This window comes from Kaistia algarum (assembly GCF_026343945.1).
In the GTDB taxonomy this organism is placed as follows: domain Bacteria; phylum Pseudomonadota; class Alphaproteobacteria; order Rhizobiales; family Kaistiaceae; genus Kaistia; species Kaistia algarum.
Map to the genome: position 1 here is coordinate 225973 of NZ_JAPKNJ010000003.1, position 113965 is coordinate 339937.

General features: G+C 63.5%; 99 protein-coding genes, 1 tRNA gene and 11 pseudogenes (2 of these 111 running past the window's edge). 67 read left to right on the top strand and 44 right to left on the bottom strand.

Annotated elements, in window-relative coordinates; translation table 11 throughout:
* Together dnaG and OSH05_RS19415 are read right to left on the bottom strand one after the other, a co-directional pair.
* Positions 1-1325, bottom strand: partial view of a DNA primase gene (dnaG, locus tag OSH05_RS19410; protein ID WP_104218003.1) — the 5' portion only. The gene continues 613 nt to the left of window position 1, outside the view; the window shows 1325 of its 1938 coding nt (coding positions 1-1325); the start codon lies at positions 1323-1325; its stop codon lies beyond the left edge, outside the window.
* Positions 1326-1441: 116 nt separating this feature from the next.
* Positions 1442-1894 (bottom strand): GatB/YqeY domain-containing protein, encoded by a 453-nt coding sequence (locus OSH05_RS19415; RefSeq protein ID WP_104218002.1) that lies wholly within the window; start codon positions 1892-1894, stop codon positions 1442-1444.
* A 239-nt stretch (positions 1895-2133) separates the two neighbouring features.
* On the opposite strand from OSH05_RS19415, the gene carA reads away from it, so the two are divergent.
* Positions 2134-3351: a glutamine-hydrolyzing carbamoyl-phosphate synthase small subunit gene (carA, locus tag OSH05_RS19420; RefSeq protein ID WP_104218001.1), complete on the top strand. Its 1218-nt coding sequence runs from the start codon at positions 2134-2136 to the stop codon at positions 3349-3351.
* A 194-nt stretch (positions 3352-3545) separates the two neighbouring features.
* Positions 3546-4451, top strand: coding sequence for a diacylglycerol/lipid kinase family protein (locus OSH05_RS19425; RefSeq protein WP_104218000.1), 906 nt, complete (start codon positions 3546-3548; stop codon positions 4449-4451).
* Positions 4452-4494: 43 nt separating this feature from the next.
* On the opposite strand, the gene OSH05_RS19430 is transcribed toward OSH05_RS19425, so the two are convergent.
* Complete coding sequence (locus OSH05_RS19430; protein ID WP_165801507.1) at positions 4495-5247, bottom strand: SIMPL domain-containing protein; 753 nt, start codon at positions 5245-5247, stop codon at positions 4495-4497.
* A 123-nt stretch (positions 5248-5370) separates the two neighbouring features.
* Here OSH05_RS19430 and OSH05_RS19435 point away from each other — a divergent pair, with 123 nt between their 5' ends.
* From OSH05_RS19435 to OSH05_RS19445, 4 genes and pseudogenes are all read left to right on the top strand, one after another.
* Entirely contained in the window at positions 5371-6633 is a 1263-nt protein-coding gene (locus OSH05_RS19435) for an NAD(P)/FAD-dependent oxidoreductase (protein ID WP_104217999.1), read from the top strand.
* Between the two features lie 55 nt (positions 6634-6688).
* Positions 6689-6764: transfer RNA gene (locus OSH05_RS19440), tRNA-Ile, on the top strand.
* Positions 6765-6825: 61 nt separating this feature from the next.
* A pseudogene (locus OSH05_RS25215) lies at positions 6826-7203 on the top strand (DUF2924 domain-containing protein); the annotation flags it as partial.
* Between the two features lie 96 nt (positions 7204-7299).
* Positions 7300-7884: pseudogene (locus tag OSH05_RS19445) on the top strand (recombinase family protein); the annotation flags it as partial.
* A 338-nt stretch (positions 7885-8222) separates the two neighbouring features.
* On the opposite strand, the gene OSH05_RS19450 reads toward OSH05_RS19445, so the two are convergent.
* From OSH05_RS19450 to OSH05_RS19460, 3 genes are all read right to left on the bottom strand, one after another.
* Positions 8223-9542 carry a lipase family protein gene (locus OSH05_RS19450; RefSeq protein ID WP_266352828.1) on the bottom strand — a complete coding sequence of 440 codons (1320 nt, stop codon included), beginning with the start codon at positions 9540-9542 and terminating at the stop codon, positions 8223-8225.
* Positions 9543-10054: 512 nt separating this feature from the next.
* Entirely contained in the window at positions 10055-10225 is a 171-nt protein-coding gene (locus OSH05_RS19455; protein ID WP_165801506.1) for a hypothetical protein, read from the bottom strand.
* Positions 10226-10912: 687 nt separating this feature from the next.
* The gene (locus tag OSH05_RS19460) at positions 10913-11836 is read right to left on the bottom strand and encodes an AraC family transcriptional regulator (RefSeq protein WP_104217996.1); all 924 of its coding nucleotides are present in this window, start codon (positions 11834-11836) and stop codon (positions 10913-10915) included.
* 139 nt (positions 11837-11975) lie between these two features.
* On the opposite strand from OSH05_RS19460, the gene OSH05_RS19465 reads away from it, so the two are divergent.
* A complete protein-coding gene (locus OSH05_RS19465) occupies positions 11976-12731 on the top strand; it encodes an SDR family NAD(P)-dependent oxidoreductase (RefSeq protein WP_104217995.1) in 756 nt (251 codons plus the stop codon).
* Between the two features lie 221 nt (positions 12732-12952).
* On the opposite strand, the gene OSH05_RS19470 is transcribed toward OSH05_RS19465, so the two are convergent.
* Positions 12953-13582 (bottom strand): hypothetical protein, encoded by a 630-nt coding sequence (locus OSH05_RS19470; protein WP_104217994.1) that lies wholly within the window; start codon positions 13580-13582, stop codon positions 12953-12955.
* A 551-nt stretch (positions 13583-14133) separates the two neighbouring features.
* Here OSH05_RS19470 and OSH05_RS19475 point away from each other — a divergent pair.
* The 3 genes from OSH05_RS19475 (at position 14134) to ggt (ending at position 17668) form a co-directional block, all read left to right on the top strand.
* Positions 14134-14526, top strand: coding sequence for a hypothetical protein (locus OSH05_RS19475; protein ID WP_104218221.1), 393 nt, complete (start codon positions 14134-14136; stop codon positions 14524-14526).
* A 409-nt stretch (positions 14527-14935) separates the two neighbouring features.
* Positions 14936-15637: a glutathione S-transferase gene (locus OSH05_RS19480; RefSeq protein WP_104217993.1), complete on the top strand. Its 702-nt coding sequence runs from the start codon at positions 14936-14938 to the stop codon at positions 15635-15637.
* Positions 15638-15916: 279 nt separating this feature from the next.
* On the top strand, positions 15917-17668 hold the full coding sequence (ggt, locus tag OSH05_RS19485; RefSeq protein ID WP_104217992.1) for a gamma-glutamyltransferase: 1752 nt from the start codon (positions 15917-15919) through the stop codon (positions 17666-17668).
* Between the two features lie 218 nt (positions 17669-17886).
* Here ggt and OSH05_RS19490 read toward each other — a convergent pair.
* The 3 genes and pseudogenes from OSH05_RS19490 to OSH05_RS19500 all read right to left on the bottom strand — a co-directional run.
* Positions 17887-18690 (bottom strand): annotated as a pseudogene (locus OSH05_RS19490) (cation:proton antiporter); the annotation flags it as partial.
* A 152-nt stretch (positions 18691-18842) separates the two neighbouring features.
* The gene (locus OSH05_RS19495) at positions 18843-20105 is read right to left on the bottom strand and encodes a cupin domain-containing protein (RefSeq protein WP_165801505.1); all 1263 of its coding nucleotides are present in this window, start codon (positions 20103-20105) and stop codon (positions 18843-18845) included.
* Positions 20106-20587: 482 nt separating this feature from the next.
* A complete protein-coding gene (locus OSH05_RS19500; protein WP_165801504.1) occupies positions 20588-21652 on the bottom strand; it encodes a LacI family DNA-binding transcriptional regulator in 1065 nt (354 codons plus the stop codon).
* A 375-nt stretch (positions 21653-22027) separates the two neighbouring features.
* Between OSH05_RS19500 and OSH05_RS19505 the strand changes: the two genes are divergently transcribed.
* The 7 genes from OSH05_RS19505 (at position 22028) to OSH05_RS19535 (ending at position 28592) form a co-directional block, all read left to right on the top strand.
* A complete protein-coding gene (locus tag OSH05_RS19505) occupies positions 22028-22792 on the top strand; it encodes a sugar phosphate isomerase/epimerase family protein (RefSeq protein WP_104217989.1) in 765 nt (254 codons plus the stop codon).
* A 65-nt stretch (positions 22793-22857) separates the two neighbouring features.
* Positions 22858-23928 carry a Gfo/Idh/MocA family protein gene (locus tag OSH05_RS19510; RefSeq protein ID WP_165801503.1) on the top strand — a complete coding sequence of 357 codons (1071 nt, stop codon included), beginning with the start codon at positions 22858-22860 and terminating at the stop codon, positions 23926-23928.
* Between the two features lie 70 nt (positions 23929-23998).
* A complete protein-coding gene (locus tag OSH05_RS19515; RefSeq protein ID WP_104217987.1) occupies positions 23999-25300 on the top strand; it encodes an ABC transporter substrate-binding protein in 1302 nt (433 codons plus the stop codon).
* Between the two features lie 4 nt (positions 25301-25304).
* Positions 25305-26237 (top strand): carbohydrate ABC transporter permease, encoded by a 933-nt coding sequence (locus OSH05_RS19520; RefSeq protein ID WP_266352830.1) that lies wholly within the window; start codon positions 25305-25307, stop codon positions 26235-26237.
* Positions 26234-27082 carry a carbohydrate ABC transporter permease gene (locus tag OSH05_RS19525; protein ID WP_104217986.1) on the top strand — a complete coding sequence of 283 codons (849 nt, stop codon included), beginning with the start codon at positions 26234-26236 and terminating at the stop codon, positions 27080-27082. The genes OSH05_RS19520 and OSH05_RS19525 overlap by 4 nt, the downstream gene beginning before the upstream one ends.
* An 824-nt stretch (positions 27083-27906) precedes the next feature.
* A complete protein-coding gene (locus OSH05_RS19530; RefSeq protein WP_266352974.1) occupies positions 27907-28179 on the top strand; it encodes a DUF3489 domain-containing protein in 273 nt (90 codons plus the stop codon).
* 5 nt (positions 28180-28184) lie between these two features.
* Complete coding sequence (locus OSH05_RS19535) at positions 28185-28592, top strand: DUF2924 domain-containing protein (RefSeq protein ID WP_266352831.1); 408 nt, start codon at positions 28185-28187, stop codon at positions 28590-28592.
* Positions 28593-29576: 984 nt separating this feature from the next.
* Here OSH05_RS19535 and OSH05_RS25220 read toward each other — a convergent pair.
* Positions 29577-29693, bottom strand: a pseudogene (locus tag OSH05_RS25220) (hypothetical protein); the annotation flags it as partial.
* Positions 29694-30468: 775 nt separating this feature from the next.
* Between OSH05_RS25220 and OSH05_RS19545 the strand changes: the two are divergent.
* Complete coding sequence (locus OSH05_RS19545; RefSeq protein WP_104217984.1) at positions 30469-31527, top strand: amidohydrolase family protein; 1059 nt, start codon at positions 30469-30471, stop codon at positions 31525-31527.
* A gap of 6 nt (positions 31528-31533) precedes the next feature.
* Here OSH05_RS19545 and OSH05_RS19550 read toward each other — a convergent pair whose 3' ends face one another.
* From OSH05_RS19550 to OSH05_RS19580, 7 genes are all read right to left on the bottom strand, one after another.
* Positions 31534-33033 carry a sugar ABC transporter ATP-binding protein gene (locus OSH05_RS19550; protein WP_104217983.1) on the bottom strand — a complete coding sequence of 500 codons (1500 nt, stop codon included), beginning with the start codon at positions 33031-33033 and terminating at the stop codon, positions 31534-31536.
* 25 nt (positions 33034-33058) lie between these two features.
* Positions 33059-34186 (bottom strand): sugar ABC transporter substrate-binding protein, encoded by a 1128-nt coding sequence (locus OSH05_RS19555; RefSeq protein WP_104217982.1) that lies wholly within the window; start codon positions 34184-34186, stop codon positions 33059-33061.
* A gap of 83 nt (positions 34187-34269) precedes the next feature.
* Positions 34270-35301, bottom strand: coding sequence for an ABC transporter permease (locus OSH05_RS19560; protein ID WP_104217981.1), 1032 nt, complete (start codon positions 35299-35301; stop codon positions 34270-34272).
* Entirely contained in the window at positions 35298-36002 is a 705-nt protein-coding gene (locus OSH05_RS19565) for an isochorismatase family protein (protein ID WP_104217980.1), read from the bottom strand. The genes OSH05_RS19560 and OSH05_RS19565 overlap by 4 nt, the downstream gene beginning before the upstream one ends.
* Complete coding sequence (locus tag OSH05_RS19570) at positions 35999-36928, bottom strand: allantoinase PuuE (protein ID WP_104217979.1); 930 nt, start codon at positions 36926-36928, stop codon at positions 35999-36001. The genes OSH05_RS19565 and OSH05_RS19570 overlap by 4 nt, the downstream gene beginning before the upstream one ends.
* Positions 36925-38154, bottom strand: coding sequence for a CaiB/BaiF CoA transferase family protein (locus OSH05_RS19575; RefSeq protein WP_104217978.1), 1230 nt, complete (start codon positions 38152-38154; stop codon positions 36925-36927). The genes OSH05_RS19570 and OSH05_RS19575 overlap by 4 nt, the downstream gene beginning before the upstream one ends.
* Positions 38147-39022: an HpcH/HpaI aldolase/citrate lyase family protein gene (locus OSH05_RS19580; protein ID WP_266352833.1), complete on the bottom strand. Its 876-nt coding sequence runs from the start codon at positions 39020-39022 to the stop codon at positions 38147-38149. Before OSH05_RS19580 ends, OSH05_RS19575 begins: the two co-directional genes overlap by 8 nt.
* Before the next feature lie 187 nt (positions 39023-39209).
* Between OSH05_RS19580 and OSH05_RS19585 the strand changes: the two genes are divergently transcribed.
* Together OSH05_RS19585 and OSH05_RS19590 are read left to right on the top strand one after the other, a co-directional pair.
* Positions 39210-40136 carry a LysR family transcriptional regulator gene (locus OSH05_RS19585; protein WP_104217976.1) on the top strand — a complete coding sequence of 309 codons (927 nt, stop codon included), beginning with the start codon at positions 39210-39212 and terminating at the stop codon, positions 40134-40136.
* Between the two features lie 298 nt (positions 40137-40434).
* Positions 40435-40636: pseudogene (locus OSH05_RS19590) on the top strand (integrase core domain-containing protein); the annotation flags it as partial.
* Positions 40637-40683: 47 nt separating this feature from the next.
* Here OSH05_RS19590 and OSH05_RS25270 read toward each other — a convergent pair.
* From OSH05_RS25270 to OSH05_RS19600, 3 genes and pseudogenes are all read right to left on the bottom strand, one after another.
* Positions 40684-40983, bottom strand: a pseudogene (locus OSH05_RS25270) (transposase); the annotation flags it as partial.
* 99 nt (positions 40984-41082) lie between these two features.
* On the bottom strand, positions 41083-41388 hold the full coding sequence (locus OSH05_RS25225) for an integrase core domain-containing protein (protein ID WP_407660447.1): 306 nt from the start codon (positions 41386-41388) through the stop codon (positions 41083-41085).
* A gap of 173 nt (positions 41389-41561) precedes the next feature.
* On the bottom strand, positions 41562-43028 hold the full coding sequence (locus OSH05_RS19600) for a flavin monoamine oxidase family protein (RefSeq protein WP_104217974.1): 1467 nt from the start codon (positions 43026-43028) through the stop codon (positions 41562-41564).
* A 215-nt stretch (positions 43029-43243) separates the two neighbouring features.
* Between OSH05_RS19600 and OSH05_RS19605 the strand changes: the two genes are divergently transcribed.
* Positions 43244-43735: an Lrp/AsnC family transcriptional regulator gene (locus tag OSH05_RS19605; RefSeq protein ID WP_266352835.1), complete on the top strand. Its 492-nt coding sequence runs from the start codon at positions 43244-43246 to the stop codon at positions 43733-43735.
* 229 nt (positions 43736-43964) lie between these two features.
* Here OSH05_RS19605 and OSH05_RS19610 read toward each other — a convergent pair whose 3' ends face one another.
* Both OSH05_RS19610 and OSH05_RS19615 read right to left on the bottom strand, forming a co-directional pair.
* Positions 43965-44546 carry a nuclear transport factor 2 family protein gene (locus tag OSH05_RS19610; protein ID WP_266352836.1) on the bottom strand — a complete coding sequence of 194 codons (582 nt, stop codon included), beginning with the start codon at positions 44544-44546 and terminating at the stop codon, positions 43965-43967.
* On the bottom strand, positions 44515-45576 hold the full coding sequence (locus OSH05_RS19615) for a LysR family transcriptional regulator (RefSeq protein WP_323181471.1): 1062 nt from the start codon (positions 45574-45576) through the stop codon (positions 44515-44517). Before OSH05_RS19615 ends, OSH05_RS19610 begins: the two co-directional genes overlap by 32 nt.
* Between OSH05_RS19615 and OSH05_RS19620 the strand changes: the two genes are divergently transcribed.
* The gene (locus OSH05_RS19620) at positions 45563-45943 is read left to right on the top strand and encodes a nuclear transport factor 2 family protein (RefSeq protein WP_104217970.1); all 381 of its coding nucleotides are present in this window, start codon (positions 45563-45565) and stop codon (positions 45941-45943) included. The genes OSH05_RS19615 and OSH05_RS19620 overlap by 14 nt on opposite strands.
* A gap of 652 nt (positions 45944-46595) precedes the next feature.
* On the opposite strand, the gene OSH05_RS19625 is transcribed toward OSH05_RS19620, so the two are convergent.
* Positions 46596-47495: an AraC family transcriptional regulator gene (locus OSH05_RS19625; RefSeq protein WP_104217968.1), complete on the bottom strand. Its 900-nt coding sequence runs from the start codon at positions 47493-47495 to the stop codon at positions 46596-46598.
* 97 nt (positions 47496-47592) lie between these two features.
* Between OSH05_RS19625 and OSH05_RS19630 the strand changes: the two genes are divergently transcribed.
* Positions 47593-48342, top strand: a complete 750-nt coding sequence (locus OSH05_RS19630) for an SDR family oxidoreductase (RefSeq protein WP_104217967.1) — start codon at positions 47593-47595, stop codon at positions 48340-48342.
* Positions 48343-48687: 345 nt separating this feature from the next.
* Here OSH05_RS19630 and OSH05_RS19635 read toward each other — a convergent pair whose 3' ends face one another.
* On the bottom strand, positions 48688-49107 hold the full coding sequence (locus tag OSH05_RS19635) for a DUF1761 domain-containing protein (protein WP_104217966.1): 420 nt from the start codon (positions 49105-49107) through the stop codon (positions 48688-48690).
* 36 nt (positions 49108-49143) lie between these two features.
* Entirely contained in the window at positions 49144-49290 is a 147-nt protein-coding gene (locus OSH05_RS19640) for a hypothetical protein (protein ID WP_165801500.1), read from the bottom strand.
* 81 nt (positions 49291-49371) lie between these two features.
* On the opposite strand from OSH05_RS19640, the gene OSH05_RS19645 reads away from it, so the two are divergent.
* The 4 genes from OSH05_RS19645 to OSH05_RS19660 all read left to right on the top strand — a co-directional run bounded on the left by OSH05_RS19645 (position 49372) and on the right by OSH05_RS19660 (position 54864).
* The gene (locus tag OSH05_RS19645) at positions 49372-50055 is read left to right on the top strand and encodes a helix-turn-helix transcriptional regulator (RefSeq protein ID WP_104217965.1); all 684 of its coding nucleotides are present in this window, start codon (positions 49372-49374) and stop codon (positions 50053-50055) included.
* 743 nt (positions 50056-50798) lie between these two features.
* Positions 50799-51845 (top strand): isopenicillin N synthase family dioxygenase, encoded by a 1047-nt coding sequence (locus tag OSH05_RS19650; RefSeq protein WP_104217964.1) that lies wholly within the window; start codon positions 50799-50801, stop codon positions 51843-51845.
* Positions 51842-52597, top strand: coding sequence for an alpha/beta fold hydrolase (locus tag OSH05_RS19655; RefSeq protein WP_104217963.1), 756 nt, complete (start codon positions 51842-51844; stop codon positions 52595-52597). The genes OSH05_RS19650 and OSH05_RS19655 overlap by 4 nt, the downstream gene beginning before the upstream one ends.
* Before the next feature lie 374 nt (positions 52598-52971).
* Entirely contained in the window at positions 52972-54864 is a 1893-nt protein-coding gene (locus OSH05_RS19660; RefSeq protein ID WP_266352840.1) for a carbon-nitrogen hydrolase family protein, read from the top strand.
* A 267-nt stretch (positions 54865-55131) separates the two neighbouring features.
* Here OSH05_RS19660 and OSH05_RS19665 read toward each other — a convergent pair whose 3' ends face one another.
* Complete coding sequence (locus tag OSH05_RS19665) at positions 55132-55815, bottom strand: Crp/Fnr family transcriptional regulator (protein WP_104217961.1); 684 nt, start codon at positions 55813-55815, stop codon at positions 55132-55134.
* A 137-nt stretch (positions 55816-55952) separates the two neighbouring features.
* On the opposite strand from OSH05_RS19665, the gene OSH05_RS19670 reads away from it, so the two are divergent.
* Together OSH05_RS19670 and OSH05_RS19675 are read left to right on the top strand one after the other, a co-directional pair.
* On the top strand, positions 55953-56969 hold the full coding sequence (locus OSH05_RS19670; protein WP_104217960.1) for a DUF1254 domain-containing protein: 1017 nt from the start codon (positions 55953-55955) through the stop codon (positions 56967-56969).
* A complete protein-coding gene (locus OSH05_RS19675; RefSeq protein ID WP_104217959.1) occupies positions 56966-58333 on the top strand; it encodes a DUF1254 domain-containing protein in 1368 nt (455 codons plus the stop codon). Before OSH05_RS19670 ends, OSH05_RS19675 begins: the two co-directional genes overlap by 4 nt.
* Before the next feature lie 382 nt (positions 58334-58715).
* Here the strand turns inward: OSH05_RS19675 and OSH05_RS19680 are convergent, their stop codons facing one another.
* The 3 genes from OSH05_RS19680 to OSH05_RS19690 all read right to left on the bottom strand — a co-directional run bounded on the left by OSH05_RS19680 (position 58716) and on the right by OSH05_RS19690 (position 60991).
* Positions 58716-59153 carry a DoxX family protein gene (locus OSH05_RS19680; RefSeq protein WP_104217958.1) on the bottom strand — a complete coding sequence of 146 codons (438 nt, stop codon included), beginning with the start codon at positions 59151-59153 and terminating at the stop codon, positions 58716-58718.
* 269 nt (positions 59154-59422) lie between these two features.
* Positions 59423-60079: an NAD(P)-dependent oxidoreductase gene (locus OSH05_RS19685; RefSeq protein ID WP_104217957.1), complete on the bottom strand. Its 657-nt coding sequence runs from the start codon at positions 60077-60079 to the stop codon at positions 59423-59425.
* A 69-nt stretch (positions 60080-60148) separates the two neighbouring features.
* Positions 60149-60991, bottom strand: coding sequence for a pirin family protein (locus OSH05_RS19690; RefSeq protein ID WP_104217956.1), 843 nt, complete (start codon positions 60989-60991; stop codon positions 60149-60151).
* Between the two features lie 94 nt (positions 60992-61085).
* Between OSH05_RS19690 and OSH05_RS19695 the strand changes: the two genes are divergently transcribed.
* Positions 61086-61985, top strand: a complete 900-nt coding sequence (locus OSH05_RS19695) for a LysR family transcriptional regulator (RefSeq protein WP_104217955.1) — start codon at positions 61086-61088, stop codon at positions 61983-61985.
* 105 nt (positions 61986-62090) lie between these two features.
* On the opposite strand, the gene OSH05_RS19700 is transcribed toward OSH05_RS19695, so the two are convergent.
* The gene (locus OSH05_RS19700; protein WP_104217954.1) at positions 62091-62687 is read right to left on the bottom strand and encodes an NADPH-dependent FMN reductase; all 597 of its coding nucleotides are present in this window, start codon (positions 62685-62687) and stop codon (positions 62091-62093) included.
* Between the two features lie 291 nt (positions 62688-62978).
* Between OSH05_RS19700 and OSH05_RS19705 the strand changes: the two genes are divergently transcribed.
* Complete coding sequence (locus OSH05_RS19705) at positions 62979-64730, top strand: amidohydrolase (RefSeq protein WP_104217953.1); 1752 nt, start codon at positions 62979-62981, stop codon at positions 64728-64730.
* Between the two features lie 554 nt (positions 64731-65284).
* Here OSH05_RS19705 and OSH05_RS19710 read toward each other — a convergent pair.
* The 5 genes from OSH05_RS19710 to OSH05_RS19730 all read right to left on the bottom strand — a co-directional run bounded on the left by OSH05_RS19710 (position 65285) and on the right by OSH05_RS19730 (position 70231).
* Positions 65285-66016: an ATP-binding cassette domain-containing protein gene (locus OSH05_RS19710; RefSeq protein WP_104217951.1), complete on the bottom strand. Its 732-nt coding sequence runs from the start codon at positions 66014-66016 to the stop codon at positions 65285-65287.
* Positions 66013-66996, bottom strand: coding sequence for an ABC transporter permease (locus tag OSH05_RS19715; RefSeq protein ID WP_104217950.1), 984 nt, complete (start codon positions 66994-66996; stop codon positions 66013-66015). The genes OSH05_RS19710 and OSH05_RS19715 overlap by 4 nt, the downstream gene beginning before the upstream one ends.
* 66 nt (positions 66997-67062) lie before the next feature.
* Complete coding sequence (locus tag OSH05_RS19720) at positions 67063-68037, bottom strand: substrate-binding domain-containing protein (RefSeq protein ID WP_266352846.1); 975 nt, start codon at positions 68035-68037, stop codon at positions 67063-67065.
* Between the two features lie 443 nt (positions 68038-68480).
* Positions 68481-69461, bottom strand: a complete 981-nt coding sequence (locus tag OSH05_RS19725; RefSeq protein ID WP_104217949.1) for an NAD-dependent epimerase/dehydratase family protein — start codon at positions 69459-69461, stop codon at positions 68481-68483.
* Positions 69458-70231 (bottom strand): MBL fold metallo-hydrolase, encoded by a 774-nt coding sequence (locus tag OSH05_RS19730; protein WP_165801498.1) that lies wholly within the window; start codon positions 70229-70231, stop codon positions 69458-69460. Before OSH05_RS19730 ends, OSH05_RS19725 begins: the two co-directional genes overlap by 4 nt.
* Before the next feature lie 161 nt (positions 70232-70392).
* On the opposite strand from OSH05_RS19730, the gene OSH05_RS19735 reads away from it, so the two are divergent.
* The 9 genes from OSH05_RS19735 to OSH05_RS19775 all read left to right on the top strand — a co-directional run bounded on the left by OSH05_RS19735 (position 70393) and on the right by OSH05_RS19775 (position 78595).
* Entirely contained in the window at positions 70393-71370 is a 978-nt protein-coding gene (locus OSH05_RS19735) for a sugar ABC transporter substrate-binding protein (protein WP_165801497.1), read from the top strand.
* Between the two features lie 79 nt (positions 71371-71449).
* A complete protein-coding gene (locus OSH05_RS19740) occupies positions 71450-72163 on the top strand; it encodes a GntR family transcriptional regulator (protein WP_165801496.1) in 714 nt (237 codons plus the stop codon).
* Between the two features lie 9 nt (positions 72164-72172).
* Positions 72173-73381, top strand: a complete 1209-nt coding sequence (locus tag OSH05_RS19745) for a mandelate racemase/muconate lactonizing enzyme family protein (protein WP_104217945.1) — start codon at positions 72173-72175, stop codon at positions 73379-73381.
* Entirely contained in the window at positions 73372-74136 is a 765-nt protein-coding gene (locus tag OSH05_RS19750) for an ATP-binding cassette domain-containing protein (RefSeq protein ID WP_207778709.1), read from the top strand. Before OSH05_RS19745 ends, OSH05_RS19750 begins: the two co-directional genes overlap by 10 nt.
* Complete coding sequence (locus OSH05_RS19755; protein ID WP_104217943.1) at positions 74133-75164, top strand: ABC transporter permease; 1032 nt, start codon at positions 74133-74135, stop codon at positions 75162-75164. The genes OSH05_RS19750 and OSH05_RS19755 overlap by 4 nt, the downstream gene beginning before the upstream one ends.
* Complete coding sequence (locus tag OSH05_RS19760) at positions 75161-75952, top strand: SDR family NAD(P)-dependent oxidoreductase (protein ID WP_104217942.1); 792 nt, start codon at positions 75161-75163, stop codon at positions 75950-75952. The genes OSH05_RS19755 and OSH05_RS19760 overlap by 4 nt, the downstream gene beginning before the upstream one ends.
* The gene (locus OSH05_RS19765) at positions 75949-76890 is read left to right on the top strand and encodes a dihydrodipicolinate synthase family protein (protein ID WP_266352847.1); all 942 of its coding nucleotides are present in this window, start codon (positions 75949-75951) and stop codon (positions 76888-76890) included. The genes OSH05_RS19760 and OSH05_RS19765 overlap by 4 nt, the downstream gene beginning before the upstream one ends.
* Positions 76887-77723 carry a fumarylacetoacetate hydrolase family protein gene (locus OSH05_RS19770; protein ID WP_104217940.1) on the top strand — a complete coding sequence of 279 codons (837 nt, stop codon included), beginning with the start codon at positions 76887-76889 and terminating at the stop codon, positions 77721-77723. Before OSH05_RS19765 ends, OSH05_RS19770 begins: the two co-directional genes overlap by 4 nt.
* Positions 77648-78595, top strand: coding sequence for an aldose 1-epimerase (locus OSH05_RS19775; RefSeq protein WP_104217939.1), 948 nt, complete (start codon positions 77648-77650; stop codon positions 78593-78595). The genes OSH05_RS19770 and OSH05_RS19775 overlap by 76 nt, the downstream gene beginning before the upstream one ends.
* Before the next feature lie 285 nt (positions 78596-78880).
* Here OSH05_RS19775 and OSH05_RS19780 read toward each other — a convergent pair.
* Positions 78881-78976, bottom strand: a pseudogene (locus OSH05_RS19780) (ATP-binding protein); the annotation flags it as partial.
* Between the two features lie 51 nt (positions 78977-79027).
* Between OSH05_RS19780 and OSH05_RS19785 the strand changes: the two are divergent.
* Together OSH05_RS19785 and OSH05_RS25230 are read left to right on the top strand one after the other, a co-directional pair.
* A pseudogene (locus tag OSH05_RS19785) lies at positions 79028-79153 on the top strand (transposase); the annotation flags it as partial.
* Between the two features lie 4 nt (positions 79154-79157).
* Positions 79158-79270, top strand: a pseudogene (locus OSH05_RS25230) (IS3 family transposase); the annotation flags it as partial.
* A gap of 83 nt (positions 79271-79353) precedes the next feature.
* Here the strand turns inward: OSH05_RS25230 and OSH05_RS19790 are convergent.
* Entirely contained in the window at positions 79354-80589 is a 1236-nt protein-coding gene (locus OSH05_RS19790) for an ROK family transcriptional regulator (RefSeq protein ID WP_104217938.1), read from the bottom strand.
* Positions 80590-81004: 415 nt separating this feature from the next.
* On the opposite strand from OSH05_RS19790, the gene OSH05_RS19795 reads away from it, so the two are divergent.
* From OSH05_RS19795 to OSH05_RS19840, 10 genes are all read left to right on the top strand, one after another.
* Complete coding sequence (locus tag OSH05_RS19795; RefSeq protein ID WP_104217937.1) at positions 81005-83584, top strand: ATP-binding cassette domain-containing protein; 2580 nt, start codon at positions 81005-81007, stop codon at positions 83582-83584.
* Positions 83584-84594, top strand: a complete 1011-nt coding sequence (locus OSH05_RS19800) for an ABC transporter permease (protein WP_104217936.1) — start codon at positions 83584-83586, stop codon at positions 84592-84594. Before OSH05_RS19795 ends, OSH05_RS19800 begins: the two co-directional genes overlap by 1 nt.
* Positions 84595-84652: 58 nt before the next feature.
* Complete coding sequence (locus OSH05_RS19805) at positions 84653-85666, top strand: rhamnose ABC transporter substrate-binding protein (protein WP_104217935.1); 1014 nt, start codon at positions 84653-84655, stop codon at positions 85664-85666.
* Positions 85667-85761: 95 nt separating this feature from the next.
* On the top strand, positions 85762-86526 hold the full coding sequence (locus OSH05_RS19810) for a glutamine amidotransferase (RefSeq protein WP_104217934.1): 765 nt from the start codon (positions 85762-85764) through the stop codon (positions 86524-86526).
* A 33-nt stretch (positions 86527-86559) separates the two neighbouring features.
* Positions 86560-87183, top strand: a complete 624-nt coding sequence (locus tag OSH05_RS19815; protein ID WP_104218217.1) for a nucleoside/nucleotide kinase family protein — start codon at positions 86560-86562, stop codon at positions 87181-87183.
* A 378-nt stretch (positions 87184-87561) separates the two neighbouring features.
* Complete coding sequence (locus OSH05_RS19820; RefSeq protein ID WP_104217933.1) at positions 87562-88491, top strand: sugar ABC transporter substrate-binding protein; 930 nt, start codon at positions 87562-87564, stop codon at positions 88489-88491.
* Between the two features lie 188 nt (positions 88492-88679).
* A complete protein-coding gene (locus tag OSH05_RS19825; RefSeq protein WP_266352851.1) occupies positions 88680-89618 on the top strand; it encodes an ABC transporter permease in 939 nt (312 codons plus the stop codon).
* 36 nt (positions 89619-89654) lie between these two features.
* The gene (locus OSH05_RS19830) at positions 89655-90440 is read left to right on the top strand and encodes an ATP-binding cassette domain-containing protein (RefSeq protein WP_104217931.1); all 786 of its coding nucleotides are present in this window, start codon (positions 89655-89657) and stop codon (positions 90438-90440) included.
* On the top strand, positions 90437-91393 hold the full coding sequence (locus OSH05_RS19835; protein ID WP_104217930.1) for a cyclase family protein: 957 nt from the start codon (positions 90437-90439) through the stop codon (positions 91391-91393). Before OSH05_RS19830 ends, OSH05_RS19835 begins: the two co-directional genes overlap by 4 nt.
* 20 nt (positions 91394-91413) lie before the next feature.
* A complete protein-coding gene (locus tag OSH05_RS19840) occupies positions 91414-92895 on the top strand; it encodes an amidase (protein ID WP_104217929.1) in 1482 nt (493 codons plus the stop codon).
* A 15-nt stretch (positions 92896-92910) separates the two neighbouring features.
* Here OSH05_RS19840 and OSH05_RS19845 read toward each other — a convergent pair whose 3' ends face one another.
* The gene (locus OSH05_RS19845; RefSeq protein WP_104218216.1) at positions 92911-94188 is read right to left on the bottom strand and encodes an ROK family protein; all 1278 of its coding nucleotides are present in this window, start codon (positions 94186-94188) and stop codon (positions 92911-92913) included.
* Positions 94189-94694: 506 nt separating this feature from the next.
* On the opposite strand from OSH05_RS19845, the gene OSH05_RS19850 reads away from it, so the two are divergent.
* The gene (locus tag OSH05_RS19850; RefSeq protein ID WP_266352852.1) at positions 94695-95789 is read left to right on the top strand and encodes an HPP family protein; all 1095 of its coding nucleotides are present in this window, start codon (positions 94695-94697) and stop codon (positions 95787-95789) included.
* A gap of 362 nt (positions 95790-96151) precedes the next feature.
* Positions 96152-96502: pseudogene (locus tag OSH05_RS19855) on the top strand (IS3 family transposase); the annotation flags it as partial.
* Here OSH05_RS19855 and OSH05_RS19860 read toward each other — a convergent pair.
* Positions 96496-97692, bottom strand: a complete 1197-nt coding sequence (locus OSH05_RS19860) for a DUF4432 family protein (protein ID WP_104217927.1) — start codon at positions 97690-97692, stop codon at positions 96496-96498. The pseudogene OSH05_RS19855 and the gene OSH05_RS19860 sit on opposite strands and share 7 nt — an antisense overlap.
* A 107-nt stretch (positions 97693-97799) precedes the next feature.
* Here OSH05_RS19860 and OSH05_RS19865 point away from each other — a divergent pair, with 107 nt between their 5' ends.
* The 8 genes from OSH05_RS19865 to yghU all read left to right on the top strand — a co-directional run bounded on the left by OSH05_RS19865 (position 97800) and on the right by yghU (position 107791).
* Positions 97800-98846 carry a LacI family DNA-binding transcriptional regulator gene (locus OSH05_RS19865; protein WP_104217926.1) on the top strand — a complete coding sequence of 349 codons (1047 nt, stop codon included), beginning with the start codon at positions 97800-97802 and terminating at the stop codon, positions 98844-98846.
* Between the two features lie 104 nt (positions 98847-98950).
* A complete protein-coding gene (locus OSH05_RS19870) occupies positions 98951-99946 on the top strand; it encodes a sugar ABC transporter substrate-binding protein (protein WP_104217925.1) in 996 nt (331 codons plus the stop codon).
* Between the two features lie 57 nt (positions 99947-100003).
* Positions 100004-101515, top strand: a complete 1512-nt coding sequence (locus OSH05_RS19875; RefSeq protein ID WP_104217924.1) for a sugar ABC transporter ATP-binding protein — start codon at positions 100004-100006, stop codon at positions 101513-101515.
* On the top strand, positions 101512-103476 hold the full coding sequence (locus tag OSH05_RS19880; RefSeq protein ID WP_104217923.1) for an ABC transporter permease: 1965 nt from the start codon (positions 101512-101514) through the stop codon (positions 103474-103476). The genes OSH05_RS19875 and OSH05_RS19880 overlap by 4 nt, the downstream gene beginning before the upstream one ends.
* Positions 103473-104576 (top strand): Gfo/Idh/MocA family oxidoreductase, encoded by a 1104-nt coding sequence (locus OSH05_RS19885; protein WP_104217922.1) that lies wholly within the window; start codon positions 103473-103475, stop codon positions 104574-104576. The genes OSH05_RS19880 and OSH05_RS19885 overlap by 4 nt, the downstream gene beginning before the upstream one ends.
* A complete protein-coding gene (locus OSH05_RS19890) occupies positions 104573-105742 on the top strand; it encodes a mandelate racemase/muconate lactonizing enzyme family protein (RefSeq protein ID WP_104217921.1) in 1170 nt (389 codons plus the stop codon). Before OSH05_RS19885 ends, OSH05_RS19890 begins: the two co-directional genes overlap by 4 nt.
* Before the next feature lie 442 nt (positions 105743-106184).
* Positions 106185-106889: a glutathione S-transferase family protein gene (locus OSH05_RS19895; RefSeq protein WP_104217920.1), complete on the top strand. Its 705-nt coding sequence runs from the start codon at positions 106185-106187 to the stop codon at positions 106887-106889.
* A gap of 29 nt (positions 106890-106918) precedes the next feature.
* Complete coding sequence (gene yghU, locus OSH05_RS19900; protein WP_104217919.1) at positions 106919-107791, top strand: glutathione-dependent disulfide-bond oxidoreductase; 873 nt, start codon at positions 106919-106921, stop codon at positions 107789-107791.
* 43 nt (positions 107792-107834) lie between these two features.
* Here the strand turns inward: yghU and OSH05_RS19905 are convergent, their stop codons facing one another.
* On the bottom strand, positions 107835-108764 hold the full coding sequence (locus tag OSH05_RS19905; protein WP_104217918.1) for a LysR family transcriptional regulator: 930 nt from the start codon (positions 108762-108764) through the stop codon (positions 107835-107837).
* Positions 108765-108886: 122 nt separating this feature from the next.
* Between OSH05_RS19905 and OSH05_RS19910 the strand changes: the two genes are divergently transcribed.
* The 3 genes from OSH05_RS19910 (at position 108887) to OSH05_RS19920 (ending at position 110589) form a co-directional block, all read left to right on the top strand.
* Positions 108887-109438 (top strand): carboxymuconolactone decarboxylase family protein, encoded by a 552-nt coding sequence (locus OSH05_RS19910; RefSeq protein WP_104218215.1) that lies wholly within the window; start codon positions 108887-108889, stop codon positions 109436-109438.
* A 62-nt stretch (positions 109439-109500) separates the two neighbouring features.
* Positions 109501-109965: a nuclear transport factor 2 family protein gene (locus OSH05_RS19915; RefSeq protein WP_104217917.1), complete on the top strand. Its 465-nt coding sequence runs from the start codon at positions 109501-109503 to the stop codon at positions 109963-109965.
* A gap of 15 nt (positions 109966-109980) precedes the next feature.
* Positions 109981-110589, top strand: coding sequence for a pyridoxamine 5'-phosphate oxidase family protein (locus OSH05_RS19920; RefSeq protein WP_407660425.1), 609 nt, complete (start codon positions 109981-109983; stop codon positions 110587-110589).
* Positions 110590-110774: 185 nt separating this feature from the next.
* Here the strand turns inward: OSH05_RS19920 and OSH05_RS19925 are convergent, their stop codons facing one another.
* A complete protein-coding gene (locus OSH05_RS19925; RefSeq protein ID WP_104217915.1) occupies positions 110775-111470 on the bottom strand; it encodes a helix-turn-helix transcriptional regulator in 696 nt (231 codons plus the stop codon).
* Between the two features lie 92 nt (positions 111471-111562).
* On the opposite strand from OSH05_RS19925, the gene OSH05_RS19930 reads away from it, so the two are divergent.
* Both OSH05_RS19930 and OSH05_RS19935 read left to right on the top strand, forming a co-directional pair.
* Positions 111563-111961 (top strand): VOC family protein, encoded by a 399-nt coding sequence (locus tag OSH05_RS19930; protein WP_104217914.1) that lies wholly within the window; start codon positions 111563-111565, stop codon positions 111959-111961.
* Between the two features lie 19 nt (positions 111962-111980).
* Positions 111981-112457 (top strand): annotated as a pseudogene (locus tag OSH05_RS19935) (integrase core domain-containing protein); the annotation flags it as partial.
* Positions 112458-112534: 77 nt separating this feature from the next.
* On the opposite strand, the gene OSH05_RS19940 reads toward OSH05_RS19935, so the two are convergent.
* Both OSH05_RS19940 and OSH05_RS19945 read right to left on the bottom strand, forming a co-directional pair.
* Positions 112535-113032 carry an Lrp/AsnC family transcriptional regulator gene (locus OSH05_RS19940; protein WP_104217913.1) on the bottom strand — a complete coding sequence of 166 codons (498 nt, stop codon included), beginning with the start codon at positions 113030-113032 and terminating at the stop codon, positions 112535-112537.
* Positions 113033-113065: 33 nt separating this feature from the next.
* Positions 113066-113965, bottom strand: the 3' portion of a protein-coding gene (locus OSH05_RS19945) for a DmpA family aminopeptidase (RefSeq protein WP_104217912.1). The gene runs 216 nt beyond the window's last position; the window shows 900 of its 1116 coding nt (coding positions 217-1116); its start codon lies off the right edge, out of view; the stop codon is at positions 113066-113068.

The window sequence follows — 113965 nt, forward strand, 5'->3', positions numbered from 1 at the left end:
GGCGCGCGAGGCCGGCCGCCCGGGCCGCGCGCGGCGGCGGCGGGTGCGAACAGGCTCCGCAGCCGCTCGGATAGCGCCTGCTCATAATGGCGCCGCACCGTCTCGTCGCCGACGCTTCGCGCGATCTCGCGGATGCGGGCTTCGAAGGCGGCGCGACGCTCGGGCGTTTCAAAGCCGCCTTTTTCGGTTTCGCGGATCCAGATCATGTCAACGAGCGGGCGCGCTGCATCGAGCACGGATTTCATCGCGTCGCGCCCGGCATTGCGGATCAGATCGTCCGGGTCCTGGCCTTCCGGCAGCAGGGCGAAGCGCACGCTGCGGCCCGGCGTCAGATGGGGCATGGCGAGATCGGCGGCGCGAAACGCAGCCCTAAGGCCCGCCTTGTCGCCGTCGAAGCACAGGATCGGCTCCGGCGTCATCCGCCAGAGCAGGGCGAGCTGATGTTCGGTAAGCGCGGTGCCGAGCGGCGCGACCGTATGGCCGAAGCCCGCCGTCACCATGGCGATCACGTCGACATAGCCTTCGACGACGACCAGCGTGCCGGCGCCTTGAGCTGCCTTGCGCGCTTCAAAGCCGTTGTAGAGGAGGTCGCCTTTCTTGAAGAGCGCGGTCTCCGGCGAGTTCAGATATTTCGCCTGCGCATCGGCCGAGAGCGCCCGTCCCCCAAAGGCGACGATGCGGCCGCGAAAATCCGTGATCGGGAACATGACGCGGTCGCGAAAGCGATCGAAGGAGACGGGAATGTCCTCCCCGGCGATCAGAAGCCCCGCCGCGACCATGTCGTCATGCGGAACGCCTTTGCCGGCGAGATATTCCTTGAGTGCGTTGCGTCCCGACTTGGCATAGCCGAGGCGGAATCGGCGCTGCACCTCGGGGCCGAGCGCCCGGCCGGCGAGATAGCCACGCGCCGCCGCGCCCTCGCGCGATTGCAGGCTCTGCTCGAAATAGGTGGCGGCAAGCTCCATCACCTCATGCAGCGACGCACGGCGCTTTTCCTCTGCCTCGGACCGCTCGTCGCGCGCCGGCATGGCAAGGCCCGCCTCGCCGGCAAGCCGTTCCACCGCCTCGGGGAAGGAGAGGCCTTCGAGCTCGGTCAGGAAGGTGAAATGATCGCCGGAAGCGCCGCAGCCGAAGCAGTAATAGCGGCCCTTGCGGTCATCGGCATGGAAGGAGGGCGACTTCTCGCCATGGAACGGGCAGCAGGCCCAGAAATCCCCCTTCGCCGGCTGCGACTTGCGCCGATCCCACGAAACCCTCCGCCCAACGACGGACGAGAGCGGAAGGCGCGCTCGGATGTCGTCAAGGAAGGAAGGCGGGAAGCGCATGCTGGGGTCTCTATCAGAAGACCGAGCATATTACCGGTCGGCATCGCGAGCGGCAAAGAAATAGCGTCCGGCCGCTTCGGCCAGGCGAGCATTCCCGGGCGCCGACCGCCTACTGCTTATGCCGTCAGCCCGGCCTTCACGGCAGCGCTGGCCTTGGAGAAATCCATCTGGCCGGCGTGGCGGGTCTTCAGCTCGGCCATGACCTTGCCCATGTCCTTGATGCCGTTCGCGCCGATATCGGCGATGACGGCGGCGATCGCGGCCTTGGCTTCTTCTTCCGAAAGCTGCTTCGGCAGATAGGCTTCGATGATGGCGATCTCGGCGCGCTCCTGCTCGGCGAGTTCGGCGCGGCCATTGTCCTCGTAGATCTTGGCCGATTCGAGCCGCTGCTTGACCATCTTGGCGAGGAGGTCGATCAGCTCCGTATCGCTGGCCTGCCCCTGACCGGCGCCGCGTGCGGCGATGTCGCGATCCTTGATTGCCGCCGAGATCAGGCGGAGCGCTCCCGTGCGCTGCTTGTCTCTTGCCAGCGTGGCCGTCTTCAGATCGGCGCTGATCGTGTCGCGCATCGCATTGACTCCTTCAAAATCGGCCGCACCATAGGAGCGTCACCGTCTCTGTTCAAGCGCCTATCAGCTAAACGATTGAAAATGCTTGTTTTTGCTCGTCGCGGGTCGGCTTGACGGCGAAGCTGCCTTCTCCTAGTTTCCGCCGCAACCCAAGGCGGAGAACTTTTCCGGTTCTGCCGCGCTTTGTCGTGCGCGGTTTTGCGCCTCAGGGCGCTCCCGCCGAACCGCATGGATGTCCGATGATTGATGACCTTCCGAACGCCGATGCAGCCTGGGCCGAGCCGAAGCCGACCGCGCTGCTGATCCTCGCCGATGGAACGGTGATCGAGGGCCAGGGCATTGGCGCGATCGGCCATGCCGTGGGCGAAGTCTGCTTCAACACGGCGATGACTGGCTACCAGGAGATACTGACCGACCCCTCCTATGCCGGGCAGATCATCACCTTCACCTTCCCGCATATCGGCAATGTCGGCACGAATGACGAGGATATCGAGACCGTCAACATGGCCTCGGCCTCCGGCGTGCGCGGCTGCGTTCTGAAGACCGACATCACCAGCCCGTCCAATTATCGCGCGCTGAAGGGCTTCGATTTCTGGCTGAAGGCTCGTGGCATCATCGGCATCACCGGGGTCGACACGCGGGCGCTGACGGCCCTGATCCGCGAGAAGGGCATGCCGAACGCGGTGATCGCCCATTCGCCGGACGGGAATTTCGATGCGGCGTTGCTTGGTGCCGAGGCGTCGGCCTGGCCCGGCCTTGTCGGCATGGACCTGGCAAAGGACGTGACGACTGGCCAGACCTTCCGCTGGGACGAGACCACCTGGGCCTGGAATGAGGGCTATGGCCGGCAGGAGCGGTCGGCACACAAGGTCGTCGCCGTCGACTACGGCATCAAGCGCAACATCTTGCGCCTGCTGACCGAAGCGGGCTGCGAGGTCACGGTGCTGCCGGCGACGGCGACCGGCGAGGAGATCCTCGCTCACAAGCCTGACGGTGTTTTCCTCTCCAATGGTCCTGGTGATCCGGCGGCCACCGGCGAATATGCCGTGCCCGCAATTCGCGACGTGATCGCGGCCGATGTGCCGCTGTTCGGCATCTGCCTCGGTCACCAGATGCTTGGCATCGCGCTCGGCGGCGAAACGACGAAGATGCATCAGGGCCATCACGGCGCCAATCATCCCGTCAAGGACATGACGACCGGCAAGGTAGAGATCACCTCTATGAACCACGGCTTTGCCGTGGATACGGGCTCGCTGCCGGACAGTGTCGAGGAGACGCATGTCTCGCTGTTCGACGGGTCGAATTGCGGCCTGAAGGTCAAGGACAAGCCGATCTTCTCGGTCCAGTACCATCCCGAAGCGTCACCCGGTCCGCGCGACAGCCATTATCTGTTCACGCGCTTCGTCAATCTGATGCGCGAGCGCAAGGGCGAGGCGCCTCTGCCTGAGCAGAGCTGACGCGCGGAGGCTTTGTCGAAGCATTCGGCCGGCTGCATCCTACGAATGCGGGACGAACTGGGGCGAGTGTCCGCTCCGGGGACGTCGGCGTTCCGGGCTTCTCATCGCCGTTGAACCACTCCATATGTCGGACGTTGACGCCGTGCCGATGCCGGGCACGACTTTCATAGGCGCGGCCGGCTGGAGACTCTTCATTGGCAGAAATCGTCGTCATCCTGAATGCGCGGGCCGGCACGATCCGCGATCGTCAGCCAGGCGATGTCGAGCGGATCGCTCGGGAGGCTTTCGTCGGCCATAGCGAGACGATCTCCGTCGATCTGGTCGAGGGCGACAAGTTCCTCAAGGCAATCGACAAGGCGGCCGACCGCAAGGTCGACACGCTGATCGTCGGTGGCGGTGACGGTTCGGTCGGCTATGCGGCGCGCAAGCTCAACGGCAGCGATACCGTGCTTGGGGTACTGCCGCTGGGGACGATGAACCTTCTCGCCCGCAGCCTCGGAATGCCGGCGGATCTGGAGCCGGCACTGGCCGCGCTGGCTTCTGCCGATACGAAGCGCATCGACCTCGCCAGCGTCAACGGAAGGATCTTTCACACACTCGCGGGGCTCGGCTATTTCGCGGAAGTCGCCCGGGCGCGGGCGCAGGTTCGCGAGGATGTCAGCCTGCCATTCTCGCGCTACATCGCTGCCGCGCGGGCGAGCTTCCGGGCCTTCACGCGGCCGGGCGTCTTGAACCTCACGATCGAGACCGAAGCCGGCAAGCGCGACATCTCCACCTATGCGCTGATCGTGTCCAACAACCGCCTATCCGAAACCGGCTTCGATCGGGCCCGGCTCGACGAGGGGTTGCTGGAAGCGCATTTTGCGGAAGGCGAGGGGTTGTCACCGCGCTTCGAGGCTGCGATCGACATTCTTGCCGGCCGGTGGCGGGAGAATCCTGCGATCAATACCGTCGATGCGCCGCGCATCACGGTCCTCAGCCATCGCTCGCGTCTCTGGCTGTCGGTTGATGGCGAACTGGTGCGCGCCCAGACGCCGCTCGTCTTCGAGGTGCTGCCGGGCGCGCTCGCCGTGCTGGTGCCGAAGTCGGACGCAGCCTGAGACGCCCGGCGGGCGCCGGATCGGGCGCCCGCCTTGTTCGTGGCTATTTCGGCTCGATTGCATAGACGATCGTGGCATTGGCGCCGATTTCCTGCGTCCCGCCCATCACGGGCGTCGCGGCCATGTCCTTCATGGCCATGGCGGCGCGGAATACCGGCTGCGGGCCGCCATTGTCATTGGCGCTGACCGACTGGACGGCGCCGAGCTTCACGCCCGCTGCTGCCGCCATTAGCTCAGCCTTGCGGCGCGCTTCGACGATCGCGGCCTTGATGGCCTCATCGCGCAGTGCATCGGCCTTGCCGATCTCGAAGGTGATGCCGTTGACGGAGTTGGCGCCGGCCGCGATGACCTTGTCGAGCAAGGGCCCCGACGCAGCGAGGTCACGGATCTTGACCGTGAGCTGGTTCGAAACGCGATAGCCGGTGATCTTCGACTGGCCGTCGGCCGTGCGCGAAGCGTCGGAATAGACCGGCTCGACGAAGAGGCCCGTGGTCGCGACATCCTTCTTGTCGACGCCGGCATCGGTGATCGATTTGACGACGGCGGTCATGTCCGCGGCGTTGGCCGACAGCGCCTCCTTGGCGCTCGCCGCTTCCGAGACGACGCCGAGCGTGACGACGGCGATGTCGGGCGCCGCGCTTGCCGATCCATTGCCGAATGCGGTCAGTGTCGGCACGGACGGGACGGTCTGTGCCATCGCCGGACCCGCCAGGGCGAGGGCGAGCACGCTTGTCGCGAGGGCGGCCCGCAGAAGCGGCCGGGAAGCGAAGAATTGGGCAGTAGTAAGCTGTCGCATTTTAGCGTTTCCTTGCTTCGGGAATAATGTAGGCCGGAGCATTGATGGGATAATCTCGCATTGCGACGGTACTGCGGCTAGAGCGTGAACGGGCTGGGTCAGCCCGGCTCCGAGGGGGGCGGAATGAGGGGTAAGCGTGTCGTGATCGTCGGCGCGGGCTTTGCCGGGCTCGAGGCGGCGAAGCGCCTGGGCCGGACGGAAGCTCGCGTGGTGGTGATCGACCAGCGCAACCATCATCTATTCCAGCCCTTGCTCTATCAGGTCGGAACGGCGCTTCTGGCCACGTCCGAGATCGCCTGGCCGATTCGGCACCTGTTGCGACGGCACAGGAATGTCCAGACGCTGCTCGGGACGGTCGTCGGTATCGACAAGGCGGCACGGCGGGTCCAGCTCGAAGACGGGACTTCTTTCCCCTACGACTATCTCGTCCTCGCCACCGGGGCGCGCCACGCCTATTTCGGTCATGACGGCTGGGAGCGCTTTGCTCCCGGCCTGAAGACGCTCGAAGATGCGACGACGATCCGGCGGCGTATCCTGACGGCGTTCGAGCTGGCGGAGCGCGAGCCCCATGGGCAGATGCGCGAGAAGCTCCTGACCTTCGCCATCGTTGGCGGCGGGCCGACCGGCGTCGAGCTCGCCGGGACGATTGCCGAACTCGCGCATCACACACTGCCGGGCGATTTCCGCGCCTTCGATCCGCGCAAGGCTGCCGTCGTCCTGATAGAGGCGGGCCCCCGGGTGTTGCCGTCGTTCCGCGAGGGACTCTCCGCCTATGCAAAGCGGGCGCTGGAGCGGCTCGGCGTCGAGGTGCGAACCGGCGCGGCGGTGACCGAGGTCGATGCCGACGGCGTCACGCTCGGCTCGGAGCGCATCGAGGCGGCGACCGTCATCTGGGCCGCCGGTGTGCAGGCGTCCCCGGCCGCCGACTGGCTTGGCGCTCCCAAGGACCGCGCGGGGCGCGCGAACGTCGAGCCTGATCTATCCGTCCCGGGTCATCCGGAAATCTTCGTCATCGGTGACACTGCCATGATCCTGTCCGATGGCAAGGCCGTTCCGGGCGTTGCGCCGGCCGCCAAGCAGCAGGGCCGGCATGTGGCCGAGATCATCAGGGGTCGCCTCGATGGCGACAACCAGGTGCACCGCTTCCATTATCGCGACCAGGGCAGCCTCGCCACGATCGGCAGGCGTGCGGCAATAGCAGATTTCGGCTGGATCCGCCTCAAGGGCGGCCTCGCCTGGTGGCTCTGGGGCATCGCCCATATCTTCTTCCTGATCGGCGTGCGCAACCGCGTGGCGGTCGCGCTCAGTTGGCTCTGGATCCACACCAGCGGCAGCCGTGGCGCCCGCCTCATAACGCAGCGCGATCCTGATCATCCCGAGCCATGAGGCCGATCAGGCGGGTCGACAAGGAAACGCAAAAACGCTAGGCACAGTCCCCGAAGGGCCTATAGCTCAATGGTTAGAGCCGACCGCTCATAACGGTCTGGTTCCAGGTTCGAGTCCTGGTGGGCCCACCAACCTCTCCCGCCGTCACCGTCTCTGCGGATACCGCGGAGGTTGTGCCGCGATTTCAATGGCATGCTGCAGTCGCCCTGTTATCTTCGCCTGTTTGCGACCCGGTTTCCGACCCCAATCTGGCGACGAATCGGGCCCCGTCTGTGGCCGGCATTCCGTGGTTTCCGCATCGACGGATGCCGCGCCGATAGCGTCCGGCAACTCGAACAGATCGCGGGCGAGCAGGAGCGTCGGCGCCGTGCCGGGACGGTCAAGCCCAAGGCTGTTCCGGTCGTTGCCCCGGCACCGCGGGACCGCGGCCATCGCCCCGGCACGCTGTTCATCCGGGAATATGCCGGCGAGATGCATCGGGTGTGCGTCACCGGCGACGGCTTCGAGTGGCAGGGAGCGGTCTATCGGCCGCTCTCGGAGATCGCTCGGCTCATCACCGGCACGAGCTGGAGCGGTCCCCGGTCCTTGGTCCCAGGGATAGCACCCAGTAGGCATCCGGGTCGACAAAGCCAAACCCGAACCGGAGCGCCAGGGGAGGGGGCGGCGATGAGCGTTGCCTCGGCATCAAGGTCGCGCCGTTCTGAGCAGCGCGCAGGCCTGACCTCCAGCGGAGCCACCCCAAATGCACAGAGGCTACTCCGCTGCGCGGTCTATACGAGCGTCTCGACCGAGCATGGGCTCGACATGGAATTCAACTCCCTCGATGCCCAACGCGAGGACTGCGAGGCCTATATCAAGAGCCAGCGCCATGAAAGATGGTCCTGCCTGCCGGCCGCCTATAATGACGGCGGCTTCTCCGGCGGATCGCTCGATCGTCCGGACATGCAGCGACTGATGGCGGATATTCGCGCCGGAGCGCTCGACATCGTCGTCGTCTACAAGGTCGATCGCCTGTCGCGATCGCTCGCCGACTTTGCCAAGCTCGTCGAGCTCTTCGACGCCCATAGCGTCTCGTTCGTCTCGGTGACGCAGGCGTTCAACCCGACCAGCAGCATGGGGCGGCTGACGCTCAACGTGCTGCTGTCCTTCGCCCAGTTCGAGCGCGAGGTCAGCGGCGAGCGGATCCGCGACAAGATCGCGGCCTCCAAACGCAAGGGCATTCGCATGGGCGGGCCGTTTCCGCTCGGCTATGGGCAACGTCTGCTCTGCGCCCCCAAATCAGTCATTTCGTCGTGAAAGCCAACGGGCGCCATCAGTCTGATCAGGGAGAGCGCACCACCCATCGGGTCCGAGGGCAATGCCTGGTTAGGCCGAGGGGCCGGTTCGTGGGGTCGACGTCGGCTCTCGGTTCTTGGGGAGTTCCCGTTCTCCTGCTGAATGACGCCCGCGACGGACGCTGGAGCAACGGAGGCAGCGCAGAGTGGGGCGGCGAGGGGGTGGTATGCCGGGAGGCGGGAAAGCCTCTTCGATCCGAAAAGGCCAGCCCCGCGGCGGGGCTGGCCAGATATCGTGGACCTGTGGACCTCAGCTCAGTTCGCTGCGCAGCCATCCGGCGCAGGCTTGCCCGCAACACGATCCCTGATCCACGGCATGTAGAAGGGCACCGAGACCGTGGGCGTGGTGAAATGGTTCTGATCGCCTGGAAGCTGGATGCGCGTGACGTTGCCGCCGAGCGCGCAGATCTTCGTGCGATAGTACGCGCCCATCACCGGCGGCATGGCCGTGTCCTTGTCCCCGTAAAGGATCAGCACTGGAGCGATCGGCTTCACCGTGTTGTCGACCGAACCCGCGACGATCGCGTTGGCCCAGGCTACTGCGTTCTGCGGCTCCGGCCGCATCAGTGACTTGTAGTTCTGGCCGTAATTGAAGTTGATCGTATCGCTCGCGACATGCACGCACTTGTTGGCGAAGGTCTCATCAAGGGCCTTTGCGCCATCATCGGTGAAGACGTCGCTGAGCTTGAGTTTGTCAGGGAACGCGGCCTGCGTGCCCCACAAATTCATCGCCATATGCGCGAATTCGAAGCTGTTGACCGACCAGGCCGCCGCGAAATCATGGATCATCTTGGTTGCACCGGCTTCGTCGAGCTTATCCGGGGCGTACATGGCAAGGTCCGGCATCGCCATGGCGACGAGGCCGACAAGATCGATACCGTCATAAGCGGTACCCTGCTTGGCGACATAGTCGCCCTGCGACGCGCCGAGTGTCGAGCCGGCACCCTGCGACCAGCCGATCATGACGGTCGTCTTGCCGGCGCCGGTCTCGGTCATCGAGCCGGCGGCACGAGCCGCGTTGATCGCGTCGCGGCCATTCGTCTTTGCGACGGCATACTGGTGACGGCCGCCACCGCCCAGGCCCTGATAGTCGGTGCCGACGACGACATAGCCTTCCTTGATGAATTCCTCGACGTTCGGCAGGCCGTAGTCGGTCCAGGAGTTGCCGTTCACGAGGTAGTACTCGTTGAGCAGACGTGCCGGATTCTCGACCTGCGAAGGTCCGCAGCTCTGGGCGTTGCCGGTCGTTCCATGCGACCAGATGATCATCGGACGGCCGCCGGCGGGCGCCTCGCCCGTCGGGGCGACCACGAGGCCGGTCGAGATCGTCGGTACGTCGTTGAGGTCGGAGGAGATGTAGGCGATCCGCCAGGCCTGTGCCCCTGCGATCGGCGTATCGATCTTTTCCTGCTTGATGATCTGCCCGAGCTTGCCGTCGGGCTTCATCTTCATGACGTCCTGGTAGAACGGAGGAACGGCAACGTCGGAGCCCGGCTGATCCGCCATGGCAGCGACGGGAGCGAGGGCGAGTGCGGTCAGCAGGGCTGCCGTTGCGGTGCAGGATTTCAGGGACATAGGTCTGCCTCTTGGAGGTGGTGGCGATTTACTTTTCGGAAAACAGGAGCGTCATTCTGCGGCCATCCCCTCTACATCGTGGGTCTGGTGTCACCGGGCAGACGTTGCCTGGCAGGTCGATCGGGTTGTCTTGACCTATAATATATTATTAGTTATGTCAGGTCATTACATTGAGATGTTCGGCATCTCAGCAGGGTTCTGTCCTTTCGCGATGGCGAACAGTTCATTGCCGATCATTCGCGCTGTAATTGAATACAACACTGACAATTAAAATATCCTAAGCTTTGAACGTGCCGCGCGGCTGGCCCCCCCTGCGTTCTGCAATGATCGCGACCTGGGCCGAACCGAAATCTCACGACTTCGGGCAAGACCTCCCCGATGTCACCTTGGCCCATGCGTCGGCGCATGAGGTCCTAGAGGACCACGGCAAAGTGTTGTGCTGATGGGCCGCGATGACCGATGGCGCGCCATTTCAGTACGGAACTGTGAACGCCGTTCGCCGCTGATTGCCTTCAGGAGGCGGCGACGAAGGTTTGAAGCAGTTCCGATTTCGCCACCCATAAGGCGACTTCGTCATCCGCGACCTCGACGCGCTGAGCGAAAGCGCGCAGGTGACCCCGCCGATGGCCGCCCCCTTCCATCCGAAGATTGCTGCGCGCCGCCTCGGACAACGTGTCGATCATATCGGCCTGATAGACTGGTTGCCGGCATTGTCGAGCGTCGCGTCGTACGGGTCAGGGTGGCATGAACTTGTGCCCCCTATTCCCGTCGTCACGGGTGAACATGCGGCGTTCATCGACGTAGGTCGCGATGGCCTTGACGCCCTTCGGGCCGGAAATGCCGTCTACTGATTTCCCGATCCCTCGAAGAGGGCGATCATCCTGCCGGTATGATACGAGCCCCAGATCTCCTCGTTCACTCAGGCCTCGCTGTGGCAGCTCCTGATGAATTTCCGAGCCATCTACAGGCAAGAGCGTTCGTTCGGCGATTATCCAGCGGCCGTGACGCTTTCCGAGTTCCCAGTGGTTCACCACGGCGCGGTGCTGTCGACAACGAATGGAGTTGGCTCGGTTTTGGACGGCGGGCGGCCCGCGTCCATCTCCAAGCGATAGCGGTCTTGCTGGCAGGACACAGAATAGCGGCGGTGACCACTTGCCGCCAGACATTCACGAGAAAGGTGATCTAGAGCAGCTTTCGGGCGGCGACGAATGCACCCCGAGCGACCACAATGGGATCGGGCGCAGAACGGCGGCTGTTTCCCCGACGTTAAAACCTCCAGCTTCAACTTTTCGAGATGGTCCCGGAATCGACCACACGTCCAAACTCAGTTCGATCTTGAGCTGCTCTGCGCCTCTTCCAGCCGGGGCAATCTAGCGGAAAACTCCAGCTCCAAACGATCCAGTTCTCAGGGGGCCGAGCAACACCGATTGCTGGCGTCGGTCGCGGGCGGGGGTAACCCCGAACAGCCGTCCATATTCGCGCGTGAATTGGGGGACGCTCTCATAGCCGACCCTATAGGCGGCGTTGCTGATCGGTTCGCCCGCCGACAGCATCAGGCGCCTCGCCTCGATCAGTCTGAGCTTCTTCTGGAACTGCAAGGGCGTCAGGGAGGTGATGGCGCGGAAGTGCTCATGGAATGCAGAGAGGCCCATTCCTGCAGCGCTCGCCAGCTCTTCGACCCGCAGCGGCGCGGCGAGCTGCGAGCGGATGAGGTTGACGGCGCGGGCGATGCGTTGCGCGTGGCTGCCGGGGAGCCCCAGCGCGCGGACGGCGCCTCCGTGGCGGCCGGACAGCAGCCAGAAATGCAGCTCGCGCAGCAGCTGTGTCTCGAGAATCGGGATCGTCGCCGGCCTGTCCACGAGTTTGAGCAAGCGCAGCGCCGCGTCGGCGACCTCGCTCTCCGTCGGGTCGACCCGGATCGGGATGCCGGCCAGAAAGGGCGCCGCGCCCATTTCCGTGACCAGCTCAGCCACCACGGCTGCATCGATCTCGAAAACGATGGAGATGTACGGCCTGGCGAGACTTGCCTCGGTGATCTGGCTGACCGTCGGCACGTCTGCGGTGATCAGAAGGGACTCGCCGGGATGCAGATCGAAGGTGCTGGCGCCCATAGCCACATGTTTGCGGCCCTGCAGCACGAGGGCCACAAGCGGCCGGTTGATCGCATATTGGATCGCCGTCGGCATCGTCTCCCGCACCACGGCAAGCCCGGGCACGGGCGTCATGGCCACGCCGTGTTCGTCGGCATGGGCTTCGGCGAAGCGAATGGCTTTGGAGAGCAGCGTCTCTGTCATGGCCTCACGCTATCCTGCAGCGCGACCGCATTCAATCGTCTCGGACTATCAGGCAAGGAATGGCCAGCATCCGGCAACTTTGCCGGCCGCGGATGCGCGATTGCTTCTCCAGCCAAATCGCTGAACAAGGAGCAAGCGAATGACCACCATCTCGATCGTCACCGGCGGCAGCCGCGGACTGGGTCGCAACACCGCCATCAGCATCGCGCGTCATGGCGGCGATGTGATCCTCACCTATCGAAACGGCGCAGCAAACGCGGAGTCCGCCGTGGCCGAGATCGAGGCGCTCGGCCGCAAGGCGGTGGCCCTGCAACTCGATACCAGCATCGTTGCCAGCTTCCCGGACTTCGTCGACGCCGTCCGCTCCACGCTACGCGACGTCTGGGGTCGTGAGACCTTCGACCACCTCGTCAACAATGCCGGCCACGGCGAAATGGCCAGCTTCGCTGAAACCACCGAGGCTCAATTCGACGCCCTGTTCGACGTCCACGTCAAGGGCGTCTACTTCCTCACCCAGGCGCTGCTGCCGCTGATCGTGGATGGCGGACGCATCGTCAACTTCTCCAGCGGCCTCACCCGTGCCAGCTATCCCGGCTTTTCGGCCTATTCCGCCGCTAAGGGCGCCGTGGAGATCCTGACGCTCTACATGGCGAAGGAACTGGGGAGCCGCGGCATCACTGCGAACAGCGTCGCGCCCGGGGCGATCGAAACCGACTTCCTCGGCGGCGCCGTCCGCGACACGCCGGCCTATAACGAGGCCTTTGCGAGCATCATCGCGCTCGGCCGCGTGGGCCTGCCGGATGATGTCGGCCCCGCTGTTGCGAGCCTGCTCGGTTCCGACAACCGCTGGGTGACCGCGCAGCGCATCGAGGTGTCGGGCGGCCAGAATATCTAGGCCGCCACCGCTGAGCCCGGCGCGGGACGGCCTGTCGTGCCGCGCCGGTTCGCTGCGGCCTACCTGCTCTGAGCGGGAGAGTGTCGTCCATCCGGTCGTCTGCAGAGACTTGAACTCCGCCTCTAGGTCGTACGCGGCCTGAAAGTTGCTGCAGGTGGCGCGCACCGTGCCGCGCGATCGGCTGCCATGCCGCTTGGTCGCGAAGCCTGCCGTCAGCCTCATCAGCGCAGTAGGCCGTCCAGGTCGAAATCGTCCCAGCCTTTCAGCGGCGTCTTCGGCCGGCCGCCACTGCCCTCAGCCTTCGCGTTGTCCGCCAGCTTGCCGGCCTTCTTGAGCGCTGCCTTCTGCCTGCCGCGCCGGCGGTTCTCGGCCGCCGCCACCGCGTCCTCCTCGCGCCAAATGTCGGGCAGGTTGCGGTCGAGGATGTCCTCGATGTGGCGTGGCTCGAAGACATGGAAGGTGATCTTCCGCGCGCGGCCGCGCAGCTTTACCGTCCGGGTACCGGCGCTCTGCAGCCGACCATCCTTCAGCCAGCGGTGGCGCTCGGCCGTCTTGATGGAAAGGATGTCCTCGATCTCGCGCGGGACGATCGGCAGATCCTCGATGCAGGACAGGGTTCGGGTGACGATGGCGGCCGTAGTCGCGTGAAGGTCGTGATCGTCTTCCGGCACGCGCAGCACGAGTGCGCCGGATTCCACGTCGACTAGTTTCCGCTCGATAAACGACAGCTGCGCCCGCACCTCGAGCAGGATGCCCCGCGTCCGGACAGCAGATCCCAACGTGGCCGCTGTCGACAAAGGCCAACGCTGGACAAGGCGGGTGGGGGCTTTGGGCTTGGACGAGCGCGGCATGGCCCTAAAGTGGCGATACAGATTGCCCCGTTCAACCAGATAAGCGGCGCCCCGTGTCATGCGAGAGCCTCTTCCGGCATGGACAACTTAGGGAGGAGGCCACGCCAACACCCGAGCCATCCAGATGCTGTTCGGTCGCTCGCAGCGCGGGAACGAAGTGCGGTATCGGGGGTGCTTAGAGGATGGATTGCTCTTAGCCGAGCGAACTGAATCTGAACTCGAACGGGCACCCGCGTTAGGGGGCCCGCTTCAACGATTGCAGTTGAGGCGATGTCGGCACTCGCGTCGATGTCCGAAAGTCCGCTGTCCGCCGTTCGGCGCCCAGCAGCGGACGGTCTGACGTCGGCGTCCATTCCGCTGTTGCGTTGGTGATGGGCACCTCCTGCGGCGTTGACCGGCTGGGGATAGGAAGGACTGGCAGGATCTGGCGCTCACCTAGGGCGCCTCCCGGAGTCGATAGTGCGGGCAATAGGCGGTTTGGACGGATTGCATGCTCGAGAAGCTCGGCTAGGTTACAGATGGTAGACAAGCTAATTGTCCGTGAGGCGAGCATGACTTCGATCGGTTCGGTGATCTGCAGGGCGCTGGTTGTGCCGGGTCTGTTGTTATCGGCGGGAACTGCGATGGCGGCGAAGAGCGATGATGGTTTCGCAGCGTTCTGGACGCAGTTTAGGGCGGCGGTCGCCAAGAGTGACCAAAAAGCCGTATCGCAGATGATCAAGTTCCCCGTCCTTTACATTGACGAACGGCAAGAAAGCGACTTCCCGGTGATCTGGAAGGGCGCCTTCGGAAAGGCGCAGCGCGCGTGTCTTACCAAGCAGAACCCGGTCAAAGACACCTACGAGGGCACTGTCAGCTATTCCGCCTTCTGCGGCTCGCTCATCTACTCTTTTGGCAAGGACGGAGCTGGCTGGAAGTTGACGGACTTTGGCGAAAACGACTGATCGCCCGACTGTCTGGGCTGCAGATAGCGTGTCCAGCAGCGATGAGGAGCAGAACAGCTGCAATCGGCACAGCGGGAGGGAAGACCGGCCAGTCCGCTTCGGGCCTCCATTCCGCCTCCTCCATACGTTGCCGCCAACGTCAGCATTGCCCCTCGTCCCGGACATCTTGGCAAACTTTGCCTTCGCCGGAGAGCGGACGGTTCGCTGAAGCGAAGCCCTTGGCGTCGTCGCGTCCTCATTGTTGCCGTCCAGGTCCGCTGGGCGGAATCGTGAAAGCTGCCATTCTCCGTAGCCAGACTGGAGGTCGCGACGTTGACGCGCACCGCGGCTCCTTGAATCGGCGTACAGCCTTGCGACCGATCAGTCGCCGGCGCGTTCCCTGCTCAACCGACCGAGAAGGAGATGAACCTTGGCTGACTACGAACTTCTGTACTGGTCCGCACCTTTTCGCGGTCAGTTTGTGCGGGCTGTGCTGGCCTTCGCAGGCAAAGACTGGACTGAGGGTGGGGATTCGAAAATTTCGCGGCTTATGGGTGGCCCAGTGGAAGCCATGCCCGTGCCCTTCATGGGGCCGCCGGTCCTGATCGACCACAAGGCCGACGTGGCCATCGCGGAAATGCCCGCCATCATCCTTTATCTGGGCGAAACGCTGAACCTAATGCGAGACACGCCCGAACTGCGCGCCATGACGATGAAGATCGTCAATGATGCGAACGACGTCATCGACGAAATCACGCTCAATGGTGGCGACCACATGTGGAGCGAAAAGCGCTGGGAGGAGTATAAACCCCGGCTCGCAAAGTGGATGAGCATTTGGGAAAACACGGGCCAACGTTATGGCTTGCACCAGGACGCCGGCCATATCCTGGGAGGCGAGACGGCTGGCCTTGCCGATGTCATTACCGCTACGCTCTGGACCACGATGGCCGAGCGCTTTAGCAAAATCCGCCATCTATTGGAGAGCACGGCGCCGATGACAGCGGCGCTGTGCCTGCGCGTTTCCGCGCTACCGCCCCTAGCTAAACTGTCGGAAAGGGCTCGTAACGACTATGGCGACGCTTATGCTGGCGGGCAGATTGGCGCCTCCATGGCCAAGATATTGAACGACTAGCCACGGTAGTTGGCTGAGGTTCGGTGGCGTCCAAGATGGGATGCCGATTTGCGTCCCGAAATCCGCCATAGAGCTTGAAGTGCCATTTTCACGAGAGCTGCCGTCGAGCAAGCTACGCTTCAGCGGCAACGATGCGCCTTCATCTCCGTCGTTTGAGGCGGTTCGAGGCTTTCTGAAAAGCGGCCGCGATTGGGTAAAGGGGCGAATGACAACATCGCGCGCCCATCCTGTTTTATGTAGCACTGCCAGGCGCGTTGTTTCGAAGGATGGATCATCAAAATGCTGCGGTTCTCCTTGGTTCTGGTTGGCGTAGGTCTCTTGTCCACCCCAGCGCTGGCGGCGTCGCCTGCCCCTGTCGAGGGGCAGCGAGGCATGGTGGCGAGCGACCAGGCGCTTGCGGCGGAAGTTGGCGCCGAGATCCTGCGAGCCGGCGGCAACGCCGTGGATGCCGCTGTGGCGGTCGGATATGCCCAGGCCGTCGTCAATCCATGCTGCGGCAACCTTGGCGGTGGGGGCTTCTTGACGCTGCGCCTCGCCGATGGTCAGGCCGCGTTCATCGATTTTCGGGAGGCTGCGCCCAAGGCCGCCGGTCCTAATGTCTTTCTCGACGATCAGGGCGAAGTCATTCCGCGCGCCAGCCTGGATGGATGGAGGGCCGCCGGCGTACCGGGCACGGTCGCCGGTCTCGAGCTCGCGCTTTCGAGATTCGGCACAATGAAGCGCGCTGACGTGATGGCACCGGCGATCCGGTTGGCGCACGATGGCTTCATCCTCACTCGACCGGATGCCGACATCATCGGGACGGGATTGGCTGCCTTCCGGGCGGATCCAGCTCTCGCTCAATACTGGCTCCGCGACGGCGAGCCGCTCAAGGCAGGAGATCGCTTGGTCCAAACGCAATTGGCAACGACGCTGCAGGGCATTTCCGATAAAGGGCCCGACTATTTCTATAAGGGCCCGATCGCCGCGGCGATTGTCGACGCGAGCCGCAGGAAAAACGGGCTCTTCAGTGCTGACGATTTTGCCAGATATGAGGCACGGATCGGCAAGCCCTTGGAATGCTCCTATCGGGGATACGAGATCCTGACGGCCGCGCCACCAAGCGCCGGTGGGCTCGCCGTTTGCGAGATCCTCAACATTCTCGAATTCTATCCCGTCGGCTATCTCGGTTTCGGCTCGGCTGATATGGTCCATCTGATGACGGAGGCCATGCGCCATGCCTTTGTCGACCGCAATTCCGCGATCGGCGACCCGGCCTTCGTCAAGAACCCCGTCGAGAGGTTGGTCTCCAAGGACTATGCAGCTGCCCTTCGGCTGACCATCGACCCGTACAAGGCGACGCCTTCCGAGACTTTGTCCGGCACCACGTCGCCCCATGAAGGCACCGAGACGACGAGCTTCTCGGTCGTCGACAAGGCAGGCAATGCGGTCGCTGTCACCTATTCGCTCAACGCCTATTTCGGCGCCCGCGTCATGGCGCCGGGCACGGGTTTTTTCCTGAACAACACCATGGATGACTTCACCAGCAAGGTCGGCGCCGCTAACATGTTCGGCCTAGTGCAGGGCGCCGCCAACGCCATCGCGCCCGGTAAAAGGCCGGTGAGTTCGATGGCCCCGACCATTGTGGTCAAGGACGGCCGGCCCTTCATGGTGCTTGGGAGCCCCGGCGGGTCGCGCATCATCACCGCCGTCGTCGAGACGATCCTCAATGTCGTGGATTTCGGCATGACGATCCAGGAGGCGGTCAATGCGCCAAGGGTCCATGCGCAATGGCTTCCGGACATTCTCTTTGCCGAACCCTATGCGCTGTCGCCCGACACGGTTCGTGCGCTGGCGGAACGCGGTCATAAGGTTCGTCTGCAAAAACCCTGGGGTGCTGTCGAGGCCATTCTGCTCGGCAGCGGCGCAGCCCAGAAGGGCGAGTTGCCGTCGTTTGGCGACGATACGGTGCGCGGAGAGGTTCCCCGCCTAGGCTATATCTACGGCGGCCATGACGCTCGCCGTCCGGCCGGAGCCGCGATTGCCGAATGAGGCTCGGATTGAGTCATCCGGTCCCCCTATTGTCAGCGCGTCAAAACGAGGCGGGTCGCCAATTCCATCGGGACCGCCTTCACTCCATAGCCCAAGCCCGGCAGGTCAATGTCTGGAGCCTTAGCTTTCGGTGATGCGCCGCTCTTCCTCCGGAGCAACTGCCAGTTGTTTCCAGTCGAGATCCTCCTGAAGTTCGAGATAGTGGTCAGGGCCGACTTTGTCGCCGCCGCGGAACTGCGGCCGGCGGGATGCAGATGCAAAGAGATGCAGCGGTATAGAAATGCGATCGCCAGACGGATTCCGATGACGCCGCCAACGATCGCGGCCGCAAACCACAATGCCCTGTCCAACTCGGTGGCGGACATCGCCCCGACGATACGGCGCGCCTAGGCCCATGAGAAGAAATGCCAGAACATTGAGCAGGACCACGACCGTGGTCCACACTGCAAACGAATGCACCCGCATCCTCGGCGGAAAATCCACCTTCGTGAGGGTGGCGATCGTCATCGCGCTCGCCACGGGTGCAAGTACGGCCGATAGATGAAGCCGCTCGGCGATCAGCCACGTCGCAAACGCACAGTCAACGCAGCGGTGAACAGCAACAAGGCCGTTGCATCGTTGAACAGGCTCTCACCCTTGAGGAGAGCATCAACACGCCGTGCGACCGGCAAACCAGACAACACGGCGGTCGCAGCGGCCGCGTCCGGCGGGGCGACGATCGCGCCGAGTGTAATCGCCACGACCAGCGGCAACCCAATGGTCAGCCAGTTAATCGCGACGACGACGCCCGCAGTTGCCAGCACGGCGACGATGGCAAAGAAGATCAGCGGCAGCATCATGCGTCGTGCCGCGCCGACCGGAAAATCGTATGCCGAGTCGACCAGCACGGGCGCGATGAAGAGCGCGAGCATTGTCGGCGGATCGATCGGGATATACGGCGCACCCGGCAACATCGCCACGGCCACGCCGGCGGCCGCCAGGATGCCGGCGGCCCCTATAAAAGACCGCCGCCGCAATTTCAAACTGACCCACTACCCGTTGGCGGGCATGAGGCGCCGATAGTGAAGAGCCAGCAACAATCCGACGGCTTTATGCTTTCACGACGAATGCTTCTCGATGCAAAGGTCTGAACATACGCCTTTCTTGAAGGTGCGATTGATGATCCCTTGCTGGATCATCCCCTTTGGATGCCAACTTGGCCCTTGGGGAACCGGGCTATAATCGCAGGGTCGATATTGAGGTGCTGCGACACCAGCTCGGGCGGAGTGTGGGTCAGCCAGTTGGAGAGGTCCACTTCCTGGTATTCCGGCGCTTTGAAGATCACCAGGACTTGAAGGTCCTCGGTGCCCGTATTCAGAATGTAGTGACCTTGGTTCTTCGGCACGACGCCAACGTCACCCGCCCTGAAGTCGAAGGTCTGCGCCCTCGGGCCAGCATCGAACACGGTCATTCGGCCTTGGCCCTTGATCCAATATTGCCATTCGTCGGCATTTGGGTGCCAGTGCATGCGCCGAAGGCCGCCGGGCTTGATGGTCTCGAGGGCGGCGGCGATGGTCGTCGACGCTTTGAAGTTGCGGCTATCAGCCAGATAGATGGTGCCCGCCTCGTTCTGCCGCACCGGTGTGGTGGCAGTGAGGGAGAAGGTGAATGGCTGTGGTGGCGTACCACCGGAGGCGACCGATGCCTGAGCCGCGGCGAGAGGACTGGCTTCCTTGCCCTGGAAGATCCAGAGGTCGTGAAGCGGAATGTTACGGAAGACCTCGGCAGACACACCGAAATTCTGCGCCAGGATCTCGGGTGGCGTATGGGCGATCCAGTCGGTCAGCAGCAGGGTGCTGAACTCCGACTGGTGGGCATCGTCGAACACCAGAAGAAACTCACATCCTTCCGGTCCGAGCCCCTGCAAAGCGTGCGGGCAACCTGCCGGAAAGAACCAGAGCTCTCCGGGTCCCACGTCCTGCACATAGGCCTGTCCCTGCTGGTCAAGGAGCGTAACTCGGCAACGGCCGGACGTCACGATGCCCCATTCATTGGCCAAGTGCCAGTGCAGCTCGCGAATGCCGCCCGGCCCGAGGCGCATGTCCACGCCGGAGACGTCCTTCGAGGCAGGAAACTCGGTGATGGTGACCTGACGCCCCCAGCCCCCGGCCTGAATGCGTTTCGGCATAATGTTGAAGGACGACCAGAGCATCGGCATGGTGCCGACATCGGTCGGCGGCGGACTCTGGAAGACGGGGAACTCTGCGGCCAGGGCCGGGTTCTGTGGCCCAGGATCGGACAACGCGCCGGGTGTGGAATTGATCGCGCCCTGCGGCGGTTCGTCCGGATTGCCGAAGGACGCCGCCTGCGCGGCCCCACCCGCGATTGCGGCGCCGCCAGCTGCACCAAGGGCCAACATGGCGCGACGCGAGATATCCTCCACTGTGAACTCCTTCATAAGCGGAGCCGCTCGGTCTCCGGGACCGAACGGTCCGGTCGCGGACGTGCGTCTTGGCTCCCAATGCGCACGCGATGCGAGATTAGCGGCATTTGGCGACCAGTCCACGACTTTCCCATGGGCTTGTTGCCGGCAGCGCCAGAGCGACGTGATGCTGGCGATGCGCCTGAAATCATCCCGTCCTTCAATAGCCGGCGGCAATGCCGTCGAGGCGAGGGTCGGATGCGCCGCTTACCGCCTGGCCAGGCGGCGTGATGGCTTGGGCGGCTGGAACGCCTGGGAGAGATCTGATCTGATCCCCGAGAACTGGATCGCTTGGAACTGGAGTTTTCCGCGGTAGCTTCCCCTGGCTGGAAGGAGCGGAAGACGATGCAGGCATCGAAGTTTTCGGACGCCCAGAAGGCGTTCATTCTGAAGCAGGGAGCCGACGGGATTCCGGTGGCGGAGATCCATCCTTCGAGGGACGGCGGCGGGCTCGGTTTTCACGGCCGTCGCGGTCCGGAACTGTCGCGGATGATCAATTCGTGCGGGACGACCTGGTGCTCGACGGGCGCGTCGCCTTCGATCATGCGCTTCAGATAGAGCACCGAGGCTTCCGCCATCTCGCGGCGCGGCAGACGGACGGTGGTCAGCGGCGGATCGAAGACCTGCGAGAAGGTGAGGTCGTCGAAGCCGGCGACCGCGATATCGCGCGGGATGCGGAGCCCGGCGCCCTTTAGCTCCACCATGAGGCCGAAGGCGGACTCGTCATTGCTGCAGAAGATCGCGTCCGGCAGCGGGCCCGCGGCGACGAGGCGATGGGCGACCGCCTTGCCGTCGCCGAGATGGAAGCCGCCGGGCAGCAGCAGATCCGGCCCGTCCGGCAGCCCTGCCTCGGCCAGAGCCCGGCGCCAGCCTTCGAGGCGCAGTCGCGAGACGAGCTCGGTCATCGGACCCGCGAGATGGGCGATGCGGCGGTGGCCATTGGCGATGAGGTGGCGGACGACGTCGGCCGCTGCCTCGACCTCGTCGATCTGGACCGACGCGATGCCGCTGCCGGTCTCGGTCGGGCTCATCGTCCTCACCACCGGAAGCCGGCTGCCGCTCTCGATCCGGCTCCGAATCCGGGCCGGGCAGTAGCCGGACGTCAGCAGGATCCCGTCGATACCGCCGGTGAACAGCTCGTCGGCCAGCCGGTCCGGCCGCTCGAGATCGACATTGGTGTGGCCGATCATGATGCCGTAGCCGAGTTCGAACGCCGCGCGATCGATATTCATCAAGAGGTCGGAATAGTTCTGGTTGGCAAGGTCGGGGATCAGCACCAAGAGGATCGCGCTCCGCTGCAGGCGCAGCGAACGGGCATGGCGGTTGATCTTGTAGCCGGCCTCCTGTGCCGCTCGTTCGACACGGATGCGCGTCTCCTCGCTGATCGGCGGCAGCCCGGCGAGCGAGCGGCTGACCGTCGAGGCCGAGACGCCGGCGAGACGGGCGATATCGGCCATGGTCGGCGACTTCGCGCGGGTGCTCTCCTTCAAGGGCGTGGTCTCGTCCTGCGTCTTCCTGGGCATGTCGCCTCCCAAACCTCTCCCTCCGTGCCGAGAGCCAACGGCGTCCAGCCGGCAAACTAGCACGCCGCCACAGGGGATCACTCGGCCATGGCTGCGGCGGTGCTGGCTTTGACACGCATTGTTGCCGCGCACAATCGATTGCGTCTTGCGCGCAATCGATTGCGTGATAGATGTTGCGCATTCGATTGCGCCAGCCGCTCCATCAAGGGGGTGAAGGCGCTGCCCGCGGGGAGGAGACCGCGCGGGCCTGGAGGACGACATGAACACGCCTGGTTCCGTCACCGGCGCGACCCCCGTCGCGCTGCCCGAATTCTGCTGCTCGCCGCCGCGCTGCGCCGGCGACCGGGCGCCCTTTTCCTTTCGGACATGAGACCCATGGACATCAGCGACATTCTCTCGATCCAGCTCTATTCTCTCCGCGGCCTCGGTCCGCTCGAGCGCCAGCTCGATGCGGCCGCGGCGGCCGGCTTTCGTCTCGTCGAGACGATCGGCAGCCACCTTGCCGATCCGAAGGCGCTGAAGGCGGGCCTTGATCGGCGCGGCCTCGCGGCGCCGACCGGCCATGTCGGCATCGGCGATCTCCGCAGCGATCTGCCACGCATCATCGCGGCGGCGCAGCAGGCGGGCGTCAGCCAGCTCTACATGCCGGCCTATCCGGAGGCGGAGCGCGGCACCACCGGCGCGAGCTGGTCGAAGGCCGGGGCGGAGCTCGGCGCGATCGCCGAGACGCTGAAGGCCGAGGCGATCGGTCTCGGCTATCACAACCATCATTGGGAACTCGCCATTCTCGACGACGGCCGGCCGGCGCTCGAAAGCTTCTTCGCCGGCGCCGCCGGCTCGCCGCTCACCTGGCAGGCCGATATCGCCTGGCTGGCGCGCGGCGGCGTCGATCCCGTCGAATGGCTCGGCCGCTACAGCGCGATCCTGACCTCGGCCCATGTGAAGGACCAGGCGGCCGCCGGTATCACGGTCGACGACGGCTGGACCGATGTCGGCGCCGGCATCCTCGACTGGCCGCTGCTCTGGCAGGCGGCGCGCGACAATGGCGCCGGCGTCATGACTGTCGAGCACGACAATCCGAGCGATCCGGCCGGGTTCGCCGCGCGGAGCCACGCCTATCTCACCCAGATGACGGCCTGAGCGGCGCAAGAAAACCGGGGCGTCGCTTGCGCCCAGACCCATCATCGATGCATCGGACAACACACGTGGAAAAGTTGAGAGTTGGCCTTATCGGCCTCGGGACCGTCGGCCAGGTGGTGCATCTGCCGGTCCTTGCTGGCCTCAAGGAGCAGTTCGAGGTCGTCGCCGTCTGCGACGTGTCGGCTCGCCTCGTCGAGCGGATCGCCGACAGCTACCAGGTCAAGGGACGCTACACCGACCACGCCGCGATGCTTTCGGCCGAGCGGCTCGATGTCGTCGCCGTCATCAATTCCGACGAGTATCATGCCGATTGTGCCGTCGATGCGCTGGCCGCCGGCGTGCACGTGCTGATCGAAAAGCCCGTCTGCCTGTCGCTCGCCGATCTCGACCGCATCATCGCGGCGCGCGATGCGGCCGGCAAGATTGCCTTTGTCGGCTATATGCGGCGCTTCGCCGGCGCCTATGCCGCGATGAAGGCCCGCCTCGCCGCCGGCCCGGCGCCGCTGCATGTCGCGGTGCGCGACATCATCGGCCCGAATGCTTTCTTCATCGGGCAGACCGCCGTGGTCGAGGCGGCCGACGACATCGCGCCCACGCTGATCGCCGAACGCCAGCATCGGGCGGAGACGCAGGTCCGCGACGCGCTCGGACCGGTTTCGACCGAAGCCGTTTCAGCCTACCGGCTGCTCTGCGGCCTCGGCAGCCATGATCTCTCGGCGATGCGTGGTCTCATCGGCGCGCCGCAGGGCGTGATCGGCGCCGGCAAGAAGAGCAGCGGGCGCTATGTCGCCGCCATCCTCGATTATGGGAGCTTCATGGCGACCTTCGAGATGGGGCTCGACCAGGTCGGCCGCTTCGATGCCTCGATCGAGGCCTTCACCGGCAGCGAGCGGCTCCGCATCGACTATGACACGCCCTTCATCCGCCATCTGCCGACGCTGCTGACGGTGCAGTCGACGAAGGGGGACTCGCTTTCCGTCGCCATCGAGCGGCCGAGCTATCGCGATCCCTATACGTCCGAATGGCTGCATTTCCACGACGTCATCACTGCCGGTGCGCCGGTCGACACCACGCTCGAGGATTCGGCCGAGGATCTGAAGCTCTTCGCCGATATCATCGCGGCCTTCCCGGATTGAGCCGTCCAGGGGGTCGCGCCCAAGGTCGCATCAGCGGCTCAACATATCGTTCAAGAAACGGGAGGAAAAAATGAACGAATCCAATGCTCGCCGGAGCGGCATGAACCGCCGCGCCTTTCTCGCCAGCACGGCTGCGGCCGCAACCGCCATGACCGTCGGCCAGAAAGCGGCGTTCGGCGCCGAGGAGATCAAGTTCTGGGACATGGTCTGGGGCACCGGCGCCACCTATACGGCGGCCGCCAAGGAACTGGTCGGCAGCTACCAGCCCTCGGGCGACAATCTCGGCGTCCGCTATCAGTCTATCCCCTGGGCCAACTGGTACCAGACCTTCACCTCCGCCGCCGCTTCCCGCACGACGCCAGCGGTCTCGTCGGGGGCCGCCTTCCTGCCGTTCTATTTCATCGAGCAGGGTGTCATCGCTCCCGCCGATGATGTCGTAGCCGGCTTCGACAAGAGCGGCACCAACGACTTCCTCCCCGGCGTGCTCGACGCGATGAAGACCGACAAGGGCTATGCCGCGATGCCCTGGTCGATGGATCTCCGTGTCATCTGGGTGCGGAAGTCGCTGCTCGAGAAGGCCGGCGTCGAGGCGCCGACGGATTGGCAGAGCTTCATCAAGGTCGGCGAGGCGTTGAAGAAGATCGATGTCGTCGGCCTCGGCCTCGCCGACGGCAGCACGACGACGGACGGACAGCACAGCGTCTCGGCGCTGATGATCAACAATGGCGGCGGGCTGTTCGCGACCGATGGCACGCTCGATTGCGTCACCGATCGCAACATCGAGACGCTCGACTTCCTGAACGAGCTGGTCCGCAAGGGCATCATCGATCCCTATGCGGCGAGCTACACGTCCGACAATGTCACCCGCGACTGGCTCTCGGGCCGGGTCGGCATGGGCTTCGGCCAGACCGGGCTCGACAAGAACTTCCCGGCCGACCAGCGGTCCGACCTGACGGTGATCAGCCCGATCAAGTCGACGCGCGGAGATAAGGGCACAGTCTACTACATCAATCCGCTGATGATGTTCAAAACCACCGCGTCGCAGCCTTCGTCGGAGGCGTTCCTCACGTGGTATCTCGACAATATGAAGGTGTTCTGGGAGAAGGGCGTCGCCATCGACGTGCCGGTTCGCAAAAGCATCGCCGAGCTGCCGAACCTCAAGCAGAACGCCAATCTGCAGAAGTCGATCGCCGAATGGCAGCCGGTCGGCAAGACGATCGGCGCGCAGGCGCCGCGTCCCTTCGGTGCGCTCAACGCGGTCGATGGCGGCGGAGCCGGTGCTGCGTTCATCCAGCAGATCATCGAGGGCAAGACGGCGTCGAAGCAGATCCTCGAGACCCTGCAGACCGCCCTCGAGAAAGTCGTGAAGTAGCAGCGTGCAGGCAACCGGAACCCTCGCCGACCGGCAAAGCCGGCGCCCCGCGGAAGCGCGGCGCCGGCGGCCTGATCTCGGCCGCGCCATGACATTGGCCGGGCTGGCGATGCCGGCCATCGTGCTGATGACCGTCGTCAACGCCTATCCGGTCGTCTATGCCGGCATCCAGGCGCTGCATGACGGCGATCTGCTCAATCTCGGCAGCTTTGTGGGCCTCGCGAATTTTCGCGACGCCCTGACCGATCCGCTGTTCTGGTGGTCGGCGCGCTTCACCGTCATCTTCAGCCTCTGCGGCGTGTTCGGGTCATGGCTGGTCGGCTTCGCGCTCGCCCTCCTGCTGAAGCCGGAATTTCCCGGCAAGAGCTCCTTCAAGATCCTGCTGCTCCTGCCATGGATCGTGCCGATCGTCGTCTCCTCCATGAGCTGGAACTGGCTGACGGCGACACCGACGAGCCTGTTGCCGGTGCTGGCGCAAGATCTCGGCTTCGGCCGCGTGATGTTCCTCGCCGATCCGACCATGGCGATGATCACCGTCTGCCTGTTCAAGATCCGGATCAGCTATCCCTTCATGATGATGATGATGTCGGCGGCGCTCGAAGGCATCGAGCCCAATCTCTACGAGGCGGCCCGCGTCGACGGCGCCAATTCGCGGCAGCAGCTGCGCTATATCGTCCTGCCGATGACGGCCCGCTCGACCTATATCGCCTGGATCCTGATGGCGATGTTCTCGGTCAACGACTTCGCCACGATCTATCTGCTCACGGGCGGTGGCCCGGTCGATTCGACGACCTCGCTGATCGTCCTTGCCTATCGCTCGGTGTTCCAGGATTTCCGGCCAGGATACGGCGTCGCGATCTCCTTCCTGATGACCGGAGCGCTGGTGACCCTTTCGATCATCCTCTTCCGCCAGATCCGCAGGGCGAACATCGCATGACCACCCCCATCGCCACGGCGCCGGCAAGGAACTCGCTCGATCCGCGGCGGGCTGGGTTCGGCCGCACGCTCGCCGCCGCGATCGTGACGCTCGTCCTGCTCGGGCCGATCATCGTCGTGTTCTGGCTGGCGCTGCGGCCGCGGCTCTACACCGACATCACCGGACCGACGCTGGAGACGTTCGGCTATATCTTCGCCAATACTGACATCCTGCTCTGGCTGAAGAACAGCGCCATGGTCTCGGCGCTCGCGACCATCGTTTCGGTCATCGTCGCCGCGCCCGCCGGCTATGTGTTGTCGCGTGGCCGCGGCGGGGCGGTCTCGGTCTATTCGCTGTTCATCTTCGTGGTGCAGAGCTTCCCTGTCGTCGTCTTCGTCATCCCGCTCTTCATCATGTTCGCGGCGGTCGGGCTGGTCGATTCGCTCGGCGGCGTCGCGATCATCTATGTCGCCTCCTCGATCGCCGTCGCCTGCTGGATGATGTCTGCCTATTTCGACACGATCCCGGTGACGCTGGAGGAAGCCGCCTGGATCGATGGCTGCTCGGTCTTCGGCGGCTTCGTGCGGATCGTGCTGCGCAACTCGCTGCCCGGCGTGCTGTCTACGGCAATCTATGCGTTCCTGCTTGCCTGGAACGACTATCTCGTGGCGTTGGTGTTCCTGCGCTCCGACGATCGCTTCACCCTGCCGATCGGCCTGCAGACCTTCTTTCAGCAGAACCAGACCGACTGGGGCCCGGTAATGGCTTGCGCTGTCGTGATGCTGGCGCCGCCGGTGGTCATTTTCGCATTTCTCAACCGATTCTTCTCGATCGGCGGCATTGGCGGTTCGCTGGCCGGCAGATAGCCCTCCGTAGCGGTGATTTCCCCCCAATTCCTATCCCGCTGAGAGGTTGTTTCGAAGCTTGGATCCTGCCGTCGCGAAGGCCTTGTCGGCGATGGGCCGTCCGTCGTGGGGCGGCGCGCTTATTCGCGGTGTTGGATCGCTTAGCGTCTGGCCTTCCCCGAATTGACAATCGGATACCGCAAAGCGTTAATCCTAGCCCGCTTAACGGCAATACAGCACCGAATAACGACAATGTCGAACCGCCATTCGGCAAAGCGATCCCGCGTTGCCGCAAGCTGATCCCGCAAACGCGCAGTCCGATCCCGGCTAACGACAACGTAATCCCACCAAACGACAATCGACTTTCCCTGACAGCGACTGCGAACACCGCTCCAGAATCGGAAAATCGGCCCATCAATTAGGCAGAAAGTTTCGGGTAACTCACGGAAATAACGCCGTCTTCCAGCGTATGCCCCCCGAAGTCCCGAGAGAGCCGCTCTCGGTCGTTTCCGCTGCGAACAGGAAATGCAGGCAGAGACGGGTTTGTGACGCACTGCGTCCACCACCAACCTCCCAGGAGCGGCTGAAGGGAGCGGTGGCGACCGGCGTCGGCGAGCGACTTGTGGCCCTCGGTCTGGCGATGGAGCAGCCGACGGAGTCTGGCCAGCCGGCATGGCGTCAGACGGCCGATGGCGAGCGGCGGACGCTGGTCATCACGTGGCGCGGCTGGCTGCCATCGGTGTCGACGAGTCGGCGGTTGGCCGCGAAGACGGAGATCGGGTGTCTACGGAGCCGCCCAGAGAGGTAGGCCAGAGCTTGGGTGCGTCAGTTGATGCACCAAAACGATCGGAGCGCCCAGGAAGCAAGAAGGCGCTTGTCATCGGCCTGCTCGTCAGGGGGAAGGCGCATCGGTCGACGACATCACTGGGATGACCGGCTGGCTCGCGCACACGATCCGAGCCTTGCTGACCAGCGTGCGCAGGGCCGGCATGGCAGTCGAGACAATCCGCCGAAGCGGCGAGCCGACCCGATATCGGCTGATGGAAGGGCAGGGCGCTGAGACGACCGCGATCCCGCCAGTCGACACAGTCGAACTTGGACAGGCCGAGGAAGAGTGATCCTAATGTCCCGGACACGCCAATCCGCGAGAACGTCATCGCAGCCGATTGCCCTTACTGCCGAGATCCATGGTCTCGCCAAGCTGGATCTCCACGCCCTGCGGATCCGCTGGCGCAAGCTGATGCGCAAGGAGGCCCCCGAACATCTCGGTCGGGCCCTGCTGATTCGCATCATCGCTTACTGGATGCAGGCACGGATCCATGGTGATCTCGATGCCAACAGCGTCCGGCAACTCGAACAGATTGCGCGAGACCATGAACGCCAGCGCCGGGCAGGGGCGGCCAAGCCGAAGGCGGTTCCAGTCGTTGCGCCGGCACCGCGAGATCGCGGCCATCGCCCCGGCACATTGTTCATCCGCGAATATGCCGGCGAGATGCACCGGGTGTGCGTCACCCACGACGGCTTTGAATAGCAGGGAGCGGTCTACCGATCGCTCTCGGAGATCGCTCGGCTGATCACAGGCACGAGCTGGAGCGCCCCCGGTTCTTTGGTCTCCGGGATAGAACCCAGCAGGCATCCGGCGTCGACAAAGCCAAACCCGAACCGGAGCGTCAGGGGAGGGGTCGAGCATGGGCCTGGCGAAAATCGACAAATCGGCAAGTGCGCCACTGTCGTTGCGGTAGATCCGCTGATGGATCCGCCCCGGATTGTTACCGATCACGGTGCCGTTCAGCCAACCCCCGAGCCAATGTGGCGGGTCCCACCAATAGCCGAAGGTTCCCGGCTTGCTCTCCGTCTGCATCGGTCCCGCCATATCCGGGAAATTGGTCAGCCCCGGCGAGTAGAGTCCAGCGGTTGCCATGGCGAAGTAGGCCTCGTCCATGGCATTGTGGACCGTCTTGCCGCCATCGCAGCTGCCGTCAACGACGGTGACGTCGGCGCCTCGATCACCCAGGCTTTCAAAATAGGGCGCCAAGTCGCGCAGGTAGGACAGGCCGCCATCGCCGAATTGGAAGATACCGCGAAGCGACGGTGGCCGGCTCATATCGCCCGTCGCGCGCGACGAGCCGCCATGACCGGCAAGGTAGATCAGCAGCCGGTCGCCGGCCGACGGGTTCATCGGGAGCAGGCGCAGTCGCTTCAGCCCGTCGGGGCCGGAGGGGATCGAATGGATGGTGTAGCCGCGCCTGCGGCCCTGGCTTTCCAGATTGGCCACGGCGCCGGACCATTGCGGATGATGGATGATGAGCAAATGCGACTGGCGCTGGCCGTGCTCCCAGTCATTGTCGGCAGTATTGAGCCGCCAATGGCCGAAGACGGTCTGGTTCGGCGCCATGGCGCGCGGAAGCAGGGTACTTCCGTCGAAATCCAGGATGGCGAGACCCCAGGGGCTGGTCACCAGCAGTTCGGCCTTGTTGTCGCCGTCGAAGTCAGCCGCATTCACGCAGCGATTGTCGCGCGTATTGACCAGCCAGTCACCGAGCCGCGTGCTATTTGGCGCGACAGTCAGGGATTGCAGACTGCCGCCGACGAGCTTGAGCAGGCCGATGCCGGTCGCGTTCGAGCCAAAGATCTCTGTCTTGCCGTCGCCATCGAAGTCACGGGGCCGAAGCTGTCATTGGCGGTATTGATCAGCCAGCCTCCCAGCCTCGTGCCGTTTGGAGCCATGACGGGGCTTGCGATCGCAGCGCCGGAAAGCTTCAGGACGCCTAGGCCCCACCCGCTGGTGGCAAGGATCTCAGCACGACCATCGCCGTCAAAATCGCCGGTATGGCCGAACTCGTTGTTGGCAGTATTCAGCAACCAGCCGCCGAGCCGGGAGCCATTTGGCGTCAATGCCTGCGATGTCAGTGAATTGCTGGATAGGCCGATGACGCCGAGCCCCCATGGGCTGGAAACCAGAATCTCGCTTAAATTGTCGCCGTTGAAATCATTGATCTTCATCGCGAAAACTCCATCAAATCGAGCAAATCAAAACTTGCTCGTGATGTACGTCTCGCTGCCCCCAACCGAGCAAACGCTGAACGGATCCTTTGGACGCATCAAATCGGCGTCTCAGATACTGCAACCCGGATACGACGACATTCAGGGGCAAAATGGGATTGAGGACAGAAGGATGCTGCTTTGGCCGGTGTTCATTTGAAATCTCGGGTCCAGCATATGCTTGCGTCTATCAGAAGCCGATCCGGGTCGACCAGGCCTCGTAGTTCATATCCCGCGACCACGACCTATGGTGACCTGCCGCTGTGTTTTTCCTCCACTCGGAGCTAGAGTTTTGCCTATTGAAGGTCGGATTAGCTTAGCCGGGTGTCCACAGAACCGGCAGCAGGCCATTGAGGGAACATTACGTGATCGATCAGGCACATCTGCGCGAAAGAAACCAAGCGTTATTTGGGGTAGATGATGCATGGCTGCAGAAGCACCGCGAGGAAGCGCTTGAGCCCGATCTCGCGATCGTCGATCCCCACCATCACCTTTGGGATCGTGGTGCGCCATACCTCTTCAATGACTATCTCGCCGACATCGGCAGCGGCCATAACATCTGCGCTTCGGTGTTCGTCCAGTGCGACGCGATGTATCGCGTAGACGGCGACCCCGATTTAGCGCCCGTTGGCGAGACCGAATTTGTGAATGGGATCGCCGCAATGAGCGCGAGCGGCGCCTACGGCTCCGCGAGGGTCTGCGCGGGTATCGTCGGCTTCGCCGAACTGCGGCTGGGCGATCGCGTCGACGTGGTATTGGAAGCTCACCTCCGTGCCGCCGGAGACCGCTTCAAGGGCATACGAGGACGCTCTGTCTGGGATGCCGATCCAACCATCAAGGGTTCTTCGCAGGATTTCCCGAAAGGACTTCTCCTCGACGCCGGCTTCCGCCGCGGCTATGCGAGGCTGGTTCGCTACAATCTATCATTCGATGCATGGCTGTTCCATCCGCAGCTTCCTGAACTGGCCGATCTTGCCGGCAGTTTTCCCGATACGCCGGTAGTCCTCGACCACATCGGTGCACCTCTTGCCGTCGGGGTCTATGCGGGACGGCGCGACGACATCTTCGTCGACTGGAAGAGGAACCTCACGGATCTCGCCCGCCGGCCGAATGTCAGCGTCAAGCTGGGCGGCCTTGCCATGCACCTTTTCGGCTTCGACCTCGATGCCGCCCACCGTCCCGAGCCAGCGGATTCGGAGGAAATTGCGCGGCTCTGGCGTCCCTATATCGAGACCTGCATCGAGATTTTCGGCGTCGAACGCTGCATGTTCGAGAGTAATTTCCCCGTCGACAAGCGGGGCGTCAGCTACGGCGTGCTTTGGAACGCCTTCAAGCGCATCGCCGCCGGTTATTCGGCCAGCGAAAAGGCCGCTCTGTTCCGGGAGACCGCCTGTCGCACCTATCGCCTCGTGCTGCCACGCTGAACCGCGTCAGGCCAGGTAGCACTGCTCAGCGATGCGGGTCTGCGTGAGGTTCTCTCCCGTCAGTTCGCGCGCAATCGCGCCATGCCGGAAGATCAGCACGCGATGGCAGAGATGCGCGAGTTCCTCATATTCCGACGACGCCATGATAACCGTCGTCCCCGATGCAGCGACCTCGGCAATAATCTGAAGAATCTGTTGCCGCGAACCAATATCGACGCCCTGCGTCGGCTCGTGAAGCAACAGAACGGCTGGATTTGTTTGCAGCCACTTGCCCAGAAGCGCCTTCTGCTGGTTGCCACCGGAGAGGGTCGCGAGAAGACGGTCGGGCGCGGCGGGGCGGACATCGAAGCGTTCGAGCATGTCCTGCACAGAGGTCCTCTCGGCCTGGTGTCGAAGGATCCCGTTCCGCACAAAGCGCCGGCCGTTCGTCATCACCACATTTTCCAGCACCGTCGCCTTCGGGATCCCGCTTTGGCGGTGGCGATCGGCCGGCAGGAAGGCGACCTTTGCAGCAATTGCATGCTCGGGCGACAGCTTGGCAAGGGGCTGATCGGCGACCGAGACCGTGCCGCCTTCAGCCTGGGATGCGCCGAAGAGTAGATACGGTATCTCGTCATGGCCCATGCCGAGCAGCCCGGTAAGGCCCAGAATCTCGCCCTGGTGAGCCGTAAACGAAACGCCGCTGGCGATCCGGCCGGAAAGGCTCTCGACTTCCAGCATAGGACGTCCGCGCGTGACACTCCGCTTCGGGTAGAGGGAGTCAAGTTCGCGTCCCAGCATTGCTGCGACGAGCTTGCGCTCATTGGTCTCCTTGGTCACCACCGTCTCGATCAGGCGGCCGTCGCGGAGGATCGACGTGCGGTCGGCGATATCGAGGATCTCGTCCAGGCGGTGACTGACGAAGACAACCGCTGAACCGCGGCGCGCGACATTGCGTACCGCTTTGAAGATCTTCTCGACCGACGCGACGGGCAGAAATGCCGTCGGCTCGTCGAGGATGAGAACCTCGCCGCGCTCATAGTCGATTTCCTGAATCGCCCGCATGAAGCCAATCAGCGCCCGCTCGGCCGGCGGTATGTCGCGGACAAGCGTGTCCGGGTCGATGTCGAGCTGCATTTCGGCCAGCGTCTCTTTCGCCGCGCGCCGCTCCTCGGCCCAGCGCAGGCGCCCGTAGGCTGTCGTCCTGAAACGGCCGATCCGAAGGTTCTCGAGCACCGTCATGGTGCGGACAACGCCAACGTCCTGGTGCAGGAACCTCAGACCCCGGCGGGCCGACTGCCGCATGGGCAGGGGCACCGGCTCGCCACGCATGAAGACCTCGCCGCTGTCCGGCGCGTGGTAACCGGACAGTATCTTGATGAGCGTCGACTTTCCCGAGCCATTCTGGCCAATCAACGCATGGACTTCGCCGGGACGAACGGTCAGGTCGACGGACGAAAGCACCCGCACTCCCGCGAAACTCTTGGTGAGGCTTCGCAATTCGAGGAGTGGGGTGCTTGTGTCCATCGGTCCGGCCTCATCGCGCCAAGGTCTAGTTCACGCCCCAGAGCTTGCTGTATTCAGAGGCGTATTCGCCGCCGAAGAGTTCGTTCTCGTCGTTGGAAACGTCCTTGAGGTTGTCCTTGGTGAACAGGCGGAGCGGGATCTGCTCGTCGACCGCCGACATGCCGAGCATGCCGCGAGCGACCTCATCCAGTGCCGCCCAGCCAAGCCAGACGCTGGGTTCGCCAACGTCGGCAACCTGCACGTTGCCCTCCCGGATCCAGTCGAGATTGCTGGGCACCGCATCCGAACCGACAACCCCAATCGTCCGGTCGAAATTCGCCGCCTTGATGGCCGGCACGACGTAGATCGCCTGCGCGTCATAGGTCGGCAGAACCAGGTTCACGTCCGGATCGCGACGAAGCAGCGTCTGCACCTGCTGGCCCAGCTTCACGCCTAGGTTCGCGACCTGCGTATCCTCGACCGTTACTTTGCAGTCCGGGCACATCGACGCGAACGCGCTCTTCATCCCTTCGACGCGCGACACCTCGCCGGGGAATTCATTGTCGCCGAGGATCAGGACGTTGGCCTTGCCTTCCGAGTGGGCGATCGCGAAGGCCGCCTGCAGTTCGCCCGAATGGACGAAGGAGATGCTGACATGGGCGAATGTGCCGGGAACCAGCGGCGCGTCCTTGTCGGCGGTAACCGCGTCGACGACCGGGATCTTCGCCTCGAGGGCGTCCTTCATCGGGCCCTTCATCAATTCGGGCGAGGCGCCGACCGTGACGACACCGTCGGCGTGCTGGCTGACCGCCTGCGCGAGGCCGCGGTTCCATTCCGAAACGTTGCCTTTGCCGTCGACCAGCGTGGTCTCGATGCCGACCTTTTCGGCTGCGGCCTGCACGCTTTGGGCGATCGTCGCAACGAAGGGAACACCCATCGTCGACGTGATGATCCAGATATGCTTGCCCTTCAATTTGCTCATGTCGAAGGCTTCGCCCGGCGCGACGAAGGTTGGCTTCTCCATTGCCTGGGCGACAGCCGCCTTGGCGTCGGCGAGACCGTCCGCCTGCGCGGCCCCGGACAGCCCCATGAGCAGGGCGGCACTCGATCCGGCGATCGCCAGCCCGGCCGAAAGGCGGCGTAACGCGCCCGAACTATTCTGCAGCGTCTTCATGTTGGTCTCCCATTTCTTGTCTTGTGTTCCCGCCGATCGGCGATCGGCTTCCCTGGCAGTTCACTCACATCGCCACGCATGGCTCACGCGACCTGGTTGCGCGCCACGAAACGCGCGAACGTCACCGCGATGAGCAGTGCGATCCCATTGAACATTTCCTGAACCCAGGACGACGTGCCGAGGAGTTCGAGCCCGGTCACGCCGGTGACCAGCAGATAGAGCGCGACCACCGTTCCCCAGGCGTTGAAGCGGCCCGGCTTGATGGTTGCTGCGCCGAGGAAGGCGGCGGCATAGGCCGGCAGCAAAAAGCTCGGTCCGACGGAAGGATCGGCGGCGCCGAGCTGGCCGGCGGTGAGGACGCCAGCCCCGGCACTGATCGCGCCGGATCCGATGAAGGCGGCAAAGCGCAGGCGGTCCACACCGAGCCCGGTGAGGCGCGCGGCCTCGCGGCCTTCGCCGACGAAAAAGAGGTGCCGGCCCGTGGGCGTGTGTTCGTAGAGGTACCAGAGTCCAATGGCGAGGCCGAAGCCGATATAGACCGGCACGGCCAGTCCGAAGATCTGGTACTGGACGAATTCGCTCAGCGGCTCCGCCACCGTGTTGAGGATTTGGCCGCCCGAGACCGCGAGCGTCAGTCCCATCAGGATGGTCGATGTGCCAAGGGTGCCGATGAAGGCGTTGATGCCGATGCGGACGACGAAGAGCCCGTTGATGGCACCGGCGAGTACGCCGACCAGCACCGTGGCGATCACGACCATAACCAGCGGCAGGTGAAGGACGCCGGTGAAATAAGCCGTCAGTACCGCTCCGCAGCCGAGCATGGATCCGACGGAGAGATCGAACTCTCCTGTGGTGAGCGGGAGCGTCAATCCCAGCGCCAGGATCATCAGGACAGCCTGCGAACTGACGATCGTCCGGAAATTGCCGAGCGTGAAGAACGTATTTGGGAGCAGGACCGAGAAGCCGGCGACGAGAATGAGGAGCGCGAATACGACCGCATAGCGGTAGGCGGCCATGCGTCCACGGCCGGCCCGGAGCCTCGCCGCATCGGATGTTCCGCGCGCCGCGGCGTCGGGGGATTTTCCCTGCATGGGATCGCGCGCCGCGTCCGTCATTTCGCCGCGCCAATCGGACGGCTGCGCAGATGCGCGATGACCTCGTCCGACGTCATGACGTCGGCGAATTGCCGATCCATGTCGAAGAGGCTGATCGCGTGCGAGACGGCCAGGCGGTCGAAAACCGCGTCTTCGGGCACGATGGTGCGGAAATTGTAGGACGCCGAGTCGAACACCGTCGCTCTGACGCAGTTGCTGGTCGCTCCGCCTAGAACGATCAGCGTGTCGACGCCGCGGTCGATCAGGTATCCGAGCAGGGGAGTGCCGTGGAATCCGCTCGGCTTCTTCTTGGTGAAGACTATGTCGCCCGGCTCCGGGCCGACTTCGGGCAACAGCTCCGCGCCTTCGGTTCCTTCAAGGCACCAGTCCGGCCGCTGCAGGAATGCGCGCTTGCGCCGATAGACGCCGATATCGCCACCGTCCGGGTCGAGCGCGAAGCGGGTCAGGAACACCGGCACCGAAGCCGCTCGCGCCGCGTCGAGGATAGCTGCGGCCCGATCGACCGCCGCCCAGCCGATCGCTCCGCACGACGACGGATAATGGTCGTCGATGACCCCGCGCTCGCCGACCATGTAGCGCTGGCAGTCGATCACGATCACCGCCGGCCTCGCGCCAAAGCCCATGCGCAAGCCGAAGCGACCGCGCGCCAGGACGGCCCGGTCGCCATCGGTGAGAAAGGCTTCCCAGGGTTTCTCTTTCATCGCTTTTCCCAATCTTGGCCGAGCCAATGCCGCGCGATGTCGATCCGCCGGCAGACCCAGACGCGGTCGTGACGAAGGATGTAATCCAGGAAACCGGCCAGGGCGCGCGCACGGCCCGGACGCCCGGCGATGCGCGGGTGCAGCCCGATCGACATCATTACCGGCGTGTCGGCGCCCTCGGCATAAAGCTGGTCGAAGGTCGCCTTGAGATAGAGCTCGAAATCCGCGGCGCCGCCGATACCGCCGGCCAGCGTGAATTTCATATCGTTGGTGTCCATCGTGTAGGGGACGACCAGATGCCGCTTGCCGGACACCTCCACGAAATAGGGAAGTTCGTCGTTGTAGGCGTCGGAATCGTACAGGAAGCCGCCTTCCTCAACGAGAAGCCGCCGCGTCGCTTCGCTGGGTCCATATCGGCAATACCAGCCGAGCGGCCGTTCGCCGACGCTCTGCTGGATCGAGGCGACGGCGCGCGCGATGCGTTCGCGCTCCTCGGGCTCGGATAACCGGAACTGCTCTTCCCAGCGCCAGCCATGGCAGCAGACGTCATACCCGGCTTTCGCGATCGCTTCGCACACACGCGGGTTGCGCTCCAGCGCCACTGCCGCGCCGAAGATCGTCACCGGCAGCTGGCGTTCGCCAAAAATGCGAAAGAGCCGCCAGATGCCGACCCGGCTGCCAAACTCGTACATAGTCTCGAAGGCAAGGTCGCGCTTCCCGGCCGGGACGCGCCCACCCGGGGCTTCCGCGAGGCCGAGCTCCGTCCGCCCATCGCCGTCAGCGATCGTGTATTCCGAGCCTTCCTCGTAGTTGATCGCGAACTGGACCGCGATCCGGGCCCCGCCTGGCCAGCGCGCGTTCGGCCGCTGGTCGGCATAGCCGACGAGGTCGCGCGGATAGTCACGTCCGGTCGCTGACTTCATCATGGCCTGCCCGCCTTCGCTGTCGAGGGCGGCACGGGGAGACGTCCCGCCGCACGCAGTTCCGCCAGAATCTCGTCACGGTCCTGGTCGATGCGCCCGCCGGCACGCCGAATCGTCCCAGGCGTCCGCGAGAGCGTGGGAAACACGTTCTGCATCCGCACCGGCCCTAGATCCTCATCCTCGACCGTGGCGATCGATCCCCGCGCTATGAACTGGGGGTCGTTGAATATCTGCTCGATGTCATAGATCGGTGCGATCGCCGCCTCGACCGTCTCGAATTTCTCGACCACTTCGGCGAGATCGTGCTGCCCGATCCAGCCGCCGACGATCGCGTCGACTTCCTCGACGTGGCGGACGCGATCAGCATTGGTCTGGAAGCGCGGGTCGTCGGCTGCCGCTTGTCCGCCGGCGAGTTCGAGCACCCGCCGGACGATGCTGGGCGCCGCCGCCGAAAGGGCCACCCATCGTTCATCGCGCGTCTTGTAGGCATTTCGGGGTGCGTTGTTGACCGAGCGATTGCCGTTGCGATTCTGGACGATGCCTAGCTGGTCGAAGACGATCGGCTGGGGGCCGAGCAGCGCGAAGATCGGCTCGTAGATGGCGAGATCGATGTACTGTCCCTTGCCGCTGCCATTCACGTCGCGGTCGTAGATCGCGAACATGGCAGCGAAACAGCCGAAATAGGCCGCGATCCCGTCGGCAAGTCCGAACGGGGGCAGGGTAGGCGGCCTGTCCGTCTCCCCGGTGATATGGGCAAAGCCCGACATCGCTTCGGCCAGGGTTCCGAACCCGGCCCGCCGGCGATAGGGGCCTGTCTGCCCGAAGCCGGTGACCCGCACCATCACCAGGCGCGGATTGAGGGCCGAAAGCTCCTCCCATCCAAGCCCCCAGCTCTCGAGCGTCCCGGTACGGAAATTCTCGACCAGCACGTCGGCATCGGCGACCAGCGCCCTGAAGATCTCGGCGTCGGCGCTAGCCTTCAGGTCGAGGGCGATGCAGCGCTTGTTGCGCGCAGTGGTCTTCCACCACAGCGGATGACCATCCTTCTTCGCGCCCATGTTCCGGAGCGGGTCGCCGCTGGGATGCTCTATCTTGATAACGTCGGCGCCGAAATCGCCCATGAGGGTCGTGATCATCGGCCCGGCGAACAGGGTCGCGCAGTCGATCACCCGCAGACCCGCAAGGGGGCCTTGTTTGTTCTCCGAGTCGCCGCCCTTCGTCTCAGACATCAAGTTCCGCCCGTTCCGCCATCCGCACAATCTCCCGCGCCCGGGCAATGAAGGGCCCGTCCGCCATATCGCCGTCGACCATGAACGCCCCGACCCCCTTCGCCTCCATTTCGTCGGCCACCGCGACGATGCGGCGCGCGCGTTCGACCTCAGCCGCCGTTGGCGCGAAGACGGCATTGGCGATCGCGACCTGCGAGGGATGGATGCAGCTCTTCCCGGCAAAACCCAGAGCACGCGCCGCTTCGGCTTCGGCCTGGTAGCCAGCCGGGTCGGCGACGCCGACAAATGCACCGTCATAGACCGGTACGCCGGCTTCCCCCGCCGCAAGCCGCGCGGCGAGCCGCACCTGGTGAAGAGCCGCCGGTGTCCGCGCGATCCCCAGTGGCTCGAACAGGTCGCCGAATCCGAGTTGCAGGCCGGCGACCCGATCGCTTGCTCCGGCCAGTTCCGCCGTCATGCGGAGGCCCTTGGGCGTCTCGATATTGACCAGAATGCCGATTGGAAGGTCGATGCCTCGTTCTCGCTCCAGCCGGTCCAGCCGGGCCGCCGCGTCGCGAACTGCGCCGACGTCCTCGATCTTCGGCAGGTTGATCATGTGAAGTCCGGGCTGAACCACGGCATCGAGATCGGACTCGAAGAGCCGCCCGCCGACCGGATTCACCCGCACGATCACGGTCTGAGTCCGTCGCGCACCCCGCGCGCGAAGCTCGGCGCCGACCCGCTCCCGCGCCTCGGCTTTCTTCTCGCCGACCACGGCATCCTCGAGATCGAAGGAGATGGCATCGGCGGGCGAACGCCACGCCTTCTCGAAGAGCTCAGGCCGCGAGCCCGGCACGAATAGCTTGCTGCGCATCAACCCGGTATGCACGCAATCCCTCTCCTTCGCCATGAGCGCCCGCTATCGCATCGATCGACAGCGCGCGATCAGCCACCGCGCATTTCAGCTATTTGGAACCCTTCACTGAGGTCCGCGCCAATATTTCATTGCTTGAGGGGCATTCCTTTCTGGAATAGCCTTCGAGGCGCTGGCTTTCGTCCCAGGGGCTCCGTTCGTCATGGATCTGCGCAAGCTCAAATATTTCGCCGGCGTGGTCGAAGCGAAGAGCATCAGTCGCGCCGCCGAAACGCTTCATGTCGCGCAGCCGGCGCTGAGCAAGAGCATCCAGGCGCTCGAATTCGACCTCGGTACGCCCCTCCTGCAGCGCTCGCCGCAGGGCGTCACCACCACCGAGGCCGGCGCCCGCCTTTACGAACATTGCCAGATCCTGTTCAAGCAGGTCGACCGCGCCCGCTCCGATGTCCGCCGCGCGGTCGGCGCGCCGTCAGGCCAGGTCGTACTCGGCATGCCGCACAGCCTTGTGGCCGTCATCGCATTGCCGCTTCTCCAGATGATGACCCGGCGCTTTCCCGAGGTGCGGCTCGAACTCCGCCAAGACCAGAGCCATGTTCTCGCTGCCGCCGTGCGCGCCGGCAAGCTCGACTTCGCGGTGATCGCAAGCCCGCGCTCGCGATCCGGTCTCGTCTGTCAGCAGCTCCTGATCGAGGAACTCTTCTTCATCACCTCCCGCAGCGAGGATGCCGACGTCGGCACGAGCATCTCTTTCGAGGACGCCTCACGCTATTCGTTCGTCCTCCCCGCCATGGGAAACGGCCTCAGGGCGGCGGTCGAGGGCCATTTCCGCTCCCGCTCGCTGCCGCTCGACGTGAAATACGAGGTCGACGCCATCGGCCTTATCACGCAATGCGTCGATGCCGGTCTCGGCGCTTCGCTTCTGCCGGGCGGCTGCCTGGAGCGCGACGCCAACTTTTCGCGGATGCGGGTTCGCAGCTTTGCCGAAGGCGGCTGTCACCGCGGGGTCGTGCTTTGCCACGCGGAGGAGGCCAGCCTCTCGCCGGCCGCCGCCTGCGCCATATCGTTGGCCGAGGAACTCACCAACGATCTCATCACCGAAAAGCTCTGGCTAGGGGCTCGGCTCGACTAGTCGCCGGATACCGGCCCAGCGACGCGAAGACCGTCAAGCCAGTTCCTCAAGCGCCAGTGTGTTCAGAAACTCCCGGGTGATTTCCCGTTCTTCAGGTGTCATGTCTCTTCAGCAGGGGCTCCTGAGGTGTGGTTTCAATCGCCTGCCTGGGCCATCTAGTATCCGGTGCCTCGGCAACAACGGAGAGATGGAAACGCGGCCTGGAGAGACCGAGATACGCCAGCAGGGCGCGTGCAAGGCCGCTTTCTCCGGCCACAAGTATCGTCGACGGCCTCTCAATGCCTTTGAAGTGGCGCTGATCCTTGTCGACCGAGGCTCCGAATTCGTCTCCCGGGATCTCCACCTCTGAGCCTACATAACGGGCGTCACGTTCGACTTCAGCCGACCGGCGGAACCTACCGACAACGCCTTCGTTGAGGCGTTCAACGGCCGCTTCTGGGGAATGTCTGAATGAGCGCTGGTTCCTGACGCTTGTCGACGCGGCCGCAACATTGGAGGACTCCTGCAAAACAGATCAAAGCTCCAAGGCCATGATCTGCATCGCTGAGGAGACGGCGGACTTGTCGTATCTGATGGCGATGCGGCGGAAGTGCTTGAGCTTGTTGAACATGCGCTCGGTCCGATTGCGGTCCTAGTAGGCGCGGAAGTCGCGGGCTATGGCCAGTTTGTGGTTGGCCTTGGGCGAGATGACCCGCAATATCCCCTTGAACAGCAGGCTGGTGCGGACGTCGTCGCTTTCATAGCCTTTGTTGGCCAGCATCAGCCTGAACTTGGCTACCGGCAGGGCGATCAGCTTATCGACGGCTTTGTAGTCGGGGGCTTCGCCGTCAGTAAGAGTGAAGCCAAGAGTGTCAAACGGCGTTCGAAACTGACCCCGATTGGAGTAGACCCTTCGAGTCGGTCAATATAAGGATAATTCTTTGACCGTCTCCCGGGCGAATTTATCCTAAAATTGCACGGGGTTTAGATAAACGAGTGGGAAGTGTAGCCTTCGGCCGTTGTATATATAGCCGATGAACCTGGGAATATGCTCGACAACATCGGAGAATATCTCGAACCCCATGGGGTAGACGCCTTCGACCTTCAGCGTCTTCATGAAGCTTTCCGCTTTGGCGTTGTCGTAGGGGTTTCCACGCCGGCCTATCGAGCCGACGAGGCCATGGCACGAGAGGGGTTGTCGATAAGCCTGAGCCGCGTATTGCGACCGCGGTCCGTCGACGGCTCCTTCGCTATGACTGCTTTGCGCCCCCATCTCGGTCGTTGCCGTAACCAAGCCAGTTGCCCACGAGCGGACATTCGTCTTGCCAAGAGCGATGACACCTTCGCGCCGTGTTGAAACTCGGCCTTTGAAGCGAGGCACCGTCGCTGATTCACCCAATATACATGCGGAGGACTGAGGCGATGATGGGCGAGCGACGGGTAGGATCACCTATGGCTTTCGAAAGTTGCCTCATGCAATTCGGTGGCTGCGCGATGTCCCGACCTGACGGCACCCTCTATCCAGGCTGAATATTCCGACGTGTGCTCGCCCGCAAAGTAGATGCGACCCTCGGGCGAGGCGATATTCCCTTGCCAGCGGAAGAGATCACCAGGCTGCGGGATGCCATAGGCGCCGCCAGCCCAGGGATCGTGCTGCCACGAATAGCTCCTTGATTCCTGCACATGACGGCCCGCTCCGGGGAAGGCCTTTTCGATGTGTCCCATTGCCCATTGGGCCCGGGCCGGCTCGTCCATTGCGTCCAATTCGGCGGCCCGCTCACCTTGCTGATAGAACTGAAGTACCCCGCTGCCATCGCCGGCGGACCATCGGGGGCTCCAGATTTCTGCGCCCGTATCGAGCTGGGCGAACCCGCTCAGCTGTTCGGACTCCCAGAAACGGGCTGACATCTTGAACGCCACCTTGGTCGCCTTGGTGTAGCGAATTTCGGCCAGGATCTGTTGCTTTGCGGGGTTAAGTGCTGGCTCGAACTGGACGCGGCCCAGAACTGAGAATGGGATCGTGCAGATGAGTGCATCTGCGGTCAGTACGGCCTTCGGCCTTGCCCCTTCGACGGCAATCTCGATGCGGTCGGCGAACTGCACTACGGCCCGAACCGGTGAGTTGAGCAAGATTGGGCCGCGCAGGTGTGCGGCAATGGCGGCCGGCAGGCGGTCGTTGCCACCCTCGATAACCGACAAGCTTTCACGATCATAAGTCGCGAGGACGCGGGAGAGCATCAGGGGCGAAATGGCGGTCGGGAAAGCGCCGAGGGTCAGCAACTTGATTGCTGCCGGCGACAGACCCTGCGCGGCAAGGTGATCGACGATGCAGAGCCGGTCAAGGTGAGCCAGCGCAGATGGTGGCCATGCGGGCGTGTCGATCACCTTTGCCGCTAACAGCTTTTCAACGTTGTCGAGCACATGCGTCTTGATCAGGCCAGCATATCCCATCGCCTTCTCCTCCGGCGGCAGATCGACCGTCGCGGCCAAGTCCGTCTTGGAGTCGATGATCCAGCGTTTGCCGTCGATCAGCGCGACGTTCTTGAGGCCGGCCGGATAGAGCGGCCTGGTGGCGAGCCCCATCTGACCGATATAGTCCCAAGTCCAGCGATGCGACCGGGGAATTCGACCTGCCCCGGCCTCCGCCATGGGTGCGCCGTCTCGTGCGCGTTGCGTGTGAACCCGACCGCCAATCCGACGCCGGGCCTCGACAATCTGGACATGGTGACCGGCGCGCTCAAGCTCGAGCGCCGCCACGAGGCCACTCATACCAGCACCAACGACAATGACCGTCTTAGGGTCTGTTGTCGGGGCTAGCCGTGGAGGTCCCGCTAGGCCGCTCATGCCAACGCATGCCACGATCTTCTTCTTCGGGCTCTCCATATGCTTAAGCTTTGGGGGCAATAGCGGCATGGCAACATTCTTCCTCCGCGCACGTGAAAACGCGCCTCCCGTTTCTCTGACCTTGTTATGCAAGGGCTGCTCTCGGGGCGAAATCTCTCCGCCGGCGGCGTTGCATCCATGCAGCTTGTTCTAGCGCGCAACAGCTCAAGAAAAGTGCTAAAGATGGAAGTCGGATAGTCAATCTCTGGCATCATTGGTGTTCTAGCTACCGGAAAATAGACACTTTGACCAAAACGCCGTTGGACGCCATCGACCTGAAAATCCTTCGGGAGGTGCAGAACGACGCCCGCATTGCCAACATCACGCTTGCCGATCGCGTCGGGCTCTCGCCGTCTCCGTGCTCGCGACGCGTGAAGCTGCTTGAGGAGGGAGGCGTGATCGAAGGCTACCGTGCCGTCCTCAACCGTCCCGCCGTTGGGCTGGGTCTCACGGTGTTTGCCGGGGTGCGGGTCGAGCGTCACGCGCAGGACCAAGCCGATGCCTTCGTGGAAGCCGTCCTCTCGATGCCCGAGGTCGTCGCATGCCATTTGATCTCCGGCGACGTCGACTTCCTGATCGAAGTCGTCGTCCCTGACATGGCGACCTATGAGTCCACCATCCTGCGGCAGCTCCTATCGTTGACTGCCATCCGCGACATCCGCTCGAGTTTTGCCATGCGTAGCTACAGGGCTGGCGGAGCATTGCCCCTGTCGCCCGCGAGACCTTCAAAGACCTGACTTCGCGCGATCGATTGCAATGCCGGAGATCGCGCTGGCGCGACTAGCGCTCAGACTGCTGCACCACGCGGGCGGGATTCCCCGGCGAGGACGTGCGTCAATCGTGTCCAAGCGACCTTGATCACTGCATGAACGCGGTAAAAGGCCGTAAAACGCCGCTCGGAGTTGCTTTCTCTTGCGGCGTTCTAGTAGAGCGTCCCACCACGGGAAAACAGATCGGAAAATTCGTTCAGCCTTCCAGGTGCTTCTTGAAGCGCAGCGTGTCGAAATACTCGCTGAAGTGTGTGATCCGGCCACCCTTGGCCTCGACCCGGACAATATAGATCTGATCGAAGGACTTGCCGTTGGCGCTCATTTTGCCGGTGGCCGTATATTCGGCAACGACCGCATCCCGGCCGACGAGCTTGTGGACAGTCACTTCGCCGATTCTGAGGTCGTCGATCAGCGACCTGAACCAGGTCATGCCGGCGAGGATCGCTTCGCGGCCTTGCCGCTTGGTGGGCGCATCAAAGGTGCCGGCGTAGGGCAGCTCGAAGACGGCGTCTTCGGCGAACAAGGCCGCCCAAGCGTGGAGATCGCGAGGAAGAAGGTCGAGCGAACGCAGCAGAAGCTCTTCAGCGTTCAGGGTCTTTACGTCGGTCATAGCAGGTTCCTTTCGTTCACGTGCCAGACCGAGATGGCGTGGAAAGAGAGCCCTGTTCAGCCCGATAATCTGGAAACACTGATCGTCCCTATGGATAATCAGATGCCAGATCGTCCTCTTAATTCGCCGAAATCGATTAATCGCCGACAGCCGGTTCGCGGCGTACATCCACGCGCGCGAAGATCTGGGCGACCCACTCAACGAACACGCGCAGTTTCGCATGGAGATGGCGGTTCGAGGGATAGACGACGTACAGCGGATGATATTCGCGCGTCCAGGCATCGAGAAGCGGGATGAGGCGTCCATCATCCAGATAGGGCTGTGCGGCGAAGCGGAAGGTTTGGCCGATGCCGAGACCTGAAAGCAGCGCCGTCAGATGCGCCGTGCTCTCATTGACCGCGACACTGTAGCGGTAGTCGATCTCGATCTTGTCCGCCCGCTGCTCAAAACGGAGCGGAAAGACCTTACCCGTCAACGCGGAAAAGTAGGTCAGGAGCTGATGGCCCGTTTCCAAGTCGCGAGGGTGCGAGGGAACCGCGCGCTCGGCGAGATAGTCGGGCGAAGCGCAGGTCACATAATCCAGTTTGCAGATGCGCCGGCCGATCAGGGAGCTGTCGTCGAGCGCGCCACCCCGGATGACGCAATCGACGGCGTCGCTGACAAGGTCAATCGGCCGGTCGTTCACGCCGAGATAGATTTCGATGTCCGGATAGCGCTGGCGAAACTCGGGCAGCGCCGGAATGAGGATCCGGTTGGCGAGCAGAGAGCCGATATCGACGCGCAATTTGCCCTGGGGTTGCGCCTTGGTCCGTCGCGCCGCCTGATCCATGTCGTGCAGTTCGTCGAGCAGGCGAAGGGCACGCTCATAATACGCGGCGCCATCGGCCGTGACGGTGACAGATCTCGTCGTGCGCTGGATCAGCTTGGTGTCGAGATGGTCCTCGAGATCGGAAATGAGCTTGCTGACGGTGGAGCGCGGCAGGCCGAGCAGGTCGGCAGCTCTGGCGAACGTTCCGGATTCAGCGATCCGAACGAAGGTGCGCATCGCGAGAAGCTGATCCATCGTCCCACCGCCCGGCCGCGATTGTGCAAAAGCGTGGATTATGAAAACATATTTCGCATCTTTGTGCAAACTTCGGGAGGCGTATCTCCGTGTGACAGCTAACCCATGGAAGGACACGCTGATGAAAAACGCCACCCAGCTTCTCGAAGCCTATCTCGCGAACATCCAGGATCCGGCCGCTGCGGCGAGCCTCTTTGCAGAGGACGGCATTTTGGAACTGCCGACGATAAACGCCCGCGCCCAGGGCCCGGAAGCCATCGAGAAATTCATCGCCGGCCTTCTGGTCAGGGTTCCCGACTTCAGGTTCAAGAACATCGACATCTCGATCCGGACCGAAGACCAGGCGTTCGGCGAATATCAGGTCGAAGCCCTCGTACTCGCCACCGGCAAGACTTACAAGCAGACCTATGCCGGCCGGCTCGTCGCAAAGGACGGGAAGATCAAGCTGCTGCGGGAGGCGCTCGATACGCTCGCGGCATCGCAGGCCTTCAGCAAGGACTAAGGGTGCCGAGGCGGGCGAGGTCACCGTTCGCGGACGAGCGCCCGCCTTATCTATATTCTCTCCGATGTAGCCAAACCCAGTTCAAGAAGGGTCTCCGGCTTTTTAGTCAAACAACTCGTAGCGTGTCCTTGACGGAAGGGGACTCGCGGCACCCCGTCTGTCGCCGGGCGACGCCGTCGTCATGGACAATCTTGGCAGTCACAAGGGCCGCCGCATGCTTGGCGCAAGCGATGAGCTGGACGATGGTGTGATGTCTGAAAGTGGCGGCTGCTTTCGTTGCTTTGTAAATTCCCCTCGGTAGTTGCCTTCGGCCGAACCGCTGTTGAAGGGCAGCTATCGCGCCTCGCGGTTCTAGAGGCAGACAGTCCGCCTCCGGCCTCAAAGACGTCGGCAGGAGGTCATTTCCCAACATCAACTCGGCGAGTGGATGCCAAAGACCGGACCGGGGTGGAAAGGAGAATGGCTGCTGATGGCGGCGTCTGGGCCTGGGCTGTCGGTCCGCTGCTGACCCTTTAAAACGCAGATAGCCGCCATGGGCGCGCCGTGTGTCCGAGCCAAGACCATCTTGTCCGACGGACGCGCCGCTTCGGCAGCACGTGTTGTCGAAACGGCTAGCTTTTTCCGGACAGCAAGAGCGCTCGAATGGGTGGCCTCAGGCCGCGGCGCGCGCGAATTTGCCGGGCGGGCATCCGAGGCGCTTACGAAACGCAGTGCTGAAGGCGCTGGCCGACTCGTAGCCAATCTCTTCTGCGATCCGATCGAGCGTCTTGTTGCCGCGGGTCAGGGCGTCCTTTGCGATCGCCATGCGCCAGCGCATCAGATACTCGATTGGTGCGCATCCCAACATTTCACCGAATCGGGCCGAGAAGGCGGAGCGAGACATGCCCGCGATGCTCGCAAGTTCTGCGACTGTCCAACTGGCGCGGACATCGGCGTGGATCGCCAGTAGCGCGCGGGCGATCGCCGGGTCCTGCATCCCGCTCAACAGGCCGGACGGTACAGCCTCGTTGCCAAGGCTGCGCCAGCGAAGCGCCTCGACCAGCAATGCCTCCAGCATGCGCTGAATGATCAGCTCCTTGCCGGGATAATCGGTGGCGCATTCCTCGGCCAGCAGACCGACTAAACGTCCGAACCGCGTCGAGCGGCCTTCCGAGGCCGGGATATGGATACGCTCGGGCAGAAGCGAGAGCAGGAGAGAACTGTTCACCCGTTCGAAGGCAAAGCTCCCGCCCAACGCCACGAAGTCCGGCTTGCCGTGGGGGGCGCCATGCCGGACGGCTTGGTCACGCGGCGTGACAGGCGTGCCGGGAATATGAGGTTCGCTCGCCAGCGAGAAGGCGGGCGTCGTCGGCAGCAGCAGAAAATCCCCCTCCGCGAGACGCAGCGGCTCCTTGCCATCGAAGGTCAGCCACGCCTCACCTGAAAGGATGATCGTAAAGCCGGGCGCATCATGCGCGTCGTAGTGAACTGCCCAGCGGCCTTTTCCTGAAATCGGCTTCGACACCGCGGCGCTCGGGCGCAACAAGGCGATCATATCGCTCAGTGGATCCATGATTCTGGACGATCCATAAATAATCGTGGCGTCATCATTATAGATCGTATCCGTCGCTCTGGCTATCTCTTTGGGTATCGAAACCAAGGAAACTGACATGACCAAGACCATCCTCATCACCGGAACCTCGTCGGGCTACGGCAAGGCGATCACCGAGCATTTCCTTGCACAGGGCTGGAATGTGATCGCCACGATGCGGAGGCCCGAGGCAGCCGGCGTTGCTGGCGATACCGGCCGCCTGCGGGTTTTGCCGCTCGACGTCACCGACGAAGCTAGCATTGCGGCATTAATTGAAACCGCTGGTCCTATCGACGTGCTGGTGAACAATGCTGGCATCGGCGCAGTCGGGGCGTTCGAGGTGACGCCGATGTCGCTCGCACGCCAGCTGTTCGAGACCAACACGATCGGCGTGATGGCGATGTGCCAGGCCGTCATCCCGCAGATGCGCGCGCGCCGCTCGGGCATCATCGTCAATGTGACCTCGAGCGTCACTCTGGGCGCTTTCCCGCTGGCTGCTGCCTATACCGCGAGCAAGCAGGCGATCGAGGGCTTCACCGGCTCGCTCGCCCATGAACTCGCCTACTTCAATATCGCGGTGAAGCTGGTCGAGCCCGGCTACGCCCCCACCACCAACTTCGGCGCGAACGCAATCATTCCGTTCGACCAGCTGCTTCCGGGCGAGTACGCCGATTTTGCCAAGCCAATCTTGGAAGGCTTTGCAGCGCCGGCGCTGACCACCCGGGAAAACGATGTGGCCGAAGGCGTTTGGAGCGCCGTACATGATGCAAGCGGTCGGCTTCGGTTCCCCGCGGGGCTCGATGCCATTGCGCTCGCTGAAGCGCGCTGACAGTCGACCTATGCCGCGTCTCGGGACAGGCACGGAAATATTGGTCCCGTGCCTGTCCCGACGGTGTCCCGAAGCCCCCCGTCATGACCGGCTGCCGTGTCACTGTAGTGATTGTCGGAGGCCCGGGGCGCTCATGACTAGGCCGCGGGGACCCCGACCCTTCGACCGAGCTCAAGCCGGCTCGTCCGATCTCAGGATCGATCAAGCGCTAGGGGAAGCAGCTGGATAGCGGACCGTCAGCTTCCAAACGGCGACATGGCGAAGCGGACACAACGGCTGGTTTGACGGGCCAGGTCCGCGGCGCCCGAAAATGCCGACTCGTCTGCGCTCGTGCGAATAATTGGTCTACCGCAACAGAAAAAGTACGGCGCTCGCCACCAGAATGCTGACCAGAAAATAGGGCGCATTCACCATCGTGTAATAGAACGGCCTGGGGAAATTGGGATTGATCGCGATAGTCAGGCACATCGCCAGAAGATAGCCGACGCCGATCACCAGCCCGAGCGACAGGGCATCGGCGAGGGAGACAACGCCAATCATGCGCATGATCGCGGCGGTCGTGACGATCATAACGATATTGCATACGAAGGGGCCAAGGATGGTCAGCATGTCCAGCTTGGCGGCCGGTATGGTCTCACGTCCCAGCGCTATTGCGTAATATCTCGGTACTATGGCGCCGTAATATACGCCCCCGAACACGAAGCCGAATGCCGAGGTCACAAGAACGCCCCAGAGATTGATCTGAGTAAATGCACTGAAAACCATAGTTGACTCTCTTGCTAAGATCTCGTCGTGGGCCGTTCAATGGGCGTTGGCACTTCGCATATCGAGAATCCATACCTGCGCATGGGCCAGCAGCAGCTCCCCACCGAAGACGGATCGCTGGAAAGACAGCGCCGGGCGTGCTCTGCCGCGGAAATCGATGCGTGCGACGGTCGGGATGCTCATCGTGTTCGCCTGCTGGCCTAGCCTTGTGGATGGATGAAACGGTATAGACGCATCCAACTGACACTTCACGGCAGTTGGACAATGAGCGGACCCGATCGATTGCTGCGCCTGCTTCAGCTTATGCGCGTCATGGCGCCTCCGATCACGGCGCAACGTCTGGCGGTCGAACGCGGCGTGTCCGTACGGTCGATCTACCGGGATATCGAACTGTTGCGGTTGTCAGGCGCTCAAATTGAAGGAGAACGCGGCTATGGCTATCGATTGATCGAAGACTATGCTCTGCCGCCGCAAACATTCGATCGTCTGGAGATCGAGGCGATTACCGTGGGACTAGGCGAAGTGCGCCAGATGGGCGATCCAGACCTGGCGCGTGCCGCCGATTCTGTCCTCGCGAAGGTTGCTGCAACGCTGCCGGACGATCGTGAGCAGCAATTGCTGCATTCCATATCCCATGTCTATCGGCCAAGCGGTCGCTACGGCGCGCATCCGCATCTGCAGGCGATACGGCAGGCGTGTTGGGAGGAGCGGGAGATCGAAATCGGCTATCGTGACCAAGCGGGCAGCCCCAGCAAGCGCATCATTCGCCCCCTTGCCATCATGTACAGCGATCACGTCCTGACGGTTCTGGCCTGGTGTTGTCTGCGCGATGACTTCCGGATGTTCCGGGTCGACCGGGTCGCGAGCCTTTCAAGCAAGGGAGCCAGTTTTCGTCCCCGGCGGGCGAGTTTGCTGCGCGAATATCTAGCCGATCTCAGTGCAAATTAAGACGGCGAAACAGTGGCTGTCGGGATCGCCCCCCCCCGGCCTATACTCTTTGACAGCACAGCGTGATGTCCTGGGTGAAGGTGATCGTGTCGCCGGGCGCAGCGTTGTTGATCGCCGCGGACAGTTGCGAACCGTCGGCTCCGCTAAAATTCACTGCAAAAGCTGAAGACGCGAACGACATGACGCCGGCGGTGAGCAAACCGGCGAGGGTCAGTTAAGAAGGAGAGGCCAGAGCGCGCGCCCGAGCCCGCGCTGCGGCCGACCCACCCGGCAGCCCTTGCGCCTGAGAGATCATCCCTGACAGCCATCGTGCGCACCCCAGTTCCCTCGCACCCGGGGAGGCGCTGGAGCCGCATTCGAACGCCACGCTGTCCGCGAATTAAGGCTTGAGACCACGCGTCGCGACCGTTCGATTATGAAGACACCATTCGTGACGATCGCTTGGGATCGGGCCCCATTGATGGACAAAGCAATAATAGAATTTGTGCGCCAGATCCTCGTCGTGGAGGAAATGGACGACCGCTGGCGCGTCTGGGTTTATCATGATGCCCCCGTCCGAAGTCGCCGAGGCAAGCAGCGAGCCGGTCGGTCCGTAACAGGGCGAACACCGAGACGCTGGTGTCGGCCTAAAACGGATCGCCCTAGATTGACGGGCATAGTTGATCTGCTAACGTTTGCCTCTACCGAGTTCAACGACGGCCACTGGGGCCAGACACCTCCGGGACAACCCGAGGAGTCACGCCATGTCGTTCCACGTTCCCACCATAGACATCAGCGCTTATGTCGAGCATCGCTCCGAAGACGAGCGGGCTGAAGTCGCCGCGGCGCTTGACGTGGCCTGCACCGAGGTCGGGTTCATGCAGGTCGTCGGCCATGGCGTCGCACCGGAGATACAGGCGGGCCTCGCTTCGGCGCTGGACGACTTCTTCGGCCTGCCGCTCGACGAGAAGAAGCAGTACCGGGTGCCGGATTCGAACCGCGGCTACAGCCCGCCCAAGAGCGAATCCCTGTCGCTGAGCCTCGGGGTGGAATCGGCGAGCCGGATGAACGACTTCTTCGAAGCGTTCAACATCGGGGCGGAAGCCCGGTCCTTCCCCCATCTCGCCCTCGACGAGGGCGACTATGGCATCAATCTGTGGCCCCGCCTGCCGGATTTCGAGGACCGCGTGACCCGCTATTTCGGCGAGGCCCAGCGGGTCGCGCGCACCCTGACCGCGATCTTCGCCGATGCGCTGGGGGCGGGGTCGCATTATTTCGAAGCCATCACCGACCATTCCATCGATGTGCTGCGCATGAACAACTATGCCCTGCCGCCGGGCACCGACATCAGCCTGGACGGCGATCTGACCGGCATGAGCGAACATACCGATTTCGGCATCGTCACCGTGCTCTGGGCCGACCGGGTGGCGGGGCTGCAGGTGCTCGACCGGGACGGCCTCTGGCACGACGTGATGCCGGCCGAAGGCGCGCTGCTGGTCAATCTGGGCGATCTGACAGCCCGCATGACCAACGACCGCTGGATGTCGACGCTGCACCGCGTCAAGCCGCCGCTGGTCGATGGCACCATAAGGCGCCGCCGCTCCGTCGCCTTCTTCCACGACGGCAATGCCGATGCGGTGGTCAGGACGCTCGATCACCTCTTGGACCTCGGCGACGGCCTCGCCTACGAGCCCATCACCGTGCGCGACCACGTCGCCGCCAAGCTGGCAGGCTCGCGCCAGGGCCGCAAGAATCTCGCCGCCGTGCGCGAGGCGGGGCGCGTCCTCGCCTCGGCAGGGCGGCAGGTATGAGCCGCCCGTCCTTTCTGCTGCTGCATGGCGCCTGGGCCGGCCGATGGGTGTGGGACGCCGTGGCTCCTCTGCTCGGCGCGGCGGGCCACGCCGTCGTTGCGCCGGACCTGCCCGGCAGGCCTCCATGGGCTGATGGCGACGGCGTTACGGTGAACGACATGGTGGACCATGCGCTTGTCGCGCTTGGCGGGACGGAAGGGCCCTGGATCGTCGTCGGCCATTCGGGGGGTGGCATCGTCGCCACCATGGTCGCGGAACGGCTGGCAGCCCGGCAGCCCGGCAGTGCGGCCGGGCTGGTCTACCTCGCCGGCATGATGCTGCCCAGCGGCATGGGTTTCCCCGAGGCGTGCACGCTCGCGGGCGCGCCGTCGCCGCAGGGCATCGAACCGTTCCTGCAGCCCACGGCCGACGGGCTGGGGACCTTCGTGCCACCGGAGGCGGCCGAGGACATCTTCTTCCAATGCGCCGATCCGGTCTACGCCCGGGCGGCAGCCGCCCGGCTGAACGCGCAACGGAACACCAGTTGGATGATCGCGCCGCGATGGACCGCCGAAGGCGCCGGGACGGTACCTCGCCTCTATGTCGAGGCCCTGCAGGACCGCTCCGTGCCCATCGCCGTCCAGCGCACCATGCAGCGCCTCGTGCCGGGGGCGCGGATCGCCACCCTCGACACCGACCATGCGCCGCAACTGTCCTGCCCGGATTGCGTGGCAGAGATCTTGCTCGATTTTGCGAGGGGCCATTCGGATTGAGCTCGGATGCGAGTGCTCAGCGCAAGCTCGATGGAATGCCGACGAAAAGTCTGCGCCGACATTCTCTGCGGACACGGCTGCGTCAACAGACCTTTCAGAACGGTCGATACAGCCTGATGCTGAGCGAGGAAACAAGGTCGTTGATGAGACCCTTGATCTAATTCGGGGCACGCATCTCGATACCGGCACCTATCTAGACAAGCCGAAGTTCGGCAACGCGGGCCGTCGCCTCGAGCCTTTCCCACTCCGCTTCATGGTCCCGATGAAGATGGGATTTTTAAAGAGATTTGCCATTGAATATGCCGGCATCGGCTTTGGTGCAGGCGGGGATTCTCGATCGATCCCGGCAGGTATTACGGATTGGGGCTAGGTATATGAAGGGTTCGGCAAGACTTGCGATGGCGGCTGCCTGTTTATTCGGGCTTTTCGCTTTCGGTTCGGTAAGGGCGGCCGAGGTAAAGGTGGCGGCGGTGACGTTTCACCCCACCGACATGGCGCACAACATTCCGAAGATGGTGGCGATGGCCAGCGAGGCGGCGAAGAACGGCGCGCGGCTGATCGTCTTCCCGGAAATGGCCGCGACCGGATATCTCTACATCGATCTCGCCCAGGAAGGCGCCAATATCGACACCATTCCCGGCACGGCCACGAAGGCTCTGGGAGCCGTCGCGAAGACCTACGGCGTCTATATCTCTTTCGGGCTCATTGAGCGCGACGCTGCATCCGGCCTGGTCTACAACGCCGCTGCCCTGGTGGGGCCGAAAGGCCTGGTGGGCAAGTATCGCAAGAACCAGCTGCAGCCTGGCTTCGACAATCTCTTCCGCTCGCCCGGCAATCTCGGCTTCCCGGTGTTCGATACCGAGATCGGCAAGATCGCGATGATGATCTGCTACGACGATTCGCAATTGCAGTCGCTGCTGCTGCCGGCGCTGCGCGGCGCCGACATCGTCGCCTATTCCGTCGCCGCGCTCTACATCCCGAAGGCGGAGAGGGGCAGCAGTTCGGACCATTCGACGATCGCCTCGATGGCGACGCTGCCCGGGTGGATGGGGATCAATGTGGTCGGCGCCAATGGCTCCGGCATCGACGATGTGGCTGAGTTCGATTCCCAGTTCATCGGACCCGGCGGCTCGACCGTCTGGAACACGCAGGGGCAGGTGATTGCCTCGGCGCCGGTCACCAGCTGGAACAACCCGGCCGTCGAGGGGATAACCTATGCCGACATCGACACGGCAGCCCCCAATCCGCAGCGCGCGTTCTGGCTCAAGCATCGCCGCCCCGAACTCTATGCCGACTACAACCTTTTCAAGGGCGACTTCGATAGCGCGGCCAACACCGTGCCGGCCCAGGTCTCGGCGCTGCTCGTCCAATACAAGCCAGAGCAGGGGGCGGTGGAGAAGAATGCGGCCGCGATCGAGACGCTGATCGCGCAGCAGCAGCAGGGCTACGGTCTCGTGGTGCTTCCGTTCAATTCGTTCATCGGCGACGCCGCGCTGACGGCAGAGACAGCCAAGACGCTGGCCGAACCCATCGGCGGCAAGAGCTATACAATGGCGCAGGGCCTCGCGAAGAAGTTCCGCACCTATCTGATGTTCAGCATGCCGGAGGTGGCGGGGGACAAATATTACGAGACCGCCGTGCTGTTCGACTATGACGGCAAGCAGGTCGGCCTCTACAGGAAGGCCCATCTGAACGACGCCGAGCAGGGCTGGGCGACGGCGGGCAATGAACTTCCGGTCTTCGATACCGATCTCGGCAGGATCGCCGTCGTGCTGAACGACGAGGCGCGGATTCCGGAGCTGGCCGACATGTACGGCCTGAAGCGCGCCAACATGATCCTCGTTCCGGTCGCCTATGGCGAAGCGGACTATGGTGGTCCCGTGGCCATTCCGCAGGGGCTGGTGCCCGACGAATCCAACCGCGGCATGTTCGTCTGGTATTCGATGGCCAAGATGTCCCAGGCCTTCACCCTGGTCGCCAACTATGTGACGGACAAATCGGGAGATACGGGCCGCAGCGCCCTCTATTCGCTGGTGCCGGAAGAGGGCTTCTTCGCGCCGCGCATGGCGCCCGCCAACAAGGACGTCGCCTATCAGGTGAACTTCGCAACCAACCAGAACGTGCCGCTCTGGACGAGCCAGTCCAAGAAGGTCATCGAGCGGCGCTGGGATCAGGCATTGCCGCTCACGCTTTCTGCCGGCAGCGCGTGCTTCAAGGCGTGGCAGGCGAATTCCAGCAGCGCCACGCTCTGTCAGGGCCAGGACTAAGCTGCACCACCGGCGGGCAGAACATGACCTGCCCGCCGGTGCGCCAGGAAGAGCACTGCCGGCATGAGGGGAAGATCACGTGCCGGTGGTGCAGCCGTTCTGCCGTCGCCGCGCCCCATCGTGGGGCTCACCGCCAATCGCCGCGCGTTCCTTGGCCTATTGCGGCCGTGATCGCGTGGCGATGGCGGGATCGGGCGTGTGCGCGCAGGCGGCCGCCGGCGCCGCCGAACGGAACCGGAGGTCGCGCGAGGCCCGGGCTGCGCAGCGCTACGTCTCATTCGACTGCGCGTAGCGGAAGAGCGCCGCGCCATCGAGAACTTCGATCGAACGATAATTATGGCTGATCCAGCCTTCCTTCTCGAAGCGGGCGAGGGCAGCGTTGACCTGCTTTCGCGACGCGTTGGCCATCTCGCCGAGGGCTGACTGGCTGATCGGGATGGTTTTCGCCTGCAGTTCGCTGGCGCGCTGGAGCACCGAGGCGATGCGCCGGTCGGCGCGCGAGATCAGCAAGTCGTTGATCACGCGCGACAGGATATCGAAATGGCCGATCGTGATCCGCGCGAAGCAACGGATCGCCTCGGGATCGCGCGCGGCCATCTGCTGCATGGCTTCGATGGGAAGGTAGAACAGGGTACAGGCGGTCGTCGCCCGCATCTCCACCCGCCTGGGCTCCCCTGTGAGGAACGGCCCCTCGCCAGCCCATGCCCCCGCAATGCCGAACTGGACGAACCTCGGCGGGCCGTGCGTCACGGCGAAGCTGATGGCAAGAACTCCCTTCATCAGTCCGTAGATCCCGCCGGAGACATCGCCGATCCGGTAGACGATATCGCCGGGCGCGAAATCCTCTACATGGCCGCGCTCGATGACTTCCGTGCGGAAGCTGGGGGGCTGACGCGACAACCATCCCGTGCCGAAGAATATGGCTGCTGCCTCGACCTTTCTGATTGTCATGCTCTCTTCCAGAGATTGTCCGATTCGGAACAGACGTGTCCTTAAAGGCTTGATAGCGGAAAGAGGTGCCGTGCCGATATGGGCGGGGCCGGCCACAGTAAAGGGCGCCGCGATGGCGGTATGAGGAGGAGGACAGGATGAAGTTCAGTCTCTCTATCGCGGCTGTCACGGCTCTATTGTCGGTGCCGGGATTGGCGGTCGCCGCGCCTGTCGCGGTCAACAGCGACAACTTCACCCGCGCAGAAAGCGATCTCTATTTCACCAACACGATCGATCGTTATGGCTTCGGCAAGCTGGGGCATGAGAGGAACGTGGCGCCGGTCGACGCCCAGCCGATCATCCGGCTCAATCGCGACACCCTCTATTCGGGCGGTGTGTTCGACCTCGACGCTGGTCCGGTTACCCTGACCTTGCCCGATCCGGGCGATCGCTTTCTCTCGCTGCAGATCATCGACGAGGACCATTTCACGCACGGCGTCTATTATGGCGGCGGGAAGCATGTGCTGACCCGCGATGATATCGGCACGCGTTATGTGTTTGTCGGCATCCGGACGCTTGCCAACCCGAACGACCCGGCCGACCTCGACAAGGTCCACGCGCTGCAGGACGCGATGAAGGCGGAGCAATCGGCAGCCGGCAGCTTCGCGGCGCCGGACTGGGATGCGGCGAGCCGCGACAAAACCCGTTCGCTCCTCCTCGGACTTGCCGCGTTATTGCCGGATACCAAGGGGATGTTCGGCGCGCGCGACAAGGTCGATCCGATCCGCCATCTGATCGGGACCGCCATGGGCTGGGGCGGCAATCCGGAGACCGAGGCGCTCTATCTGAACCGCACCGCTCCGAGGAATGACGGCAAGACGGTCTATCGCGTCACGGTCGGCGATGTGCCGGTCGACGGCTTCTGGTCAATCACGGTCTACAACGCCAAAGGCTTTCTCGAGCCCAACCCGCTCAACGCCTATTCGCTCAACAATTTGACGGCCAAGAAAGCCGACAATGGCGACATAAAAGTCCAGTTCGGCGGCTGTGACGGCAAGATCGACAACTGCCTGCCGGTGCCCGATGGCTGGAACTGGATGGTTCGCCTCTATCGGCCCCATGCAGATATTCTGGACGGAAGCTGGGTATTCCCGGATGTGGAGGAAGCAAAATGAAGCGTCGCACCTTTCTGCAGATCGCCGCTGCGTCGGCCATCGTTCCCATCCTGCCGGCTCGGGCCGCCGACGATCTTCGGCCGCTGGCCGGACAGGCGTTCCTCTACACCTACCCGATGGTGAAGAACTATCTGAGCCTCTACCAGTATGCCCTTGAGCCGGGTGGCAGCCAGTACAAGGGGCCGCTCAATACGCTGAACAACGTTGCCCGCGTCTTCACGCCGGCCGATACGGGCGTCATCACGCCGAATTCCGACACGCCCTATTCGTTCCTGGTCATGGACCTGAGGGCCGAACCGCTCGTCGTGACGCTGCCGGCGATCGAGCCCGGCCGCTATTATTCCATGCAACTCGTCGATCTCTATACGCAGAACGTCGCTTATCTCGGCACCCGGGTCGATGGGAATGGCGGTGGCGACTTCCTGATTGCAGGACCGAGCTGGCAGGGAGAGGCGCCGAAGGGCGTCAAGCGCGTGGTTCGTCTCCCCACCGATCTCGGCCTCGGATTGATCCGGACGCAGCTTTTCGGTCCGGCCGACATCGAGCAGGTCAAGGCCATTCAGGCCGGCTACAAGGTGCAGCCGCTTTCAGCCTATGCCGGTACGCTGGCGCCGGCCGCCGCGCCGGCGGTCGCCTGGCCGCCGATCTCCGACGAAGCCATGGGCAAGGATTTCTGGGCTCTTGCCGATTTCCTGCTGCAGTTCGCGCCGCCGCAGCCGTGGGAACAGGAGATGCGCACAGGCTTCGGCAAGCTCGGCCTCGGGGCCGGTACGACCTGGCCGCCGAAGAACTTGGCGCCGGAAACGGTCGCAATGATGAACGACGCCGCCAAGTCCGGAACGGAGGAGTTGCGTCAAGACGTCTTGAAACTCACCTCGTCCGACGGGCTCTTCGGCACGCCGGAGGAAATGAAGGGCAAGTACCTTGAGCGCGCATTGGGCGCCCTCGGCGGCATCTATGGCAATTCCTCCGAGGAGGCTCTCTATCCTGTCTATAACGTCGACGGTAACGGGAACGTCCTCGATGCGACCCAGCACAACTATGCACTGCGATTTACCAAGGATACGCTTCCACCCGTGAACGCCTTCTGGTCGATCACGATGTATGACGGCGTGACGCAGTTTCTGGTCGAAAACCCGCTTCACCGCTACCTGATCAATTCGTCGATGCTCCCGGATCTGAAGCCGAATGAGCAGGGCGAGATCGTCATCTATCTCCAGCGCGAGAGCCCGGGGCCGGAACTCGAATCAAACTGGCTGCCGGCACCGAACGGGCGAATGTCCGTGGTTATGAGGCTCTACCTTCCCAAGCCGGAAGCGCTCGACGGCCGATGGAAGCAGCCGCCGATCGAAATACGGTCGTGAGGTACGCAGGCCCGGAAGTTCTGTAAGGCGGTTCGACGTCACCACCGCCTTGACGGTCCCGAGAACGGTCTTTTGAGGATACGGGCTCACAGCCAATGCCTTTGGACCAAGTTTGATCATCGGCGAGCAGAAGACATCCTGCTCGCCGATGCGTAGGGCTGGCACCGCCATGATGAGGGGGAGATGATGGGCCGGCGGTGCAGCCGTTCTGCCGTCGCCGAACGCTTGACAGCGGGGCTCACCGCCATCGCCGCGCGTTCCTCGCCGATGCGGCCGCGATCGCGGCGATGTCAGGATTGGGCGTGTGCGCGCAGGCGGCCGCCAGCGCCGCCGAACGGAACCAGATCCGGTTGGCGCCCCTGCAGATTCCCGGTCTTCGCGGTCAAACGCGAGGTGCGATCGGTAGCTTGCGGGTCCGGCCCCAGACCACAAAAGCAGCGATGGCCAGCGCGATCACATTCATCGGCAGAACTTCGGTCTCGCCGCGGTAGATGTGAAAGCCGATCGCCAGGACCTGAATGGCGACGAAACCGAGGGCCGCGAGCGGCGTGAGGGAGGGCTTGATGCGGGTCAGAGCCGGAAGAAGGATGCCGATCGCGCCGGCAAGCTCGGAAATGCCGATGAAGCGCAGCAGCAGGACCGGGATCTCGGTGGCATAGTTCAAGCCCATCGCCGGCAACGCTTCCGGGGGCATGAAGGTCTTCAGAACGCCAGAAAATCCATAGAAGACCGCAAGCAGGACCTGAGCGGTCCATAGACCGCTCTGCCATCCGAGTTGACGGGGCTTCGGCGAAGCCGTTCGATTCGCTACATTTGACATGTTTTCTTCCTTTGATGCCCTGATTGATAGGGTTGAGGCGGGAGTATTGGACGCACCGCCCAATCCTCTTGCCCGAGTGGTGTCGCTTGTCTCGAAAACATCCCTGCCAGGATGCGCGGCAGGTTCAGGACGTCAGCCTTCGGGGGGGCGACACACGGACGAGACCGTGTCGGGCGCCCTCGGAAGCCCAGGAAGGATCGCTGACGGGCTTCCTGACGATCGAAGCATCCGACCGGCGCGCCAAAGGCGCGCCGGCAAGAAGGACCACTTTAGTAGGCAACGCCGATCTGCGCCCTGTGGCGGGTCGGGGTCTCGATCTCGTCGAGGACGGCGCGGGCATAGTCGATGCCACTGATCGTCGATTTGCCGTTCTCGTCGAACAGGGCGACCTCGTCGCCGATCCGGTAGCGGCCGAGATCCTCGCCTGGCTGCCAGGCCGAGAATTCCATGCCGGGCGAGACGAACAGCCAGTCGACGCCCGTCGTGTCGGCCAGCAGGTTGTTGAGAACGTCGAGGTTCTCCATCGCCTCGGCGACGACCTCGGCCGGAACCTCCGGCGGGAAGCTTTCACCCTCCAGCATGCGCGGGGCGCCGGCCGTGCGCCGCAGGCAGGAGAACCCGCCGACCAGAACGAGCCGTGCGCCGGCGTCGGCCGCCTGCTTGGTGAGGTCGGCGTAGACCTTGGCGAGCGCGCCCCTGTTGGCGCCGCGCGGCGAGAACGCGCCGACGATGACATCGGCCTCAGTGATCGAGGCGCCGGCACCTTCGACGCCGGAGGTCACATAGGTGACGCCCGGAATCGGTTCGGCGGGAGCCGACCGGCTGACCGAGGTCACACTATGGCCGCGCTTCGCGGCTTCGCGCGCGATCGCCGAGCCGGCATAGCCGGTCCCGCCGATGACGGTGATCTTCTTGGGTGCAGTCATGACTGATACTCCTGTTTCTGATTTTTCTTTCGGCCGTTCGCTCGGCCGGGCTTGTGGCACCGGGGCGCGCTAGACCGCCTCGAGCAGGCCCATCTGGCCCGACCGGAAGCGCTGGTAGGCCGCGCGAATGCCGGCCGCGTCGTTCATGATGAACGGGCCCTCTGCCACGACCGGCTCATCAAGCGCCGGCCCGGACAGCAGCAGGGCATGCGCGACCCCTCCGGCGGCGCTGAGGCGCACCTCTCCCGTGCCGGAGAGCGCAATCGCGGTCTCCGCCGACAGCCGCTGCACCTTGTCGTTCACCGTGACGTCGAGCGGGCCATCGAGCACATAGACGACGCTGTTTTCGCCACTGGCGAGGGGATAGGCGACGTTTCCGACCAGGAACGCGTCGAGGATGCTGTACGGCTCTACCGGCTCGATCGGAGAACGGACATTCCCGAAGCCGCCGACGAGAACGCGGATGCGGTCACCTGCCTCATTCCGCCATTCCGGAACCTGGCCGGGTAGCATGTACATCGTCTTCGGGGCTGCGAGCTTGTTGCGTATGCTGAGATTGACGTAGATCTGCGCCCCGTGCAGCTCGGCGCCGCGCGCGGCCGGAACTTCCTGATGCTGCGCGCCGCGTCCCGCCTGCAGCCAGACAATGCCGCCGGGGCCAATCTCGAGGTCGTTGCCGAGCGAGTCACGGCTGCGCAACGCGACGCCGGAATCCTCGAACACATAGGTGATGGCCGAGAAGCCGGCATGGGGATGCGGCCCGAAGGGCTGGCCGGAAACGCGGAAATTATCGAGCAGCGCAAGCGGCGACGCGAGGCCGCCCAGTTGTGCGAGATCGATGGTGTTGACGGAGAATATGCCGCCACCGCTGTGGCGGCGCGCTTGGACAATGTCGGACACATGCGTGGCCATGGGTTCACCTCAGTTTTGTGAGGCCCTTATCCGTCATTGCTGACCATCGGCCAATCCTATATGTTTCGATATCATGTATCTGGATTTTCATTAGATGATCGACGGCTTCTCCCTTGATCAGCTTCGAACCTTCGTGGCCGCGGCCGATAGCGGGAGCTTTTCCGCAGCCGGGCGGCAACTCGGCAGGGCGCAGTCGGTCGTCAGCCAGACGATCGCCAACCTCGAAAGCCTGATCGGCGTCACGCTGTTCGACCGAAGTGCCCGCTATCCGGTGCTGACGAAGCAGGGTCGGGCGCTGCTCGAACAGGCCCGCGCCGTCACAAGCGCGATGGATCAGTTCAAGGCGCGGGCGCGAGGATTGTCTGACGGTCTCGAGCCCGAGCTCAGCGTCGTGATCAACGTCCTGTTTCCGACCCGCGTGCTGACGGCGGCCGTCGCCGGCTTCCAGATGCGCTTTCCGGACACGCCGCTGCGCATTTCCGTCGAGGGGCTGGGCGCTGTTCTCGAGCTGGTGCTCGATGGGACCTGTGCCTTCGGTATTCGCGGGCCGATCGGCGGCGCGCACCCGGATCTCAGCAGCGAATACCTGCTGCAGGTCGGCTACCAGATGGTCGCCGCACCCAGCCATCCGCTGGCGCACTGTCGCGGACCGATCCCGACCAAGACGCTCGGGCAGTATGTGCAGCTGGTCCTGTCGGACCGCTCCAAGCTGACAGAGGACAAGGATTTTCGCGTTTTCGCACCCAAGACCTGGCGGCTCTACGACCTTGGCGCCAAGCACGCTTTGCTGAAGGCAGGGCTCGGCTGGGGCGGCATGCCGGTCGAGATCATTCGCGAGGACCTCGACCGTGGCCTGCTGGTTCCGCTGGAGATCGCCGACATGACGATAGCCACGACGATCACCATGTCGGCGATCTACCGCGCGGACGCGCCGCCCGGGCCGGCCGGCCGCGGCCTGATCGAAGAGCTGGTCAAGGCGTCGTCAAAGGTTTGAGCGGCGTCGGATCGCTGCCCGTTTCGGCTTGGCACTGGTTTACGGAATCGAGCGAGCCGACCGCCCGGGATCGGGCGATCGGCGCTTGCGAGGAAGGCGATGGCCTCAACCGGCCTTGGCTGCCTCGGCGGCACGCTGCGCCCTGGTCGCCTCGGTCCACCAAAGCAGATTCTCGAACAGCTCGGGCGTGAAGCGCTCGTACTGGGGCAGCACGTCGTCCCAGGTCTTCTGGCCCAACATGATGGCCATGAAGTCGCCGCCGCCGATATGAACCGCCTGCCGCACATTGGCGGTCTGCAGTTCCACCAGGATCATGCGCAGATGCTCGACGGCGCGAGCACCGCCGACCGAGCCGAAGGCCACGAAGGCGGCAGCCTTCTTGATGAACGGCTTCGAGGCCCAGTCCAGGGCGTTCTTCAGGGCGCCCGTGATGGAGTGGTTGTATTCCGGCGTCACGAAAATATAGCCGTCGAACTCGGCGAGCTTGGCCTGCCACTTCTGGGCGACCGGATCCGGCGACGGCATCCACAGGTCCGAGGCCGGCGCGTTGAAGAGCGGCAGGTCATAGTCCGCGAGATCGACCAGTTCGACCTCAAAAGAACCAGTCTTTTCCGCGAGATCTGCGATCCAGCGCGCGGGCTTGTCTGCATTGCGGGTCGGCCGGGTGCTGCCGATGATGACCGCGATCTTGGGCTTGCTCATGAGATATCTCCTGCGTGGCGCAGGTGATTCACCATGGTTGAGACTATCCGATAAGCCGATATCGTTCGATACAAAGTATCGTTGGAAACGATGGTATCTTTGAGCCGGCGAGCGCCGCCGGTTCGGCCATTGGCGCGCTGGCCACCGACGGTGCCCGCCTCAAAGAGTGACAGGCGAACCCGAGCCGCCTCACTCTCTGCCAGCTCCGCCCCAAGCCGGCCCCCCGCCAGCCACAAGACATCCCCCTCGCCAATGCGCTAAGACTAACCCCGCCATCATGAGGGAGAGATCATGTGCCGGTGGTGTAACCGTTCTGCCGTAGCCGAGCGCCTCACAGCGGGGCTGACGGTCAATCGGCGTGAGTTCCTTGCCTATGCGGCCGCGATCGCGGCGGTGGCGGGGTCGGGTGTGCCGGCCTTTGCGGCCAGCGGCACGGCCGATACCATCTTCCATAACGGCCCGATCTATCCGATGTCGTCGCCGGGCGCGAAGGTCGAGGCTATCGCCGTCGCGTCCGGCAAGATCATCGCCGTCGGCAGCGAGGCCGAGATCATGGCTCTGCGCGGTTCCGCCACGGAGCTTGTCGACCTTGCGGGCCGCACCTTGCTGCCGGGCCTCATCGATCCGCACAATCACGTCACGCTTTCGGCGCTGCTCGCCATGCTGCTCATCGATGTCGGGTTTGCGCGCGTGAAGACCAAGGCGGGCGCGCTGGCCGAGATGAAGGCAGTCGCTGCGAAGGCGAGGCCCGGCGAATGGCTCGCCTTCGGCTTCTATGACAATCTGCTGCAGGGCGGCGACTTCTCGATGGCGGAGCTCGATGCCGTCGCCCCCGCCAACCCGCTCTTCCTGCTTTATGTGAACGGCCATGTCGGCTGCGCCAACGCGCTGGCCTTTGAGCGTGCCGGCGTGACCGCGGCGACGGGCGATCTGCCGGGAGGCGGCTTCTTCGGCCACAGCGCCGACGGCGCGCTCAACGGCATGATCTACAACGAACCGGCGCTGCTCAAATTCGTGGACATCGCCGTTCCCAAGCCGAAGCCCGAGGACCTCGCCAAGGCCGTTGCCGCCTATGCGGGTCAGGCCGCCGCCGCCGGTCTCACGACGCTGCACGAGCCCGGCACCGTGAAGCCGGAGTGGGTGGAGATGCTGGCCAAGCTTTCCAACAGCCTGCCGATCCGTTTCAGCGCCAGCTTCAGCACCGATATGGTGGCTGAGAGCAAGGCCTTTGCGTCGCTCGGCCCTTCCAACATGGCGCGCATCCTTCCCGGCAGCCGGTTCTCGCTCTACGGCATGAAATACTGGGGCGACGGTTCGAACCAGGCTGAGACGGCGGCGCAGACGCAGCCTTATCTCGGAACCGACAAGCGCGGCAGTCTCGGCTACACGGCCGCCGAGGCCGTCTCGCTCTGCACCAAGGCGAAGGAAGCGGGCTGGACCATCCTCGTCCACAGCCAGGGCGATGCCGCGGTCGACCAGATTCTGGACGCCATCGAAACGGTTTACGGGGCCCATCCGGCGACCGGTCTCAACCGGGTCGAACACGCCACGATGGCCCGGCCCGACCAGATCGAGCGGATGAAGCAGCTCGGATGCGAGCCGAGCTTCATGACCGACTTCATCTATCTCTACGGCGCGGACTATCGCGACAAGATCTTCGGTGCACCGCGCGCGGAATTCATGGTGCCGGTCGGCGCCGCGGCCAAAGCCGGGATCGGCTATTCGCTCCACACCGATAATCCCGCTGCCGGCCTGCCGCTCAATCCCCTGCGGCTGGTCGAGACGGCCGTGACGCGGCGCTGCATGACCGACAATTCGGTGCTGGGCGCGGATCTGGCGCTCACGGTGGACGAGGCGCTGCGCGGCGTCACCGTCCATCCCGCCCGCCAGCTGGGCATGAGCGACAGGATCGGCACGCTGGAGGCGGGCAAGGAGGCGGACTTCACCCTCCTCGAAAGCGATCCTTACACCACGGCTCCCGATCAGCTATCCGCCATCAAGGTGAGCGAGACCTGGGTAGCGGGCGCCAGAACAGCGGCCTGAGGCCACGATGGCAACCAAAGCGAAGTAGTGTTCCCGCCATAAGGAAACAGATGCGGTCCCGAGCGTCAGAAGAGCCGTTATTGTCGCGAGGACGTAAGGCTGCCGTCACCGCAGACATTGTCGGGATCTCGCCGCGGATGGCGAAGGCACACATCAAGAGCGCCATAGGCGCGAAAGTGAGGCCTCAGCTTAAGTCGATTCGAATATATAATTTCATCGCAAATTTTTAATACGATCGTGGCCTGATCGGGGTCGATCGAGATCCCGGTACATGTAGATGTACTAAAGTATTATTAATGTGCTGATGCCATTTGGTGTGACGGTATGCTTGATTCTTGTTAAAACTATGCCGAATTTACTTGCACTGAACGCCTTGAACGATTGGCTGTAGCCCGTTGGAGGGAGTCGTGATCTCAGGCCGGGCAGGGCTTGCAGCCCGGCTCAATCGCGGATGCGTGGGGCAAAGAGATCAGCCACCTGATGGCGCAGCCTCGCGCGTCACCAGCACGAACAGGCGACGCGGCTGCCTGTCCCCGATACTGGCACACCCGCCGTCACATCAGTTCCTGGACCTCTTCCATCGAGGTTCGGTCGGTCGGCTTGTCAAGCACGACCTTGCCTCTCGCCATGGCGATGATCCGTTCGCATGATGAGAATACATGATGAAGATTATGGCTGATGAAGATGCCGGTGATCATCTGTGCCTTCAGCCCGGACACAAACCCCAGTACCTTGGTCGTTTCCTTGACCGACAAATGGTTGGTCGGCTCGTCAAGAATCAGCACCCTCGACTTGAAATACATGGCGCGGGCGATCGCGACGCCCTGTCGTTGGCCGCCAGAGAGCTCACCGACGAGTGCATCCGGCGAACGCAGATGCAGATCGACATCGGCAATGGCCCGGATCGAATCGTGCCGCATCTTGGCCTGGTTCATTAGGCCGATACCGAACAGAGAAAAGCGCAGTGGCTCGCGTCCGATGAACAGGTTGCGGGCGACCGACATCGTCGGAACCATAGAGTTATACTGATAGACGGTTTCGATGCCGAGCCGCATCGCCGATTTCGGTGACTTGAGGTCCACCGTCTGGCCGTCGATCAGAACTTGACCCTGGTCCGGCCGCGTCACGCCCGACAGAATCTTGATGAGCGTCGACTTGCCCGCGCCGTTATCGCCGATGAGACCGACTAGTTCACCTGGCCGGATGTCGATGTCGACGCCTTTCAGGGCATGCACGCCAGAATACCATTTATGGACATCCCGTATCGCAATGATGGGTTCGGTCACGGGCGCTGCTCCAGCCTGATTTGCCGGGCAGTACGGCGAAGCCACGAGTTGCCGATGACTGCCAGGATGGTCAGCGTCCCAATGGCGAACTTGAACCAATTGGCGTCGATCCGCGACAGGACCAGTCCATTGTCAATTACACGGATGAGTAGGGCACCGACAATCGCGCCGAAGACGGTTCCGACGCCGCCGGTGAGGGCGACTCCCCCAATGACAGCGGCCGCGACAGCCTGCAGTTCGAGACTCTCCCCGATCGAGGGCAGAGGCGATTGCAGGCGGAACACCTGGACCGTGCCGGCGAACCCGGCCAGCATCGAGCAAAGGATGAAGCAGGCGAGTTTGACCGACCGCACTGGAATGCCCATCGACATTGCCGCCTCGAGAAAGCCGCCGGTCGATTTGATCCAGTTGCCGAGATTGGTCATCGTGAGCAGGACAGAGGCAAAGACGGCGATAGCGACGAACCAGACGAAGGATGCTCGAAGCAGGCCGTCGCCAATGAACGCGGTGAAAAGTGAGGCCGGTATCTTGTCGACGGCCAGCAATGGCGGAAAGCCTCCCGAGATAACAACCGTGAGGGACCTGGCTATGAACAGCATCCCAAGCGTCGTGATGAAGCTCGGTATGGCAAAGGTGAGCGTGATGAAGCCGTTCAGAAAGCCAATGCCGGCGCATATAGCCAAGCCGATGGCCATGGCAGCCCAGAAAGGCATGTCGGCATTGAGCATCAACGCCACGCTCATCGGCATCAGCGCGAACACGGAGCCGACCGACAGGTCGAATTCGCCGCAGATCATCAGGAGCGCGAAACCTATAGTCACCATACCGACCTCGGGAAGTAGGCCGAGGATGCCGCGCAGGTTCTGGAGCGACAGGAATATTCCGTGCGACAGGAACTGGAAGACACAGATAAGGATCAGCAGGAGTAACACACCTGCCAGTTCCGGCTTTTCGAGGTAGATCTTCAACAGACGCTTCATGGAAACCTGTCCGATTAATGGCGGCGGGAAGATTGCGCGGGCTCTTCCGAGCCCGCGCTACCCGGATCAGCGCAGGCCCTTTGCAGCCATGTCCGTCACCGCATCTGCCTGCGAGGGCAGCAGGAGCCCGAGGCCGGTATCGATATCCGCAGGTGCCAGCCCGACAGTTTTGGCCAGATAAACTTCCATCACCGGCATGAAGCCCTGCATGTAGGGCTGCTGGTCAACATGCGCCTGGATGTAGCCGGCCTTCATTTCCTGCAACACGTCTGATTCGACATCGAAGCCGCCCAGTAGAACCTTGCCCGGCGCTATGCTGCGGTCCTTGAGGACGTGGGCTACGGCAACATCCTGCGATCCGGTCTCTAGGTAGGCCGTCGTCTCGGGATGCGCGTTGAGATAGGCCCCGACGCGATCAGCCGCCGTGGCGTTGTCGCCGCCGGAATCGAGTTTATCAATCGTGATGCTCCGATCCGGATTAGCCGCCTTCCACTCCTCGAGACCTTTCAGGATGCCCGAGGCGCGCTGGGTCGACCAGTTAGCGCTGGGATCGTTGATCCCGACAAGAACGGTGACGGGACCGTCCTTCGGAAACTGGGTCGTCATATATTTGGCCAACGCATAGCCCGCCTGGGGCAGTCCCTGGCCGATATAGGCCTGGCGTTCGTTGCCGCCGGGTTCCGTATCATCGGCGTTGGTCGCAATGACGATGACGCCTTTAGCCCGGGCGTCGGAGATGATCTTGTCGAACGCCCTGTTGTCCGCGATCGTCGTGATCAGCGCATCGGGATTGCCCGCGAGTCCCGCCTCCATGTTGGCGGCCTGCTGCTCAATTGAGCCGTTCGTCGAGGTGAACAACATTTGACAATCGGCCTGGATCTTGGAGCAGGCGTCTTCGAAACCCTTCTTGACCGGCTGCCAGAACTGGTTGGATGTGGCGCCGTGCACCGTCAGAACAATCTTGAGTGGATCCGCGAGTGCGGGTCCGGCAAATAGCGCTGCGCCTACGATCAACGCCGTGGTCATGGACGAAGTCTTCATATTGTATTCCTCCCGTTGTCTATTATTGTCTTCGTTGGCACTTATCTCCATGGAAATCGTGGAGCCGAGCTGTTAAATATAGTGAGCTAGGAGCACGGACCGTATATGATTAGAGTTACTTAAAAATTATTGCCGTTACTGGGCTATATCTTCGATGATACTGGAATATATCACGCAAGATATATTGCTAAGATTGGTTCTGGCGCGTTGAAATCGCAACAGAACTCACTTCAACCTTACCACTGATCCTCGTTTCTATTTTATTAATTGTCAATCCTTGAGAATCGATTTGAACATTCCGCGCCTTCTTTTCGGCCGTTTCCAGTCACGTTGCTTGCCGAACGTCGTAGATAGCGCGTGGCGTCGCGGGTACTGCGTCGCTCCGCTCCAACTGGACGGCCGACATGCCGAACTGGCTCAAGCCCGCGCACCGTTGGCCAGAGCTAAAGCTGAGCTGGTGTCCTCGCCGCCATGGTCCGATAGGTGTCGAGCGTGTCTTTGATGCCCGCCTCCAGCGGCCATTGTCGGGTCGAGGCAAAGTCTCGAACAAATCGTTCTGCGGCGTAGTCCTCGACGGTTCCGGCCAAGGCCTCGTCGATCTCGTCGCGTATCGCGATATTCAGCTCTGGCTTGAGAGAGCGGAGGATCGCCGCAGCGTCGCGCCAGGAGCGGCAATCGCCAAATGCGTTGTAGACATGACCACGACCAAGTTGGGGGGCCGTCAGCGCAACGAGTGCCATTCCGGCAACTTCCTCGACATATTGCCAATGAAGCTTCTGGTCGCCGAACCGCACGACGACGGCATCAGTCGTTGCGGCATCGCGCATGAGAGCGGATGGATAGGTCATATACCCGCGTCGTCGGCCGGCACCGTAGACAACCGAAAGCCTGAGCCCGATAGTGTCGAGGCCGTCAGTCTCAGCCATCTGCCGGGCCATGGTTTCGCACAATGACTTTGCCGCGCCGTAAAGGTTAGGCGGGCGGTGAAATGCATCCTCCGCCAACGGACCCGGCGGATAGTCTGCAGCTGTTCCAAAGATCGCTACTGAACTTGCCCAGACGACGCGCTTCAGCCGCGCCTCGCGGGCGGTTGCGAAGACGGTATGCGTGCCGAGGCAGATGTCGCGTATCCCAGTCGCCGGATTGCTCACGACATCCATAGTGAGCGGCGAAGCGAGATGAACGATCGCTTCGACGTTGTGCTGGCGGCAAAGCGACAGAAGGCGAAATCCGTCGGTGATCTCGCCGCTCTCAAGAATGGGCGCGTTGCGCGTCGATTCCCGGTCCGGCATCAGCAGGTCGAGAACATTGCCACGCGGCTGCATGTCGTAGACGACGACTCGCATGCCCTCCTTGAGTAGGCGCCGTGTGACATAGGCACCAATGAAGCCCGCGCCGCCGGTAACAAGTACAGTCTGGGTCATGGTCTATTTCCGTCGATGACAAGGGGAATGGAGCGGGCGGGGAGGACCAAATGCAGCGGTTTGCACGCGGCAGCGTGAGCAACCTGGCCGATCTCGGCGGTATTGCCGGTGACGCCGTCATGGTGGAGCGGTACCAGCGTGTCGGCGCCAACAGCGAGCGCGAAGCGGACGGCCTCGTCCGCTGACATGTTGCCGAGGATGCCACGCGCTTCGCGTCCCGCATCGCGCCCGTTAACGGGAAGGAACACTAGGCTTGGCCGCAGGGGCCGTGCCGCCTCGATCAGTGCGGCGTCGCTGATCGTGTCGCCGGACACATAAACTCGGACGCCGCCAAGGACAAAGAAGTAGCCGACATGCGGGCTCGTTCCATCGGCGGCGATCATCGGTCCATAGCCGTCTGACACCGTGACGCCATGCCAAGCCGGGATCACGGAGATGCCACCCAGCCGCTCGATGCGTTGGCCGGGCCGGGCTCCAAGGCGCGGCACGTCGCGAAGAGCTTCACCGACCGTGCCCAAATGCGGGTCCGGAGCCAGGATCTCGGCAATCCGGCACCACCCTGCAAGCTTCTGAAGCCCTTCTGGATCCAGATGGTCGCCATGGCCATGGGTGATCAGCAGCAGGTCGACGTGCTGCGGCAGACGCGAAATGTCGGGAGGCGGCGACGCCCGCTCGCTGGATGGCGATAGCCACGGGTCCACCAAGACGGTGCGAGAGCCATCTCGAAGAAGCAGTCCCGATTGGCCCAGCCACGTCAATTCCAACGCCACGAGCCCCTCCGCCCCAAAATCCATCGTGACTCATAGAAACTCAATTCTCGAGTATTGACAATCGATAATTTATGAAACTAATTTGGCCCAACGGTGGACGAGGTGCCGGGAGGGCACTTCGGATTGTCGGCACGTGCGCGAGGACGCACAGGGAGGAAGCGATGAATAGTTTCGCAAAACTCGGCTCGATCGCTGCCGTGATGGCTGCGTTCACTATGGCGACGCCGATCATGTCGACGCAGGCTCAGGCAGCAGATCCGCTGAACATCTGGTACGTGAATCCGCTACCCAACACGCCCGACTGGGGGCGCTCCGGCAAGATCTTCCAGGATCAGGCCGCGGCGATGGGCTACAAAGCGACGTTGGTCGGTCCCACCAAGCTCGACGTGCCTGCGATGATCAGCCAGATCGAGCAGGCGATTGCCGACAAGGCCGACGGGATCATCACTTGTTCGCTCGATCCGGCCGCGTTCAAGTCCGTAATTGACGAGGCCAAGGCCGCCGGCATTATCGTCGCCTCGATCGGCTGCGTCGATCCGAACGCCGATTTCTCCGTCGGGACGGGCAACGAGGCCTATGGCAAGTTGTCGGCCGATCTCGTGGCCGAGCATACCGGCGGCAAAGCCCAGGTCGGAATCGTCGCAACAGACCAGACGCAGCCGAACCAAGTGAGACAGGTGAAGGGATTCCGCGAGCAACTGGCGGCCAAATATCCCGACATCAAGGAACTCACCTGGGAGAGCGACAATTCTGATGCTGGCGTCGCCGCGCAGAAGATCGGGGCCATGGTGTCCGCCTATCCAGACATGAACTATATCTGGATCATTGAGGGCGCGGCTCCCGGCGCGGTGCCGGCAGCACTGAGCGAGGCGGGCAAGAAGGCCGGCGACATCAAGGTGCTGGCCGTCGACGCCCAGAATTCGACGCTGAAGGGCATCGAAGACGGCTGGGTCACCGCCACGCTCAACCAGTGCTGGTTCAACGCCTCGGCCAATATCGGCAAGCTGATGGTGGAAATGAAGGCCACTGGCAAGCACCCACAGGCATTCTACGAGATTCCGGTTGATCCAGTCACCAAGGAGCGGCTGCCCTATAGCGGTTGCCCGGCCGAGAATTCGTCGAAGCCGTTCGGCTACTGAAAACCCGCTCGCATCGGCTGTCGAGGTCGGTCGTCGCGTGGCATGATCAATCCTCATGTCTTTATTGTCGAGGATCACCATGACGATTGTTTCGCGAGGACAACTGGCCCGTCTGTCGCTGTCGGATGCCATCCGAGCTCGCCTCAGGGAGCAGATCCTGGCCGGCGAATTGCCAATGGGACAAAGGCTGACGGAACAAGGCGTGGCCGAGGCAATGGGAACCTCGGCCGGGCCGGTGCGTGAGGCTTTTGCGAGCCTCACCTATGAAGGTCTTTTGATGTCGTTGCCCAATCGCGGCACCTTCGTGTCCTCCGTCTCGGAAGAGGAGGCGCGCGGCGCCTATGATATCCGCCAGCGAGTGGAACTCTATGCTTTCGAGCTGGCGGCGGGGCGCTTGTCGTCGGAGATCAATCGCGAACTCGACGAACTGATTGAAGGGCTCAAGGCGGCGGCCGCGAAGTCCGACTATCCCACCATGATCGGGCTCGACATGCGCTTTCACGGCATATTTTACGCACAATCAGGCAACCCGATCCTCGCCGCTCTCTGGCCGCTGCTGGAAGGAACAATTCGTAAATTCGTCTCGGTTGCGGGGCCGCAATACACGCGCGATTTCAATGAAATAGCCCAGCGTCATGTGACGCTGCTCGCCAATTATCGCAAGGGCGACATGGCAGCGGTCGCCGCGGAACTCGCCCAGCACGGACAGGATATCTGGCGGAACCTGCGTCCGCACAAAGGCGACGTCGCCGCACGTCCGAAGCCGGGCAAAGCCGGCCAATCATCACCCTAGGAGAGTTCAGTGCTCACCCATCTCCAAACCGGCGCAACCGTCATGTCGACGACGGGTCGATATGTCGAGACCGTCGAAACCTTCGTAGTCGACGCCGCATGGCGCAACTTTCTGATCGTCAAGATCACCACCAACGACGGCCTCGTCGGATGGGGTGACGGTACGCTCGGCTGGAAGGAATTCGCGGTCGAATCGCTGGTGCATGAATTTGCCGACCGCCACCTTGTCGGGCGCGATCCGTTCCGCATCGAGGACCTGTGGTTCCGTCTCTACCAAGTCGAACACAATACTGGCCCGGTGATGTACTCGGCGATGGCGGGGCTCGAGACAGCGCTTTGGGATATCGTCGGCAAGTCCTGCGGGCAGCCGGTCGTCAACCTGGTAGGCGGCGCGCTACGCGACCGGATCCGGGTCTATGCCAATGGCTGGTATGCCGACATGCACGACCACGCCAAGCTCCGCGAGCGGGTGCAGAAGGTCGTAGGTATGGGATATACGGCGATGAAGTTCGACCCGTTCGGTGCCGGTGGCCGAGAGATGAGCCGCGCAGACCTCCGCTCGGCCGTCAAGGCGGTCGGCGTAGTGCGCGATGCCGCCGGGCCGGATATCGATCTCCTGATCGAGTGCCACGGCCGCTTCTCCGTCGGCACCGCCATTGAGGCAATCAAGGCGATGCAACCATTCGAGCCTCTGTTCTGCGAGGAACCGATACCGGCCCACAATCTTGACTCGCAGGCTTGGGTGACCAAGGCGGCATCGGCAATGGGGGCCCGTGTGGCAACCGGCGAGCACACCTATTCCCGCTTCGGCTTCAACGAAATGCTCCAGAAGCAGGCGACACATGTTGTGCAGCCTGATCTCGGTTACACAGGCGGTTTCATGGAGACCAAGAAGATCGCGGCCATGGCCGAGGCGCATTACATCTCCGTCGCGCCTCACAACTGCGATGGCCCCGGCAAGCTCATGGCCTCGATCCATCTCTGCGCCAATATTCCGAACTTCCTGATCCTCGAGACCTTTGCCGATTTCGATGTCGCTTGGCGCAAAGATCTGGTCAAGGGCGGCGAACTGCCGGTCGAGGGCGGCTGCTACAAGGTTCCGACAGCGCCCGGCTGGGGATACGAGATCGACGAGGAGGTTGCGCGTGCGCATCCAGGCTCGATCAAGTCGCGCATGAACATGTTCGACGGCGAATGGGAAAGGCTGATGTGCAATTGACGAGCCCCTCGCCAGCGCTCGAACTGCGCCATGTTAGCAAGGCCTTCGGCCATGTTGTCGCCCTGGACGACGTATCGCTCCGTTTCGAACGTGGCGAGGTCAGCGTCATCGTCGGCGACAACGGCGCCGGCAAGTCCACGATGATGAAGGTATTGTCGGGTGTCTACCCGGTCGATAGCGGCGAACTGTGTATCGACGGCAAGCCCACTTACATGGCAAATCCTGCCACGGCGCGCGCGCACGGGATCGCCGCGGTTTTCCAGAACCTCGCCCTTGTCGAATGTCTAGACGTGGCCGAGAACATGTATCTGGGTCGTCAGCTTCGCAAATGGGGCATTTTTGCCGACAAGAAAGCGATGATCGACGGCGCCGCCGATACGCTGACGGAGCTCAAGGTTCGTCTGCCCTCCGTGCGCGTGCCGGTCGGCATCTTGTCCGGCGGCCAAAGACAGGGCATCGCCATTGCCCGCGCCGTGCAGCAGAACACGCCGATCGTGCTGCTCGACGAACCGACGGCGGCGCTCGGCTATCGCGAGACACAACAGGTCATCACCATTATCCGCCAGCTGCGCGAGGCCGGTAAGGCCGTCGTCCTCGTCAGCCATGACCTGTCGATGGTGTTCGACGTTGCGGACACCATCCAGGTGATGCGCCTCGGCCGAGTCCAGGGCGTCCGTCGGCGGGCCGTCGCCGACCGCAACGAAATCATTGGCCTCATCACCGGCGCCATCGACTCCGACAGGAGGGCCGCATGATCACCGGGGACAAGGCGACCGACGCGCTCGACGCGACCACGGTCGCCCGATCGTCGACCCAGGCGGACTCGCTGCTCGGACGTGTCGTCACCAGTCCGCAATTCATGGTCGTCGTCGTGATGCTTCTGTTCATTGCCTTTGGAGCTACACAGTCGGCGCAGTTCTTGAATCCGGCCACGTGGATCAACATCCTTCGCAATGCCGTGTTCATCGCAATCGTCGCCTCGTTTACGACGTTCGTTTTCGTGAGCGGCGGCCTCGATCTCTCCGTCGGCAGCCTCTTCGCAGTCGGCGGAATGGCGAGCGCGGGGTTTCTGATCGCCGGTATGCCGATCCCGGTGGCGATCTTGCTCGGGACAGTCGCAGGCGGGGCGGCAGGCTTGCTCAATGGCGTGCTCATCAACTACGCCAATATACCGCCGTTTATCACGACGTTGGGCATGCTTTACGCGGCGCGTTCTCTTGTCGTCTACTTCACAGGTGGCCAGCCGATCACCGGTCTTCCCGACGCCTTTTCAGACATAGCGCGAGCAAACCTTTTCGGCCTGCCGATGCTACTCTACTACGCCGCATTCATTGTCGTCCTGGCCCATATCCTGCTCGCGACCACGACCTTCGGCGGCGACGTGCGAGCGATCGGCGGCAATCGAGAGGCGGCCAGCAATGCCGGCATCAACGTCAAGCGCATCTCGACGATCGTCTATGTGATGAGCGGTCTGTCGGCGGCCCTTGCCGGCGTACTGATGTCGGCGCGTCTTGGATCCGGCCAACCGAGCATCGGTGTAAGCTTCGAGCTGCAGGTGATCTCGGCCGTGATCATCGGCGGCACCAGCCTGTTCGGAGGCATCGGCACGGTCTGGGGAAGCTTGCTGGGCTCGCTGGTTCTCAGCATTCTGACAACCGGCCTCATCCTGCTCCGAATCGATCCTGTGCTGCAGGATTTCGTTATCGGCGTCATCATCGTCGTCGCCGTCGGCATCGACCAGCTTCGCCGACGCAGGATGTTTCGCTCGGCGGGGGTGCGATGAACCTATCGATCGACGGTCGCGTCTACATCGTCACTGGCGCTTCGCGCGGAATTGGGAGGGCCATCGCCACGCACCTCGCTGGCGAAGGTGCCAAGCTGGTCGTTACGGCGGGGCCAGGCGACGATACTCTTCTTGCTGATCTTGCCAAGACGGCGCCCGATCTCGAACCCGTCGTCGTCGATCTCAGCGATCCGGCCGCGGCGTGGGTACTGGTTGACCGCGCGATCGCGCGGTTCGGCCGCCTAGACGGTCTCGTCAACAACGCCTTCGCAGAGGAGCGCGGAACGGTCGGCGAGGTGTCGCTTTCCGGATGGGATCTTACCCTGCGGGTTTCGCTGACCGCGCCCATGCTGCTCGCGAAGGCCGCGCTTCCTCATATGCGGCGAGTGGGGCAGGGGGCGATCGTCAATATCGCCTCGCAGCGCGCTTTCTCATCCGGCCACGGCGCTGTTGCGTATGAAAGTGCCAAGGGAGGCATGTTGGCGTTAACGCGCTCGCTCGCTGTCGACTACGGCCCGCATGGTGTTCGAACCAATACGTTGAGCCCCGGTTTCGTCCTGTCGGAACGGGCGCTCGAATGGGTAAAGGGTGATCCCCGACGTACAGCTGCGATGAACATCTGCATTCCGCTCGGTCGACCCGGCCAGCCGGTTGAAATCGCCGCGGTCGTGGCGTTTCTGCTGAGTGATGCCGCGTCCTTCATCAACGGCGCGGTTATTCCGGTCGACGGTGGAGCGCTTGCCGGTTTGCCTGAAAACGCCGCGTTGGCGCTGGCGGAGGCAACTTGACCGCGCGCTATCCCAGGACCGTCCTTGGCACTTGCTGCCTACCGTGGCGCGACGGGACTCTGGACGTTCCCCTGTTCCAGCGCATGATCCACAATCTCGTCGGTGCGGGTCTCCGCGACCTCTATGTCTTCGGAACGGCCGGCGAAGGCCACACGGTTACCGAAACGCAGTTTCGACAGGTGACGAGCCTGTTCGTCGATGCAATGGCTGAGGCGAAGGCCGCTCCACCCATGGTCGGCGTCATCAATCTCTCGCTGCCTACCGTAATCGAGCGCATCGCTTTCGGTGCCGATCTCGGAGTCAAGACGTTCCAATTCTGCCTGCCTGCCTGGGGTGCCATCAACGACCGCGAGGTGCGCCGGGTATTTGCCGAGGTCTGCGGTGGCTTCCCGGAGCTGCGATTCCTGCACTACAACTTGGGCCGCACAGGGCGACTGGTCCGGCCTGACGAATATGCCGAACTCGCTGAAATCCACCCAAATCTGGTCGCTGTGAAATATGGGCTCGGCGATCCGGAAACGATCGCGGGTCTGCTGCGTCTTGCGCCACAACTGCGCTGTTTCTTCACAGAGCCGGGCTTCTATCTCGGTGCGCCGCTAGGGGAATGCGGTCTGCTCGCTTCCATCGCTGCCAGCAATCCAAGTCGCGCCTGGCAATATTTCCGCGCAGGGGCCGACGGAGATTTTGCGACCTTCTCCGCTCTCTATCGCGAACTCGCCGGCGTAATGGCGGCGGTTCGTGAAGCTGCTGGCGGGATGGGTCTCAATGATGGCGCCTACGACAAACTCATCGCCAAGCTGGCCGAGCCCGATTTTCCTCTTGAACTGCTGCCGCCTTACCAATCGTCGACCGACAATGGCTTCCGCCAGTACCGGGACCAACTCGCAGAAAAGTTCCAAGGCTGGCTACCACATGTTTCACCGGAGACAGACAATTGAAACTCTTGCGGCTAGGCCCCCGCGGCTCGGAGAAGCCGGCCCTCCTGGCACCCGACGGCAGTTATCGCGATCTGAGTGCGCTCGCCAGCGATATTGACCGCCATTCGCTCGCCAGCGATCTGGCCTCCATTCGCGAGGTCGATCCCATGAGCCTACCGATCGTTGACGCGAATACCCGCATCGGTCCTTGCGTTGGCAATGTAGGCAAGTTCGTATGCGTCGGCCTCAACTATGCCGACCACGCTGCAGAAGGTGGAATGCCGGTTCCCGAGGAACCGATCCTGTTCCTGAAGGCGACCAGCGCCATCATCGGCCCCAATGACGACGTTGTTATTCCGAGGGGGTCGACCAAGCCGGACTGGGAAGTGGAACTCGGCATCGTGATTGGCAAGCAGGCGCGCAACGTCGACGAGGCAGACGCGATGGAGCACATCGCCGGCTTCTGCGTTGTCAACGACGTATCAGAACGTGCCTTCCAGCATGAGCATGGCGGCCAGTGGACCAAGGGCAAGTCGGCCGACACGTTTGGACCTATCGGCCCGTGGTTAGTGACCCGCGACGAGGTTCCCGATCCACAAAACCTCAGTATTTGGCTTGATGTCGACGGCGTCCGACAGCAGGACGGTTCGACAACGACCATGGTCTTTTCCGTGCGCTTTCTCGTACACTATATCAGCCAGTTCATGAGCCTGCAGCCCGGAGACATCATCGCGACCGGCACGCCGCCCGGCGTCGGTGCCGGCAAGAAGCCGCCGGAATGGCTCAAGGCGGGCCAAACCATGCGCCTGGGGATCGAGGGCCTGGGCGAGCAGCGCCAGCACGTGGTGGCGTGATCGCGGTGAGCGAGATCATCACCCTCGCAAACGACAAGGCGATGGTCAGCATCTCGCCCGAACGCGGGGCCGCGACAACGCGTTTCGACTATCGCACGCCGGATGGATACGAGCCGGTTCTCCGATCGGTCGACGGAGTCGCCAATCTCGTTATGGCGCCATGGCAGAACCGCATTTCCTGCGGCGGCTTTTCTACCGCAGAAGGCTTCGTGCCGATCGAGGCCAATGTCTTCGGCGAGCGGTTCCCCATTCATGGCAATGCGTGGCAATTGCCCTGGAGCATTGATAGACGGTCGTCCGAGGCCGTGACGTTGGTCCTCCGCTCCGACGGACCCGGCGCCTATCGCTACCGTGCGGAGTTGGTGCACAGGCTTTGGGACGACGGTAGCCTGACGATCGACTTAGTTGTCATCAACCTGGGAAGGGAACTGCCGTTCGGGCTCGGCTTGCATCCCTATTTCCCACGTACCCCCCTGACGACAATTGAGGCCAGGGCGGCATCCGTGACGCTCCAAGACGAGTTCTTCTTGCCCACGAAAACCATCGCGACCCGTGATCGACCCGGACTCGATTTCACAAAGGCCCGCTGTCTTCCGCCGGAGCCGATCAACAACGACTTTGGCGGCTGGGACGGACTTGCCGATATTAGATGGCCGGAGCACGGCTTGGGCTGCCGGCTGGCCGTACCCGGAATTAACCGATATGTCGTCTATTCGCCCGGCGCGGCAGCGTCGTTCTTCTGTTTCGAGCCGGCGACGCATGCCATCGACGCATTCAATCGGCCGAGCCTTGCCGACCATGGCGGTCTCGTCATGTTGGCCAGCGGCGCTGCGGTCCGTATGAGCTGCACATTCTGTCCTTATAGTCTCTAGCCCAGCCCAGCGCTTGTTCACAGCGAGAGGTCGATGCGGCGGGATGCTCCCGGATCCAGAGGTTATCCCGGTAGTCCCAGCGTCGTATGACGCTCAATAGGTCTATGTCGATCACTCCGCTGTCCGCCGCGCATGCCGCGTGAGACGTGGTTGTCAATCAGCGTCGGAACGGGACCCCGGATCGGCGTCCCATAGGGACCCCCTTGGCCCGCGCAGGATGCGCCGTTGGGTGACGGCGGGGAGCCGGAGGCGGAGCGTCGTTACCCAACGGCGTCCGCGGCCGGTTCAGACGCGGTTCTTGAAGCGCCAGCTCTCGTTGCCGATCTCGATGATGTCGCAGTGATGCGTCAGGCGATCGAGCCGTGCGGCAGTCTGAACCGCCCCTAGATTTCTGGACGCCTTCTTTCCTAAATTTGAGGCAAGGAGGTCCCGATGGTCAAAGCGAACTTCACCGAGGATTTCAAACGCGACGCCGTCGTTCAGATCACCGAGCGTGGCTATCCGGTTGCGGAGGTGGCTGCGCGGCTGGGGATCAGCAAGTACTCGCTGTATGAATGGCGGTGTGTTCGATTACATCGAGATGTTCTACAACCCAACCCGGAAGCACGCACGGAACGGGAGCTCTCGCCAATCGAGTTCGAACGCCAGCACAAAGCCAACCCCGCAGGCGTCTAGAAAACTCGGGGCGGTTCAGCAGCTCATGTCGAGGATTCCTACTTTCGTTCGGAGCTGACTCTTTAGTGGTGGGAGGGCCCGCCTCACGCTGACCCAACCATGAGTGGCTTCTTGTCGCTGCCCTTCTTCATCAATACTCCGGTGTCAGGTCCGAACATCGAGTAAATCGGAAGCAGGCTGGCCCCGAGCGCAGAGCCTCTCGGACCGATCGAGCCCGCCAGGATGGATGGGGCGATCAGTCCGGGTGGAAGCATTTGCGCGAAAGAAGCCCGCACTTTGGTCACCGTCTCGACGAGCACCGAGGCCGGCAGTAGCCCGTCGATGACGATGGCCTCCAAATCGACAAGCGCTATGCTGCCGATGATCGCTTGCGCCAACGCATCGGCGCAATCGTCCTGCCATTCGGAAACCAGCGCGCGCGCCTGGGCCGGCATTGGTTCAAGGTCTCGGACGCGTGTGATGTCGAAGCCATTGAACCGCAAATGCGCGACCAGTGTGTAGATCGAGGCTCGATGCAGCAACACCTCGAACTTTCCAGGGGGTTTCGGCACCGATGCAAGGCTGGAAAAGGTCACGGGAAACGGACCGAATGCGGCTGTGTTGCCGTTTGGGCCCGTCTGCAGCGTTCCGTTGAGGACCAGCCCGCCGCCGACAAAGGTGCTGAGCGAGATGTGCAGGAAATCCGAATATTGCTTGCCGATGCCATAGACGAGTTCCGCCACGGCCGCCGCTGAGGCGTCGTTCTCGATCATGACGGCTAGGCCTTGGGTCTCCACGAAATGCGACCTCAGGTCTACGGCACGCCATTCTTCCTGGACGCGACTTGGAAAGCCCAGTTCCTCATCCCAGCCACCAATAAAATACGGGGCGGATATACCGATACCGACAAGGCGAGCGGCGATATCCGGTCCAAGTTGCGCGCGAAATCGTGCGATCGCTGCCCGGCCGATCCGTCGGATCGTCTCCGGATCCGGATGGTCGTAGTCGTGGGTCTCGAAGGCGCATGTCTGGCCAGCAAAATCGATCAGGATCGCATCCATTGCGCGCCTGCCAATGTGGAGGCCGATGGAGTAGGCGCCGTCGCGCGCCAGGCCGTACATGGCCGATGGCTGCCCCTTGCCCCCGAAGCGCTTGCCGTTCTCGATGACATAGCCGCCGGCGACCAGAGCGTCGATGATGGCTGCGACCGCCGGTGGCGTCAGATGCGCGAACCGCGCTACCTCCGCTTTCGAGGCTTGACCAAAGCGGCGGATCGCGTCGAGGACGACGCGCTCATTGTAATGGCGCAGGTGCACCGAATTGCTACCCTTGCCGGCCATGGATTTCCCCCGCGTTTTCAATCGTTCAAGCAGTCTGCTTTAATAGCCTAGTTCCTTCGCGTTGCCAGCCTCCGTCGCTGACCCATAGTTCGCGTCGCCATATGTCGACCCAAGCCATCCTGCACAGTCGATGGTCTCTGACCGGCAATCGGGGTCTTGACGATGCGATCTACTGATTATAGTAATTTGCTTTAAGTAGTCGAGGCAAGCGTCTCCATGGGAGGAGGCCGCGAACCGATCCATGCAGCCGATGAAGGGGGAACCTGGCGCCGAGCCGCGGCGAGGGTCGCCATGCCTTTGGAGGCGGATCTATTCGCCGGACGCTCCGGAACGAGGTGAGGAATGATGCATTCACGGGTTCGGAGACGCTGGGCAACGGCGTCGTGGCCTGCTTGGACGAGCCCGCGGACGCATCATGCTTGAGCGTTCCGACATGGCGGTTGCCGATATCTCCGAAAAGCAGGGTGAGGTGATTGCGGCCCTTTCCGGCGCTACCAAGATCTTTGGTGGCACGGTCGCTATTTCCGACGTTTCGATCGAACTCAGATCCGGCGAAGTTCTGGCGCTGCTGGGAGAGAACGGCGCGGGCAAGAGCACCTGCGTCAAGCTGCTCGCTGGCGTCTATCGTCCCGATATCGGGAAGGTGCTGGTCGGGGGCGAGCCGGTCAGCTTTTCCTCCCCGCTCCAGGCGCAGCGCGCCGGCATTGCTGTCATGCACCAGCATCCTGGCCTCTTTCCGGATCTGAGCGTTGGCGAAAACCTCTTCATCGGCCAGACCGGCCCGCAATCGTCCTGGCGGATCGATCGGGGTCGCATACGCAGTGAAGCGCAGCGGCTGCTGCAACTCGTCGGCCTTCATGCCGATATCGACGCGCCTCTCTCGCGGCTGCGGACTTCCGAACAGCAACTCGTCGAAATCGCCCGCGCTTTGTCGCTCGATGCCCGCGTGCTGATCATGGACGAGCCGACGGCGGCGCTGTCGCAGCGTGAGGTCGAGCGGCTGTTCGCCGTCGTCAACAATCTGCGCGGCCATGGGGTCGCCATGATGTTCGTCGGCCATCGCATGGACGAGATCTACCGCGTCGCCGACCGGATCGCAGTGCTGCGGGACGGGCATCTCGTCGGCGTTGAGCGCGCCCAGGAACTGACGCGTGAGCGCGCCGTCCAGATGATGGTCGGACGCTCGCTCGATGGCCTCTATCCGCACCATGAGCCGACGCGGGGAGCGGTGCTGATGAGCGTGAAGGGCCTGTCGCGCGACGGGGCCTTCGAGGATGTGTCCTTCGAGCTGCGCGCCGGCGAAATCCTTGGATTTGGTGGCCTGGTCGGCAGCGGACGCACCGAGATCGCGCGGGTTCTGTTCGGCATCGACCTGCCCACGGCCGGCACGATGACGCTGGATGGCGCGGATGTCCGCTTCGCTTCCGCCCGCGACGCGATGGATCGCGGCATCGCTTACGTTTCGGAGGACCGGATCGGGCAGAGTCTGGTGATGGATTTCTCGATCCTGGCCAATAATTCGCTGACCGTTCTCGACGATGCGACCCGTGGCGGACTGGTCTCCCGCTCCAAGGAGCTCGCCTTCGCGAAGCCCTTTCTCGACCGGTTGCGGCTGCGGTTTCATTCCTACGACCAGCCGGTCAGTACGTTGTCGGGCGGCAATCAGCAGAAGGTCGTCCTCTCCAAATGGCTCGCCACGCAACCGCGCGTGCTGATCCTCGACGAACCGACGCAGGGCATCGACGTCCAGGCCAAGGCCGACGTGCATGCTATGATCGCCGATCTCGCCTCTCAAGGGTTGGCGATCATCCTGATCTCGTCCGAGCTGCCGGAATTGCTCGGCATGTGCGATCGGATGATCGTCCTGCGCGAGGGCCGGATCAGCGCGCGGTTCAACCGGGACGAGGCGACGCAGGAAAAGGTCATTGGTGCTGCGACGGACGCTGTGGAGGCGGAGCGCGACGCGATGCGTCCCGTTGAAGGGGCCGAACCGCAGATCTTCACGCCCGAAAGTCCCGGCCTTGCCTTGCCGCGCTTCTTTGCCCGGCGCGAATTCGGCCTCGTCGCGGCGATTGCCGCCGTCATCATCCCCGTTTCGATCCTCAATCCGCGCATGCTGAGCGGCGCCAATCTTTCCGCGCTCGCCATGGATGCCGGATTGCTGATGACTGTTGCGGTCGGCCAGATGCTGGTCATCATCACGCGCAACATCGATCTCTCGGTCGCTGCCGTGATCGGTCTTGCCGCCTATGGCGCGGCGTCGACGTTGCATCTTCATCCCGAACTCGGCGTCGTTGGCGGCGTGCTGCTTGCGTGCGGCATCGGGTTGCTGGCGGGCCTCGTGAACGGCTTCGTCGTTACTTACGGCAAGGTTCCGGCCATCGTCGTGACGCTTGGCACCATGACGATCTTCCGCGGCTTGAACAGCCTCTGGGCTGGCGGGCAGCAGATCAGCGCCGATCAGGTTCCGCAGTCCTGGCTCGACATGACCAGCGCCAATCTGTTCGGCATCCCTGCCGTGTTGATCATCGCGGTCGCAACGCTTCTGGTCATCGCCTGGGCGCTCCGATCCACGGTGATCGGGCGGGAGCTCTATGCGATCGGCTCGAACCCCGCCGGCGCGCAGCTCATCGGCATTCCCGTCCGGGCCCGCGTGCTGCTCGCCTTCGCCGTCGGCGGTTTGTTGGCCGGCTTCGATGGCGCGCTCTGGGCGTCGCGCTATGCCACGGTCGATGCACGCGTCGCCTATGGCTTCGAGCTGACGGTGATCGCCGCCGTGGTGGTGGGTGGCATCGCGGTGCGCGGCGGTTCGGGTACGGTGCTCGGCGTCGCGCTCGGCACGCTGACGCTTCTCGTCATCAACAACGGGCTGACGCTGGTCCGTGTCGATCCGCTCTGGCTGCAAGGCGTCTACGGCCTCGTTATCCTCGCCGCGATCGGGATCGATGCCTATGTGGCGCGCCGGGGCGCCGCGAGCCGGAAGGGAGGGCATTGATGGCCCGCCGTTCCGACACCCCACCGGATTTCGTGGCGCGCTTCGCCAACTGGGACAATTTCCTGGCCGTTCTCACGATCGCGGTTCTGGCCTATGCCGTCCTGTTCGTGCCGAACTTCGCATCGGCCTTTAATATCTCGCAGGCCATTGCGGGCGTATCGGAGCGGGCCTTGATCGTCCTGCCCATGGTGCTGCTGATCATTGCCCGCGAGATTGACCTGTCGGTCGCCAGCATATTGGCGCTGACCAGTGTCGTGTTTGGGCTGATGGTCCAGGCCGGCGCGCCGCTGATCGTTGCCATACCGCTGACGCTTGTCGCGGGCGGCCTCTGTGGCGCTTTCAACGGCGTTTTGGTGACGGCGCTGGGCCTGCCGTCGCTGGTCGTGACGCTTGGCACCATGGCTCTGTTCCGGGGCATCGGCTACATCCTGCTCGGCTCGGGCTCGATCAACGTCTTCCCGGACAGCTTCCTGAATTTCGGCATCGACATGGTCGGTCCGACGCCGCTCCCCTGGACGATCGTGCCGTTCCTCGTGCTGGCGCCCATCTTTGCGATCGCACAGCAGAAGATGCCGGTCGGCCGGCGCATCTATGCGATCGGCGGCAATCCAGATACGGCGCGCTATTCCGGCATCCGTCTCGCTCGCACCGTGTTCTGGCTGTTCGTCACCTCCGGCGTCGTCTGCGCGGCGGCCGGCATGGTCTATGCCGCGCGCCTGTCCAATGCCCGCGCCAATAACGCGCTCGGCATCGAGCTCGATGTCATCACCATCGCGCTCTTGGGCGGCATCAGCGTCTTCGGTGGCAAGGGGCGGCTCACGGGCGTCCTTTGGGCCCTGCTTCTGGTCGCCACGATCCGTAATGTGCTCGGTTTGCTGCAGATCGGCGGCGATGCGCAGGGCACCGTCATCGGCCTGCTGCTCATCGTCTCGCTTCTGGCAAGCAACGCGGCCGAGCGCGTGTTCGGCAGCCTGCGCGTTCAGTTTCTCTCCCGAAAGACAGGCGAGTAATTCCGGAATCTCGTCTGCACGTCACCAATCCGGATCGAAAGTCCCGAGGAGGAAGACCATGAAGTCGCATCTCGTTAAGTCCCTGCTACTGGCTAGCAGCCTCGTTGCCGTCGCGTCGCTCGCATCCGTCGCGAGCGCCGAGGAATGCGCGACCGCCCCCGTTACCGTCGGCTTCCTGCCGAAGCTCGACACGGACCCCTATTTCCAGGTGGCGCAGACCGGCGCCGAGGAAGCGGCGGCCGAGATCGGCGGCAAGGCCATCAAGCAGGCTCCATCCCAGGCCACCGCCGAGGCACAGATCGAGTTCATCAACAATCTCGTATCGCAGAAGGTCGGAGTCATCGCGATTTCGGCCAATGATGCCAATGCCGTTGCCCCCGCGCTGAAGCGCGCCATGCAGCAGGGCGTCAAGATCGTGTCCTACGATTCCGACGTCGCGCCCGCCGCCCGAACCGTCTTCCTCAATCAGGCAGCCGGCGACAGCCTTGCTGAGATGATGCTGGAATCGATGGGCAAGCTCATCGACTATGATGGCGAATTCGCCATTCTCTCCTCGACGCCCACCGCCACGAACCAGAACGCCTGGATCGACTTCATGAAGGCCAAGATGGCGGCCGAGCCGAAATACGCCAAGATGAAGCTGGTCCAGGTCGCCTATGGCCAGGAGAGCGAGCAGGTGAACCAGCAGCAGGCGCTGGGACTCGCGCAGGCGTTCCCCAATCTGAAGGGCATCATCATTCCTGCCGGCATCGGGCTGCCGGCCGCCGCGCGCGCCATGGAGCAGGCGGGCCTGCTCGGCAAGATCAAGCTGACCGGCCTCGCGCCCGCGACCTTGATCAAGAAGTACATCCAGGACGGTTCGGTTCAGGACATCTGGTGGAACGTCAAGGACCTCGGCTACCTGACCTATTTCGCGGCGCAGGCGGTGGCCCAGTGCAAGCTCACCGGCAAGGAAGGCGAAACCTTCAAGGCCGGGCGCCTCGGCGATTACACCGTCGGCAAGGGCGGCGAAGTGCTGCTCGGGCCGGCCGATATCGTGACGCCGGCGAACGTCGAAGAGTTCAAGTTCTGATCTTTTGACGATCAAAGACAGATGGCGCCGCCGCTCTCGGGTGGTGGCGCCCTTCGGCCTTTGGCTCCCACTTCGCCCTCATTGAGGATTGACCGATGAAACCCGTCCTGTTGGCCGGCGAGACTTTCCACATCACGTCGTTCGCCTCCAAGGGCTACGAGGTCGGAGCCTCCTCCCGCTATACAAACGGCGCGGAACGCTATCTCGCCGCGATGGCAGCTTGCGGGATCGAGGTGACACAGATCGGGGGCGAGCGTTGCGAAAGTGAGTTTCCAACCAGCCTCGAAGCTCTTTCTGCCTTTTCCTGTGTCGTGCTTTCCGATGTCGGCATGCTGTCGCTTCTCTACACGCCGCAGACGCGTGCGGGCCGGCGGTCCGTCAATCGGCTCGAACTGCTGCGGCAATGGGTCGAGAGCGGCGGTGCGCTGATGATGGCCGGCGGCTACACCAGCTTCCAGGGCATGGACGGCATGGCACTGTTCCATGGCACCGCGGTCGAGGAGTGTCTGCCCGTCGAGTGCCTGTCGGGTCCCGATGGCGTCGAGGCGCCGGAAGGTCTCGACCCCGCGATCGTACAGCCCGGCCATCCGATATTGGACGGCATAAGCGTGCCGATCCCCTATATTCTCGGGATCAACCGAACCTTGGCCCGCGCGCCCAACGACGCCACGATACTCGTTCAGGTCCCCTATCGCGGTGCCGTCCTCCCCCTCCTTGCCGTGCGCTTCTATGGCGCCGGCCGTACGCTCGCATGGGCGACCGATATCGGCCCTCACTGGCTCTCTAGGGACTTCCTCGATTGGGAAGGCTATGACCGGCTGATGGCCAACATGATCCGGTGGTTGGTTCGGGAACAGTAGGCAGTTGCCAGTTCAGCGATGGACGGAAACGCCATGCAGCCCTTTTCGATCGACGAACTCACGACACTTCTAACGACGAAGATAGGAGCCACCCGGCACATGGTGGCCCTGGCCGGTCCGCCCGGCGCTGGCAAATCGACGCTCTCCGCGCAGCTTGAGGATCGCCTCAATGCTGTCTATCCCGGCGCCGCCGCCGTGCTGTCGATGGACGGCTATCATTTCGACGACCTTGTCCTCGTTCCGCGCGGCCTGCGCCCGCGCAAGGGCGCGCCCGAAACCTTCGATGTGGTGGGCTTCGAACAAATGTTGCGGCGCCTGCGCTCCGATGACGAGGATGAGATCGCGGTGCCGGTCTTCGACCGCGACATCGAGATCGCGCGCGCTGGCGCCCGGATTATCCCGCGCTCCGTGCGGTTGCTGATCGTTGAGGGCAACTACCTTCTGCTCGACCGCGAACCCTGGCGAAGCCTCGCCTTCGACACGACAATCATGATCACGGCGGCCCGCGAAGTCCTGCGCCAGCGCCTTTTCGAGCGCTGGACGCACTACCGGCTGAACGAGGCGGAGATGGCCGCCAAGATGGACGGCAACGACATGTCCAATGTCGATCTCGTGCTGACGCAAAGCCGGCCTGCGATGTATTCCCTCCGGACATGACTGCGAATAGGCGCGGAATTATTGCCCCGGCCGAAATCGATCTAACTATATGATTTTGATAATAAATCTTGAAGACAGCCGGGGGCTCTGCCGGCGCCGATCGAGGCCCCGACAGACATAGAATTTCGGAAGTATTCGCAATGTGTTGACGCCATCTCGTGTGAGGTCCCGCTTGGGCACCTGTTCACACCCAAGAGGGTGGATGCCTGTCTGATCCGCCAAATCTGGCCATTGCAGCCGGCCAAAACCTGTGCGCATATTTCGTTTGTGGCTCACACGTACAAAATAGTTTGACCCGATATTGCCTCGGATATCTGGATGCGCAGGGAAACCGCGTCCGTCCGAAATGGCAGCGACCTTCAACAGGGAAGCAATGAAATGAACCGAACTCAGATATTCGGGGTTCTTGCGCTCGCAGCGCTGCCCTTCGTTTCGCCGGCGATCGCCGACGACAAACTCGACATCGGCATCATCACCTTTTCCACCTCGGACGTGGATACCAACCAGATGATCGATACGATGACGAAGCAGGCCGAGTCCAAGGGCTGGACTGTGGCGACGCTGAATGCCAATGGCGACCCGTCGCAGGCCATCGCCGGGATCAAGCAGCTTGTGACGAAAAAAGTCGATGCAATCATCGTCACGGTGTTCGATTCGACTGGCCTCGCCGCGGGCCTCGCCGCCGCGAAGGAAGCCAATATTCCAGTTCTCTCCGCAGGTGGCGGCATGGCGCCGGGAATTGCTCTTTCCGCCAGTACGGGCGCCGCTCCGCCGCTCATGGATCTGTTGCTCAAGAACATCAACAATGCCGGCACGGTGCTCGATTTGAGCTATCACCCCGGCATTCCCTGCCGCGAGCGCGCTGATACATTCGACGCGGCGGTGGCCGCCAATCCGGGCCTCAAGGCGACGACGCACGAGATCACGATCCCGGGCGCGGCAGAGTCCTCCCAGGCCGCGACCAGCGCCTGGCTTGCGGCCACAGCCGGCGACAAGGGCCCATTCGCGATCTTCAATTGCTATGACGACAATGCCATGGGCGCGATCGCCGCGCTGAAGCAGAACGGGCGGACAGACGTCCAGGTCTATTCCTTCAACGCCACTGCGCCGGCTGTACAAGCCGTCAAGGACGGCACCATGACAGCGACGCTCGGCGTCGACCTGACATCAGCCGGCAAGATGCTGATCGACCAGATCCCCGACGTCATCGCGGCAGGCGCCGCTTGGGAGCCGAAGTCATTCGTTCCCGGCTATGATCTCGTGACCAAGGACAATGTCGACCAGTTCATGAAAGACAATCCCCAATAGTCCTTGCCATCTCAGGACCAAGATCCGGCGGGGGCTCGCCCGGCCGGATCGTCTACACAGCGGCAAGAGGAACTTTCATGTTGGCCGACAAATCTCGCCCGGGGAGCACAGCCTCGGCTGCGCCGGGCCGGGCGAGCGTTCACGCGTCGCCCGCCGGAGACCGGTCTCGTGCCCGGCAGGCCCTGGCCATGCGCCTCCTCGGAACATACGGAACCATCCTCGTCCTGGTGACCATGCTGATCGTCTTCTCGGCGACCCAGCCCGGTACGTTCGCGACCGTCGGCAATTTCCGGAACATTCTCAACGATATGGCGATCGGCACGATCGTCGCCGCGGGTCTGACGCTTCCGCTCGTTGCCGGCGATTTCGACCTGAGCATCGGCTATGTTGCAAGCTTCTGCGGCTTGCTGGTAGTCGGACTTCTCAGCGCCAACCAATTGCCGATCCCCATCGCTATCCTGATCGTCGTCGCCATCGGGACAGTGATCGGAATCGTTAATGGCATCATCGTCTCCAAGATCGGCGTCAACGCCTTCATCGCGACGTTAGGAACGGGAACGGTGGTGGTGGGCCTCAACTACGCCTATTCGGGCGGTATTCCGCTGCAACTCACCCATTCGCGGGAATTCACGGATATCGCCATCGGCCGTCTCGGCGGCGTGCCGCATCTTATTCTTATCATGGCGGCGGTGCTGATCGTCCTTTGGGTTATCCTGAACCGGACCGTCCAGGGGCAACATATCAAAGCGATCGGCGTCAGCGCCGAATCGGCCCGACGGGCCGGCGTCGCCGTCGACCGCAGCCGTATCATCACCTTCGCGATCGCGAGCACCTGCGCGGCGATCGGCGGCGTGCTGATGGCATCCAATCTGGGTTCGGGCCAGGTCACCGCCGGGGACGGCTTCATGCTCACTTCGTTTTCCGCCGCCTTTCTCGGTTCAGCGGCCCTTCGCGAAGGGCAGTTTCACATCATCGGCACGCTGATCGGCGTGCTCACCGTGGCCGTTGGCAATAACGGCCTTGCGATGATCGGCGCGCCGATCTTCACCCAGTATCTCTTTGCGGGCTGCCTGCTGGTCCTCGCCGTAGCCCTTGGCGGGATCGGGCGGCGCTATGGGCGGGGTTAGGTCGATGCGGTGCGGGACGAACGGGGACACGGGAACATGACGCTGCTCAGCCTCCGGCAGATCAGCAAGAGCTTCGGCGGCATTCAAGCGCTCGACGCCGTGTCGCTCGACCTTGCCAAGGGCGACATTCTGGGCCTTGTCGGCGACAATGGCGCCGGCAAGTCGACGTTGATCAAGATCCTCGCCGGGACCCATGATCCGACCTCGGGGCAGATCCTGTTGGATGGCCAGCCGACGACGCTTTCGCCGCCCGCCGAGGCGCAGCGCTTCGGCATCGAGACGGTCTATCAGGATCTTGCGCTGATCGGCACGTTCTCGGCAGCGGAGAACTTCTTCCTCGGCCGCGAACTGGCGCTCGGCAAGGGTCCGGCGCTTTTTCGTTTCATACGACGTCGCGACATGCTGGAGACAGCGAGCCGCGGGCTTGAGGAATTGCACATCGATATTCCCGGCGTGCGCAACAAGCCGGTCGATCGCATGTCCGGCGGGCAGCGTCAGCTCGTGGCCATCGCGCGCGGTGCCTTCTGGGGCCGCAAACTGCTGCTGCTGGACGAGCCAACGGCGGCATTGGGCGTGCGCGAATCCCGAGAAGTACTGGATTTGATTCGCCGGCTCGGTGAGCGAGGCCTCACGATCGTGATGGTCACCCATAATCTCGAGCATCTCTGGCAGGTGTGCAATCGGGTCGTCGTCATGCGGCGCGGACGCAAGGTCGCCGACATGAACAGCGGCGAGACCAACCTGGAGGAGGTCGTTGGTTACATTACCGGGGCCAGGGAGCCGCGGGAGACGCAGGGGCTCGAACTGGCGGTGGCGCCGTGAACGCCGATCCCAAGACGCTTCACAGCCTTCTAGCCGATGCGCCGAACCGCTGGGGTCGCTGGGGTCCCAATGACGAGATTGGCGCGCTCAATTTCCTCGGCGAGCGCGAGGTCCGGCAGGGGCTGGCGGCCATCCGCCAGGCCCGCACCTTCACGCTCGGCGTGCCAATCGCGACAGATCGCGGCGATCCCGTGTTTCCGGGGCGCTGGCCGGCGCGCCACTTCATGGTCGCCGACAAGGCGGGCTTCACCGCAGGTCACTGGCATCCGCTGCATGGCGGGCTGGAATTCGCTGACGATTATGTCACCGGCTTCGCCCAGGCCGGCACGCATTGCGACGCGCTCGGCCATATGTGGTTCGATGATACGCTCTGGAACGGCTATCCGGCGGCAAGCACCAATGGCGGCATGACCAAGGCCGGCATCATGCCGATCGCCGAGCGCGGCATCGTCGGGCGCGGTGTGCTGCTCGACATAGCGCGGTTTCGCGGCAAGGCGGCGCTCGGCCGCGGCGAGACGATCACGCATCACGACCTCGTCGAATGCGCCCGCGCGCAAGGCGTCGAGATCCTGCCGCGCAGCATCCTGATGGTGCGCACCGGCTGGGTCGGTGCGCTGCTCGGCGGCCGGGAGACCATAACGGACACGTATTGGGAGCCGGGGCTGACCTTCAGCCTCGATCTGGTGCGCTGGTTCGACGCCATGGAAATACCCTGCCTCGTCACCGATACGCTCGCCAATGAGACCACCTATGAGCCGGATACGGGGATGATGCTGGTGCTGCATGCGGCGCTGATGCGCAATCTCGGCATCGTCTTCACCGAAATGGCGTGGCTCGACGATCTCGCGGAACGGGCGGCGGCCGACCGACAATTTGACGGCCTCTTCTGCGGCAGCCCGGCCAAGGTCAGCAAGGGCACTGGCGGATCGATCAATCCCGTCTTCATCCGATAACAACCCTGCGGAACACCTCCATGACGACGCCAGACGACGCAACGAAACTGTGCTTCCTGCCGGCGAGCGAACTCGCCGCCCGCATCAAGCGGCGCGACCTGTCGCCCGTCGAGGTGGTCGAGGCCTACCTTGCCCGGATCGAAACCCGTAACCCGATCGTCAACGCCTATACGCTGGTGCTGGCCGACCAGGCGAGGGACGCGGCGCGCGAGGCGGAGAAGGCGGTGATGGCCGGCGGCCCGCTCGGTCCGTTGCATGGCGTGCCAGTCGGCATCAAGGATCTCGACGACGTAGCTGGCATTCCGACCTCGATGGGCTCCCTGGCCGTCCAGAACCGCGTGCCAAAGAAGAGCGCCGTCGCGGTCGAGCGCCTGCTGGCCGCAGGGGCCATCATTCTCGGCAAGACCAATACGCCGGAATTCGGCCACAAGGGCATCACCGACAATCTGCGCTTCGGCCCGACCAGCACGCCCTTCGCCATCGGCTATAATTCCGGCGGCTCTTCCGGCGGCAGCGCGGCGGCGGTCGCCGACGGCATGGCGGCGCTGGCGCAGGGCACCGATGGCGGCGGCTCGGTCCGCATCCCCGCCGCCTTCAGCGGCACGGTCGGATTCAAGCCATCCTTCGGCCGCATCCCGTCGGTCACGCGGCCGGATGCTTTCCTCTGGGGCCATCCGCTGGTCCATATCGGGCCGCTCGCTCGCACGGTGACCGACGCGGCGCTGATGACGTCGATTATGGCCGGACCGCATGCCCGCGATCCGCTGTCGCTACCCGATGACGGCACGCGCTATCTCGATGCCGCGGCGCGGCGGCAGCGCAAGATCCGCGTCGCCTACAGCCCGCGGCTCGGCAATTTCCCGGTCGATCCGCGCGTCGCTGCGGTCGTCCGCAATGCGGTTTCGGCTCTCTCGGGCAAGGATGTCGAGGTCGAGGAGATCGAACTGAAGCTGAAACCCGACCACAATGAGCTGGCGGCGCTGTGGGTGCGCACCATCGCCATCCACTACGCGGCGATTGCCGTGCACTGGAAGGCGGACGGCATCGATCTTCTGGGAGATCTGGCCGACAAATTGTCTCCAGATTTCCTGGCCATGCTGCAATCCGCCTATCGCGTCTCGGCCGTCGACCATGCGCTCGACGATCTGCTTCGCAGCCAGGTGTTCGACGCGATCGAGGATATCCTCGAATCCTGCGATCTGATCGTGTCGCCGACGCTGGCGATTCCGCCGGTGCGCAACGCCACGGACGGGCATACGCGCGGCCCGACCGAGATCAATGGCGAACCCGTCGATCCACTGATCGGCTGGTGCATGACCTATCCGATCAATTTCACTGGCCACCCCGCCATCTCGGTTCCCGCGGGGCTGACGCCGGAAGGATTGCCAGTCGGCCTCCAGATCATCGGTCGCCGTCATGCCGATGCGAGTGTGTTGACGCTCGCCGCCCATTTCGAACGGCTGCGGCCCTGGCTGCAGAGCTATCCGGGCTTGAATGGCTAGCCGCGGTTCGACTCCCTAGATCGGGAACCGCAGCAGGTCGGAGAGGACCAATCCGGCGGCGCCGAGCAGCGCGGCCTGGTCGCCGGCATCGCCGGCAATGATCTCGATCTCGCCGCCGGGGCGGCGGGGCACCATGCTGCGGACGTGCCCGGCGATGGCGTCGATCATCCGCTCGCCGCCGAGCACGACGTCGCCATGCAGGATGAAGACGTTAGGTGCCAGCGTCTGCTGAACATTCGCGACGCCGGCGGCGACGTTGCGGGCATAGCGATCGAGCAGCGACGCCGCGCCGGCGACTTCGCGATCGGCCATGGCGACCAGCCGGGCGGAATTGATGGCATCGGGATCCGGCAGGCCGATGGCTCGCGCCTCGCGGCGAAGCCAGCTCAGCGTCGCGACCGTATCCCAGCATCCGCGCCGGCCGCAGCGGCAGAGTTCGCCGTCGAGCTGCACGAAAGTATGCCCTAGTTCGCCGCCCGCGCCGGCGGCGCCCCGATAGAGATGACCCTCGACATAGAAGGCCCCGCCCAGGACCTCGCCGGTATAAACGACGGCAAATTGCTCGGCGCCGCGGCCGCTGCCAAACCAGCGGTCGCCGACCAATAGTGCGCGCGGGTGATGATCGAGAACGACGGGCAGATTGAACCGCGCCTGCAGCGCATCGGCGAGCGGGAATCGATCGAGCGCCGGCGCCAAATTGACGGCGACGATCGAGCCCAGATCCGTATCGACCATTCCGCCTACGGCGACGCCGATGCCGAGCGGCGTGCGGCTCGCGCCGGCGAGCGTGCGCTGGACGCAGGTCACTATGGTTTCGATGATGGGGGCGGTTGGCCCGTCTCCGGGTGGCAGGTCGAGCTTGACCTCGACCAGGATCGTGCCCTCGAGCGTGACGAGGCAGGCATGCACCGCGTCCGGCATGAGCAGCACGCCGCAGATGGGCCGCGAATTCGGCGAGAACCACAGGGGGCGGGCCGGCTTGCCGCGCGCCGGCTGCCCGGGAGCCGCGTCGATCTCAACCAGCAAATCGTCGTCGATCAACGGCTGGACAATGCCGGATATGGTCGTGCGATGGACGCCGGAAAGTCGCGCCAGATCGGCCCGGCTCGTGGGGCCGAGGTCGAACAAAGCCTGCAGGACGCGGCCGCGGTTGGTCGACCCAACCGTCGATGACGTCAGCAGCGAATGGCGCGACTTGGTCGACCTTTCGCCGGAGATAGCGATCGCCTGTGCGATTTCGGGCAATCCACCGGACCTGCCGCCGAACTGTCCCCTGCTATGCCGATCATCCATCGTCGTGTCATCCGAAGGCGCCAAAGCGCAATGAACCTGGAGGTCTCCTAGCCGATCCATACCCGCTATTCGAGGATTTAGTGTGAGTCTCTCACAAACCTGCTTTCGGCGCAGCAGGAACGGCCCCTCGTTGGACCGGATCCGTTCAAGAAGCATTGGTGCGACCGTTGTTTGGGATCGAAAAGAGCGCAGCGCGTGAGTCGCGCATTCGCGGGCTGGAACGATTGCCCGAACAGCGGCACGCAATACGATGTGTCGTGCCGGGCGAGCCGGCATGTCGCACTCGGCGCCCGCAAGTTCGCCACGTGTCCAGGCGTTGCGCGCGAAGCGAGGCTGACATTGGCCGTATGACGTCAATAGTGCGCTCTTACACGCTCGTGACCTTGGTCATTGCGATCGCAGGCAGTGTTTTCTGATGTACAGGTCCAGCCGGCGGTTCTAGACGTCGCTGTCTGGCGAGTTGTTTACAGCCGTCCCAGCGCTGCTCTGATACCGAGTTCATTTCCTTGCCGTCCGATCACAGCCCCAAACATCGCTTCCCGTTGTTCGTGCCGATTCTTGCCGGGGCAACGGCGCGAGAACGGGCGATAGGGTGCCTCGGAGCGCTGGTCGGCATTGCCGTCACCGGGTTGTTCTGCGGCTGGCTGGCTGGCCTCGGACCCCAATTCCCACTGATCGTCGCGCCGATCGGCGCCTCAGCCGTGCTCCTGTTTGCCGTCCCAGCTAGTCCGCTCGCCCAGCCATGGCCCATCATTGGCGGCAACACGATCTCTGCCTTTGTCGGCATCCTCGTCGCTCATCTCGTACACGAGCCGGTGCTGGCGATCGGCCTCGCGGTTTCGCTGGCGATCGCCGTCATGTCGCTAACCCGCAGCCTGCATCCGCCGGGCGGTGCCGCCGCCCTGACGGCGGCGCTGGGCGGTCCTGCCGTGGCCTCGGCGGGCTTCCTGTTTCCGCTGGTTCCAGTCGGTCTCAATTCGGTGCTGCTGGTGGCGATCGGAATCGCCTTCCACCGCCTAGCGCGCCGGCGCTATCCGCACGTCGTGGTCCCGCCCACTGGCAATCAGCATCGGACGTCCGACATTCCCACGCCGTTGCGCGTCGGCTTTCGTGGCGAAGATATAGACGCCGCGCTCCGCTCTTTCGATGAGACCTTCGACATCGACAGGGCTGATCTCGACCGGCTGTTGCGGCAGGTCGAGTTGCAGGCGCTCATCCGTTCGACCGGCGCCGTCCTTTGCCGAGACGTCATGTCACGCGATGTCGTACGCGTCGGTCTGGACGCGCGCAGCGAAGCCGCTCGGAAGCTGCTGATCGATCACAACATCCGCACCTTACCGGTGGTCGATGATCGCGATGAACTCGTCGGCACGATCGGCCTTCGCGAGCTTGCTGGTGACGCCGAGTTCATCGCCGGCCTCGTCTCGGAATCGGCAACCGCCGCACCAGACGATCCGGCCCTCGGCCTCGTTCCGCTTCTGACCGACGGGCGCACCCACGCGGCCATCATCGTCGGCGAAGATCGCCGCATCGCTGGCCTGATCAGCCAGACCGACCTTTTCGCCCTGCTCGCAAAGACGCATATGTTGAGCAGCGGGTGAGTGGCGGACCAGTGGCCACGCGTTGTCCAGCAGCGCTGGCAGTGAATGGGCGCGGGATTTTGACCTCGGCTTGAATCGACCTAATCATCGAATCTTCTCATAGATATCGAAGACTATCCGGGTCTCAATCAGCGCCGATCGAGACCCCGGTAGGCGCAGAATTTCTGAAACATTCTCAACGCGTTGAAGCCATCCGATGTGAGCTCCTGCGAGATCGCGCGTTCACAGACTATCTAGTTGCTGTCGAGCTCAAGCGGCCTACTGCACTAGAGGGTCGACCCTTGCACGCCCAATGACAGGGCGCGGTCGAAGTGAACCGCCCCGGGTTTGTCGAAGGCTCCAACTCCTGAGAAGGTGGAGTCATGACGAGCAAGACGACGAACAAGTTTTCGTCTGAGGTGCGCTCACGCGGTGCGGATGGTGCTGGATCATGAGGCTGAGCATCCGTCGCGCTGGCAGGCGATTGTGTCGATTGCGACCAAGATGGGCGGCTCGTGACACTCGTTGAACGAGCGGCTCAAGAAGGCTGAGGTCGACGCCGGCAAGCGGGCCGGGGAGACGACGGATATGGCGGCCAAGCTGAAGGCGTTCGAGCGGGAGAACCGCGAGTTGCGGCAGGCGAACAAGATTCTGCGCAAGGCGCCCTCGTATTTCCCGCGGGCGGAGCTCGACCGCCGGTCGAAGACAGGATCGCGTTCATCGACGATCACCGCGTTGCGGACTCCAACATTCGCATCTCGTCAGCCCGGTCAGCGTCGATAATGGCGACGCGCAACGTGTATCGGCGGCTCTCGCCGGGCTGCAGAACGATCAGTTCCCCGCGGTCCTCGATCTCGCGCCGGCCGAAGCCGTTGCTGCACGGTTCGATTCCGACGGCATATTGCCCTTCGCCCATCATCCGCCATTCGATGTAGTTGGGCAGCGTCTTCTGATCATAGGCGACCGAGAGCCCGATTCCGCCCATCAGGCGCGGATTGAAGATCGCGACCTCCACCTCGCCGCTTTCATTGGCGCGCATGCGATGCTCGAAGGTTTGCTGGATCCAGTTGCGCTGCGGAGCGACGAATCGCGACCAACTGGTGCGGTCCTCCAGATCGGCCGTGCCGAACAAGAGCTTCGGCGTCCCGATGCTTGGCGCGATGAACTCGGCACCGTAGTCGACGAACGGATAGCCGATATTGATGTGGTAGAGCAGCATATGGCTGGTCGGCGTATAGCCGCGGTTCTCGACCACATCCTCCATGGTGAAGGCGGATTGGCCGAGCACGGCCCGATAGGTCCGGGTAAGCACGAGATTCTCGCCATAGGCCTGCGCCTGCGTGACCCGCCCAATCGCCTCCATCACGTAACTCCCATCGATCCAGCGCTCGCCGAGGCTCACCAGTTCCGCCGGGATCAGCGCTGCCCGATCGTGAACGCCGTAGTGATCCGTGGGCCGGGCAGGGAAATTGTAGTGGCTGACATCGGCGTCTTCGGGATTGCCGATATGGAGCAGGCCGCAGGTATTGTTGAAGCCGCCGAGCCCGGCCCGCAGCCAGCCGAAATTGGCTTGATCCTCGAAATACCACGGCCCGGGCAGCATCGTCGGCGGCATCCAGGCGAGCGATGCCCCGCGATAGTCGCAACGGCCGACATCGAAGCCGCGATCGACGCCGATCTCGAAGGTGAAGCCGGTGCCTGTGCGGAATTCGACAAGACGCACCCCGCGCGAGGGACCATTGTCCGAAGTGATCAGGCGCACGCCGCCAAGCTGGGACATATGGCCGACCCGGCGGCGCAGATCGTCCGGTGTCAGGCCCGCCGCAAAGAAATCCATCGCTCCCTCCCATATGTTATCGGTATCATATCCACGGTCGTTCTCGACGCAATCCGCCCGATGCGATCCGCTTGCCGGCCGCCGCATTTTCGGACGCAGCGACGACACGTTCGCGATAAGAAGGGACGACAAGCCAACGGAACAAGAGCCCGGCTATTCGGGGAAGCGATGCAGGGCGCGAGCAGGGGAACATCGTGACGGAAAGCGGCAAGGCAGCGAAGGCCGGTTTCGGCGCGACCATGTCCGAAGTGGCGGCGCTGGCCGGCGTCACCAAGATGACGGTATCGCGGGTGCTGCGCCATCCCGAGAAGGTCAATGCCGAGACGCGGGAACGGGTCACCGCCGCCATGGCCCGCATCGGCTATGTCCCGAACCGCCTTGCCGGCAGCCTGACCGCCGGCTCGACCGGGCTGGTGGCGGCGATCGTGCCGACGCTGCGCCACTCCATCTTCGCCGATACGCTGGAAGGGATCAGCGACGTGCTGTCCGAGGCGGGTCTCGGCCTTTTCGTATCGTCGAGCGCCTATCGTACAGATGTCGAGGAGAGTCAGATCCGCTCGATCCTTGAGCGGCGGCCCGATGCGCTAGTGTTGACTGGGCTCACGCATACCGGGGCGACGCGCGAATTGCTGCGCGGCTTCGGCATTCCCGTCGTCGAGACGTGGGAGACCGGCGATGAGCCGGTTGACATGGCCGTTGGCTTCTCCAATCGCGAGGCGGCGCATGCGATGACGGCCGAACTGATCCGTTCGGGCTATCGCCGCATCGCTTTCGTCAACGGGCCGAGCGAGAGCAATGAGCGCGCCCGGCACCGGGCCGAGGGCTATCTTGATGCGATGCGCGAAGCGGGGCTGTCGGCGCCGCCGATCCAAGTCGTCCATGACGAGGCCGCGATCTTGCCGGAGACGGGGGCGCGAGCGATCCGCATGCTGCGCAAGAATGCGCCGGACGTGGATGCGGTGTTCTTCACCTCCGACGTCTTCGCGGTCGGCGCGATCCTCGCCTGCCGCGAACTCGGCGTCCGGGTGCCGGAGCAACTAGGCATTGCCGGGTTCCATGATCTCGAAATCGGCCGTGTCGTCTCGCCAACCCTGACCACGGTTCACGTCCCAGCCATGGAGATGGGGCGAAAGGCCGGTCACATGATCCTGGCGCGTCTCGCCGGAAGCAAGGGTGCGAGCGAGCGCTACGATCTCGGCTTCTCGATCATTTCGCGCGAATCGAGCCGTCGCAAACACTGAGCGAGACGATTGACTCTGTCATAAGTTACCGGTAACATTTTTCCGCATTCAACGATTGAGTGTCGAGCCGCGGCAAGAAGACCGGCGGCCAGGGAGGATGAAAGATGCTGAAGACATTGCTGGCGGCCGCCGCAGCGGCAGCCTTCGCGACGACGTTCGCCTTCGCGGCCGACAAGCCCACCGTCGGCCTGATCCAGATCGACCTGTCCAATCCCTTCCACCTGGGCGAGGTCGATGGCGCCAAGGAAGCGGCCCGACGTGCCGGCTTCGATCTCGTCGTCACCAGCGGCGAGGGAGACGTCACCAAGCAGATCCAGGCGATGGAGAACCTGATCAATCAGGGCGTCGACGTCATCTCGATCAATTTCATCGACGCCGCGGCCTTTGGCCCGACCATGGCCAAGGCCGCCGCCGCGAAGATCCCGGTGGTCTGCCTGCATTCCAAGATCGACGGCTGCGCGGCGGTGCTCGGCTTCGACGAGCGATATACCGGCAAGATCGTCGGCGAATATGCGGCCGAGTTGCTGAAGGCTCGCTACGGCGAGGTGAAGGGCGAGGTCGCCAATCTGCAGGGCCTGCTCGGCCAGGGCCTCAATACCGACCGTTCCGGCGGCTTCACCGACGTCATGGCGCAGTATCCAGGCGTCAAGGTCGTGGCCCAGGAGCCAACGAGCTGGGATCCGACCAAGGCGGTGTCGATCACCGAGAACTGGATGACTGCCTATCCGAATCTCGACCTGATTTACGGCAATTCCGACAGCCTCACTGTTCCCGCTGCCGGCGTCATCGGAAGGTCCGGAAAACAGGATCAGGTGATGCTCGTATCCGTGGATGGCACCGAACCTGGCCTGAAGGCAGTCAAGGACGGCACCATGAAGAGTACGGTTCTTCTCGCCCCGCAATATTCCGGCTTCTGGAAGGCCTATCTCCCCTTCCTGATCGCAACCGCGAAGGATGACCGCAAGGAAGTGCTGATCAAGGGCGTGCTGGTGACCAGCGACAATGTCGACAAGGCATTGAAGCTAGCCTCCGACCAGGTCAACAACATGCAGAGTTTCCCGTTCGAGAAGCCGCTCGCCGATATCGTCGCCGGCTACTGATCCAACAGCCCGCGGCGGTCGACGCCGCGGGCGCCTCGTCGGGCATCCGTGATTTCCATGACCGCTTCCCTGCCATCATCGCCGCCTGCACTCGAGATCGTCGGTCTCGGCAAGCGGTTCCCGGGTGTCGTCGCCCTCGCCGACGTATCGCTCCGCATCGATGCGGGCAGCGTGCATGGGTTGGTCGGCCAGAACGGTGCCGGCAAGTCGACGTTGATCAACATCTTATCGGGGATGTATGCGGCCGATGAAGGCGTCGTTCGCCTTGCGGGCCAGCCGGTAGAGATCACCGACACGCGCCGCGCGCTCGGCCTTGGCATCGCCACCGTCTACCAGGAACTGAGCCTGCTTCCCAATCTGACCATTGCGGAGAACCTGTCGCTCGGTCGTGAGCCGCGCCGGCGCGGCATACTCGATCGTCCGGCCATGATCGCCGGCACCAGGCAGGCATTGGACCGGCTCGGTCTCGCGCTCGATCCACTCGCGATCGTTGGCAATCTCTCTCTGGCCGAGAAGCAGATGGTCGAGATCGCCAAGGCCCTTGCCACCGATCCCCGCATCCTCGTTCTCGACGAGCCGACCGCACCACTGGGTGCGCATGAGAGCGGCATCCTCTTTGCCGCCATCGCGAGGCTGAAGGCCCAGGGCGTCGCGATTCTCTACGTATCTCATCGCTTCGCCGAGGTCCTGGCGCTCTGCGACACCGCCACCGTGCTGCGAAACGGCCGCCATGTTGTGACCGCGCCGCTCACGGGCTGGACCGAGAGCCGCCTCACCGACGCCATGATCGGTTCGAGGACGGAGCGCTTCGAACACAAAGCGCGCCAGCCCGGCGAGGTGGCGGTCGCACTCCAGGGCATTACATTCGGACACCAGCTTCGCGGCATCGATCTCGTCGCTCGCCGCGGCGAGATAGTCGGCGTCACCGGTCTGCTCGGCGCCGGGCAGAATGAACTTGGCCGGCTCATCGGCGGCGATATCGTGGCCGATGGCGGAGAGATGGTGGTCGGCGGACGGCCACGCCGTTTTCGCGGTCCGGCAGACGCGGTCAAGGCGGGCGTCTGCCTGCTGACCGAGGAGCGCAAGGCCGAGGGCATCCTGCCCAATTTAACGCTGCGCGAGAATATCGGCGTTTCGTCGCTCAGGGATCGGCGCGGCCCCCTCGGCCTAGTTCGCACCGGCGCCGAGCAACAGGCAACGGAGGCTGCGGCCGCGACCTTCGGCGTCGTCGCTGCCTCGATGGAAACACCGATCCGCCGTCTCTCCGGCGGCAACCAGCAAAAGGCGCTGGTGGCGCGGTGGCATCTCGCCAACGTCGACATATTCGTCCTTATCGAGCCGACGCGCGGTGTCGATGTCGGCGCCCGCACCGAGATCTACCGGCGACTGGACGAGCTCGCGCGAGCCGGAAAAGCGATCATCGTCGTTTCTTCCGAACTCGCCGAAGTCCTTGCGCTTGCCGACCGGATATTGGTCGTCCGTGCCGGCCGCATCGACGTCGTGGTCGATCCGGCATCGGTCGACGAGGAAGTACTCAACCTCGTCGTACAGGGCGCGGAGGCCGCATGATCGCTTCCACGCTTCCGTCCGGTTCCGGCCGCATCGCCAGCCTTGTGACGCGGAACGCGATGCTGGTTGCGGCGGTCCTGCTGCTGGCCGCCTTCGTTCTGACATCCCCTGTTTTCGGCACGCCCGGCAACGCCGCCAACATTTTGCGCCAATCGGCGTCGGTGCTGGTCCTGGGGCTCGCCATGACGCTCGTCGTGCTGGTCGGGGGCATCGATCTCTCGGTCGGATCGGTCGTGCTGCTGTCCGCAACGTTTTCCGGCGCCGCCCTCGCTCTCGGTCTGCCGCCGGCGATGGCGGTCATGGCCGGCATTCTCGTCGGCGCCGTTGTCGGGTTAGTCAATGCGCTGCTGATCGAGGGCCTCCGCATCAGCCCGGTAATCGTGACGCTCGGCACGATGATCGCCGTTCGCGGATTGGGGCTGATGGTGCTCGGCCACTTCAATTCCTGGATTGAGATCAAGGGACCGGTTTTTGACGATCTCGCGCGGCGAACGATCCTCGGCCTACCGCTCGACGCGCTCGTCGCCATCCTGGCGGCGTTCGCCCTTGGCTTCGTGCTGCAGCGAACCGTGCTGGGGCGCGCCTTTCACGCGATAGGCGACGCGCCGGTTGCCTCGCGGCTTGCCGGGCTCCCCGTCCGCACGATGCGCGGTTGTGCCTATGTCGGCTGCGGTGCCCTGGCGGGTCTCGCAGGCGTGTTGGTCGCTGCCCGCACGGGCCTCATCAGCCCGTCGATTGGACAGGGGCTCGAATTCTTCGCCATTGCCGTGGTCGCGCTCGGCAGCGGCGGGCTGCCGGCCGGCCGGGTCTCGGTGCTCCACGCCGTCATCGGCACGCTGATCCTCATGATGATCTTCAACTACATGACGATCCGCGGCGTCCCCGGCACCTGGCAGACGACGGTGACCGGCCTGCTACTGCTGATCGCGATGGTCGGCGGGGGGGTCCTGAAGCGCGGCAGCGGCGAGGTTTCGACTGGCGAAGCCTTCCGCGACGAATATGCCAGTATGAGCGTGATGGGAGCTCGCCTGTCGCGCGGCGCCGTAACCGTCGCGACCGTCTTGCTGGCCCTCGTCTTCGCGCTCGTCAATCCGCGCTTCGCCACCCTTCCGAACGCGATCGCCCTGATCGAGCAGAACAGCACGCTGGCGATCATCGCGGTCGGCGCCATGATCGGCATCGTGTCGCGGACGGTGGACATCTCCCCGGGCTCGGTCGTGGCGCTCGGAGCCGTGGTCGCGGCGCTCGCCGCGAAGGCCGGGGTTCCCGTGCCCCTGGCGCTCGCTTTCGGGTTCGCCGGCTGCGTCGGCGTCTATGTCCTGAATGGCATCATTGTCGGCGGGCTCCGGCTCGACCCGCTCATCGTCACCCTCGCCGCGTGGATCTGGGCCCGCGGCCTCGCCATCTCCTTGACCGGAGCGAACACGGTATCCTTCGACATGGGCTTCGTGACGATGATGAACGCGCCAGTCGCCTTCGGCTTCACCCTGGTGCCGTTCCTTGTCGTCCTCGCCTTCCTGCTCGGCTGGCTGATCCTGGCGCGGCTGCCCCTTGGCCTTCGCATCTATGCCGTCGGCGGCGATCCCCGCATGCTGCGGCAGGCCGGTGTCAGCGAAGCGTGGCTCAAGCTCACGATCCTCATCGTGATGTCCGTCTTCACTGCGACCGGCATGCTGGTGATGCTGGGCCGCCTCGGTGCGGCAGCCCCGACGGCAGGTTTCGGGCTCGAACTCGATGCGATCGTCGCGGTGATCATCGGCGGCGCCTCGTTCCGCGGCGGCACCGGCCGGCTGCGCGATACGGCGATCGGCGTCGCTTTCCTCGCCATCCTCAACAATGGGCTGTCGGGCCTGCAGATGGGCGACGCGCAGTTCTATGTGATCAAGGGGACGATCATCATCGCCGCCCTGACATTGAGGGCGGTAACGCAGCTCTATTTCGAGCGGGGAGCCTCGAGATGAGCGTCTGGCCGCCGATCGATTTTGGCCATACGCCGTATGACGCCGCATTCGGCAGGGGTGATGTCTATGCGGTCAAGGGCGATGCGGCCCGGATGGCCAAGCGGCCGCTGAGGCTCGGCATTGCCGGTGCCGGCGGCGTCGCTCAGGCCAAATGGATTCCGGCCATCCGCCGTCTTGAGGTCGTCGGCGAGCCGGTGGAGATCGTCGGCATTGCCGATCCGGACGAACTGGCGCGGGAGAAGGCTGGCCGGCTCGCCGGATGCCCGGCCTATGACGACGTTCTCGCCTTGCTGGAGGAAGCCCAACCCGATCTGCTTCTGGTGCTGACAGCCGATTCCGCCCATGCCGCTGCGGCGAAGGCCGCGATCGAACGAGGGGTCGCCGCGCTGGTCGAGAAGCCGATCTGCCGCGATGCGGGTGAAGCCCGCCGGCTGGTCGAATTCGCCGACCGGCAGGGCGTTCTCCTCGGCGCCGTGGCCAACAAGCGATTCTCGCCGCCCTATGCCATGGCCAAGGCGCTGATCGAACAAGGTGCGCTGCATTCGCCGCCGAAGATATTCACGGGGAAGTTCACGCTCGGCTATCCCTATGTCGATCTTCTCGAAGGCGGCACGGTCCATCTGCTCGATCTGATGCGCTGGTTCATGGGACCGGTCGCGAAGCTGCATGCCCGCGCAATCCTGGCCGATGGCGGGCAGATCGAAAGCGCCACGATTTCGGTCGGCTTCGCTTCAGGCGCCATCGGCACACTGATGACGAGCCGCGCTGGTCTCAGCTTCAAGCCCTGGGAGCGCGTCGAGATCTTCGGTGCCAACGCATTTCTGGTTGTCGACGATCAGCGCGAGACGACGCTCTACGACGAGGAGACGGGGCCGGCCAAGAACTGGTCACCTTCCATCCCCAACACGCTGCTCTTCGACGAGGCCTTCGGCGGCTATTGCGGATTGCTCGAAAACACGCTCGACGCCATTCGCGGTCTGGTGCCGCTGGCCGCCACCGGCGCGGACGGCGCCGCCGCCGTCGAACTGATCGCGGCCATCCGCCTTGCCATCGAGAGCGGCACCGACATCGACATGAACAGCCGAGGGCTCGCCCGATGAAGATCAAGAAGCTCGAGACCTTTCTCGCCAATGCCGGCCAGCGCAATTACCTCTTCGTGCGGATCACGACCGATACCGGCATCGTCGGCATCGGCGAGGCGACGCTGGAATGGCAGGAGCGGGCCGTCGAGGTGCTGATCAATGAATGGGTTGCCTCGCGCATCATCGGCAAGGATCCATTCGACATCGAGGCGGTGATCGGCGGCATGATCCGTGACCAGTATCAGGGCGGGTCGACGGTGATGACGGCGATATCGAGCGCCGAAATCGCGCTCTGGGACATTATCGGCAAGGCGACCGGCCAGCCGGTCTACCGCCTCATCGGCGGCAAGGCGAAGCCGGTGCTGAAGGCCTATGCGAATGGCTGGTATGGCGGCTGCCAGACGGCCGGCGAATTTGCCGCGCGGGCGGCTCAGGTCATCGCGCTCGGTTATGAAGCGCTGAAATTCGACCCTTTCGCCACGGCCTGGAAACAACTCGACGCCGAGGAGGAAGACCGGGCCGTCGCGATCGTCGAGGCCATCGCCGCCGCCATCGGCCCCGGCGTCAAGATGATGATCGAGATCCATGGCCGGCTCGGCGTCAGCGACGCGATGCGCTTCATCGACCGGATAGCCCATCTTCCGATTGCCTGGTGCGAGGAGCCCGTTGCGCCGGAGAGCGTCGAACTGCTGCGCGAATTGAAGGATCGCATCCGCGTTCCGATCTCCTCCGGGGAGCGACTCTATGCCATCGCCGATTTCGCCCGTCTGATCGCGCTTCGCGCTGCCGACGTCGTGCAGATGGATGTCGCCCATTGCGGTGGGATCGCCGTCGCCAAGAAGATCGCGGCCATGGCCGCGGCGCAGGATATTGCCATCTCGCCGCATTGCTCCGTCGGTCCGGTAGCGCTCGCCGCCGCGCTCCATGTCGCATGGTCGACGCCCAACATGTTGATGCTGGAGAGCTTCGCCGAGTTCGACGTCGATTGGCGCAGCGATCTTGTCAGCGGCTGGAACCCGCTGGAACGGGGCCGCTTTGCGCTGCCCGAGCGTCCCGGCCTCGGCATCGAGCTCAACGAGGCCGCGATTGCCGCGCACCCTTATCGCCCGCTGGCCTTTCCGTCCTTGTGGGACGCGACCTGGAAGGATGAATTCACGGGAACGGCGAGACTGGCCGGCCTGTAACGGATCTGAGAACCTCACACAGGGTTCCGGTTCAGTGGTCGAGCCGGCACTCTCCGCCGTTCACTCTGTCACTATCCGTGTGGATAGGTCTTGAAATGAGGCCGAGGCCCCAATTCCGCGCCACTTCACGGTGACCGTTCCCGATGGCTGGCGGGTTCACATGCCATGGGCTGCCATGGCACTCGGCATCCTGGCTTTTGGCCCCGGCCGCGCGTCGCTCGATCACCTGATCGGTTGGTTTTTCCTTAGGCGGGCAGCGCCGGCGCTATCCGCCGGGACCTGACCAATCCGGCGCAGCGTCGAGGATGCGGCATCTGGCGGCATCGCCTCCGATCCTGCTGGGCCGAGCGGCTGCTCATGCTACGAAGGAACGGAAGCTTCGCGGCTTCGTCCCCCGGCCGGCATTGCCTGCACAAGGCAGCGCTCGACAGCGAGACCATTCATGATCCGCTTCTACTATCATCCGACGCCCAATCCGGCCAAAGTCGCGCTGCTGCTGGAGGAGACCGGACTTCAATACGAAACCATCCCGATCGACACGAGCCGCGGCGAGCAGCACTCACCGTCGTTCCGGGCGATCAATCCGAACGGCAAGGTCCCGGCGATCGTCGATACGGACGGACCCGAAGGCCGCGAGGTGCGCGTTTTCGATTCGACGGCGATCCTCCTCTACCTCGCCGAGAAGAGCGGCCGCTTCCTGGGCGCTCCCGCTGATCGTCCCGAGCTGCTGTCCTGGCTGCTGTTCATCGCCTCCGGCCTCGGACCGTTCTCAGGCCAGGCGGTGCACTTCCAGTTTGCCGCGCCGGAGGGGTTGGACTATGCGGTGAACCGCTATCGGCGCGAGGCTGAGCGGCACTACGAGGTCCTCGACGATCATCTCGAAGGCCGCGACTTCATCGTTGGAGACGACTACACCATCGCCGACATGTCGGCCTGGGGCTGGCTCGATCGGGCATCGCGCGTCCGCAAGGGCGAGGACAATCCGCTCGCGCTGTATCCCAACCTCAAACGTCTTTTCGAGACCGTCGATGCACGGCCGGCAGCTTCCCGCGCCCGGCTGGTGGGGAAAGATCACGCGTTCAAGCGAACCAATGACGAGGAAACGAGACGCGCGCTCTTCCCGTCGAACTATCCGCCCGCCATCTGAGCGGGCACCACCCAACAACGGAGACACAAATGGCGGATTCGACCGAATACACGCCGCCGAAGGTCTGGACCTGGAACCAGCCCAGCGGCGGCGCCTTCGCGAACATCAACCGGCCGATTGCCGGCCCGACTCACGACAAGGGGCTGCCCATAGGGCGCCATCCGCTGCAGCTCTATTCGCTCGCCACGCCGAACGGCCAGAAGGTGACGATCCTGCTCGAGGAGTTGCTGGCGCTCGGCCATGCGGGAGCCGAATATGACGCGTGGCTGATCAATATCGGCAAGGGCGACCAGTTCGGCAGCGGCTTCGTCGCGGTCAACCCCAATTCCAAGATCCCCGCGTTGATGGACCGTTCCGGGTCCGAGCCGATCCGCGTGTTCGAGTCGGGATCGATCCTCGTCTATCTCGCGGAAAAGTTTGGCGCGTTCCTGCCGACGGAGCAGCCGGCGCGCGCCGAATGCCTGTCCTGGCTATTCTGGCAGATGGGCAGCGCGCCCTATCTCGGCGGCGGGTTCGGTCACTTCTACGCTTATGCGCCGGTCAAGATCGAATATGCGATCAACCGCTTCGCCATGGAGGTGAAGCGCCAGCTCGACGTCCTCGACCGTCGCTTAGCGGAGAGCGAGTTCCTGGCCGGCGACGCCTATACCATCGCCGATATCGCCGTTCTCCCCTGGTATGGCGGGCTCGCCAAGGGCTGGCAGTACGGCGCCGGCGAGTTCCTTTCGGTGCAGGACTACAAGAACGTGCTGCGCTGGGCGGATGCGCTCTTCGACCGTCCGGCCGTGAAGCGGGGCCGCATGGTCAACCGCACCTACGGCGAGCTCTCGGAACAATTGCACGAGCGCCACGACGCCGGCGACTTCGAGACGAAGACGGCGGACAAGCTCGCCAAGAGCTGAGTTCGGGCCATATTCATTCACCCATTCGGGGGGCGATCGACGCTCACGTCTGGTCGATCGGCTTCCCCGCGCGGGCCGCTTCGACGAGGCGCGCCTTGAGGCGAGGCGCGGCGAAATCCATGAATGCGCCGAGCTTGCGCGGCGCGAGCCCTTGCCCGGCATGGACCAGACTGACCGGCCAGGCGGCTGGCGCAAAGGCTTCGAGGACGCATTCCAGCGCCCCCGATCGCAGCGCCGCCTCGACCTGGTATGACAGCACGCGCGTGATCCCGACCCCGGCAATCGCGGCATCGATCGCTGCCTCGGCCGTGTTGACGACAAGGCGCGGGGCAACGGTGACGCGGCGCTGGTTCGGCGGTTCGCCAAACGACCAGGCGGTGGACGAGAGAGCGCCCTCGAACGCGACAACGGCATGGCCCGCGAGATCATCGGGATCGGCGGGGCGGCCGCTTCGCCCGAGATAGGCCGGGCTGGCGCAGAGGACAGGCCGAATGATGCCGACGGTCCGCGCGACAAGGCGACTGTCGCCGAGGGCGCCGATGCGCAGCGCGATGTCCACATGATCGTCTACCAGATCGACCACCCGGTCCGAGAGGGCCAGACGGATGCGGATCTCCGGATAGGCGGCCAGGAACGCCGAGACGACCGGCAGCACATGCAGCCGGCCGAACACGATCGGCGCGGAGATGACGAGTTCGCCGCGGGGAACCGCATATTCGCCGGCCGCCACCCGCTCGGCCTCCTCGACGCGCTCGAGAATCTGCCGGCATGCCGCGACATAGGTGCGCCCCGCCTCCGTCAGCGCCAGCTGCCGGGTAGTCCGCGACAGCAACCGCGTTCCGAGATTCGCTTCGAGATCGGCAACCTTGCGGCTCACGGTGGCGAGCGGCATGCCGAGCGCGCGGCCCGCGGCCGAAAAGCTGCCTCCATCAACCACGGCGACAAGCACGCTCATCTGATCGAAGCGATCCATCCGTTTGTTCCATGAATCGGGATAGTCATTCTCGAAATGGCAGTCTATTCCGAATAATGGAGCATTGCTACGTCAGGAGCCGCGGCGCCACCTTCGGCCCGCTTCAATCCAAGGTGTTCCCGATGTCCCGTATCCCGACCCCCGCCAGCATCGACGCCGCACCGGAGGCCTCGCGGCCGCTGCTTGAGGCCGTGAAGAAGAAGATCGGCGTCGTGCCGAACCTCTTCCGCGTCGTCGCAAACAGTCCGGCCGCGCTCGAAGGCTATCTCGCCCTCTCGGCGGCGCTCGACAAGGGCGTGCTGGCCGCCGCGACCCGCGAGCGGATCGCCCTCGCCGTCGCAGAGCTCAATGGCTGCGCCTATTGCGTGTCGGCCCACACCTATATCGGCAGCACGGTCGCCAAGCTCGACGAAGTTGAGATCGCCGCCAACCGCGCCGGCCATTCGACCGACGCTCAGGCAGATGCCGCCGTGCGCTTTGCGGCAAGGCTCGTTTTGGAGCGCGGCCATGTCGACGACGCCGATCTCGCTGCGCTCCGGGCGGCCGGCTATGGCGACGCCGAGATCATCGAGATCGTCCAGCATGTCGCGCTCAACACCTGGACCAATTACGTCAACGAGGTCGCTAGGACCGTGATCGACTTCCCCGCCGTCACTGCGCTGAAGGCCGCCTGAGCCGGAGTGGCCGCCGGCCTCGCGCCGGCGGCTTGTGTGCCGACCAAGGATGAGAGAGAGCCATGACCCGCCCGCCCTTGCCGCCGTTTACGTCCGACTCCGCTGCCGAAAAGGTCCGCATGGCGGAGAACGCCTGGAACGGTCGAGACCCGGCCGCGGTCGCGCTCGCCTACACGCCGGACAGTCTCTGGCGAAACCGCACGGAATTTCTCGCCGGCCGCGCGGCCATCACCGCGTTCCTCGCGCGAAAATGGTCGACGGAGCTGGACTATCGCCTCGTCAAGGAGCTCTGGACCTTTGCAGCCGACCGCATCGCCGTGCGCTTCGCTTATGAATGGCACGACGCCGGCGGCCAGTGGTTTCGCAGCTATGGCAACGAGAACTGGGAGTTTGACTCGGCCGGGCTGATGCGGCGGCGGATTGCCAGCATCAACGATCACCCGATCGCCGACGCCGAACGTCGGTTTCATTGGCCGCTCGGCCCCCGCCCATCCGAGCATCCCGGTCTGTCGGAACAGGGACTCTAGGGAGGCGTCATGATCATGTCCCAAGCCACGCCGAGCGATGTGGCCTTCAGCCCGACGGTGAAGGCGATCCAGCAGCAGAAGGGTTCCCGCCGCGCCTATGCGCGACAGGAGGAGGCCGGCGGCTGGCCCGACCACATCGATCCGGGGATGGCCGCCTTCATCGGAGCGCAGACAAGCGTTTTCCTCGGAACGGCCAGTGCGGAGGGTCAGCCCTATATCCAGCATCGAGGCGGACCGCCGGGCTTTCTCAAGGTTCTCGACTCGAAGACGCTCGGCTTTGCCGATTTCGCAGGGAACCGGCAATATATCACGCTCGGCAATCTCGCCGACAATCCGAAGGCCTTCCTGTTCCTGATCGACTATACCCACCGCCGCCGTGTCAAGATCTGGGGCACGGCTCGGATGGTCGAGGGCGACGAGCCACTGCTCAGGCGCCTGATGCCAGAGCACTACAAGGCGCGGCCGGAACGGGCACTGCTGTTCGACGTCGCGGCGCTCGACATCAACTGCCCACAGCACATTCCCCAGCGCTTCGAGGCGGCCGATGTCTCGGCCGCCCTCGCCGCACGCGACCAGCGGATCGCTGAACTGGAGGGGGAGCTCGAGCGCCTGCGGCGCGCGTGACGATCGAGCTTGAGCGGCTCTGTCGGACCTTAGTCACTGCTCCTGCCGCTCTTGCTTGATCGAAGCGCGACGGTCGCGAAAGCTGGAATGGGGTCGAAAGCCCGCAGTTGGCCACGATTGTGGGTCCCGGAGGATTGGCGACGATCACCGGCCTTGCAGAGATGTGGGGCCGGCCGTTAGGCGTGTCAGCGGGCGCTCAGCTGTTTCTCACGCCACGCCCGCCAGCGCCGGCGCAACTCGCCGTCGCGAAGGCCGATCGCATCGTCCGAAACCTCCGCGCTTACCATGCGGTCGGTGCGAAAGTGCCGGAAATCCCGCCGCAATTCGCACCAGGCCACCAGCAACCGGCTAGTCTCGGAATACCCCAGAATGACGGGCCAGACGATACGAACTGTCAGCTCTTCGGATTCCGACCGATAGCCAAGGCGGAGTTTTCGTCCGTCTCGGATTGCTTTGCGAATAGATGCGGCATCTATGCTCTCGCTCGGCAGCGACTGCGGCGGCCTTATGCCCATGCTCGGTTCGGCGATGAACGGTAGAAGGGCATCGGGAATGACAGCCGCTATTTTGCTGACGACATCGCTGGCAGCGTTGGCGATGGCCGCGTCCGAATGCGAGGCCACCCATTGGGCGCCGAGAACGATGGCTTCAATCTCGTCCGGCGTGAACATGAGAGGTGGCATGTCGAAGCCGGGCTGGAGAACGTAGCCAAGGCCGGGCGCACCGCTGATCGGTACCCGCTGGCCCATCAGATCGGCAATGTCGCGATAGACTGTACGCTTGGAAACTTCCAGTTCCCGCGCGATGGCTGCGGCCGTCCGCGGCCGGCTGCTACGCCGGAGGATCTGAATGAGCTGAAAAAGACGGTCCGCTCTGCGCATATGTTGACTCGTGCTGCCATGATGCTGGCAACACCGGTGTGAAACAAGCTCTGCGATACGCGGCAAAAGTGCCGCTAGCGCAGGAGCTGATTTTGAAACTCGCATCCATCCGCATCATCGCCGGCGACGTCCAACAGATGGTCGCCTTCTATGAGATGGTCACAGGGGTCTCTGCACATTGGCTGGCGCCGGTGTTTGCCGAACTCATCATGCCTGGCGCGGTCATTGCGATCGGCTCGGTGGAGACAGTTCCACTCTGGCAGGAAAACAGCGCCGAGCCGGGTGCCAACCGCACGATTTTCAGCGAGTTTCAGGTCGCCGATATCGATGTGGAATACGCCCGCCTCAAAGATCGCGTTCCCCTCGTGCATGAACTCAAAACCATGCCTTGGGGCAATAGAACGTTCCAGTTCCGCGATCCGGAAGGCAATGCCGTATCGCTGTTCATGCCGGCGACGGAGGAGGCTAGACGCCGGTTCGCCGGCCGGTGATCGAAATAGAGACGTGGCGCGCAATGTCCTAATCCTGAACATCGTCGATGAAGTCACACGGGAATGCCTGGCGGCCATACCCGACACCTCGATCGCGGGAAGGCGTGTGGTCCGCGACTTGGCGGCTCTGATCGAACAGCGTGGCAAGCTCGGCATGATTGTTTCCGACAACGGCACCGAATTCACCTCGAACGCCATGCTCGCCTGGGTGCCGGGGAACCGCGTCACCTGGCATTTCATCGCGCCGGGCAGGCCGATGCAAAACGGCGTCTGCGAGAGCTTCAACGGCCGCATGCGTGACGAACGGCTCAACGAGAGCCTGTTCTTCGGGCTCGACCATGCCCGAGCCAAGATCGCCGAATGGGTTGACGACTATAACCTCCGTCGGCTTCACTCGGCGCTCGAAGACATTCCACCGGCGGCCTACGCCGCCAGTCTCATCACCACCGCACAATCCCGCGCAAAACCCGCCGAGGCTCCAATCGCCGCTGGATGACAAACCAGCGGCAGGTCAAGCCGTCTGCAGCGAAGCAGCAGTCGAGGCCCGCGAGCCCATGCTGATCATAGAAGCGGCTATCGTGGTGAGCGGTACTCTAGTAATTCGGCGAGAGGGTAGCCCTCAAAACGCTTGACAGTTTTCGTCACGACGTAGGTGAAATAGACAGAAATGCCAATCTCTCGCGCCAGAAGATCATCTATGACTTCCTGATAGTGACCGATGCTTCTGGCGACGATCTGGAGGACATAGTCTATCCCGCCCCCGACTGCGTAGCAGTTGATGATCTCTGGAATGTTCTTCACCACTTGCTCGAACCGCATGAAATGTGCGCTCGTGTGGTATTGCAGGCTGAGCGTGGTGACGATGAGTTCGGTCTTGATGAGCCGCGCCAGGTCGATCTCGGTGTTGTAGCCCCGCACATAGCCGGCTTTTTCGAGCTTTTGCAGGCGGTCCCAGCAAGACGATAGCGACAGTCCGATCGCGGCGGCGAGGTCGACCTTCTTGATACGGCCGTTGCTTTGCAGAAGCGTCAGGATCCTGACATCTACCGCATCAAGCTTTTCCTCCGACATCAACGTCTCCTCATCAGGCTGAAGGTTCGCTGCTCAGCGAAAGGTCCGCTCCAGCCAGCCTTTTGGCAGAGCGGGAACAAAATTTCCATCGCGCCCGGTCATGTCATCGTTGGCAATCAACGCATTCAGGATTGCCTCCTCGATACCGTGCACGACGGCATCGAAAAACGGATCGATGTCGCAATCGGGAATATACTCGGCACGCGCAACAGCGCCGCTGGCGCAGGCGGCGGCCTCGCCGTTTGCCGTCGAAAAGGCAAGGAAGATATCTCCGGAGCTGTGATAGCCGAGGCCGCCGGTCCAGGCTATGCCGAGCGGAATTCGACGGGCGAGCCGCTTCAATTGATGAGGCAGGAAGGGCGCGTCGGTTGCCACCACGGCGATGATTGAGCCCTTCTCGCGACGCGGCGTGCGTTCAACCATAGGCGGCTCGGCGAGTTCGGCCCCGACCCGCCGGCCACGAATCATCAGATTGCGGCGTTTGCCGAAATTGGCCTGCACGAAGCTGCCGATCGTATAGGTCAGGCCTTGCCAGTCGACCTCCCGTGACGCCGTGCCAGAGCCAGCCTTGAATTCATAGGCGATCATGCCAGTGCCGCCGCCGACGCTGCCTTCGTCGATTGCGCCGGTGGTGGCGGAGTCGATGGCGGCGGCGACATGCGCCATCGTTACGTGATGGCCGTTGATGTCGTTCAGGAATCCGTCATAGGTCTCGGCCGCGACCGGCAGGCCCCACGCGGCGTCGAGCGCGTCGGGCGCGGTCGCCGTCAGCCAGCGCAGCGTGCCGTCGCGGGTGACGCCGCAGGAATGGGTGTTGGTGATGGTGATCGGGAAGGTGAACGCGCCGATCTCCTCGATGATGTGCGACCCGGTCATCTCGCCATTGCCGTTGGCACTGAACAGTCCAGCGAAAACCGGCTGCGCGAGGTCAGC

What these genes read in the sequence shown, in the direction of transcription:
- OSH05_RS19415 (WP_104218002.1), bottom strand. Translation starts at nt 1,894, where the DNA reads ATGCGCGACACGATCAGCGCCGATCTGAAGACGGCCACGCTGGCAAGA.
- carA (WP_104218001.1), top strand. Translation starts at nt 2,134, where the DNA reads ATGATTGATGACCTTCCGAACGCCGATGCAGCCTGGGCCGAGCCGAAG.
- OSH05_RS19430 (WP_165801507.1), bottom strand. Translation starts at nt 5,247, where the DNA reads ATGCGACAGCTTACTACTGCCCAATTCTTCGCTTCCCGGCCGCTTCTG.
- OSH05_RS19435 (WP_104217999.1), top strand. Translation starts at nt 5,371, where the DNA reads ATGAGGGGTAAGCGTGTCGTGATCGTCGGCGCGGGCTTTGCCGGGCTC.
- OSH05_RS19450 (WP_266352828.1), bottom strand. Translation starts at nt 9,542, where the DNA reads ATGTCCCTGAAATCCTGCACCGCAACGGCAGCCCTGCTGACCGCACTC.
- OSH05_RS19455 (WP_165801506.1), bottom strand. Translation starts at nt 10,225, where the DNA reads ATGATCGACACGTTGTCCGAGGCGGCGCGCAGCAATCTTCGGATGGAA.
- OSH05_RS19460 (WP_104217996.1), bottom strand. Translation starts at nt 11,836, where the DNA reads ATGACAGAGACGCTGCTCTCCAAAGCCATTCGCTTCGCCGAAGCCCAT.
- OSH05_RS19465 (WP_104217995.1), top strand. Translation starts at nt 11,976, where the DNA reads ATGACCACCATCTCGATCGTCACCGGCGGCAGCCGCGGACTGGGTCGC.
- OSH05_RS19470 (WP_104217994.1), bottom strand. Translation starts at nt 13,582, where the DNA reads ATGCCGCGCTCGTCCAAGCCCAAAGCCCCCACCCGCCTTGTCCAGCGT.
- OSH05_RS19475 (WP_104218221.1), top strand. Translation starts at nt 14,134, where the DNA reads ATGACTTCGATCGGTTCGGTGATCTGCAGGGCGCTGGTTGTGCCGGGT.
- ggt (WP_104217992.1), top strand. Translation starts at nt 15,917, where the DNA reads ATGCTGCGGTTCTCCTTGGTTCTGGTTGGCGTAGGTCTCTTGTCCACC.
- OSH05_RS19495 (WP_165801505.1), bottom strand. Translation starts at nt 20,105, where the DNA reads ATGAAGGAGTTCACAGTGGAGGATATCTCGCGTCGCGCCATGTTGGCC.
- OSH05_RS19500 (WP_165801504.1), bottom strand. Translation starts at nt 21,652, where the DNA reads ATGCCCAGGAAGACGCAGGACGAGACCACGCCCTTGAAGGAGAGCACC.
- OSH05_RS19505 (WP_104217989.1), top strand. Translation starts at nt 22,028, where the DNA reads ATGGACATCAGCGACATTCTCTCGATCCAGCTCTATTCTCTCCGCGGC.
- OSH05_RS19515 (WP_104217987.1), top strand. Translation starts at nt 23,999, where the DNA reads ATGAACGAATCCAATGCTCGCCGGAGCGGCATGAACCGCCGCGCCTTT.
- OSH05_RS19525 (WP_104217986.1), top strand. Translation starts at nt 26,234, where the DNA reads ATGACCACCCCCATCGCCACGGCGCCGGCAAGGAACTCGCTCGATCCG.
- OSH05_RS19535 (WP_266352831.1), top strand. Translation starts at nt 28,185, where the DNA reads ATGTCCCGGACACGCCAATCCGCGAGAACGTCATCGCAGCCGATTGCC.
- OSH05_RS19550 (WP_104217983.1), bottom strand. Translation starts at nt 33,033, where the DNA reads ATGGACACAAGCACCCCACTCCTCGAATTGCGAAGCCTCACCAAGAGT.
- OSH05_RS19555 (WP_104217982.1), bottom strand. Translation starts at nt 34,186, where the DNA reads ATGAAGACGCTGCAGAATAGTTCGGGCGCGTTACGCCGCCTTTCGGCC.
- OSH05_RS19560 (WP_104217981.1), bottom strand. Translation starts at nt 35,301, where the DNA reads ATGACGGACGCGGCGCGCGATCCCATGCAGGGAAAATCCCCCGACGCC.
- OSH05_RS19565 (WP_104217980.1), bottom strand. Translation starts at nt 36,002, where the DNA reads ATGAAAGAGAAACCCTGGGAAGCCTTTCTCACCGATGGCGACCGGGCC.
- OSH05_RS19570 (WP_104217979.1), bottom strand. Translation starts at nt 36,928, where the DNA reads ATGATGAAGTCAGCGACCGGACGTGACTATCCGCGCGACCTCGTCGGC.
- OSH05_RS19575 (WP_104217978.1), bottom strand. Translation starts at nt 38,154, where the DNA reads ATGTCTGAGACGAAGGGCGGCGACTCGGAGAACAAACAAGGCCCCCTT.
- OSH05_RS19585 (WP_104217976.1), top strand. Translation starts at nt 39,210, where the DNA reads ATGGATCTGCGCAAGCTCAAATATTTCGCCGGCGTGGTCGAAGCGAAG.
- OSH05_RS25225 (WP_407660447.1), bottom strand. Translation starts at nt 41,388, where the DNA reads ATGGGGGCGCAAAGCAGTCATAGCGAAGGAGCCGTCGACGGACCGCGG.
- OSH05_RS19600 (WP_104217974.1), bottom strand. Translation starts at nt 43,028, where the DNA reads ATGCCGCTATTGCCCCCAAAGCTTAAGCATATGGAGAGCCCGAAGAAG.
- OSH05_RS19610 (WP_266352836.1), bottom strand. Translation starts at nt 44,546, where the DNA reads ATGTACGCCGCGAACCGGCTGTCGGCGATTAATCGATTTCGGCGAATT.
- OSH05_RS19620 (WP_104217970.1), top strand. Translation starts at nt 45,563, where the DNA reads ATGAAAAACGCCACCCAGCTTCTCGAAGCCTATCTCGCGAACATCCAG.
- OSH05_RS19625 (WP_104217968.1), bottom strand. Translation starts at nt 47,495, where the DNA reads ATGGATCCACTGAGCGATATGATCGCCTTGTTGCGCCCGAGCGCCGCG.
- OSH05_RS19630 (WP_104217967.1), top strand. Translation starts at nt 47,593, where the DNA reads ATGACCAAGACCATCCTCATCACCGGAACCTCGTCGGGCTACGGCAAG.
- OSH05_RS19635 (WP_104217966.1), bottom strand. Translation starts at nt 49,107, where the DNA reads ATGGTTTTCAGTGCATTTACTCAGATCAATCTCTGGGGCGTTCTTGTG.
- OSH05_RS19640 (WP_165801500.1), bottom strand. Translation starts at nt 49,290, where the DNA reads ATGAGCATCCCGACCGTCGCACGCATCGATTTCCGCGGCAGAGCACGC.
- OSH05_RS19645 (WP_104217965.1), top strand. Translation starts at nt 49,372, where the DNA reads ATGAGCGGACCCGATCGATTGCTGCGCCTGCTTCAGCTTATGCGCGTC.
- OSH05_RS19650 (WP_104217964.1), top strand. Translation starts at nt 50,799, where the DNA reads ATGTCGTTCCACGTTCCCACCATAGACATCAGCGCTTATGTCGAGCAT.
- OSH05_RS19655 (WP_104217963.1), top strand. Translation starts at nt 51,842, where the DNA reads ATGAGCCGCCCGTCCTTTCTGCTGCTGCATGGCGCCTGGGCCGGCCGA.
- OSH05_RS19660 (WP_266352840.1), top strand. Translation starts at nt 52,972, where the DNA reads ATGAAGGGTTCGGCAAGACTTGCGATGGCGGCTGCCTGTTTATTCGGG.
- OSH05_RS19665 (WP_104217961.1), bottom strand. Translation starts at nt 55,815, where the DNA reads ATGACAATCAGAAAGGTCGAGGCAGCAGCCATATTCTTCGGCACGGGA.
- OSH05_RS19670 (WP_104217960.1), top strand. Translation starts at nt 55,953, where the DNA reads ATGAAGTTCAGTCTCTCTATCGCGGCTGTCACGGCTCTATTGTCGGTG.
- OSH05_RS19675 (WP_104217959.1), top strand. Translation starts at nt 56,966, where the DNA reads ATGAAGCGTCGCACCTTTCTGCAGATCGCCGCTGCGTCGGCCATCGTT.
- OSH05_RS19680 (WP_104217958.1), bottom strand. Translation starts at nt 59,153, where the DNA reads ATGTCAAATGTAGCGAATCGAACGGCTTCGCCGAAGCCCCGTCAACTC.
- OSH05_RS19685 (WP_104217957.1), bottom strand. Translation starts at nt 60,079, where the DNA reads ATGACTGCACCCAAGAAGATCACCGTCATCGGCGGGACCGGCTATGCC.
- OSH05_RS19690 (WP_104217956.1), bottom strand. Translation starts at nt 60,991, where the DNA reads ATGGCCACGCATGTGTCCGACATTGTCCAAGCGCGCCGCCACAGCGGT.
- OSH05_RS19695 (WP_104217955.1), top strand. Translation starts at nt 61,086, where the DNA reads ATGATCGACGGCTTCTCCCTTGATCAGCTTCGAACCTTCGTGGCCGCG.
- OSH05_RS19700 (WP_104217954.1), bottom strand. Translation starts at nt 62,687, where the DNA reads ATGAGCAAGCCCAAGATCGCGGTCATCATCGGCAGCACCCGGCCGACC.
- OSH05_RS19705 (WP_104217953.1), top strand. Translation starts at nt 62,979, where the DNA reads ATGTGCCGGTGGTGTAACCGTTCTGCCGTAGCCGAGCGCCTCACAGCG.
- OSH05_RS19715 (WP_104217950.1), bottom strand. Translation starts at nt 66,996, where the DNA reads ATGAAGCGTCTGTTGAAGATCTACCTCGAAAAGCCGGAACTGGCAGGT.
- OSH05_RS19720 (WP_266352846.1), bottom strand. Translation starts at nt 68,037, where the DNA reads ATGAAGACTTCGTCCATGACCACGGCGTTGATCGTAGGCGCAGCGCTA.
- OSH05_RS19725 (WP_104217949.1), bottom strand. Translation starts at nt 69,461, where the DNA reads ATGACCCAGACTGTACTTGTTACCGGCGGCGCGGGCTTCATTGGTGCC.
- OSH05_RS19735 (WP_165801497.1), top strand. Translation starts at nt 70,393, where the DNA reads ATGAATAGTTTCGCAAAACTCGGCTCGATCGCTGCCGTGATGGCTGCG.
- OSH05_RS19740 (WP_165801496.1), top strand. Translation starts at nt 71,450, where the DNA reads ATGACGATTGTTTCGCGAGGACAACTGGCCCGTCTGTCGCTGTCGGAT.
- OSH05_RS19755 (WP_104217943.1), top strand. Translation starts at nt 74,133, where the DNA reads ATGATCACCGGGGACAAGGCGACCGACGCGCTCGACGCGACCACGGTC.
- OSH05_RS19760 (WP_104217942.1), top strand. Translation starts at nt 75,161, where the DNA reads ATGAACCTATCGATCGACGGTCGCGTCTACATCGTCACTGGCGCTTCG.
- OSH05_RS19775 (WP_104217939.1), top strand. Translation starts at nt 77,648, where the DNA reads ATGGCTCAAGGCGGGCCAAACCATGCGCCTGGGGATCGAGGGCCTGGG.
- OSH05_RS19790 (WP_104217938.1), bottom strand. Translation starts at nt 80,589, where the DNA reads ATGGCCGGCAAGGGTAGCAATTCGGTGCACCTGCGCCATTACAATGAG.
- OSH05_RS19795 (WP_104217937.1), top strand. Translation starts at nt 81,005, where the DNA reads ATGCTTGAGCGTTCCGACATGGCGGTTGCCGATATCTCCGAAAAGCAG.
- OSH05_RS19800 (WP_104217936.1), top strand. Translation starts at nt 83,584, where the DNA reads ATGGCCCGCCGTTCCGACACCCCACCGGATTTCGTGGCGCGCTTCGCC.
- OSH05_RS19805 (WP_104217935.1), top strand. Translation starts at nt 84,653, where the DNA reads ATGAAGTCGCATCTCGTTAAGTCCCTGCTACTGGCTAGCAGCCTCGTT.
- OSH05_RS19810 (WP_104217934.1), top strand. Translation starts at nt 85,762, where the DNA reads ATGAAACCCGTCCTGTTGGCCGGCGAGACTTTCCACATCACGTCGTTC.
- OSH05_RS19815 (WP_104218217.1), top strand. Translation starts at nt 86,560, where the DNA reads ATGCAGCCCTTTTCGATCGACGAACTCACGACACTTCTAACGACGAAG.
- OSH05_RS19820 (WP_104217933.1), top strand. Translation starts at nt 87,562, where the DNA reads ATGAACCGAACTCAGATATTCGGGGTTCTTGCGCTCGCAGCGCTGCCC.
- OSH05_RS19825 (WP_266352851.1), top strand. Translation starts at nt 88,680, where the DNA reads ATGCGCCTCCTCGGAACATACGGAACCATCCTCGTCCTGGTGACCATG.
- OSH05_RS19830 (WP_104217931.1), top strand. Translation starts at nt 89,655, where the DNA reads ATGACGCTGCTCAGCCTCCGGCAGATCAGCAAGAGCTTCGGCGGCATT.
- OSH05_RS19840 (WP_104217929.1), top strand. Translation starts at nt 91,414, where the DNA reads ATGACGACGCCAGACGACGCAACGAAACTGTGCTTCCTGCCGGCGAGC.
- OSH05_RS19845 (WP_104218216.1), bottom strand. Translation starts at nt 94,188, where the DNA reads ATGGATGATCGGCATAGCAGGGGACAGTTCGGCGGCAGGTCCGGTGGA.
- OSH05_RS19860 (WP_104217927.1), bottom strand. Translation starts at nt 97,692, where the DNA reads ATGCGGCGGCCGGCAAGCGGATCGCATCGGGCGGATTGCGTCGAGAAC.
- OSH05_RS19870 (WP_104217925.1), top strand. Translation starts at nt 98,951, where the DNA reads ATGCTGAAGACATTGCTGGCGGCCGCCGCAGCGGCAGCCTTCGCGACG.
- OSH05_RS19875 (WP_104217924.1), top strand. Translation starts at nt 100,004, where the DNA reads ATGACCGCTTCCCTGCCATCATCGCCGCCTGCACTCGAGATCGTCGGT.
- OSH05_RS19880 (WP_104217923.1), top strand. Translation starts at nt 101,512, where the DNA reads ATGATCGCTTCCACGCTTCCGTCCGGTTCCGGCCGCATCGCCAGCCTT.
- OSH05_RS19885 (WP_104217922.1), top strand. Translation starts at nt 103,473, where the DNA reads ATGAGCGTCTGGCCGCCGATCGATTTTGGCCATACGCCGTATGACGCC.
- OSH05_RS19890 (WP_104217921.1), top strand. Translation starts at nt 104,573, where the DNA reads ATGAAGATCAAGAAGCTCGAGACCTTTCTCGCCAATGCCGGCCAGCGC.
- OSH05_RS19895 (WP_104217920.1), top strand. Translation starts at nt 106,185, where the DNA reads ATGATCCGCTTCTACTATCATCCGACGCCCAATCCGGCCAAAGTCGCG.
- yghU (WP_104217919.1), top strand. Translation starts at nt 106,919, where the DNA reads ATGGCGGATTCGACCGAATACACGCCGCCGAAGGTCTGGACCTGGAAC.
- OSH05_RS19905 (WP_104217918.1), bottom strand. Translation starts at nt 108,764, where the DNA reads ATGGATCGCTTCGATCAGATGAGCGTGCTTGTCGCCGTGGTTGATGGA.
- OSH05_RS19910 (WP_104218215.1), top strand. Translation starts at nt 108,887, where the DNA reads ATGTCCCGTATCCCGACCCCCGCCAGCATCGACGCCGCACCGGAGGCC.
- OSH05_RS19915 (WP_104217917.1), top strand. Translation starts at nt 109,501, where the DNA reads ATGACCCGCCCGCCCTTGCCGCCGTTTACGTCCGACTCCGCTGCCGAA.
- OSH05_RS19920 (WP_407660425.1), top strand. Translation starts at nt 109,981, where the DNA reads ATGTCCCAAGCCACGCCGAGCGATGTGGCCTTCAGCCCGACGGTGAAG.
- OSH05_RS19925 (WP_104217915.1), bottom strand. Translation starts at nt 111,470, where the DNA reads ATGCGCAGAGCGGACCGTCTTTTTCAGCTCATTCAGATCCTCCGGCGT.
- OSH05_RS19940 (WP_104217913.1), bottom strand. Translation starts at nt 113,032, where the DNA reads ATGTCGGAGGAAAAGCTTGATGCGGTAGATGTCAGGATCCTGACGCTT.